This window comes from Rouxiella badensis (assembly GCF_002093665.1).
In the GTDB taxonomy this organism is placed as follows: Bacteria; Pseudomonadota; Gammaproteobacteria; order Enterobacterales; family Enterobacteriaceae; genus Rouxiella; species Rouxiella badensis.
Genome location: NZ_MRWE01000001.1, coordinates 115,344 through 230,686, shown reverse-complemented (window position 1 = coordinate 230,686; position 115,343 = coordinate 115,344). Strand labels below are relative to the sequence as shown.

Genomic DNA, 115,343 nt, shown 5'->3' with positions numbered 1-115,343 from the left:
CGGTGGAATGGTCGGTGCCGCGACGGCGCTGGGTTTCGCTCAGCAAGGGCTGAATGTGGCGGTTATTGAAGACAAGGCGCCACAGCCTTTTGATGCTGCCGATCCCATCGATCTGCGTATTTCCGCCATTGGCTGCGCTTCCGTGCGCCTGCTCGAGAAGCTTGGCGCATGGAAAAACGTCGCAAAAATGCGATTTACGCCGTATCGCCGTCTGGAAACCTGGGAGCAGCCGGGGTCGGAGGTATTGTTCGACGCCCAGTCGCTCGGTCTGCCTGAACTGGGCTTTATGCTCGAAAACCGGGTGCTTCAGCTGGCTCTGTGGCAGGAGATGCAGCTGCTGGAAAATCTGACCCTATTTTGCCCAGACAAGCTTAAGCAACTGAAAAATGCGGGCGAGGGCGGATGGTTGCTGGAGCTGGTTAGTGGTGAAACGATTGATGCCAAATTGGTCGTGGCCGCAGACGGGGCGAATTCATTGGTGCGTCAGCAGGCTGGAATTGGCATTGATGGCTGGCAGTATCGCCAGAACTGTATGCTGATTAACGTCGAAACTCAGTCGAAGGATCTGGATGTCACCTGGCAGCAGTTTTACCCGAGCGGACCGCGTGCGTTCCTGCCGCTGTGGGGCAACCACGCCTCGCTCGTTTGGTACGACAGCCCGCAGCGTATCCGCCAACTACAGTCGTTAAATATGAAACAGCTGACCCAGGAGATTACGGCCGCGTTCCCGCCGCGTCTCGGGACGGTTCAGGCGCTCTCGTCAGGGTCTTTCCCGCTGGTGCGTCGTCACGCTCAGCGCTACGTCTCGCCGGGGTTGGTGTTGGTCGGTGACGCGGCGCATACCATTAATCCACTGGCCGGTCAGGGCGTGAATCTTGGCTATCGGGACGTTGAGGCGCTGCTGGACGTGGTCGCGCAGGCGAATGACAAAGGTGAAGCCTGGTGGAGTGAGAGGGTACTGCAACGCTATCAGCGCCGTCGCAGAGTTGACAACCTGATGATGCAGAGCGGCATGGACCTGTTCTACACCGCGTTCAGCAACAGTCTGCCGCCGGTGCGAATTCTTCGCAATCTGGCCTTGATGGCGGCTCAGAGAGCGGGCAAGCTGAAATCCATGGCGCTGGAATATGCCTTAGGACTGTAAATAAAAGGCAGGGAAGTGTCGAATCTATCAAGGCAGTGGCTTCACTGCCTTTTTTGTGTCCGCTATTGTTGATGTCCGAAAATAAGGTCAGGCAAAAGCCAGGACGCAGAAAAGCAAAAAGCCCGCCGAAGCGAGCTTTTCTAAATTTGGCTGGGGTACCTGGATTCGAACCAGGGAATGCCGGTATCAAAAACCGGTGCCTTACCGCTTGGCGATACCCCAATGGTGTTTACTGCATAATTCTTACTACGACTTTGCTCATAACCATTCAGAATAAAATGGTGGCTACGACGGGATTCGAACCTGTGACCCCATCATTATGAGTGATGTGCTCTAACCAACTGAGCTACGTAGCCGTCTTCTTTCTGCTCAACCTTCATCGGCGTTGCGGGGCGCATTATGCGTATATGGCAGTTTTGCGTCAACAAGTTTTTTGCCAAAAAAGCGCGGATGCGGTGCATTTGGGTAGCTTATGACCACTCCGGCGATAAATTCTACAAAAGATAGGATATTCAATTAATTTAAACATAAAAAAACGGGCCTAAAGTGGCCCGTTAGCTTGAAAAAATGTCACTTATTGATAGGCAGATTCATGCACGCCTACGGCACGGCCAGAAGGATCGTTCATGGTTTTGAACGATTCATCCCACTCAACGGCTTTCGCTGAAGAACAGGCGACTGTCGGGCCACCCGGAACGCATTCTGCTGCGCTTGGAACCGGGAACAGCTCTTCAAAGATAGTCCGGTACAGATACCCCTCTTTCGAGGTCGGGGTGTTGTAAGGGAAGCGGAAATGCGCAGTTTCGAGCTGTTGGTCGGTCACCTGCTGCGCTGCCACTTCTTTTAAGGTGTCAATCCAGCTGTAGCCCACCCCGTCAGAGAATTGCTCTTTCTGACGCCACGCCACGCTTTTCGGCAAATAGTCTTCAAAACATTCGCGCAGAATATGTTTTTCCATTTTGCCATTGCCGCACATTTTGTCTTTCGGGTTAACGCGCATCGCGACGTCGAGGAATTTTTTGTCCAGGAAAGGCACGCGAGCTTCTACGCCCCAGGCTGACATCGCCTTGTTGGCGCGCGCACAGTCATACATGTGCAGAGCCAGCAGCTTACGCACGGTCTCTTCGTGGAATTCCTGCTCGTTTGGCGCTTTATGGAAGTACAGGTAGCCGCCAAACACTTCATCGGCACCTTCACCAGACAGCACCATTTTGATGCCCATCGCCTTGATCTTGCGCGACATCAGGTACATCGGGGTCGACGCACGAATGGTGGTCACGTCGTAGGTTTCGATGTGATAAATCACGTCACGGATAGCGTCGAGACCTTCCTGCACGGTGAAATGAATTTCGTGGTGCACGGTACCGAGGTGGTTCGCCACTTCCTGTGCCGCACGCAGGTCGGGTGAGCCCTCAAGACCTACCGCGAAGGAGTGCAGTTGTGGCCACCAGGCTTCGCTTTGATCTTTATCTTCAATGCGACGACCGGCGAACTTCTTGGTTATCGCAGAGATAATTGAGGAGTCCAGACCGCCGGACAGCAGCACGCCGTAAGGTACGTCTGACATCAAGTGGCTTTTCACCGACTCTTCCAGCGCGTCTTTCAGCGCAACCTTGTCAGTGACGTTGTCTTTAACGTTGTCAAACTCGAACCATTCACGCTGATAGTACTCAACGATTTCGCCGTCTTTGCTCCACAGGTAGCTGCCCGCCGGGAACTCTTTGATGGTGCGGCACACTGGAACCAGTGATTTCATCTCTGAAGCCAGGAACATGTTGCCATGCTCATCGTAGCCCATATAAAGCGGGATAATGCCCAGGTGGTCACGGCCAATCAGGTAAGCGTCTTTTTCAGTGTCATAAAGGATAAAGGCGAACATTCCCTGCAGTTCATCGAGGAACGCCGGGCCTTTTTCCTGGTAAAGCGCGAGGATCACTTCACAGTCGGATTCGGTCTGGAACGCATAACGCTCGCCAAGGGAGGCACGCAGCGCCTGATGGTTGTAAATTTCGCCGTTAACTGCCAGAACGTGAGTTTGTGCTTCGTTGTACAGGGGTTGCGCGCCGTTGTTGACGTCAACAATCGACAGACGCTCGTGACAAAGAATCGCTTTGTCGCTGGCGTAAACGCCGGACCAGTCTGGACCACGATGGCGCATCAAGCGTGACAGCTCAAGCGCCTTTTTGCGCAGCTCGACGGAGTCGGTTTTAATGTCGAGCACACCAAATATAGAACACATATAACTCTCCCTAACGGCTTTTCTCTGGCGGTGATGTTATTTTTCATTACCGAGTTGTTGTTGGGCGGCATTACCGAATTCACAATTTATTTCGGACTACGCTGCGTCTCTGATAATGAAAATGCGTAAAAGCGAGAGCCTTTGCAAGCAATTTAGCGATTGTTTGAAAAATAGTTGGTTGACCCTCTGCGTTTCTTAGCGGATTGTCATTTTTAAGGGGGATAAATTATCGAATCTTCAAAAAAAGGCCGGGTGGGATAGATGAGGCTAAAAATAGCGGGCGTAACTTATCAAATAAAGAAAAAGCGCCGGTTTTTAGTGACCGGCGCTGGCAAAAAATGACTGGGGGCGCGTTAGATGACGTCGATATCGGCTACGGAAGGGTAGATCCAGGTCGGTCGGAACGGCATGTTTTCCACGTCGTTTAACGTCGAAACGCCGCTCAGCACCAGAATGGTTTCGAGTCCGGCCTGAAAGCCAGCCAAAATATCGGTGCGTAGATTGTCACCGACAATCACGGTGTCTTCGGAGTGCGCCTGCATCTTGTTCAGCGCGGAACGGATGATCCAGGGGCTTGGTTTGCCGACCACGAACGGCTTGCGGCCGGTGATTTTCTCAATCGGTGCACAGAGCGCGCCGCAGGCAGGCACAAAACCGTGCCCGTGGTAGTCGGGATTGGTGGCAATAAACCGTGCGCCGTTGGCGACAAAGTAGGCGGCTTTGTGCATCATGTCCCAGTTGTACGACCGCGTTTCACCGACTATCACGAAATCAGGATTAATATCGGTGATCGTAAATCCGGCGTTGTACAGCTCATGGATAAGCGCGCCTTCGCCAATCACGTAGGCTTTTTTACCTTCCTGACGCTTAAGGAAGTCTGCGGTGGCCATCGCTGAGGTGAAAAAGGCGCTTTCCGGCACGTCGAGTCCTGCGGAAGCAAAGCGATTAGCAAGGTCTTGTGCGGTCTGAGAGGGGTAATTGGTCAGGATAACCAGCGGCATTCCCTGTTCCTGAACACGTGCTAAAAACAGGTCGGCACCGGGCACTGGCGTATTGTCATGCAGCAGAACGCCGTCGATATCACAAATTACGTTTTTAATTGTCATAGATAACCTATTTTTTCACGACCAGATTTTTGCATCTCAAATGCAACAGCAAAGCCCCTTCATCCCTGAAGATGCCGGGACCGTCAAACCAGAAACTATTGGGCCGAATTTTCCAGCAGACGCTGGAGCAGCACGCCGTTGAGCATCGCGCGTTTCACCAGCGCAAACGCACCGATGGCCGAACGATGGTTCAATTCTGACGTCACAATCGGCAGGTTGCGGCGGAAATCTTTCAATACCTGAGTATTGATGCAGCTCTGCAGGGCAGGGAGCAGCACTTTATCGGCTTCGGTGATTTCACCTGCGATGACGACTTTCTGTGGGTTGAACAGGTTTATCGCGATGGCAATGCTTTTACCGAGATGACGGCCGACGTATTCAATCACCTCGCAGGCGAGCTGATCGCCACGGTTTGCCGCTTTGCAGATGCTGCTGATGGTGCAGTCGTCCAGCGAAAGCTTGCTTGGATAGCCCTGCGTCAGCAGATTGCGCACCCGATTTTCGATAGCCGAGTTGGCCGCGATGGTCTCGAGGCAGCCAAAATTGCCGCAGTGACAACGTTCACCGAGGGGATCGACCTGAATGTGGCCAATCTCGCCGACGTTGCCGTTGCTGCCGAGGAAGATTTGTCCGTTAACCAGAATGCCGGCACCGGTTCCGCGATGCAAACGAACCAAAATGGAGTCCTGGCAGTCGCGCGTTGCACCGAAGTAGTGCTCCGCCAACGCCAGACTGCGGATGTCATGGCCGACAAAGCTGGTGACGTTGAACTTGCTTTCAAGAATGTCCACCAACCGCCAGTTGTGAACGCTGATATGCGGCATGTAGCGCACGATGCCTTTGACCGGATCGACCAGCCCGGGCAAGATCACGGCGATCGCAATCAGTTCACGAATTTTGCGCTGATTGACTTCCATAAAATGGGTGATAGCGGAGACTAGCGCATTTTCGAGCGTCTCCTGAGTGCGTTCCGGCAGGGGATAATGCTGTTCAGAAAGGGCCTTGGCGCTCAGGTCGTATAGCGTGAGCGTGGCGTCGTTGCGGCCCAAACGGACCGCCACGGTCTGAAACGGGCGCGTCTCGGTGATAATTGAGATAGCGCGCCTGCCGCCGGTCGAGGCCTGTTGATCGACTTCTTTAATCAGGCCGCGCTCGAGCAGCTGGCGGGAAATCTTGGTGACACTGGCGGGGGCAAGCTGGCTAAGCTCGGCGATTTGAATGCGCGAGATGGGTCCTTGCTGGTCAATCAGGCGGTAGACCGCAGCACTATTTAACTGCTTGACCAGATCAACGTTACCTATTTGTGACTGCCCGCCTGTGTTCATTTATTGCTCTCTGCGATTACACCTCATCACCGTTGACGAGGGTTTTTGTTATTTTGAAGTCGTGGGTGAACGCGGTCAGGTTGGCCACTTTTCCCGCTTCAATACTGCCCAGTGTTCCTTCAACACCAATGGCGCGAGCCGGGTAGAGCGTGGCCATACGCAGCGCCTCGTCTAACGCAATACCGACATGTTCTACGCTGTTTTGTACTGCCTGAATCATCGTCAGCGCGGAACCACTGAGGGTGCCGTTTTCATCCACACAAAGTCCATCACGATAGTATATTGTTTTACCAGCAAAAATGAACTCTTCAATATTTGCTCCGGCCGGAGCGGTCGCGTCGGTGACTAATACCAGCTTTTCGCCCTTAAGTTTCTTAGCGTTACGAATACTTGGCCAGGCGACGTGATGACCGTCTACGATAATCCCGGTGTAAACTTCTGGGGTATCAAAAATCGCCCCCATCAAACCAGGCTGACGGCCAGAGATTGGCGGCATGGCGTTATACAAGTGGGTCGCGAAGCTAATACCGTCGGCAAAGCCTTCACGCGCCTGCTCGTAGCTCGAGTTGGAGTGACCGGCAGAGACGACGATTCCCGCGTCACGCAGCTGACGTATAAACCTGCCCTCAACCTGTTCCGGGGCCAGCGTGACCTTGGTAACCACGTCGGCGTTGGCGCAGATGTAGTCTATCATTGCGGCATCCGGTTTACGGATGAACGCCGGATTGTGGGTCCCTTTTTTCTCGAGGCTCAGGTACGGTCCTTCAAGATGCAGACCCAGCGCCTGATTCGGGTACTTCGCCAGATACTCGCGCATCACCTTGATGCCGTGCTTCATGAACTCGTCACTGCTGGTAATTAGCGTCGGCAGATAGCTGGTACAGCCGGATTTCTCGTTGGCCGCCTGCATGATTTCCAGCGTCTCAACCGAAATGGCTTCCAGTGAGTCATTGAACTGCACGCCGCCGCAGCCGTTGAGCTGCAGGTCGATGAATCCGGGGGCTAGTCGGGCGCCTTCCAGACTGCGCGTTTCTATATCCGCCGGCAGTGCGTCAACTGGGCAAACACAGTCGATTACCCCATTAGCAATCACTACCGCGTGGTTATCCAGAATATCGTGGCCGGTATAGATCCGACCGTTAATCAAAGCGAACATCTCACCCCCCTTTCCCCGTCGTCATTGGCACTGCAACGGCGTAAGCTTCGCGCGTTTTTCCGAATCACCGACTAGGTCAGCCGATGGGGATTCTCTCACTTGCTGCCTCGTCGCGCAGAGCCAATTATTTCACGGAACTGTCTGTAAATTTTGGATTAATTAAAGATCTTTCATATTTTCGGCTTCAAGCTCACGGAAGTATTTCACCGTTTTTACTTTTAATTCCATTGTGGATGGTTCGTCGCAAACGACCACTGCTTTCGCATGCAGCTGTAGGCAGCTGATGGTCCACATGTGGTTGATGTTGCCTTCGACCGCGGCTTCCAGAGCCTGTGCCTTGGCATGGCCGGTCACCAGAATCATCACTTCTTCCGCATCGAGCAGGGTACCCACGCCGACGGTCAGCGCATATTTTGGCACCTGTGAAACATCGTTATCAAAGAAACGCGAATTGGCAATGCGTGTATCGTGGGTCAACGTCTTGATGCGCGTACGCGAAGCCAGTGAGGAAGCCGGTTCGTTAAACGCAATGTGACCGTCGTTGCCCACGCCGCCCATGAACAGATTAATTTTGCCGTAGGACTTAATTTTTGCTTCGTACTGACGGCACTCTTCATCGACGTCCGGTGCATTACCGTTTAAAAGATTAATATTTTCTTTTTTAATATCAACGTGGTCGAAGAAGTTTTTGTACATGAACGTATGGTAGCTTTCCGGATGTTCCTGCGGCAGGCCAACGTACTCATCCATGTTGAAGGTTACCACGTTTTGGAAGCTGACTTGGCCTGCTTTATGCATAGCAACAAGATGTTTATAGGCTTCCATCGGGGTACCCCCGGTCGGCAGACCCAGTACAAACGGACGTTCGGCGGTGGGGTTAAACGCGTTGATGCGTTGAACAATATGACGCGCAGCCCATTTACCCACTTCAGTGGGAGTATTCAGCGGAATAAGTCTCATCGTACACCTCTTAAGTTTTATACTTTGTATACCCACCGCGAGGGGCGATGGGCAAGGAATTTAAATGTTCCATGCATGACCGGCTTTGACTTTACAGCGGGCTCATTAACGCAGATGATCGGCACGCTGCGGCCTAGATTTTTTTAATGATAAAATAAGTTTTGGGTTATGACTAGCATTATGGCTTGTTAATACCCATTTTTGGTGATAAAAATCACAAATAATGAGGTTTTAATTTGCGATACGAATTAATTTTTTTACACTGCGCATTATGACTTTGGTGAGTCAGGTTTTGAGCATTTTCAAAGATAGGTAGTCACACATTCTAATTAAACTACTTTGGTGATTCGTCTCAGGGCGAATAGGGGGAAAAGTTGAGTATACTTAGCTACTTGCAGAAGATTGGCCGGGCCTTGATGGTCCCGGTTGCGACATTACCCGCCGCAGCAATATTGATGGGGGTAGGGTATTGGATTGACCCGGTGGGCTGGGGCGGCGACAACGCGTTGGCGGCCCTGTTTATCAAGTCAGGATCGGCAATCATTGAAAACATGGCGGTACTCTTCGCGATTGGCGTGGCTTACGGCATGTCCAAAGACAAAGATGGCGCAGCCGCGCTGACGGGTTTCGTCGGTTTTCTGGTATTAACCACGCTGTGTTCTCCGGCAGCGGTCTCCATGATCCAAAAAATCCCAGTCGCTGACGTGCCTGCGGCCTTCGGCAAAATCAACAACCAGTTTGTGGGTATTCTCGTCGGTATCATTTCTGCAGAGCTGTATAACCGCTTCAGCCACGTAGAGCTGCCAAAGGCGTTGTCGTTCTTTAGCGGCCGTCGTCTGGTGCCTATCCTGACCTCTTTCCTGATGATCGTCGTGGCGTTCATCATGATGTACGTCTGGCCGCTTATCTTTAACGGTCTGGTGACCTTTGGTGAGCACATCCAGCAACTGGGATCTGCGGGCGCGGGCATCTATGCTTTCTTCAACCGTCTGCTGATTCCCGTCGGTCTGCATCATGCGCTTAACTCGGTGTTCTGGTTTGACGTCGCGGGCATCAACGATATCCCTAACTTCCTCGGCGGTCAGGAATCCATCGAAGCCGGCAAAGCCACCGTGGGGATCACCGGTCGTTATCAGGCGGGCTTCTTCCCAATCATGATGTTTGGTTTGCCCGGTGCGGCACTGGCTATTTACCACTGTGCACGCCCTGAAAACCGCGCGAAAGTGGGCGGCATCATGCTGGCAGCGGCGTTTGCCTCCTTCTTTACCGGCATTACTGAACCGCTGGAATTCTCCTTCATGTTCGTTGCACCGGTGCTGTATTTCATTCACGCCGTGTTGACTGGGCTTTCCGTGTTCATTGCTGCCAGCATGCACTGGATTGCCGGTTTTGGTTTCAGTGCCGGTCTGGTGGATATGGTGCTGTCATCGCGTAACCCGCTTGCAACCCACTGGTATATGCTGATCCCTCAGGGTCTGGTGTTCTTCGTTATCTATTACGTGGTGTTCCGTTTCACCATTAATAAATTCAACCTGATGACCCCAGGTCGCGAGCTGGCGGTTGCCGGTGACGAGTCCGACGGTTATGACGTGAATGTTGATACCACCGGCAACAGCAAGGCGGATGAAACTTCCCTGCTGGCCCGTCGCTATATCAGCGCCATCGGCGGTTCAGAAAACCTGACGGGCATCGACGCCTGTATCACCCGCCTGCGTCTTAACGTCAAAGACTCTTCGCTGGTGGACGATGGGTTGGCCAAACGCCTCGGCGCATCAGGCGTTATCCGTCTTAACAAACAAAGCGTGCAGGTGATTGTGGGAACCCGCGCCGAGATTATCGCCGGTGCGATGCGCACGGTGATGACTACCGGTCCGGTTGCCGCCGCTGCTGCACCGGCCACGGCCGCGCCGGTTGCCGCCGTGAAGCCTCAGGCGGTACCCAACGCGCCGAAGCCTGTGCTGGAAACGCTGGTGTCACCTATCACCGGTGAGGTCGTTGCACTCGCTCAGGTGCCTGACGAAGCCTTCGCCAGCGGCGCGGTAGGTGAAGGCCTGGCGATTCGTCCAACGCAGAAAACCGTGGTTGCTCCGGCCAATGGCGTGGTAGTGAAAATCTTTAACACCAATCACGCGTTCTGCCTCGAAACTGAATCCGGTGCCGAAGTGGTGGTCCACATTGGTCTGGACACCGTCGCGCTTAACGGTCAAGGCTTTACCCGTTTGGTGGAAGAAGGGGCAACCGTTAAGGCCGGTCAACCGGTGCTGGAGCTGGATCTGGACTATCTGAACGGCAATGCACGCTCGATGATAAGCCCGGTGGTGGTTAGTAATATGGAAGACTATTCCGGTCTGACCCTGCTGGCCGGTGAGTCGGTGGTGGCAGGCGAGAGCAAACTGTTCGAGATCCACGCGAAGTAAGGTTGGCCGTTTGTTGTGAAAAAAGGCGAGAGTCGTTAAAAATCGCAGCGGGAAGGGAGCAATCTCTTCCCGTTTTTTGTTTTTAGCGCCTGTGTCCGTGGCTTTACGGTAAAAATATTTTTAATAGTTTCAAATTTGGCACTTAAGGGTTGTTTCCCGACGTGGCTTGTTGGAACATATGCGGTTAGTCTTTCGAGCTTTCGTTCGCGTAGAGGAATTGAACAATGAGTGAGGCTGAAGCCCGCCCAACAAATTTTATCCGTCAGATTATTGATGAAGATCTGGCATCGGGAAAACACGCTTCTGTCGTGACCCGTTTCCCGCCTGAGCCCAATGGTTATTTGCACATTGGCCACGCAAAATCGATCTGCCTGAACTTTGGCATCGCTCAAGACTATCAGGGTCAATGCAACCTGCGTTTTGACGATACCAACCCGGTGAAAGAAGATATCGAATTCGTCGAGTCTATTAAAAAAGACGTTCAGTGGCTTGGTTTCGAGTGGAGCGGTGAGGTTCATTACTCTTCCGACTATTTTGATCAACTGCACCACTACGCGGTCGAGCTTATTCAGAAAGGCCTGGCCTATGTCGATGAGCTTTCGCCAGAGCAGATCCGCGAATACCGCGGTAACCTGACTGCACCAGGTAAAAACAGCCCGTTCCGCGACCGTACCGTCGAGGAGAACCTCGCGCTGTTTGCTAAAATGCGTAACGGCGAGTTCGCCGAGGGCACCGCGTGCCTGCGCGCCAAGATTGACATGGCGTCACCGTTCTTCGTGATGCGTGACCCGGTACTGTACCGCATCAAGTTTGCAGACCATCACCAGACTGGCAACAAGTGGTGCATCTACCCAATGTACGATTTCACCCACTGCATTTCCGATGCGCTGGAAGGGATCACCCACTCACTGTGTACGCTGGAGTTCCAGGACAACCGCCGTCTGTACGACTGGGTATTGGATAACATCACCATTCCTTGCCATCCGCGTCAGTACGAGTTCTCTCGCCTGAACCTCGAATACGCCATCATGTCCAAGCGCAAGCTGAGCCTGCTGGTGACCGAGAAGATTGTTGAAGGCTGGGACGACCCGCGTATGCCAACGGTTTCCGGTCTGCGTCGCCGTGGCTATACCGCCGCGTCTATTCGCGAATTCTGCCGTCGTATCGGCGTGACCAAGCAGGACAACAACGTCGAAATGGCGGCGCTGGAATCCTGTATCCGTGATGACCTCAACGAGAATGCACCGCGTGCAATGGCCGTCATTAACCCGGTTAAAGTGATCATCGAGAACTTTGCCGGCGATGCGGTTCAGTGGGTTCAAATGCCTAATCACCCGAGCAAGCCAGAAATGGGCTCACGTGACGTGCCGTTTACCGCTGAAATTTACATCGATCAGGCTGACTTCCGCGAAGAGGCCAATAAGCAGTACAAGCGTCTGGTGCTGGGAAAAGAAGTCCGCCTGCGCAATGCCTACGTGATTAAAGCAGAACGCATCGAGAAAGACGCCGAAGGCAATATCACGACGATTTTCTGTCGCTATGACGTGGATACCCTGAGTAAAGATCCTGCCGATGGCCGCAAGGTTAAAGGTGTGATCCACTGGGTTTCTGCTTCAGAAGGCAAGCCTGCTGAGTTCCGCCTGTATGACCGTCTGTTCAGCGTAGCGAACCCGGGTCAGGCGGAAGACTTCCTGACCACCATCAACCCAGAGTCTCTGGTCATCGCCAACGGTTTTGTTGAGCCGAGCCTGGCGAATGCAGAGGTTGGTGTGAGCCTGCAGTTTGAGCGTGAAGGTTACTTCTGCGCCGACAGCACTTACTCTACCGCCGAGCACCTGGTGTTTAACCGCACCGTGGGGCTGCGCGACAACTGGGAAAGTAAGCCAGTCGCATAATTGATGCGCTGACTTAATTGAAAACGCAGCCATTGGCTGCGTTTTTTTATGCCTGAATCTTAAACCGCAGGCATAAAAAAACCGCTTTTCAGCGGTCATTTTATTTCCAGCTCTGCTCTTATCCCTGAGAGACAGAACTTGGGCAAGGTATTAGCCTTTACCGTGCAGCGTTTCGTCTTCAATACAGTTGCCTGCTTCGCAGTGGCCGTAAAGATAGAGGCTGTGGTTGGTTAATTTGATGCCGTGGGTTTTTGCAATTTCACGCTGACGCGCTTCGATGTATTCGTCGCGGAATTCGATCACACGACCGCAGTCGAGGCAGATCAAGTGGTCATGGTGATGCTGCTGAGTCAGTTCAAATACAGACTTGCCGCCTTCAAAGTTGTGGCGGGTAACAATGCCGGCGTCGTCAAACTGGTTCAGGACACGGTAAACCGTGGCAAGACCAATTTCTTCGCCCATATCAATCAGTTCTTTGTACAAATCTTCCGCACTGACGTGATGACCTGCCGGGGCTTGCAACACTTCCAGGATTTTCAAGCGTGGAAGCGTGACCTTTAAGCCGGCTTTCTTCAGTGCGGTGTTGTTGTCAGTCATGCGGATTTAGTCCTGTCACTATGCTAATCACGTTAATGAAAACGGTGGGCTGTTCACAAAAATCGTTCCTGCCTGAATGTTGTTTCTCAAAAAGGCAGGAATAATAAAAACAGATACAGTAAGTGTACCTTGATACAGCTGAAAGTTACAATTTTGTGCGAGTTAAATTGTTAATTTCAGTGATAGTTTGGCCCTTTCAGGTTTAACCCTAATGATTCAGGGCCTTAGCCTTTGTGTGGGATTAACCGATAATCTCAGCGAGGCTCAACTCTTCACTAATTTGTTTAACCCAGGCGTCAACACGTTCGTTGGTCAGCTCTGGTTGACGGTCTTCGTCGATAGCCAAACCGATGAAATGCTTGTCGTCCGCCATGCCTTTAGACGCTTCGTAGTGGTAACCTTCGGTAGACCAATGTCCGACAATCACGGCGCCGCGTGGTTCAATAATATCGCGTACGGTGCCCATTGCGTCACAGAAGTACTCTGCGTAGTCTTCCTGGTCGCCGCAGCCGAACAGCGCAACCAGCTTGCCTTCAAAATCTATCTCTTCCAGCGTTGGGAAAAAATCGTCCCAGTCACACTGTGCTTCACCGTAATACCAGGTCGGGATGCCGATCAGCAGAATATCGTATTTTTCCAGATCTTCTTTGCTGCTTTTGGCGATGTCCTGAACGTCAGCAACATCTTTACCCAACTGCTTCTGGATCATTTTTGCGATGTTTTCGGTGTTTCCGGTGTCGGAACCAAAGAAGATACCTACTACTGCCATAAGCTTATCTAACCTCTTGTTCTTTAATAGACTCAGAGAGTCTGCTTTTTCGTCCGCGGCGTGCGAGTCAATTTATGCAGGATGATAACAAACTCGGCGGAGAGAGAACATATTCTCATCCGCATCAGGCTGCGTGAATACCCCGTTGAAGCACGGATTTAGTGACGCCAATGTTAATGCGGACCTGTTTAGGATGCATACCCGTATTTTTGATGTGAATAGTTTATCGGGCAATTCAGGCAAGCGTTATCGCCTTTGTGTGCTCTGTTGCGGAAGTTTACAAGATGAAACGCTAACGGCGGGTAACCGAAAGAGTTACCCGCCCGCATCAGAATACGATGACTAGCTATCCTGACCGTTCAGATGTGACAGCAGCATCTGTTCAATCAGCTCGCTACGACTGATATTTTGTTGTTCCGCCAACTTGTTTAGCGCATCCACAGCTTCAGCATTGATCTTCAGCTCTACGCGACGTAAACCGTTGTTTTTGTCACGGCGAAGCTGATTACGCTTGTTAATCCTGAGCTGTTCATCGCGAGAAAGCGGATTTGTTTTTGGACGTCCCGGACGGCGATCGTCTGCGAACAGATCAAGCGTCGTGCGATCCAGTTGTTCTTTTGCCATAGGTAGCGGTACAACTAGGGAAGTTACATCGAAAAGCGACCTAAGCCCTTTTCAGATGAGATGGTTACACATTTCGGGTTAATAAACCCTAACCCAATTTACCTCAGGCGCGAGAAAAAACTGACCTGGCGCAGGGGCAAAATTACAGCGCGCAATCATACCCTAGCGTATACCCCTCCACAACGCCTAACTGCCTTGATTCAGCGCTAAGTTATTATGATTAGCCGTTTTTTTGAACAGTTGCGCGTGCGGCGGGAATATTTAGCGCGTCCTTGCGCAGGATCACGCATCAATGAAACGAGAGATGGCGCGCAACACCGCCTCCGGCTTCTCGGCATGAACCCAGTGTCCGCTCCCCGCGACCACGTGGGCGCGGGCTTTTGGAAACTGTCGTGCGATGTCGTCGCGATATTCGTCCTGAACGTAAGGCGATAATCCACCGCGAATAAACAGCGCCGGATGTGGCCAGGCGGGCACCTCGGCCCAGCCAACAATGTTGGCGTACTCGGCCAGCAATACCGGCACGTTGAAACGCCATTCGCCCTGCGAAAAGGACTTGAGCAGGAACTGAATAACGCCGTCCTCCTTTATATATTCGTGCATGAGCCGAGTTGCGCCTGCGCGGTCCTTGATGCCAGCTTCTGTGACGGCGTTGAGTGCGGCAAAGATTTCGTCATGGCGGCGAGTTTTATAATCCACCGGCGCTATATCGATAATCACCAGCTTGTCGACTCGCTCTGGCGCTAAGGCGGTCAGCGCCATTGCGGCCTTGCCCCCCATCGAGTGACCTATGACGATCGCCTTGTCGATACCGGCGTCGTCGAGCGTGTCGCGGAGATCCTCGGCCATCGCCCGATAGGTCATGACCGGTGAACGTTCGGAGAGCCCGTGATTACGCAAATCTACCTGTAGCACACTATGCTGTTGTTTTAGGGATCGCGCTAATACGCCGAGATTGTCCAGCGTGCCAAACAGGCCGTGAATAAGCAGGATGGGCAACGCGGTCGATTCTGCGGATTCAGAGTGTTGCAGTCGATAATGTAATTTCATGGCAGAGTCCATTAGACATTTATTACAGGTAAGGATCTCATTAGGTTATCATGAGTCACAGAAGATTTTCTGTCAGATACCTGAGTGGGATACAGCAAAGCACGCGCCGGGTAAGAGTTGGATATAAGGTTTTGTCTGCTTTTTGAATATTGAGGCGATTTCGCCTTTTTGTTTGCGCAGTTTAATTTGTATAATCCTTTGAATAAATTAAGTAGAAAAACAGTACTGGATAAAGATGAAAACGATTGAGGTTGATGAAGAGCTTTACCGCTATATCGCGAGCCACACGCAGCATATCGGTGAAAGTGCATCAGACATTTTACGGCGGATGCTTAAATTTTCTGCCGGCCAGGAAGTGCAGGCCAAAGCCAGCGTGGCACCCGCAGAGAAAACGGCCGTTGCCACCAATACACCGCGCGATCGCGTACGTGCCGTGCGTGAACTGATGTTATCCGATGAGTATGCCGAGCAGACCAAGGCGGTTAACCGCTTCATGCTTATCCTGACTACCCTGTATACGCTCAGCCCGAAAGAATTTGCGGTTGCGACCGAGTCTTTACGTGGTCGTACTCGCACTTATTTTGCTGGTGACCAGCAAACGTTGCTGCAAAACGGTATTCATACCAAGCCAAAACATGTTCCAGGAACCCCTTATTGGGTCATTACCAATACGAATACAGGCCGTAAACGCAGCATGATTGAACACATCATGCAATTGATGCAGTTCCCAGCCGAACTGACCGATAAAGTTTGCGGCACCCTTTAAAAAAGCATTAGGGAGAAATGCCAGTGGCTAACAACCCCCGCGCAGGGCAACCTGCTCAGCAAAGCGATTTGATTAACGTTGCACAACTTACGTCGCAGTATTATGTGCTGCAGCCAGATCCGTCCAACAGCGCTCACGCGGTAAAATTCGGTACTTCTGGTCATCGCGGCAGCGCCGGACGCCACAGCTTCAACGAATCTCATATTCTGGCTATCGCTCAGGCTATCGCTGAAGTACGCAAAGAGCAGGGAACCACCGGTCCATGTTACGTAGGTAAAGACACCCACGCGCTGTCTGAACCGGCATTTATTTCCGTGCTGGAAGTGCTGACTGCCAACGGCGTTGACGTCATTGTGCAGGAAGACAACGGTTTCACCCCAACGCCTGCGGTGTCGCACGCGATTCTGACCCATAACAAAAAGGGCGGCGCGCTGGCGGACGGTATTGTTATCACGCCATCACATAACCCACCGGAAGACGGCGGGATCAAGTACAACCCAACCAATGGCGGTCCAGCCGATACTGACCTGACCTCTGTGATTGAAAAGCGCGCCAACGCGCTGATTGCAGAAGGCCTGAAAGGCGTTAAGCGCCAGTCTCTGGACAAAGCCTGGCAGGGTCAGCACCTCGTCGAACAAGACTTGGTGCAGCCTTACGTTGAAGACCTGGTCAACATTATCGACATTCCGGCCATACAGAAAGCAGGCCTGAAACTCGGTGTTGATCCACTCGGCGGTTCTGGTATCACTTACTGGAAACGTATTGCCGAGCACTACAACCTGGACCTGACGCTGGTAAACGACTCTGTCGACCAGACCTTCCGTTTCATGCATCTCGACCACGACGGCGTGATCCGCATGGACTGCTCGTCTGAATTCGCAATGGGCGGTTTATTGGCGCTGAAAGACAAGTTCGATTTGGCGTTCGCCAACGACCCTGACTACGACCGCCACGGCATCGTAACGCCTGCGGGTCTGATGAACCCGAACCACTATCTGGCGGTGGCGATCAACTACCTGTTCCAGCATCGTCCACAGTGGGGCGCTGACGTCGCGGTAGGTAAAACGCTGGTATCCAGCGCGATGATTGACCGCGTGGTTGCTGACCTTGGCCGTAAACTGGTCGAAGTGCCGGTGGGCTTCAAATGGTTCGTAGACGGTCTGTTCGACGGCAGCTTTGGTTTCGGCGGTGAAGAAAGCGCCGGTGCGTCCTTCCTGTGTTTCGACGGTACGCCTTGGTCAACCGACAAAGACGGGATCATTATGTGCCTGCTGGCGGCAGAAATCACCGCCGTGACCGGCAAGAACCCGCAGGAGCACTACAACGAACTGGCCGCACGCTTCGGTGCGCCGAGCTATAACCGTATTCAGGCTCCAGCCACCCACGCGCAGAAAGCCGCGCTCTCCAAGCTCTCCCCAGAGCAGGTCAAGGCCGACACGCTGGCGGGTGACCCGATTACCGATCGCCTGACCAAGGCTCCGGGCAACGGCGCGTCTATCGGTGGTCTGAAAGTCATCACCAAAAACGGCTGGTTTGCCGCGCGCCCATCCGGTACTGAAGAAGCTTACAAGATCTACTGTGAAAGCTTCCTGGGTGCCGAGCACCGCGAAAAAATCGAGAAAGAAGCCGTGGATATCGTCAGCAAAGTCCTTGCCGACGCGAAGTAATTCCCGAACGCTTTTCGCAATCTCAATCAAAGCGCTGTTTATACAGCGCTTTTTTTATGCTCAAAATTCTGTGTTGAAAAAGATATATCTAAATTTGTATAAAACCTTGTCATTGAGCGAAAGTCGATCTACTTTAGATATATCGAAAATATTTCGATATATCTAAAGAGAGGAATTTTTATGTTTGCTAAATTTATGGAAGGCCGCCATCGCGGTCACGGTGACCGACTCCGCCGCCATGGCGGAGAAAGGGATGAACGCACAGAGTTTGCGGGTCGTCATCGCGGCGGAAGGCATGCTGCGATGGGCGAAGAGCGTGGAGAAGGGCGTGGCGAGAGACGTTCGCGTCGCGGTGGCGGTCGTGGTGAGAGAATGCAGCGCCTGTTTGAACATGGCGATCTGCGTCTGGTGCTGCTGGCCATGGTGGCGAAGAAACCGAGCCACGGTTATGAGCTGATTAAGGCGATTGAAGAGGCGTCATCCGGCCTTTACGTCCCGAGTCCGGGGGTTATCTATCCGACCTTGACGCTGCTTGAAGAGCAGGATTTCCTTGAGCCGCTGGTCAGTGACAACGGCCGTAAAAGCTATCGTTTGACGGCGGCGGGTCAGGAAGAACTGTCGGCACATCAGGCGGTGGTTGACGCTATCTTTGCGCGACTGGCGAGACGTGAAAAACGCCGCGAGCATGGGAGCAACCTGGCGGAAGGCATTGCTGACAGCATGAACCGTCTGCGCAGCGTACTGCGAGGCAACGTGATGCGTGACGACCTCAGCCCTGAGCAGGTGGAACGGGTCAACGCGACCTTGTTGAAAGCAGCAGAAATTATCGAGGCTGAATTCGCCGCTATTGACGCCGAGCTTAAGGCATAAAACGATAGCCGACGCCGGTTTCTGTCAACAAATGACGCGGCCGGGTGGCGTCCTGTTCCAGTTTTTGCCGTAAATGGCCCATATAAATACGCAAATAGTGGCTGTGTTCCACGTAGTTCGGGCCCCAGACGTGGCTGAGCAACTGCCTTTGCGTAATGACTTTCCCGCTGTTCGCCAGCAGTTCGGCCAGCAGACGGAATTCGATCGGCGTGAGATGCAAGTCTTCTCCGGCACGCTGTACGCGTCGGTTGATTAAATCGACGGTCACGTCGGCAAACGTAATCAGTGGGCTTTCTTGCTGACCTCCTGCGTGACGGCGCAGCGCAACGCGAACCCGCGCCAGCAGTTCCCCAACGCCAAAAGGCTTGGTCAGAAAATCGTCCGCGCCCGCATCGAGTGCGGCAATCTTGTCTTCTTCGCTGGTGCGGGCCGACAACACGATGATCGGAATACTGCTCCAGTGACGAAGGTCGCGGATATACTCCAGCCCGTCGCCGTCCGGCAGGCCAAGGTCGAGAATCACCAGGTCGGGCTTACGCGTCCCGGCCTCAATCAGCCCACGTTGCAGCGTTTCGCTCTCGAAAACTTTCATGCCTTCCCCCTCCAACGCCGTGCGAACGAAGCGTCGGATCTCTTTTTCGTCTTCAACAATCAGAATATTAATCGGGGACACGATCAGTTTCGCCTATGGAGTCAGTGGGTTCGATGGATTCGATATCGGGTAATTTTTCCAACGGCAGCATAAAGCTAAAGGTGGCTCCCCCCTGCGGGTTGTTCTCTGCCCAGATGCGTCCGTTGTGTACGTCAATAATGGCATGACAAATCGCTAACCCCAAGCCCACGCCCGGAATGGCCGATTCTTTATTGCCGCGCGAAAACTTCTCGAAAATCTGCCGTTCGCCACCGGCCATAATTCCTGGACCGTTGTCTGAGACATCAACCTCGACCCAGTCCTCGCTGGTCCGCGCTTTGATAACGATTTTTGCCTGCGAACCGGCATACTTGTGGGCATTTTCCAGCAGATTGATAAACACCCGCTCAATCAGGCTGGCGTCGCAGTTGACCAACAGCATCTCTTCGGGCAAATCCACCGTTATCTGATGGTTGCTGAGCATCGGCTCGAGCATACGCAGCGCGCTGCCAATGATTTCTTCAACCGATTGCCACTCCTTGCGCAAATTGAAGCCGCCTGACTGGATGCGCGCCATATCGAGCAAATTATTGACCAGCCTTGTGGTGCTCAGCACCTGCTGACGAATCTGGTTAGCCTGCGGCGCATAGGCCGATCCTTCGCTGGCCAGGTCCAGCGTGAGAATTTCGGCCTGGCCGAACAGCACGGTCAATGGGGTTCGCAGGTCGTGGGAGAGGGCAGACAGCAGCGAGTTGCGCAGCTGTTCGCGTTCGGTCTCCAGCCGTGCGCTTTCGGCCGTCGCCGTCAGTTGGAGGCGTTCTAGCGCGTTGGCTATCAATACGGTGAAGGTTTGCAACAGGCGCTGTTGCTCGGGCACCATCAGTTGGCGCACGTTGGGGGGCTCTACCGCCAGCAGGCCGAGGGATTTCCCCGACGCGACCAGCGGCAGCAGTTGATAAGGCACGCCCGGCAGCGTATCGGTGCCTGCCCCGGCCGGAGACTGTTTGTCGAAGCTCCAGCGGGCAATCGCCTCGTCGACGGCAATCGACAGGCCTGCGGCAAGATCTCCCTGCTGGAAATTCAGCGTACCCTCGGCGTGCTGCTGCGGTAACAGCACGGCGGCCTTGGCCTGCAGCGTGGTTGAAATAAAATGACGACTGGTTTGCGCCACTGCCTCGGGGGTCATTGCCTGACTCAGCCCTTTGGACATTTCATACAAATGCCGCGCCCGTTTTTCGCGATGACGCGCGATCCGCGCCTGATAGCGCACCCCGGCGGTGAGATTACCGATCAGTACGCCAACGATAAGCATTACGGCGAAGGTCAGTAAATACTGGGCGTCGGTGACGGCAAAAGAGCCGCGTGGCTCGACCAGAAACAGGTCAAAGCTGGCGACATTGATAACCGCTGCCAGCACCGACGGCCAGCGCCCGTAGAACAGCGCCGTCAGTACCACGCCAAGCAGATAGACCATAATCAGGTTGGCAGGATCGAAATAGGGATACAGAAACTGTGAGATAAAGGTGATGAGCGCGCAAAGCGCCACCGCCACCGCGCAGCCCTGTAATTGACGGCGAAATCGCTCGCTGAAGGTGCGGGAGTCTTGATCTCGCCGCGAACTTACCGGCGCGGCTTCCTCGAGGCTGACTATCAGCAGGTCGAGCTCGGGACCGATTTTTGCCAGCCGGTCGGTGATGCTTGCGCCCCATTTGAAGCGCTGCTCTTTGCGACGCCCCATAACAATCTTGCCCAGATGATGCTCGCGGGCGTAACGCAGGATAGCCTGTTCCTCCTGCGGGTCGGACAGCGTGGCGGTCTCGGCACCCAGCTCCTGCGCCAGCTTGAGAGCACGAAGGATGGCCCGGCGCTGGCCTTCAGGCAGGCGATGCAGACGTGGCGTCTCGACGTAAACCGCGTGCCAGACGCAGCCAAGCCTTGCGGCGAGTCGTGCCGCTACCCTGACCAGCTTCTCGTTCCCACCGCTGTGACCGATGCACAGCAGCAGGGCGTCGCGGGTATGCCAGACACGCTCCTTGCCCTGCGTGTCGCGGAATTCACGCATCTGGTCATCGACCCTGTCGGCCGTGCGGCGCAGAGACAGTTCGCGCAGGGCGATGAGATTGCCTTTGCGGAAGAAGTGCTCGATAGCGCGTTCAGCCTGACCGGGGATATAAACCTTGCCCTCTTTCAGGCGCTGACGCAGGTCGTCTGGCGGCAGGTCGACCAGCACCACTTCATCCGCCTGGTCGAACACATGATCGGGCACGGTTTCACGAATAATGATGCCGGTAACGCCGCTGACGACGTCATTGAGGCTTTCAATATGCTGTACGTTGACGGTGGTAAAGACGTCGATACCGGCGTCGAGCAGTTCCTCGACGTCCTGCCAGCGTTTCGGATGGCGTGAGCCTATTACGTTGCTATGCGCCAGTTCATCCATCAGGATTAGGGCAGGGTGGCGGGCCAGCGCGGCGTCGAGGTCAAACTCGCTGAGCTGACGACCGCGATGAGTAATGCGTTTGGGGGATAAAAGGTCTAACCCAGGCAACATGGCCTGGGTTTCTTTGCGTCCGTGGGTTTCGACGACGCCGACCATCACGTCTAATCCGGTCGCGCGCAACCGCTGCGCCTCTTGCAGCATGGCGTAGGTTTTCCCTACGCCCGCACAGGCGCCGAAGAAGATTTTGAGCTGACCCCGCGGCTTCTCGTTTGCCAGCGCGAGAAGGCTGTCCGGGTCAGGCCGTTGACTGTCGTCGTCTACCATAAACATGTCTTCTTATTGTTGAGGTCATCACTTTTGTGAGGTCAACGCATCCAGTGCCAGATTCAGTTGCAGCACGTTGACCACCGGTTGTCCGGTAAAGCCCAGCACAGGTGCACTGGTGTTTTCGCCAATCAGTTTATTGACCTGATCCAGCGTCAGTTTTCTCGCCGCTGCCACGCGCTGGGCCTGCCAGTTGGCAGCCTCAACGCTGATATGCGGGTCGAGTCCGCTGGCTGATGAAGTCACCAGATCGACCGGCACCTGAGGCGCACTCTGCGGATTGGCCGCACGCAGCGCTGCCACGCGTTCAGCCACGGCTTTATCCAGCGCCGGATTGCTAACTGCAAGATTGCTGCCTGAGGACGCCATCGCATTATAGGCGCTATCCGAGGTGGCGGAAGGGCGTCCCCAAAAATAATCAGGTCGGGAAAAAGATTGCCCAATCAACGCTGAACCCACCGGTTTCCCCGCCTCAAAAATCAGTGAGCCCTGCGCCTGCGAACGGAAGACCAGCGCCGACAGACCAGTGGTCAGCAGCGGATACGCTACGCCGGTAACCAGCGTAAACAGCACCAGCAGCACCAGCGAGGGGCGAAGATAGCGATGACGAATTGCGTTAGTCATTTTATATTCCTTCATTCTTTATCGGGCCGCTTAGGCCATGTGCAGCACAGTGAGGATCAGGTCAATCAGCTTGATACCGACGAACGGCACGACCAGCCCCCCGACCCCGTAAATCCACAGGTTACGGCGCAGCAGCGATGCGGCACTCATTGGCCTGTAGCTCACCCCTTTCAGCGCCAGCGGGATCAGAAACACAATCACCAGTGCGTTGAAAATAACCGCCGACATAATCGCCGAGGCGGGGGAGTGCAGGTGCATCACGTTCAGCGCATTGAGCTGTGGATACGTTGCCGCAAACGCCGCCGGGATGATGGCGAAGTATTTCGCCACGTCGTTGGCGATGCTGAAAGTGGTCAGCGATCCACGAGTCATCAACATCTGTTTACCGATATGCACCACTTCAATCAGCTTGGTCGGGTTGGAGTCCAAATCGACCATGTTGCCTGCCTCTTTGGCGGCCTGCGTACCGGAGTTCATGGCAACGGCCACGTCGGCCTGCGCCAGCGCCGGGGCGTCGTTGGTCCCGTCGCCGGTCATCGCGACCAGACGGCCTTCGCTCTGATACTGGCGGATAAGCGCCAGTTTAGCTTCCGGTGTGGCCTCCGACAGGAAGTCATCTACCCCAGCCTCGGCGGCAATAGCGGCGGCGGTCAGGCGGTTATCACCGGTTATCATCACCGTCTTGATGCCCATCTTGCGCAGCTCGGCAAAACGTTCCTTGATACCGCCTTTAACGATGTCTTTCAGCTCGACGACGCCCAGTACGCGCGCACCGTCGGCCACGACCAGCGGAGTTCCGCCTTTGCGTGCGACCGTTTCGACCAGGCCTTCAACGGCGGGCGGGAAGTGGCCCTGATTCGACTCGACGTGACGGCGAATAGCGTCAACGGCCCCTTTGCGGATCATTCTTTCACCGACGTTGACGCCGCTCATGCGGGTCTGCGCCGAGAAGGGCACAAAGGTGGCATTCAGCGAATTCAGATCGCGTTCACGCAGGTTAAAGCGCTGTTTCGCCAGCACGACGATGCTGCGGCCTTCCGGCGTTTCGTCCGCCAGTGAAGAGATCTGCGCGGCGTCGGCCAGCTCCTGTTCACTCACCTGAGGCGCCGGTAAAAATTGTGCTGCCTGACGGTTACCGAGCGTGATGGTACCGGTCTTGTCGAGCAACAGTACGTCGACGTCACCGGCTGCCTCGACGGCGCGACCGCTGGTGGCTATCACGTTCGCCTCCAGCATGCGGCTCATGCCCGCCACACCGATGGCCGACAGCAGGCCCCCGATGGTGGTTGGGATCAGGCACACCAGCAGCGCGACCAGCACGGTGATTGTGACCGGTGTCCCGGCATGGCTGGCGTCGACGCTAAACAGCGAGAACGGATACAGCGTGGCGGTCGCCAGCACGAATACCAGCGTCAGCGCCACCAGAAGAATGGTCAGCGCGACCTCGTTCGGTGTCTTGCGGCGTTTTGCGCCTTCAACCATGGCAATCATCCGGTCAAGGAAGGTTTCGCCTGGGTTGACGGTGCACTCGACAATCAGCCAGTCGGACAGCACACGTGTACCGCCGGTTACCGAGGAGAAGTCACCGCCGGACTCGCGAATAACCGGGGCAGACTCACCGGTGATGGCGCTTTCATCTACCGACGCTCCGCCAATCAGTACCTCGCCGTCGCACGGCACGGTATCACCGGCTTCAATCAGCACATAGTCGCCTTTGCGCAGGCTGTCTGCGGCCACTTTGATCGGCGGTGACTCAGGGCGCGCCTCGTAAAGTTTCTTCGCCCAGCTGGTTTTCTGTACGCCTTTCAGGCTCTCGGCCTGCGCCTTGCTGCGGCCTTCCGCCAGCGCTTCGGCAAAGTTGGCAAACAGCACGGTAAACCACAGCCACAGGGAGACGCTGCCGGTAAAGGCGGCGCTGCCCTCGGTTTTACCCATCAAAATCGCCAGCCAAATCAGCGTGGTGAGGATACTGCCCAGATACACCACGAACATCACCGGGTTACGCCACTGTACGCGTGGATCCAGTTTTTTCACTGCATCCAGCGTCGCGGTACGGATTAGCCGGGGTTCAAACAGGGCACGTTGTTTGCGAGTCATCGTATTCTCTCTTTAACATCTGTTGTGCAAATCATGTTTGGCGTAGAAATCAGTGCGCCAGCCACACTTGTAAATGCTCAGCTACCGGACCCAGCGCCAGCGCCGGAATAAAGGTCAACGCACCGACCAGCAGGATGGTGCCGATCAGCAGGCCGATAAACAGCGGGCCAGCGGTCGGAAGTGTGCCGTTGCCTGCGGACTGACGTTTTTTGGCGACCAGCGATCCGGCGATGGCCAGCACCGGAAGAATCACCCCAAAGCGGCCGAAGAACATGGTCACGGCCAGCGACAGGTTGTAGAACGGTGTGTTAACGCTCAGTCCACCAAAGGCGCTGCCGTTGTTGTTTGCGGCAGAGGAGAAGGCGTAGAGCACCTCGCTGAAACCGTGTGCACCTGGGTTACCAATCCCCGCCAGCCCGGCCGGAGTGACCAGCGCCAGCGCCGTGCCCAGCAGCACCAGCGTTGGTGTCACCAGAATCGCCAGTGCGGTCATCTTCATATCGAAGACGTCGATTTTCTTGCCAAGGTATTCCGGTGTGCGGCCAATCATCAGTCCGGCGATAAACACCGTCAGCAGCACGAACAGCAGCATGCCGTAGAGGCCTGAGCCAACGCCGCCGAACACCACCTCACCAATCTGCATCAGCCACATTGGGATCATGCCGCCGAGGGCAGTGAAGGAGTCGAGCATGGCGTTGACCGCACCGCAGGAGGCGGCGGTGGTGATTACGCTAAACATGCTTGAAGCCAGAATCCCGAAGCGGGCCTCTTTACCTTCCATATTGATGTTGCTGGTCGCACCCAGAGCCGACAGGTGTGGATTACCCTGCAACTCGGCGGCCATGACAATGACTACGCAGACCACAAAAATCAGCGACATTGTCCACAGCAGTGCGTGACCCTGACGGCTATCGCCCACTACGCGGCCAAACGAGAAGCACAGCGCACAAGGGATAAGGAAAATGGCCAGCATCTGAACCATGTCGGTCATGGCGGTCGGGTTTTCATACGGGTGTGCCGAGTTGGCCCCGAAGAAGCCGCCACCGTTGGTGCCGAGCATTTTGATCGCTTCCTGAGAGGCAACAGGCCCCATCGGCAGCGTCTGCTGTACGCCTTCAAGCGTGGTGATGTGCTGATAAGCCTCAAGGTTTTGCAGCACGCCCTGGCTGACAAAATAGAGCGCCATCAGCAGGGAAATCGGCAGCAGTACGTAAAGCGTAATGCGCAGCAGGTCACTCCATGCGTTACCGATAGTCTTGCCTGAAGGACGAGCAAAGGCGCGGATCAGCGCAAAGGCGACCGCAATACCGGTTGCCGCCGACAGGAAGTTCTGCACCGTCAGTCCGACCATCTGGCTGAAATAGCTCAGCGCGCTTTCGCCGCTGTAGGCCTGCCAGTTGGTGTTAGAGACAAAGCTGACGGCGGTGTTAAACGCCAGATCCCAGGAAAGGCTTGGGAAATGCTGCGGATTCCACGGCAAAACGCCCTGCAACATCAGGATGGCCATCAGCAGGACGATGCCCAGCATGTTGAAGCCGAGAATGGCTATCGCGTACTGTTTCCAGTTCATTTCCGAGTCGGACGCGCCCGCCAGACCCAGAACTCTACGTTCGAACCCCGCCACCCTTGGGCCAATGTCACCTTCAATCAGGCTGGCCATAAACTTGCCCAATGGGTGAGACAGCAGCAGTAAAACCAGCATAAAGCTGGCAATCAACAGAAACGCTGAAGCGGCCATTTAAAACTCCTCCGCATTAAGCAGGGCGTAGACCAGATAGCCGAGCAGTAAAAGAACGAGTAGCCCGCCGATAATTACCCCAATATTCACAACCCACCCCTTAGTTTGTTTCACCCGCCACCCTTGGCGTTGTAGCTGCGTGAGACTTGCTACAACGCCAAGGATTTTGGGAACGATGTTGATTTGTAATCAGTAAAGCGAGTGTAAATATTGGCTTCTAAAGAACCTGAAAAGATGGATGGGGCAGGTGTAAAAAAAGTATAAAAATGGCGAATTAATCGACGAGTAACGTCTGGGAAGTAGTTAATTAACAGTTTTGTAACTTAATTACCGGGGAAGGATGAAATTGTGCTTTTTTACGTCAAAATAGTGGTCCGATCAGTAGTAAAATTACAGCATGTACGTTAAAATTTGTACAAATAACCAACGGTCAATCTTTCCAGTCTTTTTCCGGAGCAGGTCAATCAGGAACGCGGACTGGCCCAGAGGAGAATGTTTATGTCTGATTACACCCCGTATAGCCTTGCACGCATTATGTTACGGCGCACCTTTGTCGTGCTGGTCGGCGTAGTGGCGCTACCCGTAATGTTATTCCGTGCCGACCGTGCACGTTTTTATAGCTATCTGCATCGAGTATGGGCAAAAACCAGCAACAAACCGGTATGGCTGGCACGGGCCGAAACCGCCGGTCAGTATTTCTATTAAGCATTAGTGCAGTATAAAAAAGCGTCCCTGATTAAGGCCAGCAACCTCTTGCTGGCCTTTTTACATTTTGTCCCAAGGCTGAGTACAAACTTGTACAAAATGCATTTTTTGTATAAGTTTAATGAGGGCGATGCAGGTTTTTTGCATCGCCACGGACAGCAAATGCCAGGAGTCGCACATGAGTGAAAAAATTCCCATTGGGATCAGCGCCTGCCTGCTAGGAGAGAGGGTTCGTTTTGACGGCGGACACAAACGACTGGCCTTCGCCGTTGATCAGTTAGCGCCTTATGTACATTTTGAACCTGTCTGCCCGGAAATGGCGATTGGCCTTCCTACCCCAAGACCGGCACTGCGCCTGGTGAATCATCCAGACGGCGTTCGCATGTGTTTCAGTAACGAACCCAACGTCGATATTACCGATAAAATGCAGCACTACGCCGAGCAGCGTATTGCCTCGCTCGCGCACCTTTGCGGCTATATTCTTTGCGCAAAATCGCCCAGCTGCGGCATGGAGCGGGTGCGCGTCTACCGTGAAAACAGCAAAGACAACAGCAAAGTTGGCGTTGGGATCTACACCGCCGAACTGCAAAAGCAGCTGCCGTGGCTGCCAATAGAAGAAGACGGACGGCTTAACGACCCTGTGCTGCGCGAGAATTTTGTCGAACGCGTTTATGCACTCTATGAGCTGAAAATGCTGCAAGCCTCAGGGCTGTCGCGCGGCAAACTGATGGCGTTTCACAGCCGCTATAAGCTCTCTTTACTGGCGCACTCTCAGCCCGAATATCGCGAGCTGGGTCGTTTTGTGGCGGCAATGGATAAATGGGCGTCGCTCGACGACTATTTCATCGAATACCGCAACAGGCTGATGACTCTAATGACCCACAAAGCCACACGGCGCAACCACACCAATGTGCTGATGCACGTACAGGGATATTTCCGCAAACAGCTCAATAGTGGACAACGCCAGGAGCTGGCAAAGCTTATCGACCATTATCGTCAGGGTTTGCAGCCTCTGCTGGCCCCTATCACGCTGCTCAAACATTACATGAATGAATATCCCGACGAGTATCTCCAGCAGCAGCGCTATTTCGAGCCCTATCCCGAGGCTCTGCGTCTGCGTTACGGGCACTGATTTCACAAGGAATGACTGGTTATGACCACCCATTTGGTCTGGTTTCGTAATGATTTACGCATCACCGACAACCGCGCACTGGCTGCCGCCTGCGCAGACGTTGATGCCACTGTTATCGCGGTGTTTATTGCCACGCCGGGGCAGTGGCGCAGGCACGACATGGCGCCTCGTCAGGCCGCGTTTATTTATCAGCACCTGCTCGCGTTGCAGTCTTCGCTGGCCGAGCGCGGTATCCCGCTTTATTACCAGCAGTGCGAGCTGTTTTCCGACGCCGTCGATTGGCTGAAGGCGTTCGTCGCAGAGCACAAGGTTGATGCGCTGTTTTATAATAATCAGTATGAAATCAACGAGGTTGCACGGGATGCCGCGTTAGACAAGGCGTTGTCGACAGAGCTTACCCTCCACCGTTTTGACGACAGCCTGCTTTTGCCTCCGGGTTCGGTAACGACCGGTGAGGGCGGCATGTACAAGGTTTATACGCCGTTTCGTCGCGCATTTTTACAGCGTCTGAGTGAGTCCGACACTCGCTCACTGGCCGCACCGCAGGCGCGTAACAACCCGTATAAAGGTCAATCAGCCCCGATTAAGCCCTTCGACTATCCGCAGGAAGAGGTTGGTGACGATTTTCCCATAGGCGAAGAGGCCGCTCGCGACCGGCTGCGGCGTTTCTGTCGTGAAAATGTGCAGGACTACCTCGAGCAGCGCGACTTGCCCGCCATTGACGGCACCAGCACGCTCTCCCCGTACCTTGCCATTGGCGTACTGTCGCCGCGTCAGTGCCTTAATCGCCTGCGCGCGGAACATCCTCACGCGTTGGAAAAAACCGACGGTGGCGCGTTTGGCTGGCTCAACGAGCTGGTCTGGCGTGAGTTTTACCGCCATTTGCTGGTGGCCTGGCCGCATCTTTGCAAGCACAAACCCTTCATCGAGTGGACGGACGGCGTGCGCTGGCGCGATGCTCCTGACGATTTAAAGGCCTGGCAGGCGGGTAAAACCGGCTATCCCATCGTTGACGCCGCCATGCGTCAGTTAAACGCCACCGGCTGGATGCACAATCGTCTGCGGATGATCGTCTCGAGCTTTCTGGTTAAGGACCTGCTTATCGACTGGCGCAGCGGCGAACGCTACTTCATGTCTCAGCTTCTTGACGGCGATCTCGCGGCCAACAACGGCGGCTGGCAATGGGGAGCATCGACCGGCACCGACGCGGCCCCCTACTTTCGCATCTTCAACCCGACGACGCAGGGAGAGCGTTTCGACAAGCAGGGGCGCTTCATCAAGGCCTGGGTTCCTGAGCTTGCCGAGGTGCCAGAAAAAGATATTCACCACCCACATCAATGGGCCGAGAAACAGCGCCGCGTGCTAGACTATCCTCACCCGATTATCGATCACGCCCGAGCACGCAAGGATACCCTTGCGGCGTTTGAAACCGCTAAAAGTCGCGCTCAGGCTGACAACTAAGACTTACTGTCTTGGTTAAGGATCGGCACAACATGGAGCGATGTGATGACAACAAGATGGTGGAGCACGGCCCTGTTTCTCGGGGCCGGTTTAGGCTACGCATTCAGCGCCAACGCGGGCTTTAAGGTAGTCGCGCTGGGCGTCAACGGCGGGGTGGAAGAGGGAAATCTGACCTCGTATCTGATTCGCAGTGATTCGCAAACGCGCTATCTGGCGCTCGACGCCGGTTCGGTTCTGCCGGGTATCAGTAAGGCATTGGCAAAAGGCAGCTTTCCTGAGGTCACGGCGCAAAATTCAGCGCCGTTTACGCCACAGGGGGCGGTATTTCGCCAACTGATTAGCGCCTACTTCATCAGCCACGGTCATCTTGACCATCTTGCCGGGCTGATCGTCGCCTCACCGCAGGACAGCAAAAAACCGATTTACGGCACCAATGACACCATCGATATTCTGCGCCAGCACTATTTCAATTGGCGAGTGTGGCCTAATTTCAGCGACTCAGGCAGCGGCCAGCGCATTGGCACCTATCGACTGACGGCGCTCAGACCGGGGCAGCGCGCGTCGTTGGGTACCAGTGGCCTGAGCGGCGTCGTTTATCCGCTCAGCCACGGCGGCGTCAGTTCGTCGATGCTGTTGGTCAGTAATGAACTGGCGAGCCAACAGCAGGAAACCTTTGCCTTCTTTGGCGATACCGGTGCCGATAAGCAGGAGAAGTCGCGCGATCTCGGCGCTATCTGGCGCGTGTTGGGGGAGGAGATTAAACAGCATCGCCTCAAGGGGATGATTATCGAGACCTCTTTCCCGAATGGTGTTCCTGATGCACAGCTCTTTGGTCACCTCACCCCCGCGCTGCTGCTCGGTGAGCTGAAAAACCTCGAGCAGGCGGCAGGGGGCGCTGGCTCGCTCAAAGGGCTGAAGATTGTCATCAGCCATATCAAGCCGTCGTTAATGGCTGGGGCAGACCCGCGCGCCGAGATTATGCGTCAGCTTGAAGAGGGGAATCGCCTCGGCGTACACTTCATCTTTATGCAGCAGGGCGACAGTCAGGCGTTTTAACGCTTCTGCTTCGCCACCTTTCCGGCTCTGCGCAACACTCAGATTTATGGAAAATGTTATGAATAACATAGAATTAGAGAAAATTATCGACCGTAAGCTCGACGTCAACGCCTTCAAGGATTACGCGCCAAACGGCCTACAGGTTGAGGGCAGCAGCGAAGTCAAACGCGTGGTGACGGGCGTGACCGCCAGCCAGAAGCTGCTCGACGCTGCCGTCGCGCACGGTGCGGACACTCTTATCGTCCACCACGGCTATTTCTGGAAAAATGAACCCGCTGCGGTGCGAGGGATGAAGCGTAATCGTCTGAAAACGCTACTGCTTAATGATATCAATCTTTACGGCTACCATCTGCCGCTCGATGCGCATCCTGAGCTGGGCAATAATGCTCAGCTGGCTAACCTGTTTGGCATTAAGGTCTTGGGTGAAATCATGCCGCTGGTGCCTTACGGCGAGCTAGAAACGCCGCTGGCGGCTGAAGAGTTTCATCAGGTGATTGAACAGCAGCTGGGTCGCAAGGTGTTGCACAGCGCCGAGGGCGGACCGCAGACGATTCGTCGTATCGCGTGGTGCTCGGGTGGCGGTCAGGGCTTTATTCAGCAGGCTGCCGACTTTGGCGTCGATGCGTTTATTTCTGGCGAAGTCTCCGAGCAAACTATTCACATCGCTCGCGAGATGGGGCTGCACTTCTTTGCCGCGGGCCATCACGCCAGCGAACGCTATGGCGTGAAGGCGCTGGGCGAATGGCTTACCGCCGAGCACGGCCTTGACGTGACCTTTATCGATATCGATAACCCGGCGTAAACCTTATCGACCTTGTCGCGCGACCCTCGGTGGCGCGACATCTTCCTCGTCTTGTTCTTCTTCTTTTAACGTGATGTCGCTGTCTTCGAGCAGAATAAACGCACGTTGAAGTCCGGTATCCGCCTCGGGGTCGGCCCCCTGTTCACGCCTCTCCGCCACCTTGTCTGCGTCAGACGCCTCCGCGGGCGTAATCTGTTCTACTGTCTCGTGCGCAGGCATCTGATCCTGAATCATCTGTTCATCGAGATTTGGATTCAGCGCAGGTGACAGCGGTGAGCTGCTCAGGCTGTCTGGCATCGCGATGTGTGGCACCGGCGCATCTACCGCCATCTGCGTCTGCTGCTCTTTCGCCGAGGTGCGACTCAGTGCCACAATACCCGCCGCGCAAAGCGCAAAGAACGCATAAAGAATCTTGCCGCCCAGCGGTTCAATCAGCGCCCCAACGAGCAAGGGACCGATACAGGCACCCACGCCGAAGGCCATTAACAGACAGGCAGAAAGCGATACCCTGCGCTCCGGTTCAATCATGTCATTGGCCAGCGCCACGACCAGCGGGTAGAGCGTGAACTGCATCAGGCTGACGATGAATCCGCAGGCCAACAGCAGCGGGAAAGAGATATGGCTGAAAACCGCCAGCGGCAGTGCCGTGATGGCCAATAGCAACGCATTGATACGCATCAGCATATTGCGGTTATAGCGGTCAGACAGCCAGCTTAGCGGAAACTGCGCGACCAGACCGGCGAATATCGCCAAAGCCATGAACAGACCGGTTTGCTGTGTCGAGAGCGACTGTTGGCTGGTATAGAGCGGTGCCATGCCGTAAAACGCCCCGATAATCATGCCAATTACCAGCGTAATTGCCAGCACCTTGGGGATCGCGCCGATAAAGAATTTCAGCTCCATGGGGGCCGGCGACATATGTCCAACCTTGGTCCGGGTGGTCAACGCGATGGGCACCAGACACAGGGCGAAGCACAGCGCGATAACTAACAGAGTACTCATGCCGAGTCCGGTTTGCAGCATCAGCACCACCTGTCCCAGCGCCATGCCGAGGTAAGAGGCCGCCATATAAAAACCGAAGACGACGCCGCGCTGGCTCGATTCCGACTGGTCGTTAAGCCAGCTCTCAAGCACCATGTACTGACACATCATGCATAGCCCGATAATCAGGCGTAGCACCACCCAGATGGGAATAATCTCGGTCAGTCCGTGGCCTATCACCGCTGCCGTAATGATACCTGAGCAGGATACGTAGGCCCGAATATGCCCGACGCGGGCAATCAGGTAATGGCCAACCTTGCCGCCAATCACCAGACCAATATAGTTAGCGGCAATGATTGCCCCAATCATGGCACCGCTGACGTTTATCGCGCTCAGACGCAGGGAGACGTAGGTGGTGAGGAGGCCGGAACCGAGTAGCATCAACAACGTGGTGGTATAAAGCGGAAAAAAAACGCCGAAGGTCTTTTTCACTGTTTCTCCCTTTTAAATGAGGCAATCCTCCCTTTTACGCCTTCCAGGCCGGCGGAGGTTTGCAGAAACATAAGACACACTGGCGGTCTTTTGCCTAAAGGATAGCAGCAGATCGCCGCTTCGTCCTTCACAGGACCGCGTCTGCCACCATTTTTAGCCTATATCTGAGCCACAAATAGCGTTATCTTAATTTGTATATTATCTGTGGCTTAGGAGTCATTAATTGCAACGAGCACGGTGTTACTTGTTAGGTGAACGCGCTGTCGTTCTCGAGCTGGAGCCTCCCGTTTCACTGGCGAGCCAGCAGCGGATCTGGGGACTGTCCCAACGTCTGGCGCAGGACGCCAGCTTCAAGGAGGTTATTCCCGGCATGAATAATTTAACCGTGATACTGGCCGAACCGCAACATTCTGCCCTTGATGCTATCGAGCGTTTGCAGACCTGGTGGGAAGAGAGTCAGGCGTTTGAGCCGGAGTCTCGGCTGGTTGAAATTCCGGTGGTCTATGGCGGCAAGGGAGGGCCTGATCTTGAGGGCGTCGCCAGCCATAATGGCATGACCGCGCGTCAGGTGGTGGAGTGCCACAGCGGCGCAGAGTACATCGTTTATTTCCTCGGCTTCCAGCCCGGTTTCCCCTATCTTGGCGGCATGCCGGAGGCGCTGACAACGCCTCGCCACGCCGAGCCGCGTCTCAGCGTTCCGGCGGGAACGGTCGGGATTGGCGGCAGCCAGACGGGCATTTACCCCCTTATTACCCCCGGCGGCTGGCAGCTTATCGGCCATACGTCGCAGCCGATGTTTGATCCTAAGAGCCGTTTGCCGACCCTGTTGCGCCCCGGTGACCGGGTTCGCTTTCTGCCGCTGAAGGAGGGCGTATGTTAAAAGTTTTACGTGCCGGAATGCAGACTACCGTTCAGGACCTTGGCCGTGAAGGCTATCGTCAACTGGGCGTCAGCCAGTCGGGTGCACTCGATGCGCCCGCGCTGCGTATCGCCAACCTGCTGGTGGGTAACGATGAAAATGCCGCCGGTCTGGAAATTACGCTGGGTCAATTCAGCGTCCAGTTTACTAAAAAGGGCTGGATAGCGCTGACCGGCGCAGGCAGCCACACTACGCTGGACGGCGTGTCGTTGTGGACAGGCTGGTGTTATCCGGTCAAGGCAGGTCAAGTGCTGACCATGAAGATGCCGATGCGCGGTATGCGGAGCTATCTGGCCGTGGCGGGAGGCATTAACGTTCCCGAGGTGCTCGACTCTCGCAGCACCGACATTAAAGCCGGATTCGGTGGCTTTGAAGGCCGCGCGCTGAAAGACGGCGACGTGCTGTCGGTCGGCAAGGCGGTAAAAGAGCCGCAAAAATCCACCGGCGTTAAGCAGCTGCTGTTCGGTAACCGTATCCGCGCGGTGCCGGGGCCGGAATATCAGGAATTCAGCCACGATGCACGCGAGTCGTTCTGGCGCACGGCGTGGCAGCTTAGCCCGCAGAGTAACCGTATGGGATACCGCCTGCACGGCCATGAGCTGACTCGCGAAATCAAACGCGAAATGCTGTCGCACGGCCTGGTGCCGGGCGTCGTGCAGGTACCGCACGGCGGCCAGCCGATTGTGCTGATGGCCGACGCGCAAACTACCGGCGGTTATCCACGCATTGCCTGCGTTATCGAGGCTGACCTTTACCATCTTGCGCAGATTCGTCTGGGGATGCCGATTCACTTCGTGAAGTGTACCGTTGAAGAGGCTCTGCACGCGAAGCGTGAACAAGATCGTTTTATCGAACAAATTAAGTGGGGACTGCATGAGCGTTGATTTAAATGCCGACCTTGGCGAAGGCTGTGAAAATGATGAGGCCCTGCTGCAACTGGTGAGTTCGGCGAATATTGCCTGTGGTTTTCACGCCGGGGACGCGCAGACTATGTTGCAGTCGGTGCGTTGGGCCATCCAGTACGGCGTTGCGATTGGGGCGCATCCCAGCTTCCCCGACCGGGAAAACTTTGGTCGTACCGCGATGCAGCTTCCGCCCGAAACCGTTTATGCGCAGGTGGTCTATCAGCTCGGTGCATTGGCGGCGATTGCTCGCGCCGAGGGTGGGAAAATGGTTCACGTTAAACCGCATGGCATGCTCTACAATCAGGCAGCGACGGACGAAGTATTGTCTGACGCCATCGCCCGTGCGGTGCATGAGGTTGACCCATCGTTAGTGCTGGTGGGGCTGGCGGGCAGTGAGCTCATTCGCGCCGGTGAACGTCTGGGCCTGAAAACGCGTCAGGAGGTGTTTGCCGACCGTCGATATCAGAGCGACGGCAATCTGGTGCCACGCAGCCAGCCTGATGCGATGATCGAGACCGATGCGCTTGCGCTGGAGCAAACGCTGGGCATGATTTTGGACCAGCAGGTCGTTAGCCGTGACGGAGTGAAGGTACCGGTTCAGGCCGACACCGTCTGTCTCCACGGTGATGGGGAACATGCACTGGCCTTTGCCCGCAGCCTACGCGCCGCATTTGCCGAGAAAAATATTCCGGTTAGCGCCGAGTAGTTTTGCACTTTGATTGTGGATGACGGTGAGTCGTTTGAGCTGTCATCTGCCCATAAGGATCAGTGATGCGTAAAGTTCTAGTGACCGGTTTTGAGCCATTCGGCGGTGAACGGGTGAACCCCTCGTGGGAAGTGGTGAAAAAATTGCAGGACGTGCAGCTTTCTGGCGTCAGTCTGGCCGTGCGCCAATTGCCCTGCGTATTCGGCAAGGCAATCTCAGCCCTGAATCTGGCCATCGACGAGGTGGATCCCTTGATGGTTATCTGCGTCGGGCAGGCCGGTGGGCGCGTCGATTTTTCCATTGAACGCGTGGCTATTAACATCGATGATGCGCGCATTGCGGACAACGATGGCCAACAGCCGGTCGACCAGCCGATTGTTGCCGAGGGACCTGCGGCCTATTTTGCTCAGTTGCCCATCAAGGCGCTGGTCAACGGACTGCGTGAGGCGGGGATCCCGGCCTCGGTATCACAAACTGCCGGGACTTATGTGTGTAATCACGTGATGTACGGTCTGTTGCACCGTATGGCGCGGGGCGATAGCAACGTGATGAAAGGTGGGTTTATTCACGTGCCTTACTTGCCCGAGCAGGCCGCGCTGCACCCCGGCAGCGCCAGCATGTCGGAACATACGCTGCTGGAGGCGTTAGAGTTAACTATCGCTATTGCGCTGCACACTGAAAAAGATTTATCTGTCGCAGAAGGAGCCACACACTAATGCCAGAAGGACCAGAAATCCGCAGAGCAGCGGATTTGCTTGAAACGGCGGTAGTCGATAAACCCTTGACTGACGTCTGGTTTGCTTTCCCTAAGCTTCAGCCTTATCAACCCTCATTGATAGGCCAGCGCGTTAAAGGCATTGAGACGCGCGGTAAAGCGCTGCTGACGCACTTCACTAACAGCCTCACGTTGTATAGCCACAACCAGCTCTACGGTGTCTGGCGCGTATTTAAACCCGGCGACGTTATCGACCACGGTAAGCGTTCACTGCGGGTGAAGATTGCCACGCCGGACAGCGCTATTCTGCTCTACAGCGCATCGGATATCGAAATCTGGCCGACGGAAGAAGTCTACCAGCACCCGTTCCTTCAGCGAATTGGGCCTGATGTGCTTGACGTGACGTTAACCGTTGAAGAGGTGAGGGCACGTCTGCTATCCCGACGCTTTAGCCATCGTCAGCTTGGCGGGACGCTGCTGGACCAGGCGTTTCTGGCCGGTCTGGGCAACTATCTGCGTGCCGAAATTCTGTGGCAGGCGAAGCTTTTGCCCTCACATCGCCCGGCAGATTTAAACGACCAACGGCTGGATCTGCTCGCCGATGCCTGCTTGTCTATCGCTCGTCACTCTTACGCCATGCGCGGCACGATGGATGAAAATGTGCACCACGGCGCGATGTTCCGCTTTAAGGTGTTTGCTCGTGAAGGCAAGCCCTGCGAACGCTGCGGGGCGGCTATCGTGAAAAGCAGCGTCTCGTCTCGGCCTTTCTTTAGCTGTCCGGGATGTCAGATGTAAAGCGACCTGCCGACGGTTTTAAGCAGTTAAGTCGTAGAGCAATAGATCAGTAATAGGTGCGCTTGCATCTATTACTGCCTACTGTTTCGACAGATATATATGACAGGCTTTTATGAATTAGTCAGTATCGCTACCGCGATATGGCCTCGCTCAGGGCACTCAACAATTCCGCTCTTCCACGGAGGTTAAACATATGCTGCTCCTCGTCAAGAGTTTGCAGGAAGTCATCACTCATTTTCAGTAATGCATTCTGGTAGTTTTCACTAGTTTGTTTGGAAACGACCTCCATCGCCTTGGCGACAAAAAGCCCGCAGGCGTCAGGACAGAATGTCTGAAGGTCTTTGCTAATGGTCAAGATGTTTCCCTCTGCACCACAATCTTTAGCCAGTTTCTTAAACCGTTCATAGTTTTCTAAGTCAGATGCGCCATTCATACTGTCAAACATCAGGGCTTGCTTAGTATTTGTGCTGTCGTAAAAAGTGCCAAACAGGTACCAGTGCTCATTTAATAATAGTGGGACGAAATGCGTTTTTACGGTGCTTCTATTATTGACGTCAAATAATTCGATAAGACGCTGGGAAGCGGTAGCATTATCCGTCGGTAATTCCCTCGCTTCGTGAAATAAGGTGGTTTTTGAAAAAGTTTTTCCTAAATCGTCAGTTAATTTTTTTGAAAAGGCATCAATTTCGACTGAGGTAATAAATCGGTTGTTGTCAAAAATAGTGTTTTCGTTAGATGTTTCGTCATTGTTTACTATATTTTTCAAGTGTTCTATGGACTGATAAATTGTCTCGGCGATCTCCGGTTTGTGGTCGAGAACACCTTCTTCCTGCGGCTTGAATCCAGCAATAAACAACAGTTTTGGAGGGATTTTCCAGTGATTCTCTGGGGGGGTATTTATATGTTCATTATGCTTTTTAACTATAATAAATAAATTTAGACTTTTTTCCTCTATAATTTTTTTTATTTCCGGATTTTGTGGGCAATTTTGCTTACCGGTATATAAATCAAAGATGAATTTCTGTGCTTCTAAAGCCTCTGACGCATCTATTGACGCATTTTTTGAAGCCTTTGCAATATCTTCTGCCGTCTTTTCTTTTCCAACACGTGCGGGAGTAGATAGACCCCCTCCACAGGCGGAAAAAAACATCCGGTCAAGAGCATAATTTGAAAGAGGCTTCCCAAATATAATCTCATGTTTAAAATCGTTTTTAGTTTTTGGCAGGATCCTTTCGTCAATTTGAGCGTAAATATGCTTTTCATAAGAGTTACGAGGTGGGGGGCCCCTTCTCGTTGAGGATTGACTATAAAGAGGATTATCTATGAGGTTAAGCTCGGTATCATTCTCTGACACGCCCATAGAATTCTGCGAGCCGCTATCACTGGTGCTGCTCGTCGGGCTTGAAGAGTCAGTATTGTCATCGCTCTCATGTCTCGATCTATTAGTGACTGAAGCAGTTACCGGAAGGGGGTCTCCAGATTGTTTTGGCAATCGATTCTGATTCTGATTGGAATCCTGATTTGATAATTTAATTTTGCCGCGCAAGTTAACGAAAGAATTAACACAGTCATTGAGCCTGTTAAGAAAAGATTCATTATAACCTTCCGTGCTGTATGAGCTTGCAGAAGATAAATCTTCACTGGATGAATGATTAAACGGCTCTGGATAAGGGTCGACCAAAGAATATGGTGGAGGGGGCGGGAGTGGTTCCAGTGGCAGTGGCAGTAGTGGTGGTGCCTGCCTTTTATAGTTACCTTGCTGTGGCTTTCTAAGAACGAAATTAGATTTCATCGAAGATGGAGAAGATTTAACATCTTTGGGAGTAATAAACGGGGCCGTAAGTTTAGTGTCAAGTTTACCGAAAATAGGCGCTTCAAAGGGCGTCTCTTTTGCATCTATGTCGGTTTGTTGTGTCACTTGTATATTGCGTTGTGCTGCCGATGTTATGCCGAGTGCCATGGCAGTGCTCCTGGATTGGTAAAGTTGCCCAGTATGCTATTTATGCAGTAAAGATGGGTATCAAGGATCGCTTATTTATTGGAAAGGAGAACGTTTTTCTGTTTCATAAAACAATAAAAAAGCCCCTTAACCGGTCGATTTCTCTAGGGTCAAGGGGCGCTTTAATGGCTGCTGACAACGGCAGCTATTTTAATGACTTATGGTCGACCTGGGACTTGAAATCACGTTTGGTGTAGCCGGTATACAGCTGACGTGGACGGGCAATTTTGATGCCGTCATCGTGCATTTCGTTCCAGTGAGCAATCCAGCCAACGGTACGCGCCATCGCGAAGATAACGGTAAACATCGAGGATGGAATTCCCATGGCTTTCAGGATGATACCTGAATAGAAGTCCACGTTCGGATACAGTTTACGTTCGATGAAGTACGGGTCGTTGAGCGCGATGTGCTCAAGCTGCATCGCCACTTCCAGCAGGTCGTCCTTCATGTTCAGCTCTTCCAGAACCGCATGACAGGTTTCACGCATCACGGTAGCGCGCGGGTCATAGTTTTTATAAACACGGTGACCAAAGCCCATCAGGCGGAAGGAATCGTTTTTGTCCTTCGCACGACGAACGAATTCTGGAATGTGATCGACGGTGCTTATCTCTTCCAGCATTTTCAGGCAGGCTTCGTTGGCACCGCCGTGAGCCGGTCCCCACAGCGAAGCGATACCTGCGGCGATACAGGCAAACGGGTTAGCGCCTGAAGAGCCTGCGGTACGCACGGTTGAGGTAGAGGCGTTCTGCTCGTGGTCGGCGTGCAGAATCAGGATGCGGTCCATGGCTTTTTCAAGCACCGGGTTAACCACGTACTCTTCGCACGGTGTGGCAAACATCATGTGCAGGAAGTTACCGGCATAGGACAGGTCATTTTTAGGGTAAACAAACGGTTGTCCGATGGAGTATTTGTAACACATTGCGGCAACGGTCGGCATTTTCGACAGCAGACGAAACGCTGCAATCTCACGATGGCGTTCGTTTTCAACGTCGATAGAGTCGTGGTAGAACGCCGCCAGTGCGCCGGTCACGCCACACAGCACGGCCATCGGATGCGAGTCGCGACGGAAGCCGTGAAACAGACGGGTAATCTGCTCATGGATCATGCTGTGACGGGTCACCGTCGTTTTGAATTCTTCATATTGTTTCTGCGTGGGTGGCTCCCCGTTCAGCAGCAGGTAGCACACTTCCAGATAGTTTGATTCCGTTGCCAACTGGTCAATCGGGAATCCGCGATGCAGCAGAATGCCTTCATCGCCATCGATATAGGTAATTTTGGATTCGCAGGATGCGGTAGAGGTAAAGCCAGGGTCAAAGGTAAAAAAACCTTTTGAGCCGAGGGGGCGAATGTCAATCTCGTCCTGTCCCAGCGTGCCTGATAGCACGTCGAGTTCAATAGGATCATGACCCTGTAGGGTAAGTGTCGCTTTCTTATCAGCCATTTACAGTCTCCTTAGCGCCTTATTTTAATAATCTCTAACAACTCTGTCCTTGGTCTGGTTGCAGAACCCGGTACTGCCTGCGAGCTATCTCCGCCGTTGTAATGTGAGGTCCTCGCTGCGCCCGTCGAGTTGGCGTAATGCGAAGCCGTGTTACTGCCACTGCGTGCAGTTTATGGCGGCCAGGCGGCCTTTCATTGTTGTTATTGATCCGATATCTTTGCTCAATACCTACGACAAGTATGAGGGCATACACGAGCTACACTTTTGCACAACTCGGCGTCGCAGGGAAGCGGATGTGTTGATATGAAGTAAATCTCAAGGATAAATCATGTCGTAATTTGTAATAGAAATGTTAGCACAGTGTCAAACAAGATAATTTATTTTGTGTATAATATGGAAAATGAGAGGTGAATCACTGTTTCGTAGAAAAGTGACCAAACATTTTGTAGGGGAATTGTAATAGGAATGTGATCATCCTATACTCCCCCAAGGTCTCCGGAACACCCTGAAGTAGGAGCACCCAGCGTTATGTAGAACGCGCCGTTTAAGCACAGTGGATGTCGATGTTTGAGCGCGTGACGTGAAGGGCCATTGGGTTCTAACGCTGTCTGATTTCCGCCCAGGCCGGAGGATGGAAAATAATAAGCGCCATTCAAGATGTACTGCGCTCGGTCTGCTGTGTTAAAACAAGCACGAAACGCCCCTTTACTGCTGTTAGGTGTAAACCGGCTTTATCGCTTATTTTTGCCTTGTATGTACCCCGCAGGATGTTTATGAACAGGCTCTAAGGGCTGTGTGGGCTAAACCGTGAAAAAACAAAGACCTGTCAATCTGGATCTGCAAACGATCCGGTTTCCCGTTACTGCGATAGCGTCCATCTTACACCGCGTTTCCGGCGTAATAACCTTCGTCGCTGTCGGTATCCTCCTCTGGTTGCTTGGTACGTCTCTTTCCTCTCCGGAAGGATTCGCGCATGCTGCCGCCATCATGAACAGCTTCTTCGTCAAGTTCATATTCTGGGGAATACTGACCGCATTGGCCTATCACGTCTGCGGCGGCATTCGCCACCTGCTGATGGATTTTGGCGTCATCGAAGAGAGTTTGGCTGTCGGTAAGCTGTCGGCATATATTGCGATTGGCATTACCGTACTGTTGTCAATTCTTGCTGCCGTTTTCGTAGCGTAGGGTATTAAAAGTATGGTTAACAATGTTTCTGCATTGGGACGTAATGGCGTTCATGACTGGCTGTTGGTTCGTGCTTCAGCTATCGTTATCACCCTGTATATCCTCTATATTCTTGGCTTCGTCGTCATGGCTCGGGACATCGATTTTGAAGTCTGGCACGGATTTTTTGCTTCTTCCATTACTAAAGTGTTCACCTTGCTCACGCTGCTTTCGATTCTGGTTCACGCCTGGATAGGCATGTGGCAGGTGTTAACTGACTATGTCAAACCTCTGGCCGTGCGTCTGGTGCTGCAACTTGCGATCGTTGTCACGCTAGTGGTTTATCTGCTTTATGGAACAATAGTTGTGTGGGGAGCGTAGTAAATGAGTCTGCCAGTCAGAGAGTTTGATGCCGTCGTAATCGGTGCAGGTGGCGCCGGTATGCGTGCCGCATTACAGATTTCACAGATGGGCCTGTCGTGCGCCCTGATTTCCAAAGTGTTCCCAACCCGTTCCCACACGGTGTCTGCGCAGGGCGGTATTACCGTTGCCTTGGGCAATACCCATGAAGATGACTGGGAATGGCATATGTATGACACCGTTAAAGGCTCCGACTATATCGGTGACCAGGATGCGATTGAATATATGTGTAACACCGGGCCGGAAGCGATTCTCGAGCTCGAGCATATGGGACTGCCTTTCTCCCGTTTAGACAACGGCAAAATTTATCAGCGTCCGTTTGGTGGCCAGTCGAAGAACTTCGGCGGCGAGCAGGCGGCACGTACTGCGGCAGCGGCTGACCGTACCGGTCACGCACTGCTTCACACCCTTTATCAGCAAAACCTGAAGAATCACACCACCATTTTCTCCGAGTGGTATGCACTCGATCTGGTGAAAAATCAGGACGGCGCTATCGTCGGCTGTACCGCTATCTGCATCGAAACCGGTGAAGTCGTGTACTTCAAGGCGAAGGCCACCGTGCTGGCAACCGGCGGTGCAGGTCGTATTTACCAGTCAACCACCAATGCTCACATCAACACCGGTGACGGCGTTGGCATGGCGCTGCGCGCGGGTGTTCCGGTGCAGGACATGGAAATGTGGCAGTTCCACCCAACCGGTATCGCCGGTGCAGGCGTTCTGGTGACAGAAGGCTGCCGTGGTGAAGGCGGTTATCTGCTTAATAAAGACGGCGAACGCTTCATGGAGCGTTATGCGCCGAATGCCAAAGACCTGGCGGGTCGTGACGTGGTAGCGCGCTCTATCATGATCGAAATCCGTGAAGGCCGTGGCTGTGACGGTCCTTGGGGCCCTCACGCAAAACTGAAACTGGACCACTTAGGTAAAGACGTTCTGGAATCCCGCCTGCCGGGTATCCTTGAGCTGTCTCGTACCTTTGCTCACGTTGACCCGGTCAAAGAGCCTATTCCGGTTATCCCTACCTGTCACTATATGATGGGCGGCATTCCGACTAAGGTGACCGGTCAGGCTCTGCGCGTCAACGCCAAAGGCGAAGACGAAGTGATCCCGGGCCTGTTTGCGGTAGGCGAAATCGCCTGTGTATCTGTTCACGGAGCCAACCGTCTGGGCGGAAACTCACTGCTCGACCTGGTCGTGTTCGGTCGTGCGGCGGGTATGCACTTGCAGGAATCTCTGCTGGAGCAGGGCCCAAGCCGCGATGCCAGCCAGTCTGATATCGATGCGGCGCTGGAGCGTATGAACCGCTGGAACAACACCCGTTCGGGTGAAGATCCGGTGCAAATCCGCAAGGATCTGCAGGCTTGTATGCAGAACAACTTCTCCGTATTCCGTGAAGGTGACGCGATGGCCAAGGGTCTGGAAGATCTGAAGCACATCCGTGAACGTTTGCAGAATGCCCGTCTGGACGATACCTCGACTGAATTCAACACCCAGCGTATCGAATGTCTGGAACTGGACAACCTGATGGAAGTTGCACTGTCTACTGCGGTATCGGCCAACTATCGCACCGAGAGCCGTGGCGCACACAGCCGCTTCGACTTCCCGGATCGTGATGATGCGAACTGGTTATGCCATACGCTTTACCAACCGGAAACCGAAAGCATGACTCGCCGTGAGGTGAACATGCAGCCTAAGCTGCGCGCGGCATTCCCGCCGAAAGCACGTACCTACTAGGCCGGTGAGCAGGAGCATATAAATGAAACTCGAATTTTCGATTTATCGCTATAACCCGGACGTAGACGACGTTCCGTACATGAAAGACTATGTGCTGGAGGCCGAAGAAGGCCGTGACATGATGTTGCTCGACGCACTTATTCTGCTGAAAGAGCAAGATCCGACGCTGTCGTTTCGTCGCTCCTGCCGTGAGGGCGTTTGCGGCTCTGACGGTGTGAACATGAACGGTAAAAACGGTCTGGCCTGCATCACGCCGGTATCTGCACTGCGTAACGGCAGCAAGAAGATTGTTATCCGTCCTCTGCCGGGTCTGCCGGTGGTGCGTGACCTGGTTGTCGATATGGGTCAGTTCTACAAACAGTATGAAAAGATTAAACCGTATCTGATCAATGACGGTAAAAATCCTCCGGCGCGTGAGCACCTGCAGATGCCGGAAGAGCGTGAGAAGCTGGACGGCCTGTACGAGTGTATTCTTTGTGCCTGCTGTTCAACCTCTTGCCCGTCATTCTGGTGGAATCCGGACAAATTTGTGGGACCTGCCGGTCTGCTGGCCGCGTATCGCTTCCTGATTGATAGCCGTGACACAGAAACGCAATCACGCCTTGATAATCTTGACGACGCTTTCAGCGTATTCCGCTGCCACAGCATCATGAACTGTGTCAGCGTGTGTCCTAAAGGGTTGAACCCGACTAAGGCCATCGGGCACATCAAGTCGATGCTGCTACAGCGCGGTGCCTAAGCCGAAAAGTACGAAAAAAGCGGGAACTCAGGTTCCCGCTAATATTAAGTGAACAAGCAGTAACAATTACGCAACAAAATGCACAGACACAGCGCGAATAAGCTGATGAAATGACTGGGTAAAGGGTGATAATTTTGGCCCGTTAACAGTATATTTATGTCTGCGTAAAAAGAGGAACACAGGGAAGCACCAAAAGCTCGAGTAAGCGGTTAATGCGCAGGCTTTTGGAGGTTCCTTGACCGGTCGACGGGCATCAAACCTGTCGGTTAAGTGAACTGTTGTATGGAAAACCGTCTTACTCGGATGTAAGTCAAAATTACGTCAGGTACCACGGTGATTTTATTAACCACGGCGAAAACTAAAGCTTTCAAAGCTTAAGGGATCACGATGCAGAACGGCGCAATGAAGGCCTGGCTGGATTCCTCCTATCTGGCGGGCGCGAACCAGTCTTACATAGAGCAACTCTATGAAGACTACTTAACCGATCCTGGTTCCGTTGACGATAGCTGGCGTTCAATTTTCAAACAGCTACCGACAGTCGGTGTCAAACCGGAACAACTCCATTCACAGACTCGAGACTACTTCCGCCGCCTGGCGAAAGACGCTTCGCGTTATAATTCAGCAATCAGCGACCCGCAAACCGATGCGAAACAGGTTAAGGTGTTGCAGCTCATCAACGCCTTCCGTTTCCGTGGTCATCAGAATGCTAATCTTGATCCCCTCGGTTTATGGAAACAGGAAACCGTTGCTGACCTGGATCCTGCTTACCATCATCTGTCTGAGGCTGATTTTCAGGAAACCTTCAACGTGGGCTCGTTTGCTATCGGCAAAGAGACCATGCAGCTGGGCGAACTTTACGCCGCGCTGAAGCAGACCTACTGTGGATCGATCGGTGCCGAGTACATGCACATCACCAACACGGACGAAAAACGCTGGATTCAACAGCGTATCGAATCCGTTGTCGGCCGCGCTAAGTTCAACGAAACCGAGAAAAAGACCTTCCTCAAAGAATTAACCGCAGCCGAAGGGCTGGAGCGCTACCTCGGTGCTAAATTCCCGGGCGCGAAACGCTTCTCGCTGGAAGGCGGCGATGCCCTGGTACCTATGCTTAAGGACATGATCCGCCACGCCGGTAAAAACGGCACGCGTGAAGTCGTTCTGGGCATGGCGCACCGCGGTCGTCTGAACGTATTGATCAACGTGCTGGGTAAAAAACCCCAAGACCTGTTTGATGAATTCTCAGGTAAGCATAAAGAGCATCTGGGTACCGGCGATGTGAAATATCACATGGGCTATTCGTCCGACGTCGAAACTGAAGGCGGTATGGTTCACCTGGCGCTGGCGTTTAACCCGTCGCACCTTGAAATCGTCAGCCCAGTGGTTATCGGTTCCGTTCGTGCCCGTCGCGATCGTCTTGACGAAGCGCGCAGTAACATGGTTCTGCCAATCACCATTCACGGCGATGCGGCGATTACCGGTCAGGGCGTCGTTCAGGAAACGCTGAACATGTCGTTGGCTCGTGGTTATGAAGTGGGCGGTACTGTACGTATCGTTATCAACAATCAGGTAGGTTTCACTACCTCAAACCCGAAAGACGCGCGTTCTACCGAATACTGTACCGATATCGCGAAGATGGTGCAGGCACCGATTTTCCACGTGAATGCCGATGACCCGGAAGCGGTGGCCTTCGTCACCCGCCTGGCGCTGGATTTCCGTAATACCTTTAAGCGTGACGTAATGATCGACCTGGTCTGCTACCGTCGTCATGGCCATAACGAGGCCGACGAACCGAGTGCAACCCAGCCTCTGATGTATCAGAAGATCAAGAAACACCCAACGCCGCGCAAAATTTACGCGGACAAACTGACTGAGCAGGGCGTAGCCAGCCAGGAAGACGCCACGGAAATGGTTAACCTTTACCGTGATGCGCTGGACGCGGGTGAGTGCGTTGTGGACGAATGGCGTCCGAACGACATGCACACCTTCACCTGGTCGCCTTATCTGAACCACGAGTGGGACGAACCTTATCCGTCTACCGTTGAGCCAAAACGTCTGCAGGAGCTAGCGCGTCGCGTCAGCCACGTGCCAGACGCCATCGAGATGCAGTCTCGCGTCGCCAAGATTTATAGCGATCGTCAAGACATGGCCGAAGGCAAGAAACTGTTCGACTGGGGCGGCGCGGAAAACCTGGCTTACGCGACGCTGGTCGACGAAGGTATTCCTATTCGTCTCTCCGGTGAAGACACCGGCCGTGGAACCTTCTTCCACCGTCATGCGGTAATCCACAACCAGAAAAACGGCTCTGTCTACGTGCCGCTTTCCAACATCCACAACAGTCAGGGCGTGTTCAACGTCTGGGACTCCGTGCTGTCGGAAGAAGCCGTGCTGGCCTTCGAATATGGTTATGCCACCGCAGAACCGCGCACCCTGACCATCTGGGAAGCGCAGTTCGGTGACTTCGCCAACGGTGCACAGGTCGTTATCGACCAGTTCATCAGCTCCGGCGAGCAGAAATGGGGCCGTATGTGCGGTCTGGTCATGCTGCTGCCACACGGCTATGAAGGGCAGGGTCCGGAGCACTCCTCCGCCCGTCTGGAACGTTATTTGCAGCTTTGTGCCGAGCAAAACATGCAGGTATGTATTCCGTCTACGCCGGCGCAGGTTTACCACATGCTGCGTCGTCAGGCGCTGCGCGGGATGCGTCGCCCACTGATAGTGATGTCGCCTAAGTCTCTGCTGCGTCATCCGCTGGCAGTGTCTACGCTCGACGAACTGGCTAACGGCACCTTCCAGCCAGCGATTGGCGAAGTGGACGAGCTGGACCCGAAAGGCATCAAGCGTGTCGTGATGTGTTCAGGCAAAGTCTACTATGATCTGCTGGAACAACGTCGTAAGAACGAACAAACCGACGTTGCCATTATTCGTATCGAACAGCTGTATCCTTTCCCTCACAAAGCCGTACAGAGCGTGATTGAGCAGTATGCGCACGTGCACGACTTTGTCTGGTGCCAGGAAGAGCCGCTCAACCAGGGCGCGTGGTATTGCAGTCAGCATAACTTCCGTGAAGTGGTACCTTTCGGTGCTTCTTTACGCTACGCGGGACGTCCGGCTTCAGCCTCGCCTGCCGTGGGCTATATGTCAGTTCACCAGAAACAGCAGCAAGATCTGGTTAACGACGCGCTGAATGTTCAATAGTCGTTTAATTTTGTAATAATTTACCCACAGTACCTGGCGCCAAGCCTATGCAGCGCCAGGTAAAGGGAAAAATAAGGATTGATAATGAGTAGCGTAGATATTCTGGTCCCTGACCTACCTGAATCCGTTGCAGATGCGACGGTTGCCACCTGGCACAAAAAGCCTGGCGACAGCGTTGAGCGTGATGAAGTCCTGGTTGAAATCGAAACCGACAAAGTGGTGCTGGAAGTGCCTGCAAGCGAAGCCGGTATTCTGGACTCCATTCTGGAAGACGAAGGCGCCACCGTGCTTTCTAAACAGATCCTTGCTCGTCTGCGTCCGGGTAACAGCTCTGGTAAGCCAAGCCAGGAAAAAAGCACCGCTAAAGAATCTACGCCTGCGGACCGTCACACTGCCGCACTGGATGACGAGAGCAGCGACGCGCTGAGCCCGGCTATTCGCCGCCTGATAGCCGAGCACTCACTGGATGCCAGCGCCATTAAAGGCAGCGGTGTGGGTGGTCGTCTGACGCGTGAAGATATCGAGCAGCACATTGCCAAGTCTGGCAAGGCTGACAAACCTGCGGCAGCGCCTGCAGCAGCACAGCCCGCAGCAGCAGCGCCAGCTCTGGGCGCACGCAGCGAAAAACGCGTGCCTATGACCCGTCTGCGTAAACGCGTTGCCGAGCGTCTGCTGGAAGCGAAAAACAGCACCGCCATGTTGACCACGTTTAACGAAATCAACATGAAGCCAATCATGGATCTGCGCAAGCAGTACGGCGAAGCCTTCGAGAAACGCCACGGTGTGCGTCTGGGCTTTATGTCTTTCTATCTGAAAGCCGTCGTTGAAGCGCTCAAGCGTTTCCCTGAAGTGAATGCCTCTATCGATGGCGATGATGTGGTTTACCACAACTACTTCGACGTCAGCATTGCTGTATCAACCCCTCGTGGCCTGGTGACCCCCGTTCTGCGCGACGTTGATACTCTGGGCATGGCAGACATTGAGAAGCAAATCAAAGAGCTGGCCGTGAAGGGCCGTGATGGCAAACTTAAAGTTGAAGAGCTGACCGGCGGTAACTTCACCGTAACCAACGGCGGCGTGTTCGGCTCCCTGATGTCAACGCCTATCATCAATCCACCGCAGAGTGCGATTTTGGGTATGCACGCGATTAAAGACCGTCCAATGGCCGTCAACGGTCAGGTCGTTATCCAGCCAATGATGTACCTGGCGCTGTCCTATGACCACCGTCTGGTTGACGGCCGTGAGTCAGTGGGCTTCCTGGTCACCATCAAAGAAATGCTGGAAGATCCTTCACGTCTGCTGTTAGACGTGTAGTCGTTCTCTTTATCGCGTGAAAACAAGTGCAGGGCAGGAGTATCTGCTCTGCAATCTTCTGAAATCAATGGATAGAACATCATGAATCTACACGAGTACCAAGCGAAACAGCTGTTTCTGCGCTATGGCCTTCCTGCCCCTACAGGTTTTGCTTGTTCCACCCCGCGTGAAGCGGAAGAGGCTGCATCGAAAATCGGTGCGGGTCCGTGGGTAGTAAAATGTCAGGTTCACGCTGGCGGCCGTGGTAAAGCAGGCGGCGTTAAAGTCGTGAAGAGCAAAGAAGAGATCCGTGCCTTTGCCGAGCACTGGCTGGGTAAACGTCTGGTGACCTATCAGACTGATGCGCAGGGCCAGCCGGTAAACCAGATTCTGGTTGAAGCCGCGACCGACATTGATAAAGAACTGTATCTCGGTGCCGTCGTTGACCGTAGCTCACGTCGCGTGGTGTTCATGGCGTCTACCGAAGGCGGCGTGGAAATCGAGAAGGTTGCTGAAGAAACCCCACACCTGATCCACAAAGTTGCACTCGACCCGTTGGCAGGTCCACAGCCTTACCAGGGCCGTGAACTGGCATTTAAACTGGGTCTGAGCGGCAAGCAGGTTGCACAATTTACCAAGATCTTCATGGGTCTGGCGAACATCTTCCTGGAGCGCGACCTGGCGCTGATCGAGATTAACCCACTGGTTGTGACCAAAGAGGGTGACCTTATCTGCCTCGACGGCAAGCTGGGCGCTGACAGCAATGCCCTGTTCCGTCAACCAGAACTGCGCGAAATGCGTGACCACAGCCAGGAAGACGCTCGTGAGTCTCAGGCTGCTCAGTGGGAACTGAACTACGTGGCGCTTGATGGCAACATCGGTTGCATGGTTAACGGTGCGGGCCTGGCAATGGGTACCATGGATATCGTTAAACTGCACGGCGGCGAACCGGCCAACTTCCTCGACGTAGGCGGTGGCGCAACCAAAGAGCGTGTAACCGAAGCGTTTAAAATCATTCTGTCTGATGACAAAGTGAAAGCGGTATTCGTTAACATCTTCGGCGGTATCGTACGCTGCGACCTGATTGCCGACGGCATCATTGGCGCAGTGGCTGAAGTGGGCGTCAGCGTACCGGTTGTGGTACGTCTTGAAGGGAACAATGCTGAACTGGGTGCCAAAAAACTGGCAGACAGCGGTTTGAACATCATTGCAGCGACCAGCCTGACTGACGGCGCAGAGCAAGTTGTTGCTGCAGTGGAGGGTAAATAATGTCGATTTTAATCAATAAGAATACCAAAGTTATCTGCCAGGGTTTCACCGGTAGCCAGGGTACTTTCCACTCCGAGCAGGCGATTGCCTACGGAACACAGATGGTTGGCGGCGTAACGCCAGGCAAAGGCGGCACCGAGCATCTGGGTCTGCCAGTGTTCAACACCGTGCGTGAAGCCGTAGAAACAACAGGCGCAACAGCCTCTGTTATCTATGTTCCAGCGCCATTCTGTAAAGACTCGATCCTAGAAGCTATCGACGCAGGCATCCAGCTTATTATCTGTATCACTGAAGGCATCCCAACGCTGGATATGCTGGTGGTGAAAGTGAAGCTTGAGCAGACCGGCGTGCGCATGATAGGTCCTAACTGCCCAGGCGTTATCACCCCGGGTGAGTGCAAAATCGGCATCCAGCCTGGCCACATTCACAAGCCGGGCAAAGTGGGGATCGTTTCCCGTTCTGGTACGCTGACTTATGAAGCGGTTAAGCAGACTACCGACTATGGCTTTGGTCAGTCTACCTGCGTCGGTATCGGCGGTGACCCGATCCCGGGTTCAAGCTTCATCGATATCCTGAAACTGTTCCAGGAAGACAAGCAGACTGAAGTGATCGTTATGATCGGCGAGATAGGCGGTAACGCAGAAGAAGAAGCGGCTGCCTACATCAAAGAGCACGTAACCAAGCCGGTTGTGGGCTACATTGCGGGCGTCACTGCGCCTAAAGGCAAGCGTATGGGCCATGCGGGTGCCATCATTGCCGGTGGTAAAGGCACTGCGGATGACAAATTTGCAGCGCTGGAAGCGGCCGGTGTTAAAACTGTTCGCAGCCTGGCAGACATCGGCAACGCCGTGAAGTCAGTATTGCCTCCGCAGTAATTTTATCCCTTTGAGCATCAATGCCGCCTTGGGGCGGCATTTTTTTTGCCAATGATAATGAATAATATCCTGCCTTATTATTCATTATTGCTGTCTTATTCCTGTTGTTATTTTTATCTTATATTTACAAATAATTAATCCCTTTCTTGATCTGGATCAAAGTTTTTATTTGATTTAAAAATAGATAAAACATCCGAATTTATTATTGTTAATTTTTAAAATACCGAATTACATCTATTTAACAGGCGGTATTTGAAATAAAAACAAATTATCACCTTGTTAACACAGGAATGAATTAAGATTAAATATTTTCTGATTACGCTGGAAATAGCGACTCAAAAGGATTAAATTGCTCTGGATCAATCTTGGCCTGAGTTTGAAAAAATGATAGTAATTGATCTACATTCTAAAAATTGGCGCTGGCGCACAAAACACCTGTTTATTGTGTGGGAATAGTGGCGTAACATTGTCACAATCAAAGCTCAGGTTTAATAAACCGGCTGGGGGCCCTGACCCCGTCACTTCTCTTCCTTAGAGTCCCGCCCCAGCTGCGCACGCAGCGGGCGTAGGTCTGGGCATCGTTAAATGAAATGAATTTTATCCGATAGGGAAAGTTAATAAATCTCTATCACATTAAAGATTCATCATATTAAGGATCCGTTAATTTTTAAAATAATTAATCTGCTAATTAAATAATTAAAGTCATTTTGATAACGGAAAGTTAAATACTGGTAGTTGTGAGGCGTATTCCAGTTTTATACGTCAGAGAGTTGCTATTTGGAGTCTTCCTCCGAGGAGCTAGGGGTTAGAATGTTTGATATCGTTGAGCTGTCGCGTTTGCAGTTTGCTTTAACGGCCATGTACCATTTTATTTTTGTTCCATTAACGCTGGGTATGGCGTTTCTGCTGGCAATAATGGAAACGGTCTATGTGCTTTCCGGCAAACAAATCTATAAGGATATGACCAAGTTCTGGGGCAAGTTATTTGCGATTAACTTTGCGCTGGGTGTGGCCACGGGGTTGACCATGGAGTTCCAGTTCGGAACCAACTGGTCTTATTTCTCACACTATGTCGGTGACATCTTTGGTGCTCCGCTGGCCATCGAAGGGCTGATGGCATTCTTCCTTGAGTCAACGCTGGTCGGGCTCTTCTTCTTCGGGTGGGACCGCCTCTCCAAAGTGCAGCATATGACGGTGACCTGGTTTGTGGCTCTTGGCTCAAACCTCTCGGCGCTGTGGATCCTCGTTGCCAACGGCTGGATGCAAAACCCGGTAGCCTCCGAATTCAACTACGAAACCATGCGTATGGAGATGGTCAGTTTTTCCCAACTGGTGCTCAACCCGGTTGCGCAGGTTAAATTCGTGCATACCGTGGCCGCGGGCTACGTGACCGGCGCGATATTCATTCTGGCGATTAGCTCCTACTACCTGCTTAAAGGCCGTGATACGGCGTTTGCCAAACGCTCGTTCGCCATCGCGGCGAGTTTTGGTCTGGCGGCTACGCTTTCGGTCATCGTGCTGGGTGACGAGTCAGGCTACGAAATGGGCGACGTGCAGAAAACCAAGCTGGCCGCCATCGAAGCCGAGTGGGAGACACAGCCCGCACCGGCTAACTTTACGCTGATCGGATTACCTAACCAGGACAAAATGGAGAACCAATACTCCATTCAGATTCCTTATCTGCTCGGTCTGATTGCTACGCGTTCAACCGATACGCCGGTCACCGGCCTGAAAGAGCTAATGGCACAGCATCAAGTGCGTATTAGAAACGGTATCAAGGCCTACACGCTGCTCGAAGAGTTGCGCTCGGGCAATGACAGTCCTCAGGTACGCAGCGACTTCGAAAAAGCCAAGGTTGACCTCGGCTACGGCATGCTGTTGAAACGCTACACGCCGAAGGTAACGGACGCGACCGAAGCGCAGATCCAGCAGGCCACCAAAGATTCAATTCCGCGCGTGCTGCCGCTGTATTTTGCCTTCCGCATTATGGTGGCCGCAGGCTTCCTAATTTTGCTGGTGGTCGGTCTGTCGTTCCTGACCGTGCTACGCGGCAAGATAGGGCAGAAGCGCTGGCTGCATCGCGCGGCACTTTATGCGCTGCCGCTGCCGTGGATTGCCGTCGAGGCGGGGTGGTTTGTTGCTGAGTATGGCCGCCAGCCGTGGGCTATCGGTGAGATTCTGCCGACTGCGGTTGCCAACTCTTCATTAACTGCCGCTGACGTACTCACCTCGATGATCCTCATCTGTGGTCTGTACACGCTGTTCCTGATTGCCGAGATGTACCTGATGTTCAAGTTTGCGCGTCTGGGGCCAAGCAGTCTTAAGACCGGTCGTTATCATTTTGAACAGCCTGCCGCCGCCGTTCAGCGTGCACAGTAAGAGGGAGACCACGTATGTTCGACTATGAAGTTTTAAGGTTCATCTGGTGGGTGCTGATAGGCGTGCTGTTTATTGGCTTCGCCGTCACCGATGGCTTTGATATGGGCGTAGGCATTCTGGTGCGCATTATCGGCAAAACCGACACCGATCGCCGCGTGATGATTAACGCGATTGCTCCCCACTGGGACGGCAATCAGGTGTGGCTGATAACTGCCGGGGGAGCACTGTTCGCCGCTTGGCCGATGGTCTACGCCGCAGCATTCTCGGGCTTTTATGCCGCGATGATCTTGGTACTTTGTGCCTTGTTCTTCCGCCCGCTGGGCTTTGACTATCGTAGCAAGGTTGACGATCGTCGCTGGCGCAATCTGTGGGACTGGGGCATTTTCATCGGCAGCTTCGTGCCGGCCGTAGTCTTTGGGGTAGCCTTCGGCAACCTGCTTCAGGGCGTACCTTTCCACATTGATGAATATCTGCGTCTGTTCTACACCGGTAACCTGCTTCAGCTGCTCAATCCGTTTGGCCTGCTGGCGGGTATTGTCAGCCTGACCATGCTGGTGACGCAGGGGGCAACCTACCTGCAGATGCGAACCGTGGGTGAACTGCATCTGCGTACCCGAACAGCCGCGCAGATTTCGGCGCTGGTGATGATGATTGCTTTCCTGATAGCCGGCGTCTGGTTGGTGAAAGGCATTGACGGTTATGTGGTGACCTCGGCAATTAACACCGCTGCCGAGTCTAACCCATTGCGTAAAACGGTCGCGCATCAGGCCGGTGCATGGTTGCTTAACTTCAACCGCATGCCTGCACTATGGGCCATTCCGGCACTGGGCGTCATTTTACCTTTATTAACCCTTCTACTGTCGAGGTTGAATAAGGGGGCATGGGCGTTCCTGACATCGTCGCTCACCATCGCCTGTGTGATCCTGACGACGGGCATCACAATGTTCCCATTCGTGATGCCTTCGAGCATTGAACCGAGCGCCAGCCTCACGATGTGGGATGCCACTTCCAGCCTGCTGACGCTGAAAGTCATGACCGTGGTCGCCTGCATTTTCGTGCCGATCGTCCTTATCTACACCAGTTGGGCTTACTACAAAATGTTTGGTCGCCTCGATAAAAACTTTATCGAAAACAACAAGCATTCGCTGTACTAATCGCAACCAAAGGGGAGTTTAACACCATGTGGTATTTTGCCTGGATACTCGGAACGCTGCTGGCCTGCTCAGCGGGGATCATCACCGCGTTAGCGTTCGAACAAAGTGAAGAAAGCAAAGCGGCTAAAGACGCAGAATAACGCGTTACGCATTGTCTAATTTAAGTGTTTTGAACAGTAAGGGCCCCGAGTGGGCCCTTTTGTTTATACACCGTTGAAACTCGCTTTTTTTTACATGATTTACAAAGCGCTGACACAGTTATTTCAATGCACCATCACGGCTCATAATTATTTTCATTCCAGAGTTGCAACCCATTCCAAACCTGAAATCAGTTGCGTATAGTAGGGCCGTCAAATTGCAATACGGGATGTAGAGTGAGTAATTCGTTGTTCCGATGGCCTGTCCGTGTTTATTACGAAGACACCGATGCAGGCGGCGTGGTTTATCACGCCCGTTACGTCGCCTTTTTTGAAAGGGCTCGCACAGAAATGTTGCGTGATCGCAACTTTCACCAGCATAAATTGCTGGAAGAACATGTCGCTTTTGCTGTTCGCCGTATGACGGTTGAATATCTGGCGCCTGCACGTCTTGACGACCTGCTGGAAGTCCAGAGCGAAATCACCGAAATCCGGGGAGCTTCACTTACCTTTGCACAACGAATTCTTGATTCGCATGGAAATCTTCTGAGTAGTGCAGAAGTTCTTATTGCATGCATCGATCCACATCAAATGAAGCCAAGAGCGCTTCCTAAGTCTATTGTCGCGGAGTTTAAGCAGTGACTGACATGAACATTATTGATTTATTTTTAAAGGCCAGCATCCTGGTTAAGCTGATCATGCTTATCCTGATCTGTTTTTCTGTTGCCTCATGGGCCATCATCATTCAGCGCACCAAGGTGCTGAATGCGGCAACCCGTGAAGCGGAAGCATTTGAAGATAAATTCTGGTCTGGCATTGAGCTTTCTCGTCTTTATCAGGAAAGCCAGGGCCGTCGCGACACGCTGAGCGGTGCTGAGCAGATCTTTCATTCCGGTTTCAAAGAGTTTGCTCGTTTGCATCGCGCAAACAGTCACGCGCCAGAATCGGTTATCGAAGGTTCTTCACGCGCCATGCGTATCTCCTTTAACCGCGAGCTTGAAGCGTTGGAAAACCATATTCCATTCCTTGGCTCAGTCGGTTCTATCAGCCCATATATCGGCCTGTTTGGTACGGTGTGGGGGATCATGAACGCCTTCATCGGCTTGGGCGCGGTCAAACAGGCTACGCTGCAGATGGTTGCGCCTGGTATCTCTGAAGCGCTGATCGCCACCGCACTCGGTTTGTTTGCCGCTATTCCTGCTGTTATGGCCTACAACCGCCTTAGCCAACGCGTTAACAAACTCGAGCAAAATTACGATAACTTCATCGAAGAGTTCACGGCTATCCTGCACCGCCAGGCTTTCTCTCGCGAGAGCAGTAATTAAGGGAGGGGAGTATGGCTCGAGTACGAGGTCGTAAACGTCGCGAACTGAAGTCGGAAATCAACATCGTTCCACTGCTCGACGTGTTGCTGGTGCTGTTGCTCGTTTTCATGGCAACGGCGCCTATCATCACGCAGAGCGTTGAGGTGGACTTGCCTGATGCGACCGACTCCAAAACAGTTTCTACCGATGATAACCCGCCGGTTATCGTCGAGGTTTCTGGCGTTGGCCAATACACCATTGTTATAGACCATCAAAGAATGGAACAGCTGCCGGAGCAGCAGGTTATCGCGGAGGCGTCGCAACGCATCCAGGCTAATCCGAAAACCGTTTTCCTGATCGGTGGAGCAAAACAGGTGCCTTATGATGAGATAATCAAGGCGCTGAATTTGCTGCATCAGGCTGGTGTGAAATCTGTAGGTTTGATGACACAGCCAATCTGATCCATGGCTAATGGGTGACATTTATTTTAAACCTGGTGGATGTACGTTAATAAAAAGCGTGTGCCACCGGGCTTTAGCAATCCTGTGTTGGGAAATCTATTTTGGTAAAGGCAACTGCAACTGAACAAAACGATAAGCTCAAACGCGCCGTTATTGTTTCGGTCGTTCTGCATATCATATTGATAGCCCTGTTGGTCTGGAGTTCTCTTCACGAGGACACCAGTATGAGCGGCGGCGGCGGCGGTACTGATATTTCGGCCGTGATGGTCGATTCTGGCGCAGTGGTCGAGCAATACAATCGCGAGCAACAGCAGCAGGCTGACGCGAACCGCGCCCAGCAATCGCATCAGAAAAAGTCTGAACAGCAGGCTGAAGAAGCCAAAGAAGCGGCCGAAGAGGCTAAGCAGCAAAAGGCTGAAGAGGCCAAAGAAGCCGCTGAGTCAGCCAAACAGGCTGCACAGCAGCAGAAGGCTGAGCAAGCCAAAGAGGCTGCCGAAGCTGCCAAGCAAGCGGCGCAAGAACAGAAACAGGCTGCTGCTGAGCAGGCTAAACAAGCCGCCGAGCAACAGAAGAAAGCCGCAGCTGAAGAGGCCAAACAGGCCGCAGAAGATGCAAAACAGGCTGCCGCTGATGCCAAAGCCGCCGCAGTGAAAGAACAACAGAAGCAGGCAGCAGATGCTGCTGCGAAGGCTAAGGCCGAAGCCGACAAAGTGGCAAAAGCTCAGGCTGATGCGCAGAAGAAAGCTGAAGCTGAAGCCAAGAAACAGGCAGAGGCCGATGCCGCTGCTGCGGCCGTAGCCAAGAAGCAGGCACAGGCAGAAGCCAAGAAAGCGGCTGCTGACGCCGAGAAGAAGGCCGCAGCTGAAGAAGCGAAGCAGGCCGCCGCCGAGGCGAAAGCCGCAGAAGCTAAACAGGCCGCAGAGGCCAAAGCGGCTGAAGCGAAAGAGGCTGCCGAAGCGAAAGCTGCTGCCGCAAAAGAAGCTAAAGCCGCCGCAGCCAAGGAAGCCGCCGCCGAGAAGGCCGCAGCTGCCAAGGCCGCAGCAGATGCCAAGAAGAAAGCCGCTGCCGCTGCGGCGAAGCAGTCTGCAGACGTCGACGACCTGTTTGGTGGCCTTGCCTCCTCCAAAAACGCACCTAAGGGTGGCGGTGGAGCCGCTGGTGTAGGTAAAAATAAGAAGAGCGGGGCATCGGGCGCGGACATTTCCAACTATGCTGGTCAGGTTGAAGCCGCAATCAAGAGCCGTTTCTATGACTACCAGTCATACATCGGCAAAACCTGTTCGTTACGCATCAAGCTCGCACCGAATGGTACGTTGCTAGATATTCAGTCTGAGGGCGGCGATCCGGCTCTGTGTCAGGCAGCGATTGCAGCGGCTCGACAGGCAAGGATCCCAAAACCACCGTCTCAGGATGTTTATGAAGTGTTTAAAAATGCACCGGTAGACTTTAAGCCTCAGTAATGGGGCCTAAAATGGCCAAAGTTATTGAAGTCGCAGTTGAAAATATTCTTGTTTAAGATATTTGCGATGGCTTATCTGGTGTTTATGTAGTTTTGTGTGCATTGGTTTGTTAAAATTCTGCTAGTTTATCGCGGAAAGAATAAGCCGGTCAGACGTCGTGGCTCGCAGGTGTCGGGCAGTGTAAAGCAGCAGGAAACCGTGCATTCCCAACATGGAAAATTGGGAAATCGATGCGCGGTCTTCTGCCGTTTGTGACGCCACCTGACGAGGCGTAAGATTTCTTTCGGGCTCTGAGTCCAGATAAGGGAGATACAATGAAACAGGCAATTCGAGTAGCGTTCGGCCTATTGATGATGTGGGCGACGGTGTCTCATGCGGAAGTGCGCATCGAGATAACCCAAGGGGTAGACTCTGCCCGCCCAATTGCAGTAGTACCTTTTAAATGGGCTGGTCCGGGGACTCCTCCACAGGATATCGGCGGCATCGTTGCGGCTGACCTGCGCAACAGCGGCAAATTTAATCCTATCGACAACGCACGTATGCCACAGCAACCGAGCACAGCGGCTGAAGTTACGCCTGCTGCCTGGAGCGCGTTGGGCATCAATGACGTGGTTGTTGGTCAAATTCAGCCTGGCGGTGACGGCAGCTATCTGGTGTCTTATCAGCTGGTTGACACCTCGGGTGCAAGCGGAACCGTTCTGGCACAGAACCAATACAAAATCACCAAAGAGTGGCTGCGTTATGCAGCACATACCGCGAGTGATGAAGTATTCCAGAAGCTGACCGGAATTAAAGGCGCATTCCGCACCCGTATCGCGTATGTCGTGCAGACCAACGGCGGGAAATTCCCGTTTGAACTGCAAGTCTCTGACTATGACGGCTACAATCAGTTTGTCGTGCACCGTTCGACCGAGCCTTTGATGTCACCGGCCTGGTCTCCAGACGGTAGCAAACTGGCTTACGTAACTTTTGAAAGCGGTCAGTCTGCTCTGGTGATTCAGACCCTGGCTAACGGCGCAATCCGTCAAGTCGCTGACTTCCCGCGTCATAACGGTGCACCCGCGTTTTCTCCAGACGGTACCAAACTGGCGATGGCCTTGTCTAAATCAGGCAGCCTGAACCTGTATGTAATGAATTTAGCTTCTGGCCAAATCAGCCAGGTCACTGACGGACGCAGCAACAGCACTGAGCCAACCTGGTTCCCAGATAGTCAAAATCTGGCGTTTACCTCGGATCAGGGTGGTCGTCCTCAGTTGTATAAAGTAAATATTAATGGCGGTGCGCCTCAGCGTCTGACGTGGGAAGGTTCTCAGAACCAGAACTCAGATGTTAGCCCCGATGGAAAATTCCTTGTAATGGTTAGTTCCGCAAACGGTAGCCAACACATCGCCAAACAAGATCTGGACACGGGAGCCGTTCAAGTATTAACGGACACGTACCTGGATGAAACGCCTAGTATCGCGCCGAACGGCACCATGGTTATCTACAGTTCTTCTCAAGGACTCGGGCAGGTGTTGAATTTGGTCTCGACTGATGGGCGTTTCAAAGCGCGTCTTCCGGCTACCGAAGGACAGGTATCTTCTCCTGCCTGGTCGCCGTACCTGTGATGCATGTTAAGATATGTATGGCAAATTATAAAAAAGGATCAACGAGATGCAACTTAATAAAGTGCTGAAAGGCCTGCTGTTGGCAGTACCTGTAATGGCAATCGCTGCTTGTAGTTCACACAAAACCGCAGACAATGGCCAAGCTGGATACGGCGCTAACGGTGCTGGTACTGGCACTGAAAACGGCAATATGTCTTCAGAAGAACAAGCTCGCCAGCAAATGCAAGAGCTGCAGAAGAACAACATCGTTTACTTCGGTCTGGACAAGTATGATGTTTCTTCTGACTACGCTCAGATGCTGGATGCACACGCTGCATTCCTGCGTAGCAACCCGTCTTACAAAGTGACTGTTGAAGGTAACGCCGACGAACGTGGCACACCTGAATACAACATCGCACTGGGCGAGCGTCGTGCTTCTGCAGTTAAAATGTACCTGCAGGGTAAAGGCGTTTCTGCTGACCAGATCTCTATCGTTTCTTACGGTAAAGAAAAACCAGCTGTACTGGGTCATGACGAAGCGGCTTACGCTAAAAACCGTCGTGCCGTACTGGTTTACTAAGAGAATCGCATGAGCAGTAACTTCAGACATCACCTGTTGAGTCTGTCGTTACTGATTGGCGTAGCGGCCCCTTGGGCCGCTACTGCCTCGGCACCAATCAGTAATGTCGGCTCCGGCTCGATAGAAGATCGAGTCACCACCCTTGAGCGTATCTCTAACGGTCAAGGCCAGCTATTAACTCAACTCCAGCAACAAGTCTCCGATAACCAGAATGATATTGCGACGCTCCGTGGGCAAATCCAGGACAGCCAATATCAGCTGAAGCAGATTACCGATCGTCAAAACCAGATTCTCCAGCAGATAGCTTCGATGCAAAGCTCAGGTAGTGCCCCTGCGGCCGCTGCAGGTGCTTCAGCAGGTGCAGCAACGGCTGACAGCGGTTCTGACTCTGCTTCTGCTAGCAGCGCGCCTGCAAGCTCGGGGAATCCGGACACTGACTACAACAACGCTGTATCATTAGCGTTGGAAAAGAAACAGCCCGATCAGGCAATTACTGCCTTCCAGGCTTTTATCAAGCAATACCCGGATTCGACTTACCAGCCTAATGCCAATTATTGGCTCGGCCAGTTGTATTACAACAAGGGTAAGAAAGATGACGCAGCGTACTATTTTGCGGTAGTGGTCAAAAACTATCCGAAGTCGCCGAAAAGCCCAGACGCGATGTACAAGGTAGGGATCATCATGCAGGAGAAAGGCCAGAGCGAAAAAGCGAAAGCCGTGTTCCAGCAAGTGGTTAAACAATACCCGAACACCGAATCTGCGCGAGCGGCTCAAAAACGTTTGTCTTCAAAATAGTTAGCCATTCAGGCCCGAAAAATAACCATTTAGACTATTTTTCGGGCTCGAATGTATGAAGAACAAGCAGTCAGTAAGTTATCTCGAAATTAGGGTTGCGCTGCCGAGATAAATCAGTAATATATGCCGCCGTTGCCCAGACAAACTGAAACAAGTTAATCAGGCAAGCAAATTAAGCAGATTAGTGGGTCGTTAGCTCAGTTGGTAGAGCAGTTGACTTTTAATCAATTGGTCGCAGGTTCGAATCCCGCACGACCCACCACTGTTTAATGCTGTAGTAAATGTGTTAAGTCGTAGGTAAGAGAACCTGTAGCAGGTTTGAGCCGAGCGGAGCGAGACGACAACGCGAACGCGTTGCCCGAAGGGTGAGGCCAGAGGCCGAATCAATCCCGCACGACCCACCACTGTTTAATGTTGTAGTAAGAAGTCAGTCAGTTAGAAGAGGGTCGTTAGCTCAGTTGGTAGAGCAGTTGACTTTTAATCAATTGGTCGCAGGTTCGAATCCCGCACGACCCACCACTGTTTAATGTTGTAGTAAATGTGTTAAGTCGTAGGTAAGAGAACCTGTAGCAGGTTTGAGCCGAGCGGAGCGAGACGACAACGCGAACGCGTTGCCCGAAGGGTGAGGCCAGAGGCCGAATCAATCCCGTACGACCCACCACTGTTTAATGTTGTAGTAAGAAGTCAGTCAGTTAGAAGAGGGTCGTTAGCTCAGTTGGTAGAGCAGTTGACTTTTAATCAATTGGTCGCAGGTTCGAATCCCGCACGACCCACCACTTCTAAGAAAAAAGCGCCTAACGGGCGTTTTTTGCGTTTCAGGGTCTGCGAAATTGTTCCATAGCTCTAAAGCAGCAGATCCCGCGCGTCGTGTGGGTGAGAAGTTGCGTTCAGGTTCGAGCCGAGCGAAGCGAGACGACAACGCGAACGCGTTGCCCGCAGGGTGAGGCCAAAGGCCGAATCAATCCCGCACGACCCACCACTTCTAAGAAAAAAGCGCCTAACGGGCGTTTTTTGCGTTTCAGGGTCTGCGAAATTGTTCCATAGCTCTAAAGCAGCAGATCCCTCGCGTCGTGTGGATGAGAAGCTGCGTTCAGGTTCGAGCCGAGCGAAGCGAGACGACAACGCGAACGCGTTGCCCGCAGGGTGAGGCCAAAGGCCGAATCAATCCCGCACGACCCACCACTTCTAAGAAAAAAGCGCCTAACGGGCGTTTTTTGCGTTTCAGGGTCTGCGAAATTATTCCCTAGCTCTAAAGCAGCAGATCCCTCGCGTCGTGTGGATGAGAAGCTGCGTTCTGGTTCGAGCCGAGCGAAGCGAGACGACAACGCGAACGCGTTGCGCCTACTGGGCATTGGCCCAGACCGACACAAGAGGAATTCAAGACCATTCCCTTTGTGAATCCTCCTCCTTGTTATCTTGAGATGACCGAGGCAGAAGGATGAGTACGTTTCAGTTACGACTTCGCCTGGCGCAGGTCGCGCCGCTTCGCTGTCCCTTCACTGCGGATTCGGAATAACATCGTTCCTCATCACTTCGTTCTGCGCCGCCCTGATACCGTCAATATGAGTATCAAACCAAAAGCGGCAACCTTGAGCTCAAGTCCACGATCCTTCAAACTTCACAACCCGAATATGCGAATCACGATAATAAATCGTCACTTCATTTGTTAAATTTTAAGCCGCTTAAACAAAATCACGAATTAGCATAAAATTACAGCGACATTTATCTGTCATCGGAGTATTTTGTTTAGCATATAAAACAAACGGGCTTCTTGAAGGCTCGATCCGATGATTTGCCGGCATATTGACGGCTGACTGAGATGATGAGTAATGAGTGAGACACTGGACCTGAACGCGGCGGTTTATCCTTTCCCTCCTAAACCCGCCTCTTTGAGCGACGACGAGAAAACCTTTTATAAAGAAAAGATTAAAAGGCTCCTTAAACAGCGTGATGCGGTGATGGTCGCTCATTACTATACTGACCCCGAGATTCAGGCGCTGGCAGAAGAGACCGGTGGCTGCGTGGCCGACTCGCTCGAGATGGCGCGTTTCGGCAGTCAACACAGTGCCTCAACGCTGCTGGTCGCTGGCGTGCGTTTCATGGGCGAAACGGCAAAAATCCTCAGTCCCGAGAAAACCGTGCTGATGCCGACACTGCATGCCGAATGCTCACTGGATCTCGGCTGCCCCGAAAAAGAGTTCTCCGACTTTTGCGACAACCATCCCGACAGAACGGTCGTCGTTTATGCCAACACCTCTGCCGCAGTGAAAGCACGCGCCGACTGGGTGGTCACCTCCAGTATTGCCGTCGAACTTATTGAACACCTTGATAGTCTTGGCGAAAAAATCATCTGGGCTCCCGATCGTCATCTCGGAAATTACGTTCGCAAACAGACCGGGGCAGATATCCTGTGCTGGCAAGGGGCCTGTATCGTCCATGACGAGTTTAAAACCCAAGCCCTGACCCGTATGAAAGCTTTATACCCTGAAGCGGCCGTGCTGGTGCATCCAGAGTCCCCTCAGGCGATCGTAGACATGGCCGATGCCGTCGGATCAACCAGCCAGCTGATTCAGGCGGCCAAATCGCTGCCTAACAGTAAGCTTATCGTCGCCACCGATCGCGGTATCTTCTACAAGATGCAGCAGGCGTGTCCAGACAAAGAGCTGTTTGCCGCACCGACTGCCGGTGAAGGGGCAAGCTGTCGTACCTGTGCACATTGTCCGTGGATGGCGATGAACGGCCTGAAGGCGATTGCAGAAGGGTTGGAGCAGGGGGGAAGTCAGCACGAGATACAGGTTGAGGAAGCGCTGCGAGTTAAATCGTTAATTCCGCTAAACCGCATGCTGGACTTTGCGGCCCAGCTCAAGCTGCGCGTTCAGGGCAACGCCTGAACGCGCTAACCCTTTAGTGATGATGCCCGTGGTCATGACCGTGATGATGGTGATGACCCTGTCCTGACGCGGCTGAAATCGCCGCTGCATCGTTTAAGGTGCAGTCATACATTTCGCAGACGCCATACTCTATCTGAATCGTCGCATGACCAATTTTGTATTTCTCTGACAGGTAGTGCTGGATCCTGCCCAGCAGCGCATCGTGGTCATGCGGTGGAATCACCTGCGTATGCAGAGTCATCAGACGCTGTTCGCCAATCTGCCATACGTGGACGTGATGAACGTTGCGCACCTCGGGAATAGTTAGCGAAAGGTCCTTACGCAGTTTATCGATATCAATCTCCTGCGGCGTGCCTTCCAGCAGCTCGTGAAAGCTCTCACGCAGCAGCCCCCAGGCATTGCGCAGCACCAGACAGGACACCAGTACCGACAGGATTGGGTCGATAGGCGTCCAGCCGGTGTACATGATAATCAGGGCTGCCCCTACCGCACCGACAGATCCCAGCAAGTCCCCCATTACGTGAAGTGCCGCGGCACGCACGTTGATATTCCCCTTTTCCTCACCCTGATGCAGCAGCCAGAAGGCCAGCAGGTTAGCAAACAGCCCGGCAATGGCGATTGCCAGCATGGTTCCGCCCAGTACCGGCTCCGGCGTCATAAAACGACGGATGGCCTCCCAGAGGATGAGCACGACAATAAGCAGCAACGCAGAGGCGTTAACGAACGCTGCCATAGTGGTCAAGCGAAGATAACCGAAGGTGTGACGAGCATTGGCTTTGCGGCGGGCAAAGCGAACCGCCGTTAGCGCCATGAGCAGGGCGGCTGCGTCGGTCAGCATGTGGCCGGCATCGGCCAGCAGAGCAAGCGAGCCGGAAATCATACCGCCAATAACTTCGGCCACCATAAAGACCACGGTAACTAAAAATGCCAACAGCAAACGACGGCTGTTTCTGTCCTCGGGTAAAAGAGACCGTACTGACATAATTTTCCCTATCTGTTTTTAATATTGATATACCACGAATGTGGTTCAGCGCTTTATTTACTGAAACTAGTCTGAATAACTTCCTATTTTAAGTCATCTTTTACCACAAATAAAAACGGAGAGCCTAAGCCCTCCGTCCGAATCAAACCGGCAAAACTATTTACCCGTGTCGGCGGACTGTTTTGTCCCCGGCGTTTGGTCGGGACAACGACCGTCTTTACACATGGTAATTTTATGGTCTTTGTTTTTGCTGGTTTTTTTATGCATCTTGGTCGTTTTCTTGTGATGCGTCATTGGTTTTTGTGCAGTATTGGTATCAGAAGTATTGATCTTGCTGTTATCAACGCCGTTTGGCGCAAGTTTTTGCATCGATCCCGGTCCGCCTGTCTGATTAGCGTTACCATTATTGGATCCAGCACCAGCATTAGACCCGTCCGCTGCAAATGTCGCACCGCTGCCCAGAGCCAGACCTGCTGTAAGAAGAATTATCGCGAGCTTTTTCATGTCCTAGCCTCCATTTCAGGTTTGTATTGAGAAATCATCTAAATTTTGCAAATGGTTATCAATATAAAAGCTTAGTTGAGGTTCAGGTCATAGCAATGAGATAAATGCCCATTAATGGCCGAAAGTCGATTTACAGCGCTGCGCAATGCCGCTAGATTGGTCGCGTTTGGAAATTAGTTTCGACCTTTTATGAAATACCCAATGGAACAGTTATGAATTATCAAAACGACGATTTACGCATTAAAGAAATTAAGGAACTTTTACCGCCGGTGGCATTGTTGGAAAAATTTCCCGCCACTGATAAAGCCGCTAAAACGGTTTCCCAGGCGCGCAATGCTATCCATAAGATATTGAAGGGTAATGACGATCGTCTGTTGGTGGTAATTGGTCCCTGTTCCATTCATGACCCCAAAGCGGCAAAAGAGTATGCAGCACGTCTTCTTACGCTGCGTGAAGAGCTGCGCGACTCCCTCGAAATCGTGATGCGTGTTTACTTCGAAAAACCGCGCACCACCGTAGGCTGGAAAGGCCTGATTAACGATCCGCAAATGAACAACAGTTTCCAGATTAACGACGGTCTCCGCATCGCACGTAAATTGTTGCTGGATATTAATGACACCGGTTTACCTGCGGCAGGCGAGTTTCTGGACATGATCACGCCACAGTACCTGGCTGACTTAATGAGCTGGGGCGCTATCGGTGCTCGCACTACCGAGTCTCAGGTTCACCGCGAGCTGGCCTCTGGCCTGTCTTGCCCGGTCGGCTTTAAAAACGGTACCGACGGCACCATTAAAGTGGCTATCGACGCCATCAACGCCGCTGGCGCGCCACACTGCTTCCTGTCCGTAACTAAATACGGCCACTCCGCTATCGTGAACACCGCAGGTAACAGCGACTGCCACATCATTCTGCGCGGGGGCAAAAAGCCTAACTACAGCGCCGCTGACGTGAAAGAAGTCAAAGACGGCCTGAAGAAGGGCGGTTTGCCTGCTCAGATCATGATTGACTTCAGCCACGCCAACAGCAGCAAACAGTTCAAGAAGCAGATGGAAGTCTGCGAAGACGTCTGTGGTCAGATTGCCAGCGGCGAACACGCTATCATGGGCGTCATGGTGGAAAGTCACCTTGTCGAAGGGAGCCAGAGTCTCGACACCGGGGAGCCACTGGTTTATGGCCAGAGCGTGACCGACGCCTGTATCGGTTGGGAAGACACCGAGACCCTGCTGCGCAGCCTGGCTGGCGCGGTGCAAAAGCGTCGCGGTTAAGTTGATTTCGCCGACCTTTGGAGTCGGCAAATTCAGCGTGGCGTGGGGATTTTTCCAACAATAAAAAATGCCACCCATAAAAAAAGAACGCCGAGGCGTTCTTTTTTCGTTTCAGTACCGGACTGAATTACTTGGCTTTACCCTGATTAGCAACCGCGGCAGCTTTTGCAGCGATTTCTTCAGCGTTGCCCAGGTAGTAGTGTTTGATGGGTTTGAAGTTTTCGTCAAACTCATACACCAGTGGCACACCGGTAGGGATGTTCAGCTCAAGAATTTCTTCTTCGCTGAGGTCGTCGAGGTATTTCACCAAAGCACGCAGTGAGTTACCGTGCGCTGCAATAATAACGCGCTCGCCGCTTTCGAGGCGTGGTTTGATAACGTCAGTCCAGTAAGGGATAACGCGCTCAATGGTCAGCGCCAGGCTCTCGGTGGTTGGCAGCTCTTCAGGACGCAGTTTTGCATAACGCGGATCATGGCCTGGGAAACGCTCGTCGCTTTTGTCCAGCTCTGGCGGAGTTACGCGGAAGCCGCGACGCCATTGTTTGACCTGCTCATCGCCGTATTTGGCCGCGGTTTCTGCTTTGTCGAGACCCTGCAACGCACCGTAGTGACGTTCGTTCAGTTTCCAGGATTTTTCAACCGGCAGCCACGGCTGGTCCAGTTCATCCAAAACGCTCCACAGAGTATGGATGGCACGTTTCAGTACAGACGTGTAAGCGAAATCAAACTGGAAGCCTTCATCTTTAAGCAGTTGTCCTGCCTGTTTTGCTTCAGTACGACCTTTATCCGAAAGATCAACATCATGCCAACCGGTAAAACGGTTTTCTTGGTTCCATTGACTTTCGCCGTGTCTTACAAGAACCAGCTTGGTTACAGCCATAGCTAAACTCCTCAATTTACTGAAATTCCAATGACAACTGCGATCATTATATGGCCTGACCCCCTGCGTCGGCAATCAATAAACGAAACGCACAGCCCCAAGTTTGAGGCTGTGCGTTAACGGGAGTTTGCTTTACTTCTGATTACGCAGCTTTTTTCAAACATGTGCTCATAAAGGTCTTACGGGCATCACCTTTGAGCTCTTTTTTCGCAGCATCTGCATTACAAGTCTTCATCTTGTTTTGCTGTGGAGTCATCGCTTTATCACTGGTTTTAGCCTCTGCTTTCAGACAGTGGCTCATGAAAGTCTTGCGCTCGTCTCCCTTAAGACTCTGCGTGGTTGCCTGCTGGTTGCAGTCGGTCATTTTCTGACGTTGTGCAGCCTGTGCCGCAGAAGGTGCCTTCATGGCCTCGGCGGCCAGTGCATTACCCCCAATACAAAGCGTTGCTAACAGCGACAACAAAATTGGTAAACGCATAACTCATTCCTTTTAAGACGTCCTGCTCACCAGGACACTCTGTAAGAGTAGATGTAACAAGTGTTTTTGGCTGAATAAATCCCCAACCCGTGAGGATAGATATCACATTTTTAGCTAAATGATCGAGCCGCCATGATCGGTAACACCTCAATTCCCGCTAATTTCTGAAAACTTACGAAAAAATTACCTTAAATCATGGAACCTACCGAAAGTTGAATGTTGACATAAATAGATATGATAATTATTATCATTCCCATTATCAATTATGACTATTTTAAATCCTGATTAATAACAGGGTCTTGCCGTGCATTTTTTTTGGAAATTCATTGCTGAGCAACATAATAATCTTAAATTCTCTAAGGCCTTTTTATGTCTCCACACAAGGGAACGCGTCACCTTAAGACTTTGCTTTCGTTAAGCCTGGTCGCCAGTTCAGTCATGAACGCCGTTGCAGCAGAAACGGCGACGACAACACCAGTGGTAAAAAAATCAACGGCTAACGCGGCCGATGCCGGGGACGTTATGACGGTTATTTCTCCTAAAGTTGAGAGAAAAGCCGGTGACGAAACTAAAATCACCGCCAAAGATATGCAGAAAGACGGCGGCAACGACTTCGGAACCCTCATGCGCTATCAGCCGCTGGTCAGTGCGACCGGTTCAGCAGGCGGTTCTTCGGTGGGCAAAAGCGGGTTCGACCGCAGCGGCTACACCGGATATAACGTTCGTGGCCTTGAGTCGAATCGCGTTGCTATTGACGTTGACGGTATCTCGCAGCCAAGCGCGACGGGCCGACCTTACGTCGGACGTGCCGGGCAGGGAACCTTCGGCATGGGCCGTGACTACATCGACCCTTACCTCTATGGCACAGTGGATATCCAGTCCGGAGCGACCAACGTCTCCTATGCCAATACCGCTATCGGCGGGGCGGTGTCATTCAAGCCGAAAACGGCCGATGACTATCTGAGCGAAAACAAACACACTTATTTCGGCTATCAGAGCGACTATGACTCCTCGAACCACAGCTGGCACAACGGCATCACGGTGGCGGGTGGCGATCGTGATTTAAGCGGCGTAGTGGTGATTAGCCGTCGTGATGGTCAAGAGACCCGCAACAACAGCGGCACTCGTGACGCTTATCCGGCGAACTGGCACTCCGATGCCATCATGGCCTCGGGAACCTGGGCGGCGACCGACACTCATACCCTGACAGGCACCGTCGATCTTTACGACAAGACTAACCACACCCATTTCGATTCCTGGAATAGCGCAGGTTCTGCAACCAACGGCACCAACTACCAGACTAGCCAGACGCGGCGTATCACGGCGAGCGTGCTTGACCACTGGACGCCGTATTCGCAGCTGGTGGATACCATCGACACTAAACTGTTCTTCCAGAAAACGCAGGCGCACGACAACACCTACGGCCCGAATACCACCACCGGTACCAGTCTGGTGCGCACCTTCTCTGACCTGAACACCCATACTTTCGGCCTGGATAGCAAAATGGCCAAGTCGTGGGGCATCCACGAATTCAGCTGGGGTCTGAACGGCAACATCAGCGAGAGCGATCGCCCGTTTAGCCAGTCACCGGTGCAGTCGACCTACAGCTACACCATGCCACCGCAGGCCAATAGCCGTACTTATGTCTTCGGTGCCTTTGCGCAAGACACCATGACGTGGGACCTCGACGGGCATAACTTCTCGGTGGTGCCGGGCCTGCGCCTGGCGTATCAGAAGACCGAGCCGAAAGATCTGGGCACGCTGGCCAACGGCTCGCTGTCCGAATCAGAACTTTCGACGCTGTACGGCACCACCAGCGATACCCAACTGCTGCCGTCTCTGGCCTTTATCTATGACATCACGCCGAAAGTGCAGACCTATCTGCAATACAAACGCGGCGCGCAGTTCCCGGACGCCAGCCAGCTTTACGGCTCATGGAACCTGAGCTCAAGCTATGCCGGTAGCTCGCAGTATGCGTTGATCGGTAATTCGGATCTCAAGACCGAAACCAGCAACAACTACGAATGGGGCATCAAAGGCGAAGCGACACCAGGGATAACCTTTAACCTGAATGCGTTCTACAGCCAGTACAAAAACTTCATTGCTTACACGCGCTACACCCGTTCGGGAAGCCCATCGGTCTTCACCAATATTCCAGGCAATATCTATATTGCCTATGAAGCTGAAAACCGCGACAAAGCTTATATTTACGGCAGCTCTTTGACTGCACGATTTAACTTCGGTACCTGGTATGAGCAGGTCAATGGCCTGAGTGCGCGCCTGTCGTTCGGCTATGCCAAGGGCGCGTCCAAATCCAGCTATGAAGGCGATAAGTACGTCGACCTCGACAGCGTGGCGCCAATGAAACTCGTGACCGGTGTGGCGTGGGACGATCCGTCGAAGCTTTACGGGGTAGCCGTGACAGCGACCTTCAACAAAGGCAAGCAGGCGACCGCAACTAACCGCGAAACCTACACCAATGCAGGCACCGCTATCACCGATTCCTCCACGGAATACGCGCGTATTCCCGGCTACGGTATCGTTGACCTGACCGGTTACTATCAGGTGGCAAAAAACGTCAAACTCAGCGGCGGTATCTATAACGTGACCGACAGAAAGTACTGGGACTACCTGAGCACGCGTGACACTGAGACCTCAACGGCTCAGGATAAGGCCGATCTCGCCCTGGCAACGATGCCGGGCAGAACCTTCCAACTGGGGGTCAACGTTGACTTCTAAGGGTCTGAATAGGTTAGGGTAATAGTAAAAGCCGGGATAATCCCCGGCTTATTTTTAATTTCGAAGTCCGCAATGTAAAAGGGCCATCCGCATTATGCCGATGGCCCTTTTTTATGCAGCAGCGTTAGAGTTAAAGTGCAAAGAACTGGTAAACCGTGGCCGAACGGTAGGTCTGACCCGGTTTTATCCAGCAACTTGGCTGCGGCCAGGTCGAGTGATTGGGACTGTCCGGCAGGAACTCGCTCTCGAGCGCCACGCCGCTGTAGTTGGCGTACTGCCCACCCGTGCGGTTTGGCGTACCGTTGAGGAAGTTACCGGTGTAGAGCTGCAGGGCTGGGGCCGAAGTAAAGACCGTCATCTTGACCTTGTCATCGGAAGACCACAGATTAGCCGCCGGATTGTCGCTCGCATTACAGGTGGCATACAGTAGGTACGCGTGGTCATAGCCCTTAACGCGCTGCTGGTCGCGATCCTTGAGGAAGTCCTGCGCGAGCGTTTTCGGCGTGCGGAAATCCATGCCGGTCTGCTGCACCGAGGTGAGATCTGCACAGGGAATACCGTCGCTGTCGATAGGCAGGAAACGTTCGGCAAACAGCTGAAGTCTGTGTTTGCGGACGTCATGCCCCTCGCCGTCGAGATTGAAATAGGCGTGATTGGTCAGATTGACCGGACACAGCTTATCAACCTGTGCCTTATAGCTGATTTCAAGACGGTTATCGTCGGTCAGCACGTAGTGGACCTCCGCCGTCAATTCCCCCGGATACCCCTGATCGCCGTCCGGCGACACCAGCTGGAAACTGACTTTCTGCTCAGTGTAGTTAAGGATTTTCCAACGACGAGCGTTGAACCCTTCCGGTCCACCGTGCAGCTGGTGGACGCCCTGATTGGCGACCAGCAGATGGGGTTTACAGTCAATTTGGAATTGCGAACGCGCGATACGGTTGGCATAACGGCCGACCGTTGCGCCTAGATAGGCGCTCTGGTTGACATACTCTTCCGGGCTTTGGCAGCCCAGCAGCAGCTCGCGGCGTTCGCCATCCGCCAAAGGCAGGACGAAAGACAACCAGGTCGCACCCCAATCCATAAAGGTAGCCGTTGTCCCCGCAGGGTTTTTAAGCGTAACCAACTGAAAAGGCGAGCCGTCTGGGGCTCGCTGGGTGCTGACTGGCGTTAACATACGCTGGCTCCTTCCGAGGCATGGCAGACGTAGAACGTCTCTTTAATCCCGGTTTTGGCGTGATATTCGTGTTCCACGGTTTTACGCACCTTTTCGACCAGCTCGCTTGGTATCAGGGCGACGATGCAGCCGCCGAAACCGCCGCCGGTCATACGCACGCCGCCACGATCGCCGATCACCGATTTAACAATCTCGACCAGCGTGTCGATAGGCGGAACGGTAATTTCGAAATCGTCGCGCATTGAGGCATGAGACTCGGCCATCAGCAGGCCCATTTTTTTCAGGTCGCCGTGGCTCAACGCGATAGCCGCGGCCTCGGTACGGTCGTTTTCAGTAATGACGTGGCGCGCACGGCGAGCGGTCATCGGATCCAGACCTTGTTCCTTTTCAGCGAACTCTGCGAGGTTGACATCACGCAGCGCCTTCACGCCGAAGAAGCGCGCAGCTTCCTCACACTGTTTGCGACGCGTGTTGTATTCGCTGTCGACCAGACCGCGTTTAACGTTAGAGTTAATAATCACTACGGACGCGTCTTTCGGCATCGAAACGGCTTTGGTTTCCAGCGAACGGCAGTCGATCAGCAGGGCGTGATCTTCCTTGCCCAGTGCGGAAATCAGCTGGTCCATGATGCCGCAGTTGCAGCCCACGAACTGGTTTTCCGCTTCCTGACCGTTGAGCGCTAACTGCACGCCGTCGACGGGCAGGTCATACAGGCTTTTTAGCGCCTGGCCGACGGCCACTTCTAGCGAGGCTGAAGAGCTGAGGCCTGCACCCTGAGGCACATTGCCGCTAATCACCATATCCGCGCCAGAGAAGTCGCTGTTGCGCAGCAGCAGGTGTTTCACCACGCCGCGAACGTAGTTGGCCCAAGGCAGCGCGTCGGTGCTGACAATCGCTTCGTCGAGCGAGAATTCGTCCTGCTGGTTGTCGTAATCGGCGGCAATCACGCGGATGATGCGGTCATTGCGTTGGCCGCAGGCGATCACGGTTTCGTAATCGATAGCGCAGGGTAAAACGAAACCGTCGTTATAGTCGGTGTGTTCGCCAATCAGGTTCACACGGCCCGGAGCTTTAATGGTGATAGTGGCCGGATAGCCAAATGTTTCTTCAAAAATCTTCAAGGTCTTGTTTTTCAATTCCATCATTTTACTCCGGCCTCACGATAATGAACGTCACTCACTGCCCGTAGGCGCTCTGCGGCCTGCTCGGCGGTCAGGTCACGTTGTGTTTCGGCCAGCATTTCATAGCCAACCATGAATTTTCTTACCGTCGCTGAGCGCAGTAACGGCGGATAAAAGTGTGCATGCAGCTGCCAGTGCGCGTCGTTGCCTTCGCGGAAAGGTGCGCCGTGCCAGCCCATTGAGTACGGGAAAGAGCACTGGAACAGGTTGTCATAGCGGCTGGTCAGCTTTTTGAGCGTCAGCGCCAGACAGGTACGCTGTGCCTCATCGAGTTCGGTAAGGCGCAGCACTTTCGCCTTCGGCAGCAGCAGGGTTTCGAAAGGCCAGGCGGCCCAATAAGGGACAACCGCCAGCCAGTGTTCGGTTTCGACTACCGTGCGGCTGCCGTCGGCCAGCTCACGCTGTACGTAGTCAAGCAGCATGGAAGAGCCGTGCTGCGCCATATACTGACGCTGCAGGTGGTCTTCACGCTCGGCTTCGTTCGGCAAAAAGCTGTTGGCCCAGATTTGACCGTGCGGGTGCGGGTTGGAACATCCCATCGCCGCCCCCTTGTTTTCAAATACCTGAACCCAGGGATAAGTTTTGCCCAAATCAGCACTCTGTTCCTGCCAGGTGGTAACCACTTTCTCCAGCGCCTCGAGCGACAGCTGAGGCAGCGTTTTGCTGTGGTCTGGCGAGAAGCAGATAACCCGACTGGTGCCGCGCGCGCTCTGACAACGCATCAGCGGATCGTCACTTTCTGGTGCGAAAGGCGTATCCGGCATCAACGCCGCAAAATCGTTAGTGAAAACGTGCGTGCCTTGGTAGTCAGGATTCACGTCACCGGTCACGCGGGTATTGCCCGGGCACAGGAAGCAGTCAGGATCGTGTGCCGGCAGCGTTTCCTGCGACGGCGTCTCCTGCTGACCTTGCCATGGGCGCTTGGCCCGATGCGGACTCACCAAAATCCACTGATCGCTCAGCGGATTATAGCGGCGGTGCGGATGCTCTTTTGGGTCAAAACTGGACATTACATTTCCTTAGTCTGGATAGCCCTGTGGGTTGTTTGATTGCCACAGCCAGGTATCAGCAGCCATATCTTCCAGAGTACGGCTGACGCGCCAATTCAGTTCTTTGGCAGCTTTGCTCGGCTCGGCCCAGTAAGCAGGCAGATCGCCAGCGCGGCGTGGTGCAAAGTGATAGTTAACCGGCTTGCCGCAGGCATCGCTGAAGGCGTTGATCACTTCCAGCACGCTCTTGCCGACGCCAGCGCCGAGGTTATAGATATGGACGCCTGGCTTGTTATGCAGCGTTTTCATCGCGGCGAGGTGGCCGTCGGCCAGGTCAACCACGTGAATGTAGTCACGCAGACAGGTACCGTCTGGCGTGTCGTAGTCGTTACCGAACACTGACAGCGAGTCGCGACGGCCTACGGCAACCTGCGCGATAAACGGCATCAGGTTGTTTGGAATGCCCTGCGGGTCTTCGCCCATTAGGCCAGACGGGTGCGCGCCGACCGGGTTGAAGTAGCGCAATAACGAGATGCTCCAGTTTGGCTCCGCGCGCTGAAGGTCCTGCAGAACCTGCTCAACCATCAGTTTGCTGCGCCCGTAAGGGCTCGACGGTGTTCCGGTTGGGAAATCTTCAACGTAAGGGGTCTTAGGCTGATCGCCATACACGGTGGCGGAGGAGCTGAAGATAAGGTTGGTGACGCCAGCGGCGCGCATCGCTTCAACCAGCACCAGCGAGCCGTAAACGTTGTTATCGTAGTATTCCATCGGCTTGTTCACCGACTCGCCAACGGCCTTCAGGCCAGCGAAGTGAATGACCGAATGGATTGGGTGTTCTTTGAAGATTTTGTCCAGCAGGGCGCGATCGCGGATGTCGCCCTGATAGAGGATAGGGGTTTTACCTGTCAGAGTAGTAATGCGTTCCAAAACGCTGGCTTTGCTGTTGCAAAGATTGTCCAGAATGATTGGCTCATAGCCCGCTTTGATTAATTGAACGCAAGTGTGACTACCAATGTAACCGCTACCACCGGTAACTAGAACGTACATATCGACTCCTTGAAGGTATTGATGTTGACAACAATATCATGCTGTGGCGCGTAAAAAGGTGATCCATCTTATAAAATGAAATCGCTTACACCCCTTAGTTTATCACCCCCGTAAACCTCGCACCAACGGGGTAAAGCGGCGTATTTTTGCCAACACAATCCTTATAATACCTGAAGTGTAATCGGTTACATCAAGTTTTTTTAAATGGATATTGTCATGCAAGGTTAATTTTAGGAAAAAGATTAAGAGGAGTTAAGGAAGCTTTAGGTTGCGTCTGGGCTGCTAAAGCAAGGTCGATGGGCGGCCGCCCATCGACGAGAATAGAGAGTTTCAGTTATACCGAGCGTGCCGCCGGCAGTGTGTCAATCTGATAGCCATAAATCTCTCCCTCAGGCACAAAACTCAGTCGGTGAGTGATGCACTGCGGGGCGTCCTCGGCGTGGTGCGAGACGAACAGCAGCTGAGTTTTCCCTTCACCGATCAGGACGTCGATGAAGCGACGCACCAGCTGGCGGTTGATGGGGTCGAGACCCTGTAAAGGCTCGTCGAGAATCAGCAGCGCAGGATGCTTCACCAGCGCACGAGCGATCAGCGCCAAACGCTGTTGGCCCCAGGACAAGCTGTGGAACGGCGTGTCAGCCGTGCGTCCGCCGAGGCCGAGCAGTTCAAGCCATTGCGTCGTCAACTGCTGCTGTCTGTCCGACACCGCCTGATAAATACCAATTGAATCAAAGAATCCCGACAAAATAACGTTGCGCACGTTCGAGCTTACGCGGTAGTCGAGATGCAGGCTGCTGCTGACGTAACCGATGTGCCGCTTGATGTCCCAGATGGTCTCGCCGCTGCCGCGACGGCGGCCAAACAGCGTTAAATCGTTGCTGTAGCCCTGCGCGTGATCGCCGGTTATCAGACTCAACAACGTCGATTTGCCTGCGCCGTTTTGCCCGACAATCTGCCAGTGCTGGCCGGGGTCAACCTGCCACGTCAGACCGTGCAAAATAGGCTTATCATTGTATTGCACCACGCCGTTGCGCAGCACAATCAGCGGCTGGTCGCGTGGAGGCGAGACGTTTTGCGTCGGATCTTCACTTTCGGGAAGCTGAAGGCCGCTCAGCGTTTCGCTGTGTGCCAGCTGTGCGACCAGGGCGTCAGAAAGCACCTGCTCGCGGGGGCCAACCGAGGCCAGTGTGCAGTCAGCCAGTACGCCAACGTGCTGAACAAAGGCAGGAATATCGTCGAAACGGTTTAATACCAGCACCATCGTCTGACCTTTGCCCGCCAACTCGGCCAAGGTGTCCGCCAGCTGTTCACGCGCTTTCACGTCCAGCCCGTCGAAAGGTTCATCTAACACCAGCAGGTCCGGCTGTTGCATTAGCACCTGACAAAGCAGCGTCTTGCGGGTTTCGCCGGTTGAGAGATATTTGAAGCGTCGCGTCAGCAGATGAGCGATACCGAATTGCGTAGCCAAAGCCTCGCAGCGCGCCGCATCATGCACCTGCTCCTGAATGATTTCAGCGGTGGTACGACCGGTATCGTCTTCGTCGGCGCTGAGCATATCCGTATTGTTGCGCTGCCACTCGTCGGCAACCAGTTTTTGCAGCTGTTCGAACGACAGGCGAACCCCGTTAGAAAACTCGCTATGGCGTGTGCCTTCCAGCAGCACTAAATCACCGGCAATTGCTCGCGCCAGCGCAGACTTTCCGCTGCCGTTGGAGCCAACAAACGCCCAGGACTCCCCCTGGCGCAGCGTCAACTCGGAAAGTGCCAGAGTGCGCTTATCGCCAAGACGGAAAATGGCCTGTGAAATATTTAATGATGACATCTTGCTCCTGCCTGCTTATCACTTGGGGCGGCGCGTGGTGACCTGCCCGGAAATTCTTATCTAAAGAGACCTTTAAGAATTTCAGGGATAAGCGCATCACCGGCCCAAGTCAATTGACAATTCTGCAAACTGTCAGCGCTGAAAATGCAAGATCCTGAATATTATAAATTATTAGCAAAGTGTGGCGACGATCACCTTGTCCGCGTCGAACTGCGCAAACACCTCAGCACCTTCTTTGAGCTTCAGTTCGGCAATCTGTGCACTGGCTACAGTGGCGCATAAAATCTCACCGGCCTGTAACGCAATCAAAACCTCGCTGTTGTCATGACCTTGTTGAATACTCTGTACTTTCCCGGCAAGTGCGTTATCGGTATTCGTCGACTGATAGCTCAGCGTTATCCAGGGTGCCTTGATTAACGCGAGGATCTCTTTGCCCGGCACCAGACTCAGGCGATCGGCGCTTTGCTGGGTGAGGGCGGCACGAATCCGCGTCTTTCCATCGGCAAGCAATACGTTGATATGCTGCTGAACCTCTTCGTTATCGCGTTCGATAACGGTGCCAAAAAGTTGGTTGCGTGCGCTGGTTTGCAGTGAGAAACGCGAGATGGCCGCCAGCAAACTGTCGAGCGGCAGGCCATCATCTTTAAGCACGTCAAAAGCCTTTTGCTGGATTTGTGCCAGCAGGTCATAGAGCTGAATCAACCTCTCGCCGTAGCGGGTCAACTGCGCGCCGCCGCCGCCTTTGCCGCCGGTATTGCGTTCAACCAGCGTCTCATCCGCCAGCTGATTCATCTCATTAATCGCATCCCAGGCACTTTTGTAGCTGACCCCGGCCAGTTTGGCGCCCTGACTTATCGAGCCGGTCACCTTAACCTGCTTCAATAATTCGATACGACGCGGATCGGCAAAAATGCGCTGTTGCAGTTTCAGGGTTAACAGGATTTCAGCTTGCATAAATAGGAGTCCAACCTTGGCGTGAGCAAAAGTCATGGTACGAGGCATGACCTGACAATAGGCGCTATTGTCGCCCATCGAAGTGATTTCTCAAACTGTGTTAAGAGCAGGATTCGAAAAGGAGGCGGTGAAAAGCTAAAGTAATTACCCCATTTCACTGTTAAGATTAGTAACAGTTTTTTGCATTCGCCTTACGGCGTGATAAACAGCAGGGAGAGGCCAGCATGTTGGAATTACTTGAAAGTTTGCTTTTCGCGGCGATCATGGTGCCTATTTTTATCGCCATCGTACTTGGGCTGATTTACGGCATGGGTGAGCTGTTCAATCTTATTTCTAAAATTGGTCATCCGAAAGAGTCGCGCAGCGAACCAAAAGCGTAGCCCCTTAGCTCGCTTAACTTTCACTGATCAAAATGCCTGGCCTTCGCGCCGGGCTTTTTTTGCATCAATTTAGGTCTGAAGATTTATGTTACTGCGTATTTCCACGTTATATTGAACCCTATACAGCGGTTATCCAATAAAACAATAAGGAAAGACTCGATGCGTATTACTCTGGGTAAAGGTTGGGTGGCAGCCGTGCTGGTTGCCGGTGTATTCACTCAGGCGCAGGCGGCGGAGAAAATCACCGTGTTTGCTGCCGCTTCGCTAACGAACGCGCTGCAAAAAATTGCCGAGCAGTATCAGCAGGGCAAGGAGGTTCAGATTGTTTCTTCCTTTGCCTCATCGTCGACGCTAGCCAAACAGATAGAGCAGGGCGCTCCCGCTGACCTGTTTATTTCCGCTGACCAGCAGTGGATGGATTACGCTATCGGCAAACAGCTGATGGTAAATAACACCCGCTACACCTTGCTCGGCAACGACCTGGTGTTGGTCGCCGCCGCTGACGGTAAACAGCAAAAAATTGATATCAACAAGCAGACGCCGTGGCTTTCATTGCTCAACGGCGGTCGTTTGGCCGTCGGTGACCCTGCACACGTGCCCGCGGGAATTTACGCTAAAGAGGCGTTGCAAAACTTGGGTGCCTGGAGCGCCGTCGAACCAACACTCGCTCCGGCCAGTGACGTACGCGGCGCGTTGGCGCTGGTGGAGCGTCAGGAGGCCCCTTTGGGCATTGTCTACGGCTCTGACGCCGTCGCCAGCAGCAAGGTAAAAGTTGTCGGCGTGTTCCCTGAGTCCAGCCACAAGCCGGTCGAATATCCGATGGCGGTGGTAAAAGGCCACGAGAGTGCGGCGCTCACCGCCTTCTATGACTACCTGAAAACGCCTGCCGCCAGCGCGGTATTCAAACAGTATGGATTTACGCCGCGCGGATGATACTAAGCGACTATGAATGGCAGGCAGTGATGCTAAGCATCAAGGTGTCCAGCCTTGCCGTGGTGCTGAGCCTGCCGCTGGGGATCCTGATGGCCTGGATCCTCGTCCGCTGCCGTTTCCCCGGTAAATCACTGCTCGACAGCGTAATCCATCTGCCGTTGGTGTTACCCCCGGTGGTCATCGGCTATTTGCTGCTGGTGGTGATGGGACGTAAAGGGTGGCTAGGCGCGTGGCTGTATGACTGGTTTGGCTTCAGCGTCAGTTTTAGCTGGAAAGGGGCGGTGCTTGCCTCGGCGGTGATGGCCTTTCCCTTGATGGTGCGTGCGATTCGCCAGTCTCTCGAGGCGATTGATACTCGTCTCGAGCAGGCGGCAAGAACGCTCGGTGCCTCGCCGCTCAAGGTGTTTTTTACCCTCACACTGCCGCTGTCGCTGCCCGGAATTATCGTCGGCGTGGTGCTGGCGTTTGCTCGTTCACTGGGTGAATTTGGCGCGACCATCACCTTTGTGTCCAATATCCCCGGTGAAACGCGCACTATCCCGTTGGCGATGTACACCCTGATTCAAACTCCGGGTGCAGAGGGGGCGGCCGCGCGCCTCTGCGTACTGGCAATACTGCTGTCGCTGGCGGCATTGCTGATTTCGGACCTGCTTGCGCGGCACAGCCGTAAGCGTCTGGGGGGCTGATGCTCAAATTGGATTTTGCCCAACGGCTTGGTGACTTGTCGCTCGAGGTAAAGGTTGACCTGCCCGAGCGCGGCATTACCGCTATCTTTGGCCTTTCCGGCGCCGGAAAAACCTCATTAATTAATGCCATAGCGGGGTTGACCCGTCCCGACTGCGGCGTAATCACCTTGAATAACCGCGTGCTGTCTAAGGGGGGAGATGCCTCGTCAAAGGCCGTTTTTCTTCCGCCCGAAAAACGGCGTATCGGCTACGTGTTTCAGGACGCACGGCTGTTTCCGCACTACAAGGTGCGCGGCAATCTGCAGTACGGCATGGTGCCCGCGATGCGTGAGCAGTTCGAGAGTATCATTCAACTGCTCGGCGTCGAATCTCTGCTCGATCGCTATCCTTTGACGCTCTCGGGCGGTGAAAAGCAGCGGGTGGCTCTCGGACGCGCATTGTTGAGCGGTCCTGAGCTGTTGTTGATGGATGAACCTTTAGCGGCGCTGGACCTGCCGCGCAAGCGCGAACTGATGCCCTATCTGGAGCGGCTGGCGCAGCAGGTGAACATTCCTATTCTCTATGTTACCCACAGTCTGGACGAGATCCTGAGTCTGGCCGAGAAAGTCCTGATACTCGAGCAGGGCAAGGTGCTGGCCTTCGGTGACGTCGAAGAGGTGTGGTCCAGCAGCGTGATGCGTCCGTGGCTACGGCGCGAAGAGCAAAGCAGCGTATTGAATGTGAAGGTGCTGGAGCCGCATCCGCATTACGCCATGACCGCGCTGGCGCTGGGTGATGAGAAGCTGTGGATCAACCGCGTTGAGGTGCCGTCAGGCACGGCTATGCGTATTCGAGTGCAGGCCGCCGATGTCTCGCTGGTGCTGCAACCCACGCCCGGAAACAGCAGCATTCGCAACGTATTGCCGGCCGTGGTCGAGGAGCTGCTGGAGAACCCGCAGGCGATAGACGTCAAACTTTCCGTCGGCGGCCACATACTGTGGGCTAAAATTACCCCGTGGGCGCGCGATGAACTAGGCATCCACCCTGGACAACGCGTGTTTGCACAAATCAAAAGCGTGTCGCTGAGTCGAGGGTGAACAAGCCGTTTTTAAAATGAAACTTGGCGCTGATTGATGCGAGCGTTTTATGGACGACAACCGGTGAATAGCCCGCTCTCAATATCGCGGGCTTTGTTTATTCAAAGCACCTTGCTGCGAATCACCTCGGCGATACCGGGTTGTTCGTTATCGGCAATAACCAGGCCCGCGCGGGCTTTGATAGCCTCATCGGCATTGCCCATCGCTACACCTAAACCGACATTTTCCAACATGCTCAGGTCGTTATAGTTGTCACCGAAGGCGATAACGTCGGACATGCTCATCCCCTGCGACTCTACCCACTCCTGCAGACGACGTCCTTTGCTGTTGCCGCCCTTGGCGACGTCAACCTGGTCGTGCCATGACCATTCACAGGCCAGCCCAAGCTCTTGCTCGGCCTGCTGCGCAAAGGCGTGCAGCGCATCGAGGTCGTGGTGCGAGGTGGCGAATTTCCACAGGGAGTTCGCTTCGTCGGCGGCGTCGCGCAGGCTGTTGACCTGAATGAGGGTTGGACGGAGGCCCTCAGGCAGCGTTTTGCCCCAGGCAATCGAGCGCTCGACGTGGCCGTTAGGCTGCTGGTAAAGCATGGCATCATCGACATACAGCAGGCCGTGGATGCCGTAAAACTCGAGCAGGTCGACGACTTTCTTGGCTTTAGCTTTATCCAGTGGATCCGAACTGATTACCTTTTTATCATGAAAATCATACAGATAGGTTCCATTACAGCAGATGGCCGCGGTATCGAGTCCTAGCTCATGATGAAACGACTTGATAGCCACGTGATGACGGCCGGTCGCGATAACCACTTTAACCCCAGCGGCCCGCGCATCGGCTAGCGCGGCGAGGGATTCAGGAAGAATACGTTTTTGACGGTCAAGCAGCGTGCCGTCGAGATCGAGCGCGATAACGCGATAAGTCATGAGCGGTTCCAGCAGATTGTCGGTGGATAAAATTAAGGCTATTGATGTTACACCTTAAATCTAAATGTTAAAACCTCGCATCCGGCGCTAATGCCTTGGCACAGTAATAGGCTATGCTGATGAACAGCGCACTTACAATAACGAACCCTATTTCAGCTTTAATAAGGAGATATGATGAAACAAGTCGTTTATGTTGCCAGCCCGGACAGCCAGCAGATCCACGCCTTTAACCTGCATGAAGACGGAGAGCTGTCGCTGCTGCAAACGGTTGAAGTCCCAGGGCAGGTGCAGCCGATGGTGGCGTCGCCGGATTCTCGCCATCTGTACGTGGGCATTCGCCCTGAGTTTGCAATTCTGACCTATCATATCGGCCACGACGGCAAGCTGGAGCAGGCCGGCATGGCACCGCTGCCGGGCAGCCCGACCCATCTGGGCATCGACTTGCAGGGACGTTTCGTCTTTAGCGCCTCCTACAGCTACAACAACGTCAGCATCCATCCGATCGGTAAAGACGGCGTGGCGCTGGACCACCAGCAGGTGTTGGAAAACCTTGAGGCTCCACACTCGGCCAATATTAGCCCGACCAATCAGCTGCTGATGATCCCTGCGCTGAAAGAGGACCACATTCGTCTCTATGATTTCGCGCTGGACGGTAAAGCGACCCCGCACAACCCGGTTCAACTGACCACCGCAGCGGGCGCGGGTCCGCGTCATATGGCGTTCCACCCGAACCAGCATTTTGCCTACACCGCCAATGAGCTGAACGGCACCGTGGACGTGTATCAGAAAGACGTAACCCGCGGCGAGTACCATGCCGTGCAGACGCTGGATATTATTCCTGCCGATTTCACGGGCGATCGCTGGACCGCAGACATTCACATCACTCCTGACGGTAAATACCTGTACGCCTCCGAGCGCACCTCAAGCCTGCTGGCCATCATGAAAGTTTCTGAGGACGGCAGCGAGATCTCGCTGGTGGGACATCATCCGACCCAGACCCAGCCACGCGGTTTCAATATCGATAACAGCGGTAAATTCGTGATTACCGCCGGTCAGAAATCTGATGAGATTGAAGTGGCGCGCATCGACCAGGCTACCGGCAAACTGAGCCGACTGAACACCTATCCGGTGGGCAAAGGCGCGATGTGGGTCACCATTATCGAGCTGCATCACTAATCGTTACCGCCTGAAAAGCGCATAAAAAAACGCCAGAGCTTAATCAGCCTGGCGTTTTTATTTTCAGTCCGTCAATCGACGGGGTCAGGCGTTATTTTGCGCCAGCGAACACATTATTGTACTGCCAAAGGCGGTTGAAGCCGGTGTCGTTAAGGTCACGATTAGGCGCAACGTTGCCGCTGAACGGACGCTCGGAGTAGGCCGCATCGCCCCAAGGCTGTTGCAGGTTGTAGCTGCCGTCAATTTGGCTGTCGCGGATGACCAACTGGCCGTTTGGCGTCTGGCCCGGTGCGTAGCCCCCTTTATCGACGCCCAGGTCAACTGAGCGACCGAGCAGCGCTTTCTGCGCCGCGCCCTGGCCGCTGAAGCCTTTGTCGCCGGTCAGGTTACTGTCGATGACCAAATAACCGTAAGGCACGTTGGCCGGGGTTATCGGAGCAAAGATGCTGGCCTGCTTCACGCCACGGCTTGAAAGGGTATGGAATTCAACGTGATCGAACACGGCGTTAGCTTGGCCGGTGACATAGTCCACGTCGCCTTCAATCAGGCTATTGTGCACGTAGACGCGGCTATAGCGGTTGTTCACGGTCTGATTATTCACGTCGCTGGTGTTGACCAGCAGGGTGTTTTCACGGCCCAGTACGTGCACGTTGTCGAGCAGCGTCTGGTCACCGTCAACGCGCAGCGCCACGGCAGGGTGTTCGCCTGCGTCGGTGGTGTCCTGCAGGCTGTTGGCGATGGTCAGGTTTTGCAGCTGAAGGCCATTACCCTGTGACCACAGTGTCGCGGAACAGCTCACGCCGATGCTGGCGTTCTGCGGATTGCCACATTGGTTGAACATGTACCATGCGCGGTCGCCCGGCAGGAATTCACCGTTCGGGCTAACGGTCTTGCGGTAATCTGCGGGAGCAACGCTGGCTTCCAGACCCAGCTGCAGCACAACCTGATCCGCGCTCTCGCCTGCACCAAACAGGCTGACAGGTGGGGAACCTGCAGGGATATAAACGGCGCCGCTGTAGGTGCCCGGCAGAACCTTGATAAATACGCGCTCGCCGTGGTTATGCTGCGCCAGTGCGGCATCTACCGCCTGTTGTACGGTGGTATAAGTTGCGCCATCGTTGCCTTTTTTAGGGCCAACGATGTAAGGGGTATTCACGCCATCGGTTTTCGCCAGAGACGGATGCCAGCCGTCCTGCTGAACCTCAACGGAAGGACCACCGAAGGCCAGGTAGGACTTCTCGGTGAAGTGGGCCGCTTCATCAGCGCTAAGAACAGGCAGAGCCGCGGTACCCGGTGCAACCTGTGTGGACAGGTTTTCCTGGCTGTGGCTACAGGCCGCTAGAACCAATGTGGCAGACAAAACAGCGCTGGCACGCGACAGGGTGGAAATTTTCACAGTCTCTGACTCCTTGATGCACAAAAAAAGCGGCCAGCTCGGCTGACCACTTATCAATTCAAAATCTGGATTAAATACCGATTTTTTGAAGTACTGGTTTCGTAGCTTACAAATATTTCGGATAAAAACATGCGGCTTTTTATCACAAAGCCGATTTTATCATTAAGAAATATTTATTGTGTATACAAAAAGCGCAGTAATTAGCTGAAAATCACCGTTAAAGAGGCTTTTGCCAGCGTATGGAAGTGCAGGTTAAAGCCCAGATAGGCACCGCTGGACTCTTCGCTGACGTCAAGTTGGTCAACGTCGAGCGCATAAACGGTGAACTGGTAACGGTGATGCTCGCCCTGTGGCGGTGCTGCGCCGCCGTATCCCGCCTTGCCAAAGTCGGTGCGCGTTTGCACGGCACCCGCCGGCAGTCCCCCTTTGCCGGAACCGGCACCGGTCGGCAGAGAGCGCAGATCCGCGGGCAGATTGGCCACACCCCAGTGCCACCAGCCGGAACCGGTTGGTGCATCCGGATCATAGCAGGTGATGGCGAAACTTTTGGTGCCAGCCGGAGGGTTGTCCCAGCTCAGCTGAGGAGACAGGTTGTTGCCCTCATAGCCCATACCGTTGAACACCTGGCCGTTCGGCATCTTGTCGCCGTCTTTAAGATCGGTACTTTTTACTGTAAAAGCCATAACACCCTCATTTGTTGTTATAAATTCTCAGTCCGAGCCTAGCATTTTCAGCAATGCCTGAGCAACGCCGGCGGAAGACGCCGGATTTTGTCCGGTAATCAGCCTGCCGTCGACTATCACATAAGGACGCCAGTCCGCGGCCTTGCTGTATTCACCGCCATTCTTCTTCAGATCGTCTTCGACCAGGAAGGGGACGACCTCGGTCAACTGCACCGCCTCTTCTTCACTGTTGCTAAAGCCGGTGACGTGCTTGTCTTTGACCAGCGGAATATCGTCGATTTCAACGTGTCGGAAAACGCCCGGCGCGTGGCACACGGCGGCGACCGGTTTGTCGGCGCGCCAGAATGCCTCGATAAGCTTGATGGAATGCTCGTCCTCCGCCAGATCCCACAGCGGTCCGTGGCCTCCCGGATAGAAAACGGCGTCAAAATCGTCGGCATTGATCTCGCTGAGCTTGCGTGTTTCCGCCAGCCGTTTCTGTGCCTCTTTATCCTGACGGAACCGTTCGGTGGTTTCTGTCTGGGCGTCAGGCTCGTCGCTTTTCGGGTCAAGCGGTGGCTGGCCGCCCTTCGGCGACGCGAGCACGATATCCGCGCCCGCGTCCAGGAACTCGTAATAGGGAGAAGTGAACTCCTCAAGCCAGAATCCGGTTTTCTTACCGGTATCACCCAATTTATCGTGAGACGTCAAGACTATTAATAGTTTCATAAACTTATCTCCAATAATGTCGGGGAATAATTCCCAATCAAATTATTCCGCTTCCTTACCTACCTGGATCACCAGCTTGCCGAAGTTTTTACCCTCCAGCACGTCGTTTAAAGAGGCTGGTGCATTTTCCAATCCCTGGACGATGTGTTCACGGAACTTTATCTTGTCCGCTGCGAACCATTCACTCATCTGTTTGGCAAATTCTGGATAACGGTGGCCATAGTCATCGAAAATAATGAAACCCTGAATGCGCAGGCGTTTCTTCAGGATTGCGGTGGTCAGTAGCGTCAGACGGTCCTCACCCTTTGGCAGTTCCTGAGCATTATACTGTGACACCACGCCGCACAGCGGGACGCGCGCCTTGGTGTTGAGCAGCGGCAGTACCGCGTCAAACACCGCCCCGCCCACGTTTTCAAAATAGACGTCGATGCCGCGCGGACAGGCTTCTTTTAGGCGCTGACCGAGGTTGGCGGCACGGTGATCCAGACATTCGTCAAAACCAAAATGCTCGACCGCATAACGGCATTTCTCTTCACCGCCGGCGATGCCCACGACCTTACAGCCTTTAAGTTTAGCAATTTGCCCAACCAATGACCCTACCGGGCCGGTCGCGGCCGCCACGACGACGGTTTCACCGGCCTTTGGCTCGCCGATATCCAGCAGACCCATATAGGCCGTGAAACCCGGCATCCCGAGCACGCCGAGCGCCAGTGAAGGGTGTTTCAACGCATCGCCTTCGAGCTTTCTGGCCAGTTTGGCATCAACGACGGCGTAGTCCTGCCAGCCGCTCCCTGCGACCACCCAGTCACCCGGTTTGAAATGGGCATCTTTTGACTCGACGACGCGTGAAACCGCACCTCCAACCATCACGTCACCGAGGGCAACCGGCGGAGCATAAGAGGGGGCATCGCTCATGCGTCCGCGCATGTACGGGTCAAGCGACAGATAAACAGTGCGCAGCAGCAGCTGGCCATCGGCAGGTTTTGGCAGGTCGGTTTCTTCCAGACGGAAGTTTTCCGCCACCGGCGCTCCTTTCGGACGTGAGGCTAAAACGAAGCGGCGATTAACGGTTGAATTCTGTGACATGCTGACTCCTTAAGATTTAAAAAGACTTCCACCGGGAACAAGTATAGGACGCCAGGCGGTATCGTAAGGGAACAGTAACAGGGGGGAAGCGTTAAGGTACAGAAATCAGAGGACTTGTTTTGTTAATAGATAATAATAAAAGCTTTGTTGGCAAGGAGATATCTCCCGCCGCCGGGGAACAGGCGGCGGGAAAAAAATGCAGGCAGAATTATTTTGGCGTTACGTCGATATCGCCAAAGTATTTTTTGGCGAGCTGTTTAACGGTGCCGTCCTGTTTGATTTTGGCAATCGCCTTGTCGAGACGCTCTTTATTGGCGGTGTCGCCTTTGCGCAGGCCAAAAGCGATGCCGCTGCCGAGGATTTTGTCGTCGTCTACGCTGTCGCCAACGAAGCTAAAGCCTTTGCCGTCCGGACGGTCAAGGAAGCCAGACTGACCCGCGGCGGCCATGACCAATGTCCCGTCGAGGCGGCCGGAAGTCAGATCAAGGTAAACCTGATTCTGATCCTGATACGACACCACGTCTACCCCTTTGGGCGCCCAATGTGCCTGGGCGTAGGTTTCCTGAATCGAGCCTTGCAGCACGCCAATGTGCTTGCCTTTCAGCGAGGCAGCGTCCGGCAACAGGCCTGAACCGGTTTTAGCGATAAGCTTGGTAGGAATACGGTAGATAACGTCTGAGAAATCAATCGCCTCACGGCGTTTATCGGTGGCGTTCATCGCAGAGTTGATGGCATCGAACTTGCGCGCTTTGAGCGCTGGGATAAGCCCGTCGAAAGAGGTTTCGCTCCATTCGCACTTGGCGTTGGCTGCGGCACAGACCGCTTTGCCCAGGTCGATATCAAAGCCTTGCAGTTCACCGCTGGGGGATTTGGACTCGAACGGCGGATATTGCGCCTCAAGACCAAACTTGATGGTGTCGTTTGCCGCCATCGTTGAAAACGACGCTAGGGCACAACTCAACAGCAGCAAACTTTTCAATTTATGCATTTTTATGGCTCCAGGATAGGTATTTCAAACGCCAGAAAGACGGCGCGCGCCTTCATAAAGTGTTTCATCATCTTTCGCAAAGCTGAGTCGAATCAACCCTGTAGGCTTATTGTCACTGTAAAATGCCGACAGTGGAATGCTCGAAACCTGATGATCGCGAATCAATTTCAGCACGAACTCATCATCGCTAAGCGGGCTGAAGTGGTTGAATCGGGCGAGCATAAAGAAGCTACCGCGCGTTGGAAGCAGTTCAAAGCGCGAGCCGTGCATCGCTTTGACCAGTAAATCACGTTTTTGCTGATAAAAATCAGCCAGACCCAAATAACTTTGCGGGTCTGCCAGCGCTTCGGCGAAGGCGTATTGCATCGGCGTATCGGCGGTGAAGACCATAAACTGGTGCACCTTACGGATTTCGTCCATCAGCGCTTCCGGTGCCAGTGTGTACCCCACGCGCCAGCCGGTGACGTGATAGGTTTTACCGAACGACGATACGATAACGCTGCGCTCGGCGAGCTCAGGGTGACGCGCCATGCTCTCGTGACATTCGCCGTCAAAGACCACGTGTTCATAAACCTCATCAGAGAGGATGACGATATCGGTGTTGCGGGTCAGCGCAGTCAGGCGGTCAATGTCATGCTGGGTGAAAATCGCGCCGGTCGGATTGTGCGGGCTATTGATGATGATCATCCGCGTGCGGCTGTTGATAACACTCGCGACCTCGTCCCAGTCGATGCTGAAATCGTCCATCGACAGGCGGACAGGTACCGGTTTCGCGCCCTGTAAACGGACGATCGGCGAGTAGCTGTCGAAAGCCGGTTCAAAATAGATGACCTCATCGCCTGGATGCACCAGTGCGCTAATGGCCGAATAAATACCTTCACTGGCGCTGGCAATTACGGTGACTTCACTGTCGGCGTCGTAATGACAGCCGTACAGCGCTTCTACCTTGGCCGAGAGCGCACGGCGCAAAGCTGCCACACCGCTCATTGGCGCATATTGGTTCTGGCCTGCGCGCATCGATTTCGCGACGGCGTCTATCAGCGAAGGCTGGCAAGAAAAATTGGGCGCACCCTGAGACAGGTTCAGGGCGTTATGCTCTGCACTTAACTGGCCAATCACGGTGAAAATAGTGGTGCCGACGTCAGGTAATTTCGACTGCGGGGACATGGCGCTTTTCATGCAAACTCCTGTGAGGCGGGGCGAAAGGGCGTATAAGTATGACTCGATTAAGCAACAGTTTCTCTGGGCCGACAATGGAAAGTTTGTCATACTTGCCATGATCTGAGGTCATAGCTGGAGCCGTATCACGATGAGTTCACCCCTTGATTTTATGCCCGCGTCTTCATCCTCTTTAGCGCCGAATCTCCCTCCGCTAAATTTGCTGAAAACCTTTGTCGTCGTCGCGCAAACCCTGAATCTCACGCGCGCCGCCGAGCTCCTGCACATTACCCAGGGCGCGGTGAGCCGTCAGATTACCGGCCTGGAGTCGCATCTGGGATATCCGTTGTTTGTACGTCAGGCCAGAGGCTTGACCCTGACACCGCGCGGTGCACAGTTGCTGCCCCCCATCCGGCTGGCAATGACGCAGATGGGAGAGGCGCTACAGCGGGTGGCGAGCCATCCCGATACGCTGCGCATCAAGTGCCCGACCTGTTCGATGCGCTGGCTGCTGCCGCGTGTTATCAAGCTGCAAAACGACAGGCCGGACATGCAAATTGAACTGACCGCTTCGGTGGCACACGGGGTGGATTTTAGCCGTGAACATTTTGATGCCGCGGTGGTGTTTGGGCGGCCGGTGGAGAGTTCGCTGCATGCGATGCACCTGTTTGACGAGGTGCTGACGCCGGTTTGCGTGCCGAGCCTGTTGCCAGTCAGGCAGAAAGAGGCGCGAGTCACGGATCTCGCGGATCAAACGCTTTTACATCCGACCCGCGATCGCCGCGACTGGCTGCTGTGGCTAAAAACGGCCGGTGCGCAGACGCTGCCGTCGAGTAAATCGCAGCATTTCGATACGCTAGACTTGGCCATCAACTCGGCATTGCAGGGCTATGGCGTGGCCATCGGCGATTTAACGCTGATCGAAGACGATCTGCAGGCGCAGCGGGTGATAGCCCCCTTTACCCTGTGCGTGGCGAGCGGGGCGACCTATCAGCTGCTTTATCCCGACAATCCGAGCCCGGCGCTGCGCGTTGCCATCGATTTTCTCAATCAGGAAGCGCAGCACAGCCGGGCCAGACTCGATGCACTGCTGGCAGCATCGCGCCAGTTGGTAAGGACAGGCGCTTAATCAATAAAGCGTCGTCAGCGCGCGGGCGATAGCCTGAGTCAGTCGGCTGAGCTGTTCTCTGTCGATGACGTAAGGCGGCATCAGGTAAATCAGTTTGCCGAACGGGCGAATCCATACCCCTTCGGCGACAAAATGCTGTTGCAGCCGCGCCATATCGACCGGTTGACGCATCTCAACCACGCCAATTGCGCCCAGCACGCGCACGTCGGCCACTGCCGGATGCGCCCCAAGTGGCGTAAGTTCGTGCTTCAGCTGTGCTTCAATGGCCGCCACCTGCTGCGGCCAGCGGTTTTCGGCGAGCAGCGACAGACTCGCGCTGGCGACGGCGCAGGCCAGCGGATTGCCCATAAACGTCGGGCCGTGCATAAAGCATCCCGCCTCACCGTTGCTGATGATGTTGGCCACTTCACGTGTCGTCAGCGTGGCCGACAGCGTCATGTAGCCGCCGGTCAGCGCTTTGCCGAGGCATAAAATATCCGGCGCGATCCCGGCATGTTCACAGGCAAACAGCTTGCCGGTACGGCCAAAACCGGTGGCAATCTCGTCGGCAATCAGCAGTACGCCAAACTCGTCGCACAGTGCGCGCACCTGATGCAGGTATTGCGGATGATAGATGCGCATGCCGCCCGCGCCCTGAACCACCGGCTCGAGGATAACCGCGGCAATTTCGCGACGATGTTCCGCCAGCAGGGCAGCGAACGGCGCTATCTCCTGCGGATCCCACTCTCCCTCAAAGCGGCTCTGCGGCGCGGGAGCAAACAGATGTTCGGGCAGATAACCCTGATACAGGCTGTGCATCGAATTTTGCGGGTCACACACCGCCATCGCGCCAAACGTATCGCCATGATAACCGTGGCGCAGGGTCAGTATCTTCTGGCGTTTTTCGCCGCGCGCCTGCCAGTATTGCATCGCCATCTTTAACGCGACCTCGACCGCCACCGACCCAGAGTCCGCTAAAAATACGCACTCCAACGCCTCGGGCGTCATGTCGACCAGCTGCTTTGCCAGCGCGATAGCCGACGGATGGGTAATGCCGCCAAACATCACGTGCGACATCTTGCCAATCTGTTCAATCGCCGCCTTGTTGAGTCGCGGATGGTTGTAGCCGTGAATGGCCGCCCACCACGATGACATGCCGTCAACCAACTGTCGCCCGTCTGCCAGATGCAGCATCACCCCCTCGGCGGACTCGACCGGATAGGTCGGCAGCGGGCGGGTCATGGAGGTGTACGGATGCCAGATATGGCGTTGATCAAATTCGAGGTCGGCCGGTGTCATGAAGAGTTCCTGTCGTCGGGGGTGTACTTAAGTCGTAAACCAAAAATAAAATATTACGTTGACCGTAAACTAAAATAAATCAAAAATGGTTTACGGTATATCATTACTTTTGGAGATGTCTTATGACAGCCCGCACTCGTTGGAACTATGAGCAAACTCAAGCCTTATTCGAAAAACCTTTTCTGGAACTGATGTTTGAAGCGCAGCAGATCCACCGCCAGCACTTTGACCCACGTCAGGTTCAGGTCAGTACACTGCTGTCGATTAAGACCGGAGCCTGCCCGGAAGACTGCAAATATTGTCCGCAGAGTTCGCGCTACAAGACCGGGCTTGAATCCGAACGTTTGATGCAGGTCGAGCAGGTGCTGGAGTCTGCGCGGCAGGCCAAAGCGGCGGGTTCGACGCGTTTTTGCATGGGCGCCGCCTGGAAGAATCCTCACGATCGCGATATGCCCTATCTTGAGCAGATGGTGCAGGGCGTGAAGGAGCTAGGCATGGAGACCTGCATGACGCTGGGTACGCTGAATACCACCCAGGCGCAGCGTCTGGCCTCGGCGGGGCTGGATTTTTATAACCATAACCTCGACACCTCACCAGAGTTCTACGGCAGTATCATCACCACTCGCAGCTACCAGGAGCGTTTGGATACGCTCGAGGAGGTGCGCGGTGCGGGCATCAAAGTCTGCTCGGGCGGCATCGTTGGGTTGGGAGAGACGGTCAAGGACCGCGCCGGCCTGCTGATGCAGTTGGCGAACCTTCCGGTCCCACCGGAAAGCGTGCCAATCAACATGCTGGTCAAGGTCAAAGGCACGCCGCTGGCCGACAACGACGACGTCGATCCTTTTGATTTTATTCGCACTATCGCCGTAGCACGCATCATGATGCCGCGCTCCTACGTGCGTCTTTCGGCGGGGCGTGAGCAGATGAGCGAGCAGACGCAGGCAATGTGCTTCATGGCCGGTGCCAACTCGATTTTCTACGGCTGTAAACTGCTGACCACGCCGAACCCTGCGGAAGACAAAGATCTGATTCTATTCGGCAAACTGGGGCTTAACCCACAGAACTTTGCCACCGAAATGGGCGACCAAGAGCAGCAGCAGGCGTTGAGTTCGCAGCTGATGCACGCCGACAGCGATATGTTTTACAACGCCGCGGTCTGACGGACGATGACCTGGTCTGCGCGTATTCAAACCGCTCTCGACGAACGCCGGCAGGCTGATGCGTTCAGGCAGCGCCGTCCTAATGCCGGGGGGAATGGCCGCTGGATAGCGCTCGACGACCGCCGCTACCTTAACTTCTCGGGCAACGATTATCTGGGGCTGTCGCAGCGCGAAGAGGTGATTGCCGCCTGGCAGCAAGGGGCTGCGCGCTATGGCGTCGGTAGCGGTGGGTCGGGCCACGTGACCGGTTTTACCCACGCGCATCATGAGCTAGAACAGCAGTTGGCCGACTGGCAGGGCTATCCGCGGGCGCTGCTGTTTATTTCGGGATTCGCGGCCAATCAGGCGGTCGTCGCGGCGATGATGCAGGCGGACGATCGGATTTTGGCCGATAAACTGAGCCACGCCTCACTGCTTGAGGCGGCCGTTCAGTCTCCGGCGCAGCTGCGGCGTTTTGCCCACAATCAGCCGGCGTCGCTGGCGCGTCTGCTTGAAAAATCGGCGGTGGGTGAAACCCTGACCATAACCGAGGGGGTTTTCAGCATGGACGGAGACACCGCACCGCTGGCTGAACTCCATCACCTGACTCGCCGCCACGGCAGTGGGTTGATGGTGGATGATGCCCACGGTGTGGGTGTTCTTGGCGAGCAGGGGCGCGGCAGTTGCTGGCAGCAGGGCGTTAAACCCGAACTGCTGGTGCTGACTTTTGGTAAGGCGTTTGGCTGTAGCGGTGCCGCGGTGCTGTGTGACGATGCCACCGCCGATTATTTGTTGCAGTTCGCGCGTCATCTGATTTACAGCACCGCGATGCCCGCGGCGCAGGCCTGTACGCTTCAGGCTGCCCTGACATGTATTCAGCAAGCTGATGACCTGCGTGATAAACTGGCGGCCAACATTGCCCGTTTCAGGACGGGTGCGGCGCAGCTGGGTCTGCGGTTAACCGACTCCTCGAGCGCTATTCAACCCCTGATAGTTGGGGAAAATCGGCCTGCGATGGTGTTGGCAGAGCGCCTGCGCGAACGTGGGATGTGGGTCAGCGCAATTCGTCCGCCGACCGTTCCACCCGGCAGTGCGCGTTTACGCCTGACCCTTACGGCTGCCCATCAGCCCGAAGATATTGATATTTTGCTGGAGTCCCTGAATGGGTGCAGTCACGGAATTAGTGAATAAAAAAGCGGTCGCCGATGCGTTCAGTCGCGCGGCCCACAGTTATGAAGGCGCGGCTGAATTGCAGCGCCAGAGCGGCGATACCCTGATGGCGATGGCCGCTTTACAGGACGCGACGCTCGGTGAAAAGGTGCTCGACGCAGGCTGCGGCACTGGCTATTTCAGCCGCCGCTGGCGCGAACTGAATAAGAATGTCACCGCACTCGATCTCTCCGAAGGCATGCTGGCGCGTGCCCGAGAGCTCAACTCTGCCGACGTCTATCTGCCGGGCGACATCGAACGGCTGCCGCTTGCCGACAACTCCGTCGATATCACTTTTAGCAATCTGGCGGTGCAGTGGTGCAATGCGCTGCCGCGTGCGCTGGAGGAGATGGTGCGGGTGACGCGTCCGGGCGGCATCGTGCTATTTTCGACGCTGGCGGAAAATTCGCTGCTGGAACTGTCGCAGGCCTGGATGAAGGTTGACGGCCGTCCACACGTCAACAAATTCCTCACCCCGGATAAAATTGCCGAGGCCTGTGCGCCTTACACCCACCACGTCGAATTCAGTCAGCACACCTCGCTGTTTCCTGACGTGATGAGCCTGATGCGTTCGCTAAAAGGCATCGGCGCGACGCACATTAAAGGCGGAAGGCTCGGGGGATTGGGCGGCCGAGAACGTCTGGCCTTGCTTGACAAGCACTACGTGCGTCGCGACGGGATGCTGCCACTGACCTATCGCCTGGTCTATGGGCTTATCCAGTGTGAGAAAGAATAAAAAGAGTAAAACATGAATAAAAAGCGCTGGTTTATCACTGGCACCGACACCGAAGTCGGAAAAACTGTGGCTACCTGTGCCTTATTGCAGGCAGCCAAAGCGGCAGGCATGAGCACTGCCGGATACAAACCGGTTGCCTCGGGCAGCGAAATGACGCCAGAGGGCATCCGCAACGGCGATGCGCTGGCATTACAGGCCAACAGTTCCGTCGCGCTGGACTACGCGCAGGTTAACCCTTGCACTTTTCTGCAGCCGACCTCGCCACACATCGTCAGCGAACTGGAAGGGCGACCTATCGAGTTTGAGGTGCTATCGAAGGGATTGCGTGAACTTGAACCTTTAGCGGACTGGGTCGTGGTCGAAGGAGCAGGGGGATGGTTTACGCCGCTCAATGCCTCGCAAACCTTTGCTGACTGGGTGGTAGAAGAAGGGCTGCCGGTTATCCTGGTGGTCGGCATGCGGCTGGGCTGTATCAACCACGCGGTACTGACCGCACAGGCTATCTCGCAAAGTGGTTTGCGGCTGGCCGGGTGGATTGCCAATGACGTTGAGGAGACGGGGCAGCATCATCAGGCCTATCTCGCAACGTTAACACGTATGTTGCCTGCGCCCCTGTTGGGCGAGATCCCGTATCTTCAAAAGCATCAATTCAACGATCCTGGTCGCTATTTGTCGCTCGAGTGCTTGCTGTAAGCCGCTTCATACTGTGAGATAGGTCTTCACCAGATTCTCATCGAGGTCGGCCAACGTACCTTGTGCGACGTTGCGTCCGCCGTCGAGCAGACAGAAACGGTCGGCGACGCTTCGAATAAACGGCAGCTTGTGGCCTACAAGTAGCAGCGTCAGGCCGAGGTCGCGGTTGAGGCGGTGGATAATATTGCCCATGTTGGCTTCCATCGCCTCGCTGGTGTGCTCGGTCGGCTCATCAAGAATAAGCAGCTCCGGCTCCTGCACCAGCGCGCGGCTGATAGCCAGCTGCTGTTGCTGCGTCTCGTCAAGCTCTCCTGCCTTACGCGACCCTTTCTCTTTCATCGACGGAAACAGGTCATAGACTTGAGAAGGTACGCGGCGCGTTTTATTGCGGCTGGCCATCATCGCAATTTGCAGGTTTTCGTCGACGCTCATCTGCGAGAAAATTTGCCGTCCCTGAGGGACGTAGCCAATGCCCATCTGCGCGCGTGTTTCCACCGGCAGTGCCAGCAGGTTTTGCGGCTCCTGGTTAGCAGAATGCCAGATCATCGAGCCACTTTTAACCGGCAAATGGCCCATTATGCAGTTAACCAACGTCGTTTTACCGACGCCATTACGGCCTATCAGGCAGTTGCACTGGCCGCGGTAAAGCTCGAGATTGATGTCCCACAGGATATGATTTTGACCATAAAACTGGTTAACCGCTTTTACACTTAGCATCAGTTGTTCCTCACTTGTTCGGCGTTCCGTTGAACACAACATTGACAACCCCTGTCATATTTCTGACATTTTTTCGATGCCGTTAGTCTGTTAACACAGGATTAAATTCCGTTTAAGTCTCGCATTTAAACAGCATTAACAAGTGACAAACGGCCATCCCGCAGTGCTAAACGGCTAAAACTGACGTTTTTTCGCCTTAAAAGCATTCACTGTTGCTAAAAAATAGAGAATTAGTGGGCATAAGATTAATCAGCACATTATCTGTAAAGCTAACCCTTTGGACTAATACTGCAACTCTTGGGCCAAGTTTAAAAAGATAAGTCTTAAAGGATTGTGAAGCAGGCACCGCGAGGCTGCGGCAGGCCTACCCTGTGCCAATGCATTACCAAAATTAATGTTATCGGACAAGTTGAGGATTCGAGGTGCACTTTGCCAGTGCTGAGGCTGGAAGTTTTGGTGCAAGCAAAAGGCAAGGAGAGAGCAGAAAAATCCTGATGAGATGCACATATCAATTTTGCAATCCAAAAGAGCGGCTTTTTCTAGGTCAAAACTGAATATATAAAGAAATAAAAGTGTAAAAAAATAACTAAAAAAACGTCAAATGAGGCACCAAAGGCTAAATGTCTATTTTTGTCAGCGCACGGCCCAAGCGGCGCGCTGAGACTTATCCACTATTCCTGTGGATAACCTTGTGCATGAGAGTTATAAAAGTTGCTACAGGCGAGTCGGGGCGCGGGTTGAGCTTAGTTTGCCCGCATTCTCGACTTTTTAGGGAAAATCCTATTTATCAATAGGTTAATTAAAATCAAGAGCACCCTTGTCTGACCCTAGTGATTGTGTAAATTTTCGTCAGTCGAGCTTGCAAAAGTTAATTCGCGATAGAATCTGGGGATAAATGTCCCTTGATGGGGAAAATGGGTGGACGGCGTTACCTGAAAAAGTGCAATCCGACCGCTCAAGAAAGAATCGTAGCTTGATGCTGGGTTTTTATCCAGTATAATGTTTAGTCCAAGCTTGTCTATGTTCCATTTGACAAGGTGAGTGAGTATTCCATACTTCCTCTCCGGTCTCGCACGTTCTCATCTCAGGTAGCCCGCAATGAGCAAAGTATTCAAACTACATTCCGAATTCAAACCTTCGGGCGATCAGCCTGAGGCTATTCGCCGCCTTGAAGAAGGGCTGGAAAACGGTCTGGCGCACCAGACGCTGCTGGGCGTGACCGGCTCAGGCAAAACGTTCACCGTCGCCAACGTGATTGCCGACCTGAACCGGCCCACCATGGTGTTGGCGCCCAACAAAACGCTGGCGGCTCAGCTCTATGGTGAGATGAAAGAGTTCTTCCCCGAGAACGCGGTGGAATATTTTGTTTCCTATTACGATTATTATCAGCCCGAAGCCTACGTGCCGAGCTCCGATACCTTTATCGAGAAAGACGCCTCGGTTAACGAACACATCGAGCAGATGCGACTCTCGGCGACCAAGGCGTTGCTTGAACGCAAAGACGTGATAGTGGTGGCCTCGGTCTCTGCCATCTATGGTCTGGGCGACCCTGACCTCTATCTGAAGATGATGCTGCACCTGACCAAGGGCATGATCATCGATCAGCGTTCAATTCTGCGCCGTCTTGCCGAGCTGCAGTATGCGCGCAATGACCAGGCTTTCCAGCGCAGTACGTTTCGCGTTCGTGGCGAGGTTATCGACATCTTCCCGGCCGAGTCTGATGACCTGGCGCTGCGCGTCGAGCTGTTCGACGACGAGGTTGAGCGGCTTTCACTGTTCGATCCACTGACCGGACAGGTATCGCAGGAAGTGCCTCGCTTTACTATTTACCCGAAAACGCACTACGTGACGCCGCGTGAGCGCATCGTGCAGGCGATGGAAGAGATAAAAGTCGAGCTGGCCGACCGGCGCAAGAATCTGCTGGCGAACAACAAGCTGCTGGAAGAGCAACGTATCAGCCAGCGTACCCAGTTCGACCTTGAGATGATGAACGAGCTCGGCTACTGCTCGGGCATCGAAAACTACTCGCGCTATCTCTCCGGGCGTGGCGAAGGTATGCCGCCACCGACGCTGTTTGACTACCTGCCTGCTGATGGGCTGCTGATTGTCGATGAGTCCCATGTCACCATTCCGCAGATAGGCGGCATGTACAAAGGCGACCGTTCGCGCAAAGAGACGCTGGTGGAGTACGGTTTCCGTTTGCCCTCGGCGCTGGACAACCGTCCGCTGCGCTTTGAAGAGTTCGAGGCGCTGGCCCCGCAGAGCATTTACGTCTCGGCGACACCGGGCAACTATGAGCTGGAGAAATCCGGTGGCGACGTGATAGACCAGGTGGTCAGGCCGACCGGGCTGCTCGATCCGCTGATTGAAGTGCGGCCAGTGAGCACGCAGGTCGACGATCTGCTGTCTGAGATCCGCAAACGCGTGGCGATCAACGAGCGCGTGCTGGTGACGACCTTGACCAAGCGCATGGCCGAAGATCTCACCGAATACCTCGAGGAGCACGGTGAGAAGGTGCGTTACCTGCACTCAGACATCGACACCGTCGAGCGCGTCGAGATAATTCGTGACCTGCGTCTGGGCGAGTTTGACGTGCTGGTGGGGATCAACCTGTTGCGAGAGGGTTTGGACATGCCGGAGGTATCGCTGGTGGCGATTCTCGATGCCGATAAAGAAGGCTTCCTGCGCTCTGAGCGTTCGCTTATCCAGACCATTGGTCGTGCGGCGCGTAACCTTAACGGCAAGGCGATTCTGTACGGCGACAAGATTACCAACTCGATGGCTAAGGCTATCGGCGAGACCGAGCGTCGCCGCGCGAAACAGGAGGCCTACAACCTCGAAAGGGGCATTACGCCGCAGGGTCTGAACAAGAAAATCGGCGACATTCTTCAGCTTGGACAGCCGAAATTCAAGAAAAACAAAGAGCTGCGTGAAGCGCAGGCGGCTTCAACGGTCAAGGCACTTACGCCGAAGGCGCTGGAGCAACGCATTCGCGAGCTGGAAGCGAAGATGTACCAGCATGCGCAGAATCTGGAGTTTGAAGACGCCGCGAATACGCGTGATGAGTTGCATGCATTACGCGAACAATTTATCGCGTTATCCTAAATACCCCCTATCTTTCGCAGCGTGGGGGCGTTGGCTTCCCTTGCTCACCCCGGTCACTGACTTGTGTCAGCTCCCGGGGACTCGCGCGGTTGCCGCCTTCCCACGGCACGAAATCTAGGGAGTATTGCGGTGGTGTATTATGCTAGACTTCGCGGCCCAAACTTTTAGCGGTGACAGCCAAATGACCGACATTAAACCCAAAGATCCTCTTCACGGCGTTACGCTGGAAAAACTGCTCACCGTGTTGGTGGAGAACTTTGGCTGGCCGGCGCTGGCGGGGCAGGTGAATATCAACTGCTTCAAGAGCGACCCTAGCATCAAGTCGAGCCTGAAGTTTTTACGCCGCACGCCGTGGGCGCGCAAAGAGGTTGAGACGTTGTATCTGGATTTCGTGGAGGGGTTGCTGAAGCCTGACATGAGCAGCAAGAGCAAAAGGCGCTCGACATCGCCGGCTTCAACGCCAGCAGCTGTGAAGAAGGCCAGCAGCGCCAAACCGGCCGCCGACAGCCCGTGGAATAACCATCCGCTGGTCAAGAAAAACCAGGCTGACGAGTCTTAATTTAGAGTTAGCCCATGCGCTGGAGTGCGTCTTCCAGCGCCAGTCTCAGCAGTTCTCTGTCATGGCGATAGGGAACGTCCATGGCCTCGAGCGGGCGTTGAATAATCAACCGACTGCTCGCCTCCCCAAGATGCACCCCTGGTCCGACGATCGCCGCATTAATGGCGGGGCGACCAATCTGTTTTTCGATCATGTTGAGTTTGTCTTGCAGCGTTAACGACGCGGCGGCCACGCTCAGTTCTTTGCCCAAATTGCTGATGTAAACAATGTGAGCGCGGCTGCGTCGAAGCTCCGTCGCCAGCTCTTTAAGCAGCAGCAGCGGCATCAGGCTGGTAAAGAAGCTGCCGGGGCCTATCACAATCAGGTCGGCCTCTGCGATGGCATCCAGCGCCTCTCGGGTGGCCTTTACCTGCGGTTCAAGCATCAGTTCGCGCGGGATCTTTATCATCCGATCGACGTTCACTTCACCGTGGATCGGTTGCCCGTCTGCGTCGATGGCGGCCAGATCGACCGGATCCTCTGACATCGGGATCAACTCTGCATCGACCTTTAACAGTCTGCGTACTAGATTCATCGCCTCTAGTGGCCGAACGCTCAGGCTGTCGAGTGCACGGAGGATCAGGTTTCCCAGATTGTGTCCGTCGAGCTCGCCGCTGCCGCTAAAACGATACTCGAACATGGCTGACGCGACGCTAGGCTCGGTAATTAGCTGGTTAAGGCAGTTGCGCATATCTCCCCACGCAATGCCGCCCACCGAGCGGCGGATCCTGCCCGTGGAACCGCCGTTATCGGTGGTCGTCACAATACCGGTCAGCCTCGAGCCGAGCGAAGACAGTGACGACATTACGCGCCCTAGTCCATGGCCTCCACCCAGTGCAACTACTCTGTCTAAATCGGCCAACGTCCGACTTCTCATACTTCTCCTTGGCTTCCCGTCGTTCGCTGGCGATGCAGCAGCTTGGGCTTCATCTGCTCACTCCGGATCCTTACGCTGGTAAGCATCCGAGAATAATCAGCTTTGCCGCCGTGCTTCTTCGCCAATCAAGCGGGAAGTATTGTGCTGATGGCATAAAATTTTCTGAAACAATTTTACCTAATTTTTCGCTAACTTGTTATTAATCGTACTTGTCAGTGCAGGGACGACGAGGCGATTGATTTCATAGGTGTTTTTATTGGTCGGTGCTCTAAAAAACGTTGTATATCCAATTACATAGCGAAGAGTTCGCTTGGCGAACGCGTTTTCGCGGCGCTACAATACTGCTCAACCGTGTTTTTCCGGAGACTAAAATCGGAAAAACTGAACTCCTAGCCTTGGTACCTAAGTTGTCTTGCCTCTGCCGTGTATTTCATCGTGCAGCCTGCAATAAGGTGCCTTGGCCGTGACGTATGTCACCAGGGTGCTGGGTAGAAATGCCCGCATCTCCCGTATTTGGAAAGGTGTTATCAAGGTGCAACAACTTACAGACGCTTTTGCGCGCAAGTTCTATTACTTGCGCCTGTCGATCACCGATGTGTGCAATTTTCGTTGCACATATTGTCTGCCCGACGGCTATAAACCCAATGGCCACAACAATAAAAGTTTCCTTTCACTCGATGAAATTCGTCGGGTGAGCCGCGCTTTTGCCAATCTCGGCACCGAAAAGGTGCGTCTGACCGGTGGCGAACCCTCACTACGCCGTGACTTTACCGACATCATCGCTGCCGTGCGCGAAAACCCGCAGATTCGGCATCTTGCCGTGACCACCAACGGTTATCGCCTGGCGCGAGACATAACACAATGGCGCGATGCGGGTTTAACCGCTCTCAATGTCAGTGTTGACAGCCTCGATGCGCGTCAGTTCCACGCCATTACCGGGCAGGATAAATTTCGTGAAGTGATGAGCGGAATTGACGCCGCATTTGACGCAGGTTTCGAAAAAGTTAAGGTCAACGCCGTGCTGATGCGCGACGTGAATCATAATAGCCTCCAGACCTTCCTCAACTGGATCAAAGACCGCCCAATTCAGCTACGCTTTATCGAGCTTATGGAAACTGGCGACGGGGGTTCCCTTTTCCGCAAGCATCACGTATCGGGTCAGGTCATTCGTGACCAACTGGTGCAGCAGGGTTGGACGCTGATGGGCCGCAGCCGCAGCGATGGTCCGGCTCAGGTCTTTACTCACCCCGACTACATTGGCGAAATCGGTCTGATCATGCCCTATGAGAAGGATTTTTGCGCCACCTGCAACCGCCTGCGCGTCTCGGCCGTTGGCAATCTGCACCTGTGCCTGTTTGGTGAGCAGGGTATTCCTCTGCGTGATTTACTGGCCGATGACCAGCAGCAGGAAGCGCTCATGGCGCGGATCCAAGGTGGACTGGGACGCAAGAAACAGACCCACTTCCTGCATCAGGGCAATACCGGCATGACGCAGAACCTCTCATTTATTGGCGGCTAATCTCCAAAGGGAAAAAAATATGAGCAAAGCCAGCAGCGAATTTCAGGCGCTCTCGATAGCTATTCTTACTGTTTCCGACAAACGCACTGAAACCGATGATACTTCCGGGGACTATCTGCGTGAGGCGGTGGAAGAGTGCGGGCATCACGTAGTTGCTCGTCAGATTAGTAAAGACAACCTTTATCAGATTCGGGCGGTAGTATCCCAATGGATTGCTGACGAAAAGATTGGCGCGGTCATTATCAACGGCGGTACCGGTTTTACTACCGGCGACAATACGCCTGAGGCGTTAAAGCCGCTGTTTGACCGTGAAATCGAAGGCTTCGGCGAACTGTTCCGTATGGTCTCTTTTGAAGACATTGGTACGGCGACCATTCAGTCCCGCGCGCTGGCCGGTATGGCGAATCAGACGGTGATTTTTGCCGTGCCTGGCTCGACCAATGCCTGTAAGTTGGCCTGGGAGCACATCATCTCTTCGCAGCTTGATGCCCGTAATCGCCCCTGTAACTTTATTCCTCACGTAAGAAAGTAAAACGAAATTATGTCTACACTGACGCATATCAATGCCTCCGGCGAAGCGCATATGGTGGACGTTTCCGGTAAAGCGGAAACCGTTCGCGAGGCCCGCGCCGAAGCCTTTGTGACCATGGCTGCCAGCACGCTGGCGATGATAGTCAAAGGCGATCATCATAAGGGTGATGTCTTTGCCACCGCGCGTATCGCCGGTATTCAGGCGGCCAAGAAAACCTGGGACCTCATTCCCCTGTGTCATCCGCTGTTGCTGACCAAGGTTGAAGTCAAGCTTGAGGCTCAGCCTGAATTTGACCGCGTGCGCATCGAGAGTCTGTGCCGTCTGACCGGCAAGACCGGCGTCGAGATGGAGGCGCTGACGGCGGCGTCGGTTGCTGCGCTGACTATCTATGACATGTGCAAAGCGGTTCAGAAAGACATGGTGCTCGGGCCGATTCGCTTGCTCGAGAAAAGCGGCGGCAAATCCGGTGACTTCAAGGCGGAACAATGATTGAGGTGCTGTTTTTTGCTCAGGTTCGTGAGCTGATTGGCACCGGCAGTGTGCAGGTTGCCGCAGAATTCAGCGACGTTGAGGCGCTGCGGCAGTCGTTGTGCACGCGCGGTGAACGTTGGGCGCTGGCGCTGGAGTCCGGCAAGCTGCTGGTGGCGGTAAACCAGACGCTTGTGGAGCCTGATCATTCGCTGAAAGAAGGCGATGAAGTGGCATTTTTCCCGCCGGTAACCGGAGGCTAAGCATGCAAGCGACGCGAATTATTGTCGATGCCGCGCCTTTTAGCGTCGGCGAAGAGTATCAGTGGTTAGCACAATCCGATGCCGACGGCGCGGTGGTGACTTTCACCGGCAAAGTGCGTAATCACAATCTCGGTGATAATGTCAGTGCGCTGACGCTCGAACATTATCCGGGCATGACCGAGAAGGCGTTGGCTGAAATTGTCGACGAGGCGCGTCAGCGCTGGCCGCTTCAGCGCGTCTGCGTCTATCACCGCATTGGCGCACTGTATCCGGGCGACGAAATCGTGTTTGTCGGCGTAACCAGTGCCCACCGCGGCATGGCGTTTGATGCCACAGAATTTATTATGGATTATTTGAAAACGCGCGCGCCGTTCTGGAAGCGTGAAGCCACCGAGCATGGAGATCGCTGGGTCGAGTCACGAGATACCGATAAAGAAGCCGCTAAAAAATGGTCTTCTTCGCCATAGACGCGGAGTCTGTCTTGGTCCGCGCTTAAGTTAAACCAAACGTTTACCCGTGATTGGTGCCACACGCAGAAGCCGGTTTTTGTGATAGGCTAAGAGTACCGGTAGGCTGCATTTTCAGCCTTGTTTTTGTCCTCCATGTAAGAGGTAAGCATCATGGATCGATATCCACGCTCTAATGGTTCGATAGTAGAACGCGCAAACAGCGGCATTCAGGCCTATATGGCTCAGGTCTATGGCTGGATGACCTGTGGTTTGCTGTTGACGGCGTTTGTCGCCTGGTATGCATCCCGTTCCCCTGCGATCCTCGGTTTTATCTTCTCAAGCCAAATTACCTTTTTCGGCCTGATTATTCTTCAGCTGGCCCTGGTTTTCGTTATTTCGGGTATGGTTAATCGCCTGAGCGGCACTGTCGCAACCGGGCTGTTTATGCTTTATTCGGCGCTAACCGGCTTGACGCTTTCCAGCATCTTCATCGTCTACACCGGTTCATCCATTGCCGGCACTTTTGTGGTGGCGGGCGGTATGTTCGGCGCGATGAGCGTCTTCGGTTACACCACCAAGCGCGACCTGAGCCGCATGGGCAGCCTGCTATTTATGGCGTTGATCGGCATCGTGCTGGCGTCGGTGGTGAATATCTGGCTGAAAAGCTCGGCGCTGATGTGGGCCGTAACCTATATCGGTGTGGTGGTGTTCGTGGGGCTGACCGCGTATGACACCCAAAAGCTGAAAAACATGGGTGAGCAGCTGTCGGTCAATGACAAGGACAACTTCCGCAAATACTCTATCGTCGGTGCGTTGACCCTGTATCTTGATTTCATCAACCTGTTCCTGATGCTGTTGCGCATTTTCGGCAGCAGAAGATAAATTAATTGAGTCGAAGAGGGGAGCAGCTCGCGCTGTCTCCCCTTTTTTTTGCCCTTAGTTTACCGGCCGACCCGCATTCAATTATTTAACCCTGACGCCGGTGGGAACCCTTCTGAAACTCCACCAGATTTGCACCGCGTTGAAGAGCACCAAAATGGCGGTGACCAGAAATACCCAGCGGAAGCCTAACAACGCGGAGGTGCCAGAGCCTATCAGCGGGCCCGCCACGTTGCCCAGGTACATGAATGACTGGTTATATCCGAAGATTCGACCGGTGACCTGCTCACTGCTGTACTTGACCAGCAGCGCCTGCACCGCAGGCATAAGCGCACCGTCGCCGAAGCCCAACAGGAAGCGTAAAACGCCCAGCTGCACCGGTGTACTGATGGTTGCCATCAGGCAGAACAGGATGAAGCAGAACACCAGAGCCGCGATTAATACGCGGTGTGCGCCAATGCGGTCGCCGAGTTTGCCGAGTTTCGGCGCGGCGAGCAGGGCGGAAATCCCCGGCACGGCAGCGATGACCCCGCTGATAAAGGCGATGTTAGCGGTATTGCCGGACAGGTTACGAATAAACAGCGTCAGAATCGGGCTAATGGAGCCGTTGGCGAGTTGGATCATCATCGTGGTCACGAACAGGCTAATGATGAGCATTGGGTAAGGCAGCGTGGTAAATACCGCTTTCCCGCTGAGCCTGTCGGCCTTACTGACCGGCACTACGCGCTCTTTAATCAGGAACAGCGTGATGAGGAAGCTGATAAACAGCAGGCCACCGGTGACGAAAAACACCGTGCGCAGGCCGAGATGGTCGGCCATGAATCCGCCCAACAGCGGTCCGATAATTACCCCGGCAACCTGGCCGGTAGACAGGGTACCCAACGCCCAACCGCTCTTGTCGCGTGGAACCTGCGAGGCGACCAGCGCCATGGCGTTGGGGATAAAGCCGGAAGTCAGGCCCATCAGCGTGCGGAAGATAAACAGCTGCCAGACGTTTTGCGCGAAGCCCTGTAGTACCATGACTATCGCCATACCCAGCGCCGCGCGCAGCAGCATCAGTTTTCGCCCTTTGCGGTCGGCTAAACTGCCCCACAGCGGGGCCACGCAGGCGGAAACCATAAAGGTGCCACTAAACACCAGCCCGGACCAGATACTCAGAGCTTCGTGGTCATGAACGCCAAGTTGTTCGACATACAGCGGCAGGAAGGGCAGGATTTCACTCATAGCGAGACCGGTAAAGAAGCAGCCTAGCCAGACGGAGATTAGATTTAGTTTCCAGGTTTCCATTGTATTGCGGCGTTGCCTTATGGATGAAATAGTTAACCCTCGGAATCATAGCAAGCTAATGCTTTGATGAAATCACAAAAAGTGATAACTAAACGAGCGTGATAATAATTAACGATGCTATAACAAACATCGTCAAATCGGCGGCAGAAAATATCGTTAAATCAGGATTGGACGGATTCATTTACAGCTTGAATCATATAAATGCACGCGGGGGCGTGATATCTGTTAGAATCCTCGCAACTGGCGCACTGCAGTTTGTGCCGAATCCTCGTGGTAATCCTCATTTGCCTCGTCTGATCATCCATTCTTGAAACTGCACCGAACCTGTTCGGGTTAGAGTGGATTGGAGCTTTTCCTTATATGTCATTTGATTCTCTCGGCCTGAGTGCCGACATTCTGCGTGCTGTTGAAGAGCAGGGCTATACCGCGCCTACGCCTATTCAACAACAGGCAATTCCTGTTGTGTTGCAAGGCCGTGATTTAATGGCTAGCGCACAAACTGGTACTGGTAAAACCGCTGGCTTTACCCTGCCTGTTTTGCAGATGCTGAGCCACACTGGCGACGCACAGATTAAAGGTCGTCGTCCGGTTCGCGCATTGATTCTGACGCCAACCCGCGAACTGGCGGCACAGATCGGCGAAAACGTGACGGCTTACAGCAAATACCTGAAGCTGCGTTCGCTGGTGGTATTTGGTGGTGTGAGCATCAACCCGCAAATGATGAAACTGCGTGGTGGCATCGATATTCTGGTGGCAACACCGGGACGCCTGCTGGATCTGGAACACCAGAACGCCGTTGACCTGTCCAAGGTTGAGATTCTGGTTCTGGACGAAGCCGACCGCATGCTGGACATGGGCTTCATCCACGATATTCGTCGCGTGCTGGCGAAACTGCCTGCCAAGCGTCAAAACCTGCTGTTCTCTGCGACTTTCTCTGACGAAATCAAGGCACTGGCCGGCAAACTGCTGACCAACCCTGCTTCCGTTGAAGTCGCGCGTCGCAACACCGCCTCTTCGCAGATTGAGCAAAGCGTTCACTTCGTTGACAAGCGCCGTAAAAGAGAGCTGCTGTCGCAGATGATCGGTACCGGCAATTGGCAGCAGGTGCTGGTGTTTACCCGCACCAAGCACGGCGCTAACCATCTGGCCGAGCTGCTGAATAAAGACGGCATCACCGCCGCTGCAATTCACGGTAACAAGAGTCAGGGCGCACGTACGCGTGCACTGGCCGATTTCAAAGACGGCGGCATTCGCGTATTGGTTGCGACCGATATCGCCGCGCGCGGTCTGGACATCGACCAGCTGCCTCACGTCGTGAACTATGAGCTGCCGAACGTCCCTGAAGACTACGTGCACCGCATCGGTCGTACCGGTCGTGCAGAGTCTACCGGTGAAGCGATTTCTCTGGTTTGCGTCGATGAACACAAGCTGCTGCGTGACATTGAGCGTCTGTTAAAGCGTGAGGTCCCACGTATCGCTCTGCCTGGTTACGAGCCGGATCCGTCTATCAAAGCCGAGCCGATCGTTAACGGTCGTCAAGGTGGCAACGGCCGTGGCGCACCGCGTCAAGGCGCCGGTGGCCAGCGTTCCGGTGCCCCTCGTCAGGGTGGTAACGGTCAGCGCAGCGGCAATGGCGGTAATGGTTCAGGCGAAAGCCGTCCATCCTCTCGTCCAAGCCGTGGCAGCGCAGCTAATGCGGGTCAGCGTCGTTCAGGCGCTAACGCCGGTGCTGCACGCAGCCGTAAGCCTTCAGGCGAGTAAGCGAACAACGCCGGTAGAACACACCTGGCGAGTTTCGTGCTTAAGCCCTCTTTCGAGAGGGCTTTTTTGTTTTTGTCGCGGGTGCTCTAGAGCCAAATACGGTACGCACAGCGTCTCGCGCCCTGCAAAATGTGCTCGGTGCGCTCAACGTTGGCGCCGAGCGTCTGGCTGAACACCTCGCGCTCCGCCCGGCAGAATCCCTGACAGGTGGCGGCCGCCGCGCAGATAGGGCAGTGATTCTCGACCAGCAGATAGCTTTCGTCCTCCTGTTTTTCCCAGCTTGCCATATAGCCTTCGCCGGTACGCAGAGTTGCCAAGCGTTGCAGGCGTTCTTCCAGCGTCTCGGCGCCCACCATCGCCCTGCGGTAATTCTCGAGGGTCTCGGTTTCGCGTGTTGAGATAAGCTGGTCCAGTGCGGCTTCACCCAGCGACGAACGGATCATGCGCAGTAGCTGTACGGTGAGACTGGCGTGGGTATCCGGGAATCGGGCGTGGCCTTCGGGCGTTAACAGCCAGTACTGCGCTGGGCGGCCGACGCCTTGCGATACCGCCTTGCTTTCGACCAACCCCTCTTTTGCCAGCTTGACGAACTGCTGGCGCATGGCTTCGCCTGTAGTACCCAAAATTTTCCCGGCATCGCTGGCCTGTAGCTCGCCTCGGGTCTTGAGCAGCATCAAAAGTCGCTCGGCGACGCTCTGTTTTGCACTCTCGGAATTTTCCAAGTCTTTTCTTGACATATTTACTCTTTAGGTCCTAGATTAGGGCAGGAATTATTATTCCAAGCAAAAACTTGTTTTAATGTAAACTAATCACGGCGTGACTTCAATCCCGCCGTGCCGGTCATGAAAAGGAAGCCTGCAATGTCAGAGAGTCACAGCGGATGGGGCAGTTTGTTTACGGCCGAGAATCGGGGGAGTGCCATCACCCTGAGCGGCGGCGTGGCACTGTATGCCACCAACAGTTATATCGTGATTACCATCCTGCCGTCGGTGGTCGAGGACATCGGCGGTATGGCGTGGTACGCGTGGAATACCACGCTGTTTGTGGTCAGCGCTATCATGGGCGCGGCACTGTCGGCGCGTCTGTTGGGCAGATGTGGGCCTCGCTGGGCCTATTTGAATGCGACGGTGATTTTCATGGCTGGAGCGGCGATTTGTACGGTGGCTCCGTCGATGCCGATACTGCTGCTTGGCAGAGCGGTGCAAGGGCTCGGCGGCGGATTCCTGTTTGCGATGTCGTATGCGATGGTTAATCAGGTGTTTGAAGAAAAACTTTGGCCTCGGGCGATGGCGCTAATTTCGGCGATGTGGGGTGTCGCCACCCTGGTCGGCCCGGCGGTGGGCGGCATTTTCGCGGAGCTGCACGCCTGGCGCTATGCGTTTGGTCTGCTGTTGCCGGTCACGCTGCTGTTTGCGCTGCTGGTATGGAAAAGCCTTCCGGCGCGTCAGCAAAAGCGTTCGGTCACTGAACCTCTGCCGCGTCTGCAGTTGGTGCTGCTGGCGAGCGCGGTGCTGGCGGTGTCGGCGGGAAGCCTGTCGCCTCACGGCTGGATGAATTTCGCCGGCATCGTCGCGGCGATAGTGCTGGTGCTGTGGCTGCGTAAAAGGGAGTACACCACCCCGGTTCGCCTGCTGCCGCGCGACGCGCTGAGCCTGTCGTCGCCGCTGTGCGCGTTGTTTGCCACCATGGCGTTGCTGATGATAGGCATGGGCTTTGATATTTACGTGCCGTATCTGCTGCAGCATTTGCACGGTCAAACGCCGCTGATGGCCGGATACATTACCGCCGCCGGTGCCGCTGGCTGGACGTTGGGCGAGATGTGGAGCGCGTCGTGGCCCGAGCGCCGCACCAGCACCGCCATCCGTCTGGGGCCGCCAGTCATGATCCTCAGCCTGCTTTGTCTGCTGGTTTCGCTGCCTGTGGTATTCGGTGATGGCTGGATGAACATGGGGCTGATTGTACTGGGCCTGACGTTGCTGGGATTTGCTACCGGAATTGGCTGGCCACACCTGCTGACCCGCGTGTTGCAGCATGCGACAGCAGAAGATAAAGAAAAAGCCGGAGCATCGATAAGCGTGGTGCAGTCTTTCTCCGCCGCCATGGGCACCGCACTGGCCGGTACCGTTGCCAACCTGTCGGGAATTTATGTTCCGGGCGGGACTCAGGGAGTAAGCCAGGCGGCTTTCTGGCTGTCGCTGCTGTTTATCGCGGCACCGCTGGTGGCCATTATCAGCGCCCGGCGTGCCACGCGCACTGAACCCGTGATGCAGCCGGAGGAAAGCCTCAACTATAAATAGTCCGCCCATTGCCATCGCTAGCCGTTCGCCCGTATTATTGCGCCTCATTTTTAAGGGTAGAGCGGCTATGCGTGTATTACTGGCTCCGATGGAAGGCGTACTGGATCCTCTGGTGCGTGAACTTCTCAGCGAAGTAAACGACTACGATCTTTGTATCACCGAATTTTTACGCGTGGTCGACCAACTGTTGCCGGTTAAGTCCTTTTACCGTCTCTGCCCCGAACTGCTTAACGAAAGCTGCACGCCGTCCGGCACGCGGGTCCGGGTCCAGCTGCTGGGGCAATATCCCGAATGGTTGGGTGAGAATGCCGCACGAGCTATCGAACTTGGCTCTTACGGCGTGGACCTAAACTGTGGCTGCCCGTCCAAGACGGTGAACGGCAGCGGCGGCGGTGCTACCTTGCTGAAAGACCCAGAGCTTATCTATCTCGGCGCGAAGGCGATGCGTGAGGCGGTGCCCGCTGACCTGCCGGTTACGGTGAAGATTCGTCTCGGCTGGGACTCACTGGCTCATAGCCTCGAGATAGCCGACGCGGTGCAGCAGTCCGGTGCGACGGAGCTTACGGTCCACGGTCGCACCAAGGAGGACGGCTACCGGGCGGAGCGCATCAACTGGCAGGCGATCGGTGAGATTCGCCAACGACTGAGCATTCCGGTGATTGCCAACGGTGAAATTTGGGATTATGCCAGCGCCCAGCGGTGTATGCAGGTGACTGGCTGTGACTCGGTGATGATTGGGCGAGGCGCGCTAAACGTGCCAAACCTTAGCCGGGTGGTTAAATATAATGAACCGAAGATGCCGTGGCCACAGGTCATCGCGCTGTTGAAAAAGTACACTTATCTTGAAAAGCAGGGTGACACCGGTTTGTATCACGTGGCGCGCATCAAGCAGTGGCTAGGATATTTGCGTAAAGAGTACAGCGAGGCAACGGAGGTGTTTACTCAGGTGCGAACCTTGAATACCTCGAAAGATATCGCGCTCGCGATTCAGCGTTTGTAAAAGAGAAGGGCCATCAAGCGATGGCCCTTTTTTATATCAGAAGTGCATACCCAAAGACATAAAGAACACGCGGCCTGATTCGTTATAGGTGTTGGCACCTGCGCCGTAGAGGTAAGCGCCGGTGGTAGAGTTGCCGGTGGTCTGCGCATTGCCTTCACGGAAGTGGCGTTTGTCGAGCACGTTGTCGATACCCGCCGTCACGTCCAGGAACTTGTTCACCGTATAGGTCGAGGTCAAGCCAAACAGTGCGTAAGGGCTGACGACCCAGGTTTCGGATCCGGTCGCATCTTCACCTTTGTAGTTATACTTCTTCGGCTTCTGCTTGCCGAACCAGGTCATGGTTCCGCTCATCGACCAGTCGTCGCGTATCTGCCAATCCACCGTCGAGTTGATGGTGAATTTCGGGATAACCGACAGATAGTCGTTGGTGGTCTTGTTCACGTTCTCGATGTTGTAGGTGAAGTTGTTGCGCATGGCGACAGATTCACTGATCGGGAAGTTGAGCGTCCCTTCGATACCCTGAACCACAGCCTTCGGCACGTTTTCCCACTTGTAAACGTCAGAGGTGCTGCTGATGGAATATTCCGACGCGTAGCCCGCTTCAATCTTATTGTGGTAGTCATTACGGTAGTAGGTCAACCCGGCCTGAACGTCATTGTGGTGATATTCGATGCCAATCTCTTTGTTGACGCTGGTTTCCGCTTTGAGATCTTTATTACCCTGCAGATAGCATGAACCGGCGCTGGCGTAGCAGCCCTGACCGTTGCTGTAGAGCAGGTAATTAGGGTTGGTCTGGTACAGGTTTGGCGCTTTGTAGGCACGCGCGATACCCATTTTCAGCGTGAAGTCGCTGCCCAGCTCCTGCGAGAGGTTCAGGGACGGGCTGAAATTCTTGCCGGTAATGGTCTGATAATCGAAACGCAGGCCCGGTGTCACGGTGGTGGTATCGGTCAGCTCGATATTGTCTTCGGTAAACAGGGAATAGATATCGGCGGAAGAATAGGGGCTGCGGCCGGTGCTCGATATACCCTCAACGCTGCCGGCCTGTGCGGTCTGCGTGTTAGAGGTTGGATCTTTCATTCGCTGCTGGTTCCATTCCGCCCCGAAGGTCGCGGTTTGGTGAACGAAGAAATCGAGCGGCACGTTAATTTCGGTATGTGCGTTGACGTCGGCCAAATCAATGGTAGAGAACCCTTGATTGGTGGTGCTGAATATACCCTCGGTACCGCCCGCGAGGCCTTCGTTGATACGTTTGTTACGGGTGCGTTCGTACTGAATATAGTTGGTGGTCGATACGCCGTTATCCCAGCTTCCTGTGTGTTTCAGGCTCAGCGTCTGACGGTAAAGTACGTTGGTTTCCTTGCCATAGTTGGCGGTCACCAGCGCGTTGGAGTTGGTGTTTTGCGTATCCCCCGCGTACAGGTTGCCCTGACGGCTGTAGCCCGCAGAGAGTTCCAACGCCTGCTTAGGCGCAAAAGCCCAGTGCAGCACGCCATTAACGTTCTCGTTTTTCACCCCTTCGCGACCCGCAGGCACTGTTCCAGCGTAAGAGCCGGTACGCGCGGCTTCATGGCCAGCGTTGATGTTTTGCGCATCGGCCTGAGTCTTAGACCAGCCGCCGTAAAGTTTAAAGCTCAGCGTATCGGTGAGGCCGCCTGAAAGGCTCGCGTCATAGCGTTTGGTTGCGCCTTCGGATTTATGCGTTGGTGCATCCATGTAGGTATTGAAGGTGCCGTGCCAGTCTGGGGTGGTTGGCTTGGTGATAATGTTGATGACGCCCCCTGCTGCACCGCTGCCGTAGCGTGCGGCGGCAGGACCGCGAATGACCTGAATGCTGTCCACCATTTCTGGCGGTACCCAGTTGGTGTCACCGCGGCTGTCGCGCTCGCCGCGCCAGCCGTAGCGCACGGAGTTCTTGCTGGTCACCGGCATGCCGTCGATCAGCACGAGGGTATTTTCCGGGCCCATACCGCGAATATCGATTTGGCGATTGTTGCCGCGCTGGCCGCTGGTGGAGTTACCGGTCAGGTTAACGCCGGGCATGGTACGGATAATTTCGGCCAGGTCGCGCGCCGGCGGGTGTTTCTTGATTTCGTCTTGAGTAATGATAGAGACGCCCGGCGCTTGCAGGGTTTGTTGCTGTGCGGTCACCGTAATGGTGTCGTCTTCGTCCTTCTGTTTTTTCTCTTTGCTGTCTACGAGCGGTTTATTATCTCCCTCTTTAAGGGTTGTTGTTTGCTCGGCTTGGGAAAGTGTTGGCATAAGCAGGCTAAAAGAGGTCACGGAAAATAAGGTGACCTTGGTATAAAACAGGATATTTTTCATCACTGAGCAGGACCATTCCGTTGCTGACAAGAAGCGCGCTGTGTTGTTTTAAAAATAATTAGAAGTAATTTGAAATAACTTTCATGAGAATGCTATCAATAACGATTATCGTTATCAATGCAAATAAGTGTTGAGAATCGTTCGCTTTGTGTATTTATGATGTAAAGGTGCAGTAATGAGCTGTTGCTGATTGCGTTTAAGGAGGGTGATACGGTGCGCGCGGGATAAATCGTGCCCCAGGGGCGGGCGAGAAGGCACCGCCCTAGGGGGATGATGGGGAGGCTTTACGCTAAGGCGTTATTTCTGTTACCGATGAGGTAATTTTCTCCAGTGATTTTCCTTTGGTCGCTGCGCCAAACGCGACCACGATAATCACCCCTGCGACCAAAATGCTGGTGGTCATGGTGAACACCCCGGCAAAGCCCAGCGAGGCGGAAAACACCCCGATAATGCTTGGCGCGAGAATGCTGCCAATGCGGCCAAAGGCGCTGGCAAAACCACAACCGGTGGCGCGGATAGCGGTAGGGAAGCTCTCCGGCGTGTAGGCATAAAGGCCCGCGTACGCACCGTTCAGGAAGAACGACAGCACTGCGGCGGACGTCACTATCGACACGTGGCTGCCCGACTGGCTGAGGAACCACGCGCTGATCGCGCCGCCTATCAGATACAGTGCGATGGTGTGCTTCCTGTCCAGCCGGTCTGACAGCACCGCCGCCGAGAAATAGCCCGGTATCTGCGCCAGATAAATAATAATAGAGAATTCAAAGCTTTTGGTGATGGTAAAGCCCTTGGCGATGAGCAGTGACGGGATCCAGGCGAAAAAGCCGTAATAGCAGAAGGTGACCACAAACCAGATGAGCCAGATGACCACCGTCTGCTTGCGCATGCTGGCGGTAAACATCATGCCGATCGACTCGAAAAAGCCGAGCGGCGGAGTCGAGGTTTCAACCTCAGTGGCTTCGGTCTGAATCGGGACGGCAGGCAACGGGCGTCCGAGGGCGCGCTCGACCTTTTTCTCAAGATTTTCAATGACCTGAGTTGCCTCTTTCACTCGACCACGGTTAAGCAGAAAGCGCGGTGACTCCGGGAGGCTGCGACGCCACCAGAGCAGCATCACAATAGGCAGCGCGGTCATCACCTGCGCCCAGCGCCAGCCGTCCTCGAACGACGGCACGATAAAGCGGCCGATCAATGCCGCCCCGACGAAGCCAAACGAGAAGAACCCGGCCAGCGCGCCAATAAACCAGCCACGTTTTTTCGGCGGGATAAACTCGCTCAGATAGGGCGCAATAATTACGCTCTCGGCGCCCACGCCCACACCCGCGAGGATCCTGGCAATCAGGAAGCTCGGGTAGTTGGGGGCGAGGGCGGCAAACAGCGTCATGACGCAGTAGATGGCGAGCGCCCAACACATCACGGCTTTTCGGCCAATGCGATCGCCGAGATAGCCGGCCATCAACGCGCCAAATAGCACGCCTATCGGTGTGGCGGAACCCACCGGTTCTGTCGCGTTAACGGAGTGAAGATGATGAAATCTGCGCTACCTGTTTTTTCAGGCTGCCAGCAGATAAAATTGTTCTGCAGACGACAATCCTTCGCCAGCTTGATGATGAAGCTGTCCTTTACGGATCATGTTTACCAGCTCAATACCCGCAAGTATGGTCTGTGCCCGCCGGAATGATTTGAATCCCAGCATGGGTCGCGTTCGTCGTTTGATGTTCCGGTGATCCTGCTCCACAAGGTTGTTCAAATATTTGTTCTGCCTGATCGTGATGCTTTCTTCATCGGGTTTGTCGGCATTGAGTGTGGCCAACGCTGCCGTATTGGCGCTACTTTTATCAATGGTTACCCTTTCTGGCCCACCGTGGTGGCGAATAGCCTTACGAAAGAAGC

99 protein-coding genes, 5 tRNA genes, 4 other RNA genes, 2 pseudogenes and 1 riboswitch (2 of these 111 cut by a window edge) are annotated in these 115,343 nt (G+C 54.2%); of the genes and pseudogenes, 65 read left to right on the top strand and 45 right to left on the bottom strand.

Annotation, left to right across the window (positions count from 1 at the left end; all coding sequences use genetic code 11):
- Positions 1-1,144, top strand: the 3' portion of a protein-coding gene (ubiF, locus tag BS640_RS01100; RefSeq protein WP_139802750.1) for a 3-demethoxyubiquinol 3-hydroxylase. 56 nt of this gene lie to the left of the window's left edge; 1,144 of the gene's 1,200 nt are visible here — the last part of the coding sequence; its start codon lies off the left edge, out of view; its stop codon occupies positions 1,142-1,144.
- A 147-nt stretch (positions 1,145-1,291) separates the two neighbouring features.
- On the opposite strand, the gene BS640_RS01095 is transcribed toward ubiF, so the two are convergent.
- The 7 genes from BS640_RS01095 to nagB all read right to left on the bottom strand — a co-directional run bounded on the left by BS640_RS01095 (position 1,292) and on the right by nagB (position 7,930).
- Positions 1,292-1,366: transfer RNA gene (locus tag BS640_RS01095), tRNA-Gln, on the bottom strand.
- Between the two features lie 57 nt (positions 1,367-1,423).
- Positions 1,424-1,500, bottom strand: a tRNA-Met gene (locus BS640_RS01090).
- Between the two features lie 218 nt (positions 1,501-1,718).
- Positions 1,719-3,383, bottom strand: a complete 1,665-nt coding sequence (asnB, locus tag BS640_RS01085) for an asparagine synthase B (RefSeq protein ID WP_017492630.1) — start codon at positions 3,381-3,383, stop codon at positions 1,719-1,721.
- A 353-nt stretch (positions 3,384-3,736) separates the two neighbouring features.
- Positions 3,737-4,489, bottom strand: coding sequence for an HAD-IIA family hydrolase (locus BS640_RS01080; protein ID WP_017492629.1), 753 nt, complete (start codon positions 4,487-4,489; stop codon positions 3,737-3,739).
- Between the two features lie 95 nt (positions 4,490-4,584).
- Complete coding sequence (gene nagC, locus BS640_RS01075) at positions 4,585-5,814, bottom strand: DNA-binding transcriptional regulator NagC (protein WP_017492628.1); 1,230 nt, start codon at positions 5,812-5,814, stop codon at positions 4,585-4,587.
- Between the two features lie 16 nt (positions 5,815-5,830).
- Positions 5,831-6,970, bottom strand: a complete 1,140-nt coding sequence (nagA, locus tag BS640_RS01070) for an N-acetylglucosamine-6-phosphate deacetylase (protein ID WP_084911636.1) — start codon at positions 6,968-6,970, stop codon at positions 5,831-5,833.
- 159 nt (positions 6,971-7,129) lie between these two features.
- On the bottom strand, positions 7,130-7,930 hold the full coding sequence (gene nagB, locus BS640_RS01065; protein WP_017492626.1) for a glucosamine-6-phosphate deaminase: 801 nt from the start codon (positions 7,928-7,930) through the stop codon (positions 7,130-7,132).
- Between the two features lie 374 nt (positions 7,931-8,304).
- Between nagB and nagE the strand changes: the two genes are divergently transcribed.
- Positions 8,305-10,347, top strand: coding sequence for an N-acetylglucosamine-specific PTS transporter subunit IIBC (gene nagE / locus BS640_RS01060; RefSeq protein WP_026110636.1), 2,043 nt, complete (start codon positions 8,305-8,307; stop codon positions 10,345-10,347).
- Between the two features lie 224 nt (positions 10,348-10,571).
- Entirely contained in the window at positions 10,572-12,242 is a 1,671-nt protein-coding gene (glnS, locus tag BS640_RS01055; RefSeq protein WP_017492624.1) for a glutamine--tRNA ligase, read from the top strand.
- Between the two features lie 150 nt (positions 12,243-12,392).
- On the opposite strand, the gene fur is transcribed toward glnS, so the two are convergent.
- From fur to ybfF, 4 genes are all read right to left on the bottom strand, one after another.
- Positions 12,393-12,839: a ferric iron uptake transcriptional regulator gene (fur, locus tag BS640_RS01050; protein WP_017492623.1), complete on the bottom strand. Its 447-nt coding sequence runs from the start codon at positions 12,837-12,839 to the stop codon at positions 12,393-12,395.
- A gap of 241 nt (positions 12,840-13,080) precedes the next feature.
- Positions 13,081-13,608, bottom strand: a complete 528-nt coding sequence (fldA, locus tag BS640_RS01045) for a flavodoxin FldA (protein WP_017492622.1) — start codon at positions 13,606-13,608, stop codon at positions 13,081-13,083.
- A 342-nt stretch (positions 13,609-13,950) separates the two neighbouring features.
- Entirely contained in the window at positions 13,951-14,232 is a 282-nt protein-coding gene (gene ybfE, locus BS640_RS01040; protein ID WP_017492621.1) for a LexA regulated protein, read from the bottom strand.
- A gap of 282 nt (positions 14,233-14,514) precedes the next feature.
- A complete protein-coding gene (gene ybfF / locus BS640_RS01035; protein WP_017492620.1) occupies positions 14,515-15,294 on the bottom strand; it encodes an esterase in 780 nt (259 codons plus the stop codon).
- Positions 15,295-15,517: 223 nt separating this feature from the next.
- Here ybfF and seqA point away from each other — a divergent pair, with 223 nt between their 5' ends.
- The 3 genes from seqA to BS640_RS01020 all read left to right on the top strand — a co-directional run bounded on the left by seqA (position 15,518) and on the right by BS640_RS01020 (position 18,585).
- On the top strand, positions 15,518-16,048 hold the full coding sequence (gene seqA / locus BS640_RS01030; protein ID WP_084911634.1) for a replication initiation negative regulator SeqA: 531 nt from the start codon (positions 15,518-15,520) through the stop codon (positions 16,046-16,048).
- Positions 16,049-16,071: 23 nt separating this feature from the next.
- Positions 16,072-17,715 carry a phosphoglucomutase (alpha-D-glucose-1,6-bisphosphate-dependent) gene (gene pgm / locus BS640_RS01025; RefSeq protein ID WP_084911670.1) on the top strand — a complete coding sequence of 548 codons (1,644 nt, stop codon included), beginning with the start codon at positions 16,072-16,074 and terminating at the stop codon, positions 17,713-17,715.
- 180 nt (positions 17,716-17,895) lie between these two features.
- Positions 17,896-18,585, top strand: coding sequence for a PadR family transcriptional regulator (locus BS640_RS01020; protein ID WP_017492617.1), 690 nt, complete (start codon positions 17,896-17,898; stop codon positions 18,583-18,585).
- On the opposite strand, the gene kdpE is transcribed toward BS640_RS01020, so the two are convergent.
- From kdpE to kdpF, 6 genes are read right to left on the bottom strand one after another with little or no spacing between them, the layout of a single operon-like run.
- The gene (gene kdpE, locus BS640_RS01015; RefSeq protein ID WP_026110634.1) at positions 18,575-19,264 is read right to left on the bottom strand and encodes a two-component system response regulator KdpE; all 690 of its coding nucleotides are present in this window, start codon (positions 19,262-19,264) and stop codon (positions 18,575-18,577) included. The genes BS640_RS01020 and kdpE overlap by 11 nt on opposite strands.
- On the bottom strand, positions 19,245-21,980 hold the full coding sequence (kdpD, locus tag BS640_RS01010; protein ID WP_026110633.1) for a two-component system sensor histidine kinase KdpD: 2,736 nt from the start codon (positions 21,978-21,980) through the stop codon (positions 19,245-19,247). Before kdpD ends, kdpE begins: the two co-directional genes overlap by 20 nt.
- A gap of 27 nt (positions 21,981-22,007) precedes the next feature.
- Positions 22,008-22,604: a potassium-transporting ATPase subunit KdpC gene (gene kdpC, locus BS640_RS01005; protein ID WP_017492614.1), complete on the bottom strand. Its 597-nt coding sequence runs from the start codon at positions 22,602-22,604 to the stop codon at positions 22,008-22,010.
- Positions 22,605-22,634: 30 nt separating this feature from the next.
- Positions 22,635-24,701 carry a potassium-transporting ATPase subunit KdpB gene (gene kdpB, locus BS640_RS01000; protein WP_017492613.1) on the bottom strand — a complete coding sequence of 689 codons (2,067 nt, stop codon included), beginning with the start codon at positions 24,699-24,701 and terminating at the stop codon, positions 22,635-22,637.
- A 49-nt stretch (positions 24,702-24,750) separates the two neighbouring features.
- Complete coding sequence (gene kdpA, locus BS640_RS00995; protein ID WP_017492612.1) at positions 24,751-26,439, bottom strand: potassium-transporting ATPase subunit KdpA; 1,689 nt, start codon at positions 26,437-26,439, stop codon at positions 24,751-24,753.
- The gene (gene kdpF, locus BS640_RS00990) at positions 26,440-26,529 is read right to left on the bottom strand and encodes a K(+)-transporting ATPase subunit F (protein ID WP_017492611.1); all 90 of its coding nucleotides are present in this window, start codon (positions 26,527-26,529) and stop codon (positions 26,440-26,442) included.
- A 408-nt stretch (positions 26,530-26,937) separates the two neighbouring features.
- Here kdpF and BS640_RS00985 point away from each other — a divergent pair, with 408 nt between their 5' ends.
- From BS640_RS00985 to BS640_RS00965, 5 genes are all read left to right on the top strand, one after another.
- Positions 26,938-27,144 carry a YbfA family protein gene (locus BS640_RS00985; protein WP_017492610.1) on the top strand — a complete coding sequence of 69 codons (207 nt, stop codon included), beginning with the start codon at positions 26,938-26,940 and terminating at the stop codon, positions 27,142-27,144.
- Between the two features lie 178 nt (positions 27,145-27,322).
- A complete protein-coding gene (locus tag BS640_RS00980; protein ID WP_017492609.1) occupies positions 27,323-28,276 on the top strand; it encodes a YbgA family protein in 954 nt (317 codons plus the stop codon).
- Between the two features lie 21 nt (positions 28,277-28,297).
- On the top strand, positions 28,298-29,737 hold the full coding sequence (phrB, locus tag BS640_RS00975; RefSeq protein WP_084911632.1) for a deoxyribodipyrimidine photo-lyase: 1,440 nt from the start codon (positions 28,298-28,300) through the stop codon (positions 29,735-29,737).
- Positions 29,738-29,782: 45 nt separating this feature from the next.
- A complete protein-coding gene (locus BS640_RS00970; protein WP_017492607.1) occupies positions 29,783-30,793 on the top strand; it encodes an MBL fold metallo-hydrolase in 1,011 nt (336 codons plus the stop codon).
- 58 nt (positions 30,794-30,851) lie between these two features.
- Positions 30,852-31,595 (top strand): type 2 GTP cyclohydrolase I, encoded by a 744-nt coding sequence (locus tag BS640_RS00965; protein ID WP_017492606.1) that lies wholly within the window; start codon positions 30,852-30,854, stop codon positions 31,593-31,595.
- Between the two features lie 3 nt (positions 31,596-31,598).
- On the opposite strand, the gene BS640_RS00960 is transcribed toward BS640_RS00965, so the two are convergent.
- Positions 31,599-33,068, bottom strand: coding sequence for an MFS transporter (locus tag BS640_RS00960; protein WP_084911630.1), 1,470 nt, complete (start codon positions 33,066-33,068; stop codon positions 31,599-31,601).
- Positions 33,069-33,291: 223 nt separating this feature from the next.
- On the opposite strand from BS640_RS00960, the gene pxpB reads away from it, so the two are divergent.
- The 5 genes from pxpB to nei all read left to right on the top strand — a co-directional run bounded on the left by pxpB (position 33,292) and on the right by nei (position 37,108).
- The gene (pxpB, locus tag BS640_RS00955; RefSeq protein WP_084911628.1) at positions 33,292-33,948 is read left to right on the top strand and encodes a 5-oxoprolinase subunit PxpB; all 657 of its coding nucleotides are present in this window, start codon (positions 33,292-33,294) and stop codon (positions 33,946-33,948) included.
- Positions 33,942-34,871, top strand: a complete 930-nt coding sequence (gene pxpC, locus BS640_RS00950) for a 5-oxoprolinase subunit PxpC (protein ID WP_017493921.1) — start codon at positions 33,942-33,944, stop codon at positions 34,869-34,871. Before pxpB ends, pxpC begins: the two co-directional genes overlap by 7 nt.
- On the top strand, positions 34,861-35,598 hold the full coding sequence (gene pxpA, locus BS640_RS00945; protein WP_084911627.1) for a 5-oxoprolinase subunit PxpA: 738 nt from the start codon (positions 34,861-34,863) through the stop codon (positions 35,596-35,598). The genes pxpC and pxpA overlap by 11 nt, the downstream gene beginning before the upstream one ends.
- A gap of 65 nt (positions 35,599-35,663) precedes the next feature.
- A complete protein-coding gene (gene pcp, locus BS640_RS00940) occupies positions 35,664-36,314 on the top strand; it encodes a pyroglutamyl-peptidase I (protein WP_017493923.1) in 651 nt (216 codons plus the stop codon).
- Complete coding sequence (gene nei, locus BS640_RS00935; RefSeq protein ID WP_017493924.1) at positions 36,314-37,108, top strand: endonuclease VIII; 795 nt, start codon at positions 36,314-36,316, stop codon at positions 37,106-37,108. The genes pcp and nei overlap by 1 nt, the downstream gene beginning before the upstream one ends.
- Positions 37,109-37,238: 130 nt before the next feature.
- On the opposite strand, the gene BS640_RS00930 is transcribed toward nei, so the two are convergent.
- Positions 37,239-39,068 carry a C48 family peptidase gene (locus tag BS640_RS00930; RefSeq protein ID WP_084911625.1) on the bottom strand — a complete coding sequence of 610 codons (1,830 nt, stop codon included), beginning with the start codon at positions 39,066-39,068 and terminating at the stop codon, positions 37,239-37,241.
- 184 nt (positions 39,069-39,252) lie between these two features.
- On the bottom strand, positions 39,253-40,548 hold the full coding sequence (locus BS640_RS00925; protein WP_017493927.1) for a citrate synthase: 1,296 nt from the start codon (positions 40,546-40,548) through the stop codon (positions 39,253-39,255).
- Positions 40,549-41,355: 807 nt separating this feature from the next.
- Here BS640_RS00925 and sdhC point away from each other — a divergent pair.
- The 26 genes from sdhC (at position 41,356) to nadA (ending at position 63,981) form a co-directional block, all read left to right on the top strand.
- On the top strand, positions 41,356-41,733 hold the full coding sequence (sdhC, locus tag BS640_RS00920; protein WP_026110800.1) for a succinate dehydrogenase cytochrome b556 subunit: 378 nt from the start codon (positions 41,356-41,358) through the stop codon (positions 41,731-41,733).
- 12 nt (positions 41,734-41,745) lie between these two features.
- Positions 41,746-42,093 carry a succinate dehydrogenase membrane anchor subunit gene (gene sdhD, locus BS640_RS00915; protein ID WP_017493929.1) on the top strand — a complete coding sequence of 116 codons (348 nt, stop codon included), beginning with the start codon at positions 41,746-41,748 and terminating at the stop codon, positions 42,091-42,093.
- Between the two features lie 3 nt (positions 42,094-42,096).
- Positions 42,097-43,863 (top strand): succinate dehydrogenase flavoprotein subunit, encoded by a 1,767-nt coding sequence (gene sdhA / locus BS640_RS00910; RefSeq protein ID WP_017493930.1) that lies wholly within the window; start codon positions 42,097-42,099, stop codon positions 43,861-43,863.
- A gap of 22 nt (positions 43,864-43,885) precedes the next feature.
- A complete protein-coding gene (locus BS640_RS00905) occupies positions 43,886-44,602 on the top strand; it encodes a succinate dehydrogenase iron-sulfur subunit (protein WP_017493931.1) in 717 nt (238 codons plus the stop codon).
- Between the two features lie 387 nt (positions 44,603-44,989).
- Entirely contained in the window at positions 44,990-47,797 is a 2,808-nt protein-coding gene (gene sucA, locus BS640_RS00900) for a 2-oxoglutarate dehydrogenase E1 component (protein ID WP_084911622.1), read from the top strand.
- Positions 47,798-47,881: 84 nt separating this feature from the next.
- Positions 47,882-49,111 carry a 2-oxoglutarate dehydrogenase complex dihydrolipoyllysine-residue succinyltransferase gene (odhB, locus tag BS640_RS00895; RefSeq protein WP_017494260.1) on the top strand — a complete coding sequence of 410 codons (1,230 nt, stop codon included), beginning with the start codon at positions 47,882-47,884 and terminating at the stop codon, positions 49,109-49,111.
- 81 nt (positions 49,112-49,192) lie between these two features.
- Complete coding sequence (gene sucC / locus BS640_RS00890) at positions 49,193-50,359, top strand: ADP-forming succinate--CoA ligase subunit beta (RefSeq protein ID WP_017494261.1); 1,167 nt, start codon at positions 49,193-49,195, stop codon at positions 50,357-50,359.
- On the top strand, positions 50,359-51,234 hold the full coding sequence (gene sucD, locus BS640_RS00885) for a succinate--CoA ligase subunit alpha (protein WP_017494262.1): 876 nt from the start codon (positions 50,359-50,361) through the stop codon (positions 51,232-51,234). The genes sucC and sucD overlap by 1 nt, the downstream gene beginning before the upstream one ends.
- 810 nt (positions 51,235-52,044) lie before the next feature.
- Positions 52,045-53,613, top strand: coding sequence for a cytochrome ubiquinol oxidase subunit I (gene cydA, locus BS640_RS00880; RefSeq protein ID WP_017494057.1), 1,569 nt, complete (start codon positions 52,045-52,047; stop codon positions 53,611-53,613).
- Positions 53,614-53,627: 14 nt separating this feature from the next.
- A complete protein-coding gene (gene cydB, locus BS640_RS00875; RefSeq protein WP_017494056.1) occupies positions 53,628-54,767 on the top strand; it encodes a cytochrome d ubiquinol oxidase subunit II in 1,140 nt (379 codons plus the stop codon).
- A 26-nt stretch (positions 54,768-54,793) separates the two neighbouring features.
- Entirely contained in the window at positions 54,794-54,907 is a 114-nt protein-coding gene (gene cydX / locus BS640_RS00870; RefSeq protein WP_017494055.1) for a cytochrome bd-I oxidase subunit CydX, read from the top strand.
- Positions 54,908-55,141: 234 nt separating this feature from the next.
- Positions 55,142-55,546: a tol-pal system-associated acyl-CoA thioesterase gene (gene ybgC, locus BS640_RS00865; protein ID WP_017494054.1), complete on the top strand. Its 405-nt coding sequence runs from the start codon at positions 55,142-55,144 to the stop codon at positions 55,544-55,546.
- Complete coding sequence (gene tolQ / locus BS640_RS00860) at positions 55,543-56,229, top strand: Tol-Pal system protein TolQ (protein WP_017494053.1); 687 nt, start codon at positions 55,543-55,545, stop codon at positions 56,227-56,229. Before ybgC ends, tolQ begins: the two co-directional genes overlap by 4 nt.
- 11 nt (positions 56,230-56,240) lie before the next feature.
- Positions 56,241-56,669, top strand: a complete 429-nt coding sequence (gene tolR / locus BS640_RS00855) for a colicin uptake protein TolR (RefSeq protein ID WP_017494052.1) — start codon at positions 56,241-56,243, stop codon at positions 56,667-56,669.
- 101 nt (positions 56,670-56,770) lie between these two features.
- Positions 56,771-58,129 (top strand): cell envelope integrity protein TolA, encoded by a 1,359-nt coding sequence (tolA, locus tag BS640_RS00850; RefSeq protein ID WP_017494051.1) that lies wholly within the window; start codon positions 56,771-56,773, stop codon positions 58,127-58,129.
- Between the two features lie 314 nt (positions 58,130-58,443).
- A complete protein-coding gene (tolB, locus tag BS640_RS00845) occupies positions 58,444-59,736 on the top strand; it encodes a Tol-Pal system beta propeller repeat protein TolB (protein WP_017494050.1) in 1,293 nt (430 codons plus the stop codon).
- 46 nt (positions 59,737-59,782) lie between these two features.
- Positions 59,783-60,295, top strand: coding sequence for a peptidoglycan-associated lipoprotein Pal (gene pal / locus BS640_RS00840; protein ID WP_017494049.1), 513 nt, complete (start codon positions 59,783-59,785; stop codon positions 60,293-60,295).
- A gap of 9 nt (positions 60,296-60,304) precedes the next feature.
- Positions 60,305-61,090 (top strand): cell division protein CpoB, encoded by a 786-nt coding sequence (cpoB, locus tag BS640_RS00835; protein WP_017494048.1) that lies wholly within the window; start codon positions 60,305-60,307, stop codon positions 61,088-61,090.
- Positions 61,091-61,276: 186 nt separating this feature from the next.
- Positions 61,277-61,352: transfer RNA gene (locus BS640_RS00830), tRNA-Lys, on the top strand.
- A gap of 14 nt (positions 61,353-61,366) precedes the next feature.
- A non-coding RNA gene (locus BS640_RS00825) (RtT sRNA) lies at positions 61,367-61,494 on the top strand.
- A 39-nt stretch (positions 61,495-61,533) separates the two neighbouring features.
- Positions 61,534-61,609: transfer RNA gene (locus tag BS640_RS00820), tRNA-Lys, on the top strand.
- A gap of 17 nt (positions 61,610-61,626) precedes the next feature.
- Positions 61,627-61,751: non-coding RNA, RtT sRNA (locus BS640_RS00815), on the top strand.
- 39 nt (positions 61,752-61,790) lie between these two features.
- Positions 61,791-61,866: transfer RNA gene (locus BS640_RS00810), tRNA-Lys, on the top strand.
- Between the two features lie 77 nt (positions 61,867-61,943).
- Positions 61,944-62,069: non-coding RNA, RtT sRNA (locus tag BS640_RS00805), on the top strand.
- Positions 62,070-62,146: 77 nt separating this feature from the next.
- Positions 62,147-62,272, top strand: a non-coding RNA gene (locus tag BS640_RS00800) — RtT sRNA.
- 647 nt (positions 62,273-62,919) lie between these two features.
- Positions 62,920-63,981, top strand: coding sequence for a quinolinate synthase NadA (gene nadA, locus BS640_RS00795; RefSeq protein ID WP_017494472.1), 1,062 nt, complete (start codon positions 62,920-62,922; stop codon positions 63,979-63,981).
- A gap of 13 nt (positions 63,982-63,994) precedes the next feature.
- Here the strand turns inward: nadA and zitB are convergent, their stop codons facing one another.
- Together zitB and BS640_RS00785 are read right to left on the bottom strand one after the other, a co-directional pair.
- Positions 63,995-64,963, bottom strand: a complete 969-nt coding sequence (gene zitB, locus BS640_RS00790) for a CDF family zinc transporter ZitB (protein WP_084911620.1) — start codon at positions 64,961-64,963, stop codon at positions 63,995-63,997.
- Positions 64,964-65,119: 156 nt separating this feature from the next.
- Entirely contained in the window at positions 65,120-65,467 is a 348-nt protein-coding gene (locus BS640_RS00785) for a protein YbgS (RefSeq protein ID WP_017492998.1), read from the bottom strand.
- 212 nt (positions 65,468-65,679) lie between these two features.
- On the opposite strand from BS640_RS00785, the gene aroG reads away from it, so the two are divergent.
- Positions 65,680-66,732: a 3-deoxy-7-phosphoheptulonate synthase AroG gene (aroG, locus tag BS640_RS00780; protein ID WP_017492997.1), complete on the top strand. Its 1,053-nt coding sequence runs from the start codon at positions 65,680-65,682 to the stop codon at positions 66,730-66,732.
- A gap of 127 nt (positions 66,733-66,859) precedes the next feature.
- On the opposite strand, the gene gpmA is transcribed toward aroG, so the two are convergent.
- A complete protein-coding gene (gene gpmA / locus BS640_RS00775; RefSeq protein ID WP_017492996.1) occupies positions 66,860-67,612 on the bottom strand; it encodes a 2,3-diphosphoglycerate-dependent phosphoglycerate mutase in 753 nt (250 codons plus the stop codon).
- A 142-nt stretch (positions 67,613-67,754) separates the two neighbouring features.
- Positions 67,755-68,090, bottom strand: a complete 336-nt coding sequence (locus tag BS640_RS00770) for a PsiF family protein (RefSeq protein ID WP_017492995.1) — start codon at positions 68,088-68,090, stop codon at positions 67,755-67,757.
- A 369-nt stretch (positions 68,091-68,459) separates the two neighbouring features.
- On the opposite strand from BS640_RS00770, the gene BS640_RS00765 reads away from it, so the two are divergent.
- Positions 68,460-70,829, top strand: coding sequence for a TonB-dependent receptor domain-containing protein (locus BS640_RS00765; protein WP_084911618.1), 2,370 nt, complete (start codon positions 68,460-68,462; stop codon positions 70,827-70,829).
- Positions 70,830-70,959: 130 nt separating this feature from the next.
- On the opposite strand, the gene galM is transcribed toward BS640_RS00765, so the two are convergent.
- The 6 genes from galM to modE all read right to left on the bottom strand — a co-directional run bounded on the left by galM (position 70,960) and on the right by modE (position 77,999).
- A complete protein-coding gene (gene galM / locus BS640_RS00760) occupies positions 70,960-72,006 on the bottom strand; it encodes a galactose-1-epimerase (protein ID WP_017492993.1) in 1,047 nt (348 codons plus the stop codon).
- Positions 72,000-73,148, bottom strand: coding sequence for a galactokinase (gene galK / locus BS640_RS00755; protein ID WP_017492992.1), 1,149 nt, complete (start codon positions 73,146-73,148; stop codon positions 72,000-72,002). The genes galM and galK overlap by 7 nt, the downstream gene beginning before the upstream one ends.
- Complete coding sequence (galT, locus tag BS640_RS00750; protein ID WP_084911616.1) at positions 73,148-74,197, bottom strand: galactose-1-phosphate uridylyltransferase; 1,050 nt, start codon at positions 74,195-74,197, stop codon at positions 73,148-73,150. The genes galK and galT overlap by 1 nt, the downstream gene beginning before the upstream one ends.
- Before the next feature lie 9 nt (positions 74,198-74,206).
- Entirely contained in the window at positions 74,207-75,223 is a 1,017-nt protein-coding gene (galE, locus tag BS640_RS00745) for a UDP-glucose 4-epimerase GalE (protein ID WP_017492990.1), read from the bottom strand.
- 334 nt (positions 75,224-75,557) lie between these two features.
- Complete coding sequence (modF, locus tag BS640_RS00740) at positions 75,558-77,045, bottom strand: molybdate ABC transporter ATP-binding protein ModF (protein ID WP_017492989.1); 1,488 nt, start codon at positions 77,043-77,045, stop codon at positions 75,558-75,560.
- Between the two features lie 171 nt (positions 77,046-77,216).
- Positions 77,217-77,999: a molybdenum-dependent transcriptional regulator gene (gene modE, locus BS640_RS00735; protein WP_026110684.1), complete on the bottom strand. Its 783-nt coding sequence runs from the start codon at positions 77,997-77,999 to the stop codon at positions 77,217-77,219.
- A gap of 224 nt (positions 78,000-78,223) precedes the next feature.
- On the opposite strand from modE, the gene BS640_RS00730 reads away from it, so the two are divergent.
- The 4 genes from BS640_RS00730 to modC all read left to right on the top strand — a co-directional run bounded on the left by BS640_RS00730 (position 78,224) and on the right by modC (position 81,074).
- Complete coding sequence (locus BS640_RS00730; protein ID WP_017492987.1) at positions 78,224-78,379, top strand: AcrZ family multidrug efflux pump-associated protein; 156 nt, start codon at positions 78,224-78,226, stop codon at positions 78,377-78,379.
- A gap of 159 nt (positions 78,380-78,538) precedes the next feature.
- On the top strand, positions 78,539-79,312 hold the full coding sequence (modA, locus tag BS640_RS00725) for a molybdate ABC transporter substrate-binding protein (protein ID WP_017492986.1): 774 nt from the start codon (positions 78,539-78,541) through the stop codon (positions 79,310-79,312).
- Positions 79,309-79,998: a molybdate ABC transporter permease subunit gene (gene modB, locus BS640_RS00720; RefSeq protein ID WP_017492985.1), complete on the top strand. Its 690-nt coding sequence runs from the start codon at positions 79,309-79,311 to the stop codon at positions 79,996-79,998. Before modA ends, modB begins: the two co-directional genes overlap by 4 nt.
- Positions 79,998-81,074 carry a molybdenum ABC transporter ATP-binding protein ModC gene (gene modC / locus BS640_RS00715; protein WP_084911613.1) on the top strand — a complete coding sequence of 359 codons (1,077 nt, stop codon included), beginning with the start codon at positions 79,998-80,000 and terminating at the stop codon, positions 81,072-81,074. The genes modB and modC overlap by 1 nt, the downstream gene beginning before the upstream one ends.
- Positions 81,075-81,175: 101 nt before the next feature.
- Here modC and BS640_RS00710 read toward each other — a convergent pair whose 3' ends face one another.
- Positions 81,176-81,994, bottom strand: coding sequence for a pyridoxal phosphatase (locus tag BS640_RS00710; protein ID WP_084911611.1), 819 nt, complete (start codon positions 81,992-81,994; stop codon positions 81,176-81,178).
- Positions 81,995-82,168: 174 nt separating this feature from the next.
- Between BS640_RS00710 and pgl the strand changes: the two genes are divergently transcribed.
- Positions 82,169-83,170: a 6-phosphogluconolactonase gene (gene pgl, locus BS640_RS00705; protein ID WP_084911609.1), complete on the top strand. Its 1,002-nt coding sequence runs from the start codon at positions 82,169-82,171 to the stop codon at positions 83,168-83,170.
- A gap of 91 nt (positions 83,171-83,261) precedes the next feature.
- Here pgl and BS640_RS00700 read toward each other — a convergent pair whose 3' ends face one another.
- The 6 genes from BS640_RS00700 to BS640_RS00675 all read right to left on the bottom strand — a co-directional run bounded on the left by BS640_RS00700 (position 83,262) and on the right by BS640_RS00675 (position 89,210).
- Positions 83,262-84,566 (bottom strand): putative acyl-CoA thioester hydrolase, encoded by a 1,305-nt coding sequence (locus tag BS640_RS00700; protein WP_017492981.1) that lies wholly within the window; start codon positions 84,564-84,566, stop codon positions 83,262-83,264.
- 200 nt (positions 84,567-84,766) lie between these two features.
- Positions 84,767-85,249, bottom strand: a complete 483-nt coding sequence (locus tag BS640_RS00695) for a kinase inhibitor (RefSeq protein ID WP_084911607.1) — start codon at positions 85,247-85,249, stop codon at positions 84,767-84,769.
- A 27-nt stretch (positions 85,250-85,276) separates the two neighbouring features.
- Complete coding sequence (locus BS640_RS00690) at positions 85,277-85,957, bottom strand: type 1 glutamine amidotransferase domain-containing protein (RefSeq protein ID WP_017492979.1); 681 nt, start codon at positions 85,955-85,957, stop codon at positions 85,277-85,279.
- A gap of 42 nt (positions 85,958-85,999) precedes the next feature.
- Positions 86,000-87,043 carry an NADP-dependent oxidoreductase gene (locus BS640_RS00685; protein WP_084911605.1) on the bottom strand — a complete coding sequence of 348 codons (1,044 nt, stop codon included), beginning with the start codon at positions 87,041-87,043 and terminating at the stop codon, positions 86,000-86,002.
- A 208-nt stretch (positions 87,044-87,251) separates the two neighbouring features.
- Positions 87,252-88,031 (bottom strand): ABC transporter substrate-binding protein, encoded by a 780-nt coding sequence (locus tag BS640_RS00680; RefSeq protein ID WP_084911603.1) that lies wholly within the window; start codon positions 88,029-88,031, stop codon positions 87,252-87,254.
- Positions 88,032-88,055: 24 nt separating this feature from the next.
- Entirely contained in the window at positions 88,056-89,210 is a 1,155-nt protein-coding gene (locus BS640_RS00675) for a methionine aminotransferase (protein ID WP_084911600.1), read from the bottom strand.
- Between the two features lie 130 nt (positions 89,211-89,340).
- Between BS640_RS00675 and BS640_RS00670 the strand changes: the two genes are divergently transcribed.
- Positions 89,341-90,318, top strand: coding sequence for a LysR substrate-binding domain-containing protein (locus BS640_RS00670; protein WP_193791200.1), 978 nt, complete (start codon positions 89,341-89,343; stop codon positions 90,316-90,318).
- Here BS640_RS00670 and bioA read toward each other — a convergent pair whose 3' ends face one another.
- A complete protein-coding gene (bioA, locus tag BS640_RS00665; protein WP_017492460.1) occupies positions 90,319-91,596 on the bottom strand; it encodes an adenosylmethionine--8-amino-7-oxononanoate transaminase in 1,278 nt (425 codons plus the stop codon).
- A 122-nt stretch (positions 91,597-91,718) separates the two neighbouring features.
- Here bioA and bioB point away from each other — a divergent pair, with 122 nt between their 5' ends.
- From bioB to bioD, 4 genes are read left to right on the top strand one after another with little or no spacing between them, the layout of a single operon-like run.
- Complete coding sequence (gene bioB, locus BS640_RS00660) at positions 91,719-92,756, top strand: biotin synthase BioB (RefSeq protein WP_017492459.1); 1,038 nt, start codon at positions 91,719-91,721, stop codon at positions 92,754-92,756.
- A gap of 6 nt (positions 92,757-92,762) precedes the next feature.
- Positions 92,763-93,926, top strand: coding sequence for an 8-amino-7-oxononanoate synthase (gene bioF / locus BS640_RS00655; protein WP_084911598.1), 1,164 nt, complete (start codon positions 92,763-92,765; stop codon positions 93,924-93,926).
- Entirely contained in the window at positions 93,898-94,680 is a 783-nt protein-coding gene (gene bioC, locus BS640_RS00650; protein WP_084911596.1) for a malonyl-ACP O-methyltransferase BioC, read from the top strand. The genes bioF and bioC overlap by 29 nt, the downstream gene beginning before the upstream one ends.
- Positions 94,681-94,692: 12 nt before the next feature.
- Positions 94,693-95,373, top strand: a complete 681-nt coding sequence (gene bioD, locus BS640_RS00645; protein WP_084911595.1) for a dethiobiotin synthase — start codon at positions 94,693-94,695, stop codon at positions 95,371-95,373.
- A gap of 6 nt (positions 95,374-95,379) precedes the next feature.
- Here the strand turns inward: bioD and BS640_RS00640 are convergent, their stop codons facing one another.
- A complete protein-coding gene (locus BS640_RS00640) occupies positions 95,380-96,090 on the bottom strand; it encodes an ABC transporter ATP-binding protein (protein WP_017492455.1) in 711 nt (236 codons plus the stop codon).
- A gap of 1,098 nt (positions 96,091-97,188) precedes the next feature.
- Here BS640_RS00640 and uvrB point away from each other — a divergent pair.
- A complete protein-coding gene (gene uvrB / locus BS640_RS00635; RefSeq protein ID WP_017492454.1) occupies positions 97,189-99,195 on the top strand; it encodes an excinuclease ABC subunit UvrB in 2,007 nt (668 codons plus the stop codon).
- 181 nt (positions 99,196-99,376) lie between these two features.
- A pseudogene (locus BS640_RS22335) lies at positions 99,377-99,589 on the top strand (VF530 family protein); the annotation flags it as partial.
- Positions 99,590-99,761: 172 nt separating this feature from the next.
- On the opposite strand, the gene yvcK reads toward BS640_RS22335, so the two are convergent.
- Positions 99,762-100,670 (bottom strand): uridine diphosphate-N-acetylglucosamine-binding protein YvcK, encoded by a 909-nt coding sequence (yvcK, locus tag BS640_RS00625; RefSeq protein ID WP_026110606.1) that lies wholly within the window; start codon positions 100,668-100,670, stop codon positions 99,762-99,764.
- A 374-nt stretch (positions 100,671-101,044) separates the two neighbouring features.
- Positions 101,045-101,210: riboswitch (molybdenum cofactor riboswitch) on the top strand.
- Between yvcK and moaA the strand changes: the two genes are divergently transcribed.
- From moaA to BS640_RS00595, 6 genes are all read left to right on the top strand, one after another.
- Complete coding sequence (gene moaA, locus BS640_RS00620) at positions 101,203-102,189, top strand: GTP 3',8-cyclase MoaA (RefSeq protein WP_084911593.1); 987 nt, start codon at positions 101,203-101,205, stop codon at positions 102,187-102,189. It overlaps the preceding riboswitch by 8 nt.
- Before the next feature lie 19 nt (positions 102,190-102,208).
- A complete protein-coding gene (gene moaB, locus BS640_RS00615) occupies positions 102,209-102,721 on the top strand; it encodes a molybdenum cofactor biosynthesis protein B (RefSeq protein WP_084911591.1) in 513 nt (170 codons plus the stop codon).
- A gap of 9 nt (positions 102,722-102,730) precedes the next feature.
- Positions 102,731-103,210 carry a cyclic pyranopterin monophosphate synthase MoaC gene (gene moaC / locus BS640_RS00610; RefSeq protein ID WP_017492449.1) on the top strand — a complete coding sequence of 160 codons (480 nt, stop codon included), beginning with the start codon at positions 102,731-102,733 and terminating at the stop codon, positions 103,208-103,210.
- Complete coding sequence (gene moaD / locus BS640_RS00605; protein WP_084911589.1) at positions 103,207-103,452, top strand: molybdopterin synthase sulfur carrier subunit; 246 nt, start codon at positions 103,207-103,209, stop codon at positions 103,450-103,452. The genes moaC and moaD overlap by 4 nt, the downstream gene beginning before the upstream one ends.
- A gap of 2 nt (positions 103,453-103,454) precedes the next feature.
- Complete coding sequence (moaE, locus tag BS640_RS00600) at positions 103,455-103,919, top strand: molybdopterin synthase catalytic subunit MoaE (RefSeq protein WP_017492447.1); 465 nt, start codon at positions 103,455-103,457, stop codon at positions 103,917-103,919.
- A gap of 153 nt (positions 103,920-104,072) precedes the next feature.
- Entirely contained in the window at positions 104,073-104,783 is a 711-nt protein-coding gene (locus tag BS640_RS00595; RefSeq protein ID WP_017492446.1) for a Bax inhibitor-1/YccA family protein, read from the top strand.
- Positions 104,784-104,864: 81 nt separating this feature from the next.
- Here the strand turns inward: BS640_RS00595 and BS640_RS00590 are convergent, their stop codons facing one another.
- On the bottom strand, positions 104,865-106,067 hold the full coding sequence (locus BS640_RS00590) for a multidrug efflux MFS transporter (RefSeq protein WP_017492445.1): 1,203 nt from the start codon (positions 106,065-106,067) through the stop codon (positions 104,865-104,867).
- A gap of 360 nt (positions 106,068-106,427) precedes the next feature.
- Between BS640_RS00590 and rhlE the strand changes: the two genes are divergently transcribed.
- Positions 106,428-107,828: an ATP-dependent RNA helicase RhlE gene (rhlE, locus tag BS640_RS00585; protein ID WP_017492444.1), complete on the top strand. Its 1,401-nt coding sequence runs from the start codon at positions 106,428-106,430 to the stop codon at positions 107,826-107,828.
- An 86-nt stretch (positions 107,829-107,914) separates the two neighbouring features.
- On the opposite strand, the gene BS640_RS00580 is transcribed toward rhlE, so the two are convergent.
- A complete protein-coding gene (locus BS640_RS00580; protein ID WP_017492443.1) occupies positions 107,915-108,565 on the bottom strand; it encodes a helix-turn-helix transcriptional regulator in 651 nt (216 codons plus the stop codon).
- A gap of 123 nt (positions 108,566-108,688) precedes the next feature.
- On the opposite strand from BS640_RS00580, the gene BS640_RS00575 reads away from it, so the two are divergent.
- Both BS640_RS00575 and dusC read left to right on the top strand, forming a co-directional pair.
- Positions 108,689-110,125 carry an MFS transporter gene (locus BS640_RS00575; protein ID WP_084911588.1) on the top strand — a complete coding sequence of 479 codons (1,437 nt, stop codon included), beginning with the start codon at positions 108,689-108,691 and terminating at the stop codon, positions 110,123-110,125.
- A gap of 67 nt (positions 110,126-110,192) precedes the next feature.
- Positions 110,193-111,125, top strand: a complete 933-nt coding sequence (gene dusC / locus BS640_RS00570; protein WP_017492441.1) for a tRNA dihydrouridine(16) synthase DusC — start codon at positions 110,193-110,195, stop codon at positions 111,123-111,125.
- A gap of 36 nt (positions 111,126-111,161) precedes the next feature.
- On the opposite strand, the gene BS640_RS00565 is transcribed toward dusC, so the two are convergent.
- The 3 genes and pseudogenes from BS640_RS00565 to BS640_RS00555 all read right to left on the bottom strand — a co-directional run.
- Positions 111,162-113,450 carry a TonB-dependent siderophore receptor gene (locus BS640_RS00565; protein ID WP_017492440.1) on the bottom strand — a complete coding sequence of 763 codons (2,289 nt, stop codon included), beginning with the start codon at positions 113,448-113,450 and terminating at the stop codon, positions 111,162-111,164.
- A 289-nt stretch (positions 113,451-113,739) separates the two neighbouring features.
- Positions 113,740-114,957, bottom strand: a pseudogene (locus BS640_RS00560) (MFS transporter); the annotation flags it as partial.
- A gap of 45 nt (positions 114,958-115,002) precedes the next feature.
- On the bottom strand, positions 115,003-115,343 hold the final stretch of the coding sequence (locus BS640_RS00555; protein WP_084911668.1) for an IS6 family transposase. Its footprint extends 355 nt past the window's final position; 341 of the gene's 696 nt are visible here — the last part of the coding sequence; the start codon falls outside the window, past its right edge — the gene reads right to left on this strand; it ends in the stop codon at positions 115,003-115,005.

Bases quoted from the DNA above. Each gene is read 5' to 3' on its own strand.
- asnB (WP_017492630.1), bottom strand. From the start codon at position 3,383: ATGTGTTCTATATTTGGTGTGCTCGACATTAAAACCGACTCCGTCGAG.
- BS640_RS01080 (WP_017492629.1), bottom strand. From the start codon at position 4,489: ATGACAATTAAAAACGTAATTTGTGATATCGACGGCGTTCTGCTGCAT.
- nagC (WP_017492628.1), bottom strand. From the start codon at position 5,814: ATGAACACAGGCGGGCAGTCACAAATAGGTAACGTTGATCTGGTCAAG.
- nagA (WP_084911636.1), bottom strand. From the start codon at position 6,970: ATGTTCGCTTTGATTAACGGTCGGATCTATACCGGCCACGATATTCTG.
- nagB (WP_017492626.1), bottom strand. From the start codon at position 7,930: ATGAGACTTATTCCGCTGAATACTCCCACTGAAGTGGGTAAATGGGCT.
- glnS (WP_017492624.1), top strand. From the start codon at position 10,572: ATGAGTGAGGCTGAAGCCCGCCCAACAAATTTTATCCGTCAGATTATT.
- fur (WP_017492623.1), bottom strand. From the start codon at position 12,839: ATGACTGACAACAACACCGCACTGAAGAAAGCCGGCTTAAAGGTCACG.
- fldA (WP_017492622.1), bottom strand. From the start codon at position 13,608: ATGGCAGTAGTAGGTATCTTCTTTGGTTCCGACACCGGAAACACCGAA.
- ybfE (WP_017492621.1), bottom strand. From the start codon at position 14,232: ATGGCAAAAGAACAACTGGATCGCACGACGCTTGATCTGTTCGCAGAC.
- ybfF (WP_017492620.1), bottom strand. From the start codon at position 15,294: ATGGACTCTGCCATGAAATTACATTATCGACTGCAACACTCTGAATCC.
- seqA (WP_084911634.1), top strand. From the start codon at position 15,518: ATGAAAACGATTGAGGTTGATGAAGAGCTTTACCGCTATATCGCGAGC.
- BS640_RS01020 (WP_017492617.1), top strand. From the start codon at position 17,896: ATGTTTGCTAAATTTATGGAAGGCCGCCATCGCGGTCACGGTGACCGA.
- kdpD (WP_026110633.1), bottom strand. From the start codon at position 21,980: ATGGTAGACGACGACAGTCAACGGCCTGACCCGGACAGCCTTCTCGCG.
- kdpC (WP_017492614.1), bottom strand. From the start codon at position 22,604: ATGACTAACGCAATTCGTCATCGCTATCTTCGCCCCTCGCTGGTGCTG.
- kdpB (WP_017492613.1), bottom strand. From the start codon at position 24,701: ATGACTCGCAAACAACGTGCCCTGTTTGAACCCCGGCTAATCCGTACC.
- kdpA (WP_017492612.1), bottom strand. From the start codon at position 26,439: ATGGCCGCTTCAGCGTTTCTGTTGATTGCCAGCTTTATGCTGGTTTTA.
- BS640_RS00985 (WP_017492610.1), top strand. From the start codon at position 26,938: ATGTCTGATTACACCCCGTATAGCCTTGCACGCATTATGTTACGGCGC.
- BS640_RS00980 (WP_017492609.1), top strand. From the start codon at position 27,323: ATGAGTGAAAAAATTCCCATTGGGATCAGCGCCTGCCTGCTAGGAGAG.
- phrB (WP_084911632.1), top strand. From the start codon at position 28,298: ATGACCACCCATTTGGTCTGGTTTCGTAATGATTTACGCATCACCGAC.
- BS640_RS00970 (WP_017492607.1), top strand. From the start codon at position 29,783: ATGACAACAAGATGGTGGAGCACGGCCCTGTTTCTCGGGGCCGGTTTA.
- BS640_RS00965 (WP_017492606.1), top strand. From the start codon at position 30,852: ATGAATAACATAGAATTAGAGAAAATTATCGACCGTAAGCTCGACGTC.
- pxpC (WP_017493921.1), top strand. From the start codon at position 33,942: ATGTTAAAAGTTTTACGTGCCGGAATGCAGACTACCGTTCAGGACCTT.
- pxpA (WP_084911627.1), top strand. From the start codon at position 34,861: ATGAGCGTTGATTTAAATGCCGACCTTGGCGAAGGCTGTGAAAATGAT.
- pcp (WP_017493923.1), top strand. From the start codon at position 35,664: ATGCGTAAAGTTCTAGTGACCGGTTTTGAGCCATTCGGCGGTGAACGG.
- nei (WP_017493924.1), top strand. From the start codon at position 36,314: ATGCCAGAAGGACCAGAAATCCGCAGAGCAGCGGATTTGCTTGAAACG.
- BS640_RS00930 (WP_084911625.1), bottom strand. From the start codon at position 39,068: ATGGCACTCGGCATAACATCGGCAGCACAACGCAATATACAAGTGACA.
- BS640_RS00925 (WP_017493927.1), bottom strand. From the start codon at position 40,548: ATGGCTGATAAGAAAGCGACACTTACCCTACAGGGTCATGATCCTATT.
- sdhD (WP_017493929.1), top strand. From the start codon at position 41,746: ATGGTTAACAATGTTTCTGCATTGGGACGTAATGGCGTTCATGACTGG.
- sdhA (WP_017493930.1), top strand. From the start codon at position 42,097: ATGAGTCTGCCAGTCAGAGAGTTTGATGCCGTCGTAATCGGTGCAGGT.
- BS640_RS00905 (WP_017493931.1), top strand. From the start codon at position 43,886: ATGAAACTCGAATTTTCGATTTATCGCTATAACCCGGACGTAGACGAC.
- sucA (WP_084911622.1), top strand. From the start codon at position 44,990: ATGCAGAACGGCGCAATGAAGGCCTGGCTGGATTCCTCCTATCTGGCG.
- odhB (WP_017494260.1), top strand. From the start codon at position 47,882: ATGAGTAGCGTAGATATTCTGGTCCCTGACCTACCTGAATCCGTTGCA.
- sucC (WP_017494261.1), top strand. From the start codon at position 49,193: ATGAATCTACACGAGTACCAAGCGAAACAGCTGTTTCTGCGCTATGGC.
- sucD (WP_017494262.1), top strand. From the start codon at position 50,359: ATGTCGATTTTAATCAATAAGAATACCAAAGTTATCTGCCAGGGTTTC.
- cydA (WP_017494057.1), top strand. From the start codon at position 52,045: ATGTTTGATATCGTTGAGCTGTCGCGTTTGCAGTTTGCTTTAACGGCC.
- cydB (WP_017494056.1), top strand. From the start codon at position 53,628: ATGTTCGACTATGAAGTTTTAAGGTTCATCTGGTGGGTGCTGATAGGC.
- cydX (WP_017494055.1), top strand. From the start codon at position 54,794: ATGTGGTATTTTGCCTGGATACTCGGAACGCTGCTGGCCTGCTCAGCG.
- tolR (WP_017494052.1), top strand. From the start codon at position 56,241: ATGGCTCGAGTACGAGGTCGTAAACGTCGCGAACTGAAGTCGGAAATC.
- tolB (WP_017494050.1), top strand. From the start codon at position 58,444: ATGAAACAGGCAATTCGAGTAGCGTTCGGCCTATTGATGATGTGGGCG.
- pal (WP_017494049.1), top strand. From the start codon at position 59,783: ATGCAACTTAATAAAGTGCTGAAAGGCCTGCTGTTGGCAGTACCTGTA.
- cpoB (WP_017494048.1), top strand. From the start codon at position 60,305: ATGAGCAGTAACTTCAGACATCACCTGTTGAGTCTGTCGTTACTGATT.
- nadA (WP_017494472.1), top strand. From the start codon at position 62,920: ATGAGTGAGACACTGGACCTGAACGCGGCGGTTTATCCTTTCCCTCCT.
- zitB (WP_084911620.1), bottom strand. From the start codon at position 64,963: ATGTCAGTACGGTCTCTTTTACCCGAGGACAGAAACAGCCGTCGTTTG.
- BS640_RS00785 (WP_017492998.1), bottom strand. From the start codon at position 65,467: ATGAAAAAGCTCGCGATAATTCTTCTTACAGCAGGTCTGGCTCTGGGC.
- aroG (WP_017492997.1), top strand. From the start codon at position 65,680: ATGAATTATCAAAACGACGATTTACGCATTAAAGAAATTAAGGAACTT.
- gpmA (WP_017492996.1), bottom strand. From the start codon at position 67,612: ATGGCTGTAACCAAGCTGGTTCTTGTAAGACACGGCGAAAGTCAATGG.
- BS640_RS00770 (WP_017492995.1), bottom strand. From the start codon at position 68,090: ATGCGTTTACCAATTTTGTTGTCGCTGTTAGCAACGCTTTGTATTGGG.
- BS640_RS00765 (WP_084911618.1), top strand. From the start codon at position 68,460: ATGTCTCCACACAAGGGAACGCGTCACCTTAAGACTTTGCTTTCGTTA.
- galM (WP_017492993.1), bottom strand. From the start codon at position 72,006: ATGTTAACGCCAGTCAGCACCCAGCGAGCCCCAGACGGCTCGCCTTTT.
- galK (WP_017492992.1), bottom strand. From the start codon at position 73,148: ATGGAATTGAAAAACAAGACCTTGAAGATTTTTGAAGAAACATTTGGC.
- galT (WP_084911616.1), bottom strand. From the start codon at position 74,197: ATGTCCAGTTTTGACCCAAAAGAGCATCCGCACCGCCGCTATAATCCG.
- galE (WP_017492990.1), bottom strand. From the start codon at position 75,223: ATGTACGTTCTAGTTACCGGTGGTAGCGGTTACATTGGTAGTCACACT.
- modF (WP_017492989.1), bottom strand. From the start codon at position 77,045: ATGTCATCATTAAATATTTCACAGGCCATTTTCCGTCTTGGCGATAAG.
- modE (WP_026110684.1), bottom strand. From the start codon at position 77,999: ATGCAAGCTGAAATCCTGTTAACCCTGAAACTGCAACAGCGCATTTTT.
- BS640_RS00730 (WP_017492987.1), top strand. From the start codon at position 78,224: ATGTTGGAATTACTTGAAAGTTTGCTTTTCGCGGCGATCATGGTGCCT.
- modA (WP_017492986.1), top strand. From the start codon at position 78,539: ATGCGTATTACTCTGGGTAAAGGTTGGGTGGCAGCCGTGCTGGTTGCC.
- modB (WP_017492985.1), top strand. From the start codon at position 79,309: ATGATACTAAGCGACTATGAATGGCAGGCAGTGATGCTAAGCATCAAG.
- modC (WP_084911613.1), top strand. From the start codon at position 79,998: ATGCTCAAATTGGATTTTGCCCAACGGCTTGGTGACTTGTCGCTCGAG.
- BS640_RS00710 (WP_084911611.1), bottom strand. From the start codon at position 81,994: ATGACTTATCGCGTTATCGCGCTCGATCTCGACGGCACGCTGCTTGAC.
- pgl (WP_084911609.1), top strand. From the start codon at position 82,169: ATGAAACAAGTCGTTTATGTTGCCAGCCCGGACAGCCAGCAGATCCAC.
- BS640_RS00695 (WP_084911607.1), bottom strand. From the start codon at position 85,249: ATGGCTTTTACAGTAAAAAGTACCGATCTTAAAGACGGCGACAAGATG.
- BS640_RS00690 (WP_017492979.1), bottom strand. From the start codon at position 85,957: ATGAAACTATTAATAGTCTTGACGTCTCACGATAAATTGGGTGATACC.
- BS640_RS00685 (WP_084911605.1), bottom strand. From the start codon at position 87,043: ATGTCACAGAATTCAACCGTTAATCGCCGCTTCGTTTTAGCCTCACGT.
- BS640_RS00680 (WP_084911603.1), bottom strand. From the start codon at position 88,031: ATGCATAAATTGAAAAGTTTGCTGCTGTTGAGTTGTGCCCTAGCGTCG.
- BS640_RS00675 (WP_084911600.1), bottom strand. From the start codon at position 89,210: ATGAAAAGCGCCATGTCCCCGCAGTCGAAATTACCTGACGTCGGCACC.
- BS640_RS00670 (WP_193791200.1), top strand. From the start codon at position 89,341: ATGAGTTCACCCCTTGATTTTATGCCCGCGTCTTCATCCTCTTTAGCG.
- bioA (WP_017492460.1), bottom strand. From the start codon at position 91,596: ATGACACCGGCCGACCTCGAATTTGATCAACGCCATATCTGGCATCCG.
- bioB (WP_017492459.1), top strand. From the start codon at position 91,719: ATGACAGCCCGCACTCGTTGGAACTATGAGCAAACTCAAGCCTTATTC.
- bioF (WP_084911598.1), top strand. From the start codon at position 92,763: ATGACCTGGTCTGCGCGTATTCAAACCGCTCTCGACGAACGCCGGCAG.
- bioC (WP_084911596.1), top strand. From the start codon at position 93,898: ATGGGTGCAGTCACGGAATTAGTGAATAAAAAAGCGGTCGCCGATGCG.
- bioD (WP_084911595.1), top strand. From the start codon at position 94,693: ATGAATAAAAAGCGCTGGTTTATCACTGGCACCGACACCGAAGTCGGA.
- BS640_RS00640 (WP_017492455.1), bottom strand. From the start codon at position 96,090: ATGCTAAGTGTAAAAGCGGTTAACCAGTTTTATGGTCAAAATCATATC.
- uvrB (WP_017492454.1), top strand. From the start codon at position 97,189: ATGAGCAAAGTATTCAAACTACATTCCGAATTCAAACCTTCGGGCGAT.
- yvcK (WP_026110606.1), bottom strand. From the start codon at position 100,670: ATGAGAAGTCGGACGTTGGCCGATTTAGACAGAGTAGTTGCACTGGGT.
- moaB (WP_084911591.1), top strand. From the start codon at position 102,209: ATGAGCAAAGCCAGCAGCGAATTTCAGGCGCTCTCGATAGCTATTCTT.
- moaC (WP_017492449.1), top strand. From the start codon at position 102,731: ATGTCTACACTGACGCATATCAATGCCTCCGGCGAAGCGCATATGGTG.
- moaD (WP_084911589.1), top strand. From the start codon at position 103,207: ATGATTGAGGTGCTGTTTTTTGCTCAGGTTCGTGAGCTGATTGGCACC.
- moaE (WP_017492447.1), top strand. From the start codon at position 103,455: ATGCAAGCGACGCGAATTATTGTCGATGCCGCGCCTTTTAGCGTCGGC.
- BS640_RS00595 (WP_017492446.1), top strand. From the start codon at position 104,073: ATGGATCGATATCCACGCTCTAATGGTTCGATAGTAGAACGCGCAAAC.
- BS640_RS00590 (WP_017492445.1), bottom strand. From the start codon at position 106,067: ATGGAAACCTGGAAACTAAATCTAATCTCCGTCTGGCTAGGCTGCTTC.
- rhlE (WP_017492444.1), top strand. From the start codon at position 106,428: ATGTCATTTGATTCTCTCGGCCTGAGTGCCGACATTCTGCGTGCTGTT.
- BS640_RS00580 (WP_017492443.1), bottom strand. From the start codon at position 108,565: ATGTCAAGAAAAGACTTGGAAAATTCCGAGAGTGCAAAACAGAGCGTC.
- BS640_RS00575 (WP_084911588.1), top strand. From the start codon at position 108,689: ATGTCAGAGAGTCACAGCGGATGGGGCAGTTTGTTTACGGCCGAGAAT.
- dusC (WP_017492441.1), top strand. From the start codon at position 110,193: ATGCGTGTATTACTGGCTCCGATGGAAGGCGTACTGGATCCTCTGGTG.
- BS640_RS00565 (WP_017492440.1), bottom strand. From the start codon at position 113,450: ATGAAAAATATCCTGTTTTATACCAAGGTCACCTTATTTTCCGTGACC.